This window comes from Cupriavidus sp. L7L, assembly GCF_004353535.1.
Classification (GTDB): domain Bacteria; phylum Pseudomonadota; class Gammaproteobacteria; order Burkholderiales; family Burkholderiaceae; genus Cupriavidus; species Cupriavidus oxalaticus_A.
In genome coordinates this window covers 1-110,990 of the sequence record NZ_SMNY01000048.1, presented here as the reverse complement: position 1 = coordinate 110,990, position 110,990 = coordinate 1, and the positions used below count along the sequence as shown (strand labels likewise).

The following is a 110,990-nucleotide window of genomic DNA, read 5'->3' as shown; positions in this document are numbered from 1 at the left end:
AGATGCGGTCCTCGACCACCTGGCCCAGCTTGTCGACGGTGCCGACTGGCGGGCGCCAGCCGAGATCCTTATCCAGGTCGACCCGGATCACTTTGTAGGGCGCGAGGAAACCGTCGTCGATGCCCTGGCGCAGCGAATAGGTATAGACCGGGTCGCCGAAATAGGTGATGTTTGACACCTCCTCGGTTTCCTTGGGCGTCGCGGTCAGTCCCAGGTGGATCGCCGAGCTGAAGTAGTCGAGGACCTCGCGCCAGGCCGAGTCCTCGGCGGCGCTGCCGCGGTGGCACTCGTCGATCACGACCAAGTCGAAGAAATCCGGGCTGAACTGGCGGTAGATATTCTGGGCCTCGTCGGTGCCGGTAACGGCCTGATAGAGTGACAGATAAATCTCGTAAGACTTGTCGACGGTGCGGTTCTCGACCTTCGTCATCGCCCCGGCAAAGGGCTTGAAGTCATTGGTCTTGGTCTGGTCGACTAGGATGTTGCGGTCGGCGAGGAACAGGATGCGCTTGGCTGCCCGCGCCTTCCATAGGCGCCAGATGATCTGGAAGGCCGTGAAGGTCTTGCCGGTGCCGGTCGCCATCACCAGCAGGATGCGCGACTGGTCCTTGGTCACCGCCTCCACTGCCCGGTTCACCGCGTTGAGCTGGTAGTAGCGCGCTTCCTTGCCCGGGTAGTAGTCCTGCGCGTAGACCGGCTCGGTCTCGGGCGCGATGCCCTTCCACGCCAGATAGCGCTGCCAGAGGACGGTGGGGGAGGGAAACTCTGCCAGCGTCAGCTCGCGCTCGATCACGCCGTCCTGGCCCGTGCGGTCGTGCCACATGAAGCCATCGCCATTGCTCGAGAACGCGAACGGCACGTCGAGCATCTCGGCGTAGCGCAGGGCCTGCTGCATGCCCGCGCGCACCGAATGGTGGTTGTCCTTAGCTTCGACCACGGCCAGCGGCAGGCCCGGCTTGAAGGACAGCACATAGTCGGCACGGACGATGGTGTCCTCGTCGCGCGTCGCCTTCTTGCCACGCACCACGACCCGCCCGCTGGTGAGGCTAACTTCTTCACGCAATTGCGTGTGCAGGTCCCACCCGGCTTCGACGAGGGCCGGCGAAATGAACTTGCTGCAGATGTCCCGCTCGGAAAGCAATTTCTTGTTCATCTTCTGTCCTTCGCGTTACGCGCCAACCCACGTTCAGTCGAGCGGCCAAAGTTCGAGGGTTATCCTCGACTGCTGTTTGCGCAGGCGTTCGATTTGCTGCTGAATGCCGACTTCTTCATCCAAGGCTTTCGCGGCCTGCGCTTGTTCTTCCGCGGTCGGCTGCAGTACCTGCAGGGCCTTAAGTTCCGACAGGTTGATCATCTGCATCGTCGCGCCGCCAGAGACGATGCTTTGCAGCAGAGCCTGGCCCAGGGGCGAGCGCAGTTGCAGGAATAGGGTGCGCGGATCGGTGCGCGCTGCCGCGTCGACGCGCAGCACCATGGCCGACTGCGCAGCCACCCATCCGCCTTCGCCGGGCGGCGGGACCTCGGGCGGCACGATGCCCACCTTGCCAACGCCACCTTTGACGATCAGGACGATGTCGTGCGGCAACAGGAACTGCTTTGTGGATTTTTGCAGCGCCATCTCGCGCGGCAGACTGACCGACCGGCTGGCGTCCTGAATATAGCCGTAGGCCGGCAGGTCGGTGGGACCGACCTCCCAGGCGCCTACGGTGTCCTCGCCGTCCTGGAACTTGACCGGCTGCGGCCGCAATGTCGTGACCAGCTCGTCCAGCCGAATCATCCGAGCCTGCGCGAGCTTTTCCCGGAGCCGCCGCTGGGCGGGGGGCACGACGTAACGACTAACCTGAAGCTGGGCATCGTTGGCCAGAATTTCCTCAACCGATACCACGATGACGTCCGGGTCTGCGGCTTCCGTCAAAATTAGGCCGCCGAGCGTGGAGGTATTGGTCAGCCTGGAGCGCGCCTTCGACAGGGGCTCCACAAATCGCTCGTTCTCGGCGTTGACGAAGCGCACAGTGCGATGGCCTCCACGCGGATCGAGCACCAGCAGTGCGATGGCAATCGGGGCCCCGCTCAGAATGCCGCCAGGCAGGGCCACCACGGCCTGGACCATGCCGCGTTGCAGCAGGTCGATGCGCAGCGCCGCCTCGCCTCGCCCGAACAGGAAGCTGGGTGTCACCGCCACCACGACGCGTCGGCGAGCCTGGGCCAACAGGTGGCGAATCGACAGGATCGTTCCCGACGTTGTTTTCTCCGGGAAGCGGCCGAACCAGTCCCGCTCGGCGACCTCGCGCTCATAGCGTTGGTTCAAGGGGGGGAAGGCGATGGCAACATCAAAGTGGCGCGGTTTCCCCTCCTCAATGGCTTGTGGAGATCGAATAGGGTCCCCATATCGGACGGCCAAAGGTCCGCCGGCCAGCAGGCCGATCAGCAACGTTACCCGCCATGGAAGGGGCGTCTCCAGATAAACGGCGGCCCCTTGGAGCGTTCCTCTTACGCTCAGTTGCGCGCCGGTGTCCCAAGGCGTATAGAGCGTGTCCTCGGCCCGCAACTCGCCAAGAGTCAGCATCAAATCCGCCAGTTCGGGTGGATAGAACAGTTCGCCATCCCCCCTGCTGACTGCCAGCCCGGTGACGACATCTGCGATGTTTAGATGCTGCAGTACCCCGGTGTCACGCAACTGCAGCACGAGATTCACTAGGTCCTGCAAGCCGGCCTCACCCAGTCGGGCGAAGTTCTTATCGTCGCGAAAGGCGGCTCGCCGCAGATCCCCATCGTGACTACCAAGCTGCTGCCAGCGCTCGACGTAGTCCTGCGGTCTCTCACTCCTAGTAAGACACAGCGGCGGCGGCAGCCTGCCATCGCTCGACCACTTCTCCCAGACCAGGACCCGCAGCACCAATTCGAGCGCATCGGCGTTGTCGAATTGACCGCGTAAGGACTCAATCAGCCCCCAAACAATGTCTTTCATCGGTGCCGGACTCCTTTAGTGACGGCGTCCGCAGTTGTAGGCCGTGATCAACGCCTCGCCCTCGGCCACCACGGTGACGCCGCCCTTGTCGATGATCTTCTTGAGCACTCGCTCGAATCCCTGAAATTGCTCCAGCAGGCGCCGCGCCTCCTTGAACCCCAGGACGTACTTGTCGTGATCCGGCGTGCCATGGGCAAGAACCAGCTCGACCATGTCCTGGCTGATGCCGCGCTGGGACAAGCGCTGCTTCATGTGCTTAGTTTGTCTCATAACGGTTCCCCCCTGAGCTTGGAGAAAGCATACGATGTAATTTACATTTCGTCAAATGTAATTTAATTACATAACATGGAATCGTAAACTAGACCATTGCAGCCAATTGACGGGCATGTCTCACTCGTCCTGGGCGACGGCTTGCGCCAAGACTCGCACGCACCAGACATTCATGGAGATGCCCTCTTTTATGGCGGCGGCATTCAGAAGAATCTTCAAGGTCTTATCCATGCGTAGCGTTAGCGTGGTGCTTGGATCCCCGGCTTCCGGCACGTCGATGTAGCTTTCTATCTTGTCGTTGCAGTGCTCCTCCATCCATTTCGTGGCCTGATCCTGGTTCATGGGGAAGAGATGGTCGCGAAGGTCGCTCTCCCCACTAACCGCGTTCCAGTAAGGCTCGTTACGCTCCACGAGGAAAAATTTCCCCAACCGAGTCCGGTAAAGTTGCAAACAGTGCTCGTACCCTGGGCCGTAGGTGTCATTCGGTGACAGCTCCTTTTCATGGATCAGCGCGGCTGTTGCCGTGTTGTAGGCCTTGCCGTCTACGACACGCTTTAGTTCGGTATGTGTTGACATGATAACTTTGTGTTCAAGTAAATCAATATGATTCAGGCAGGATAGCATCGGATCGCTTTGTGTTCAAGTTGAACGAGATGCGTGTCAGCCGAGCACGGTCGTGCAGCAGCTCGGGCGCAGGGGATGGCAACCAGAGGAAATTGCGGAGTTCGAGGCTGCGGGCTTTCCCGGTCGTCGCTGTGAAGGTCCTACCGGCTATGCCGATTGGACCTACGTAGCCTTTTACGGATTTGGCGGCGGAGAGGGGAGCTGTCGCCCATGCAATGGCGATCGACAGGCTGATCTGGGATCTGGAGTGCGCGTAGCGCAACCGGTTGAAAGAGGATCTTGGTATCCGTACCCGAGATCCCCCGATTGATGTCGACGACCATCACAAACACATCTGTGTGGTGCAAATAGTCATCGGTGAAAGTTGGGTGTCGAAACGACACCGTGCTGACGAATCGTGGATAGCAACTACGCTGCACAAAGGGCCTCTTTTGAAGGCGCACGATGCACCACAACGCTTTATAAATCAATGCCTTGCGCAACTCGCAAATTGCAAAACCGACACTAATCAAGGTCACTCACGGACAAGTCAGCGCAGTCTAGGTGCAATTTGGATGCAGTCATGTTTCGCAGAGGCCTCGTCGTGAGGTGCTGTCAATTGGCGACACCCTTGCGATCCCCCTCGTTTTTGGGCTTGCAACCTGCGCTGGTTAGATGAGAATCAGCCCCCAAGAGGAATTCGGGAGATCGCAATGACGTGCGAAGTCGCCGTCGCGAATCGAATGGCGGTCGCGCTCGCTGCCGACAGCGCAGTGACGTTCAGCGGACAAGCCCACGATGGCACGCGTAGGTTGGTCTACGCCTCTGGCGCGAACAAGATCTTCCAGCTATCCAACTTCGCGCCGGTTGGCATCATGATCTTCAATAACGCGGAGCTGCAGGACATTCCGTGGGAATTGATCATCAAGACGTTTCGGACCGAACTGGCCGCGACGCACAAGAATCATCTGGAAGAGTACTCCGTCGCGCTTTCGACGTTCATAGAAGGAAACAGGGCACTGTTTCCGGACGAGCATCGAGACCGCCAATTCAAAAGCCTGATCGCGCGCGCATTCCTGGAAATGTTCCAGGCTGTCGTATCGCACCAGCCGGGCTTGACGGTTGGGGATCCTGCGGAAAATCTTGTTGCAGCGTTTGCTGAAGCGCTGCAGCGCATGCGCGAAATGTTAGGACAAAAGCCGCTCCCGGAGATCTTTTCGGCTGACGATGTAGATGCCGCGATTGAGGGCCATCGGGATTGGCTTGCCCAGGCAGCTCGCGCACATGTTGCGGCAATGCACCCGCACCTCGTGCAGGCTTTTCCCGCCGAGGACCTTGTCGAACTGGCAATCCAGTGGGTCTATCACGACTATCGAGCGGTGTTCGACGGTGCCTACACTGGCGTTGTAGTGGCTGGCTACGGCGAGCAGGAATTGTTTCCTGCTGTGGTCGAGTTGCGCTTCTACGGGTTCATGCTGAACAAGTTAGTGTACGAGCGCGTCGGTGGCACAGGCATTGATCACGTGACGTCGTCTTACATTCAGCCGTATGCCACGAAGGCAATGGTTGAGACTTTCTTGAATGGCTTTGCCTCAGAAGTGTGGGAGGCCGTGAACGAGTCCTTCGATAGACATGCTCAGGCTCTGGCCGGCGTCTTTACTGCGGCTGGAGCCAATTTGCCTGACGTTGATCAGCAAATCGATGCTGCGAGTAGAGCATTCACGAAGGAGTGGAGTACCAAAGCCTTTCAAAGCCACTATGTGCCTCTCCGAGGCGTGGTTTCAGGGTTGCCCCCTGACCAAATGGCGGAGCTAGCTGAAACCTTGGTCATGCTAGAATCGTTCAAGGAAAAGGTAACTCAGCGAACGCAATCAGTGGGCGGTCCCATCGATGTAGCAGTGATAACCAAGTCCGAAGGCTTGGTCTGGATCAAGCGAAAGCACTACTTTAGTCCTGAGCTGAATCACCGTTATTTCGCAAGACAGTCACAAGGAGCGTGAGACGATATGACCACTTTATTGCATAGTGTGATTGATGCTCTCATGAAGCAGGCGCAAAGCGAGGATCCTTTTGTTGCCGAAGTCCGCGCCAGCAGACGTGCTGAGCCTGGCCAGGATGACGCAGCACATGAACTCGCGGAATCGAACTATCTCCGACTTAGAGAAGAGTTTGACCGAGACGATCGCCGGAACCTTACCTTGCAGCGATACGCGTCTCTCTGAACTTGAAACGGGCCCCGAGGCCCGTTTTTCATAACAGGGTCGAATCTATTGCCTCTGCTGCTGTAGCTTTCTCGGCTTGGACCGATGACTCCTTCGCGCTCCGGTGTGGGCCCAGCCCAGTGGTGCTCTCTAACGAGAATCAAGTCCCAGCCTGCATTGACGGGACTGCCCGAGAGGGCGATCCTTGGGTGACGGCGTGACAGATCCGCCTGGCTGCATCAGCTTCTCGAAGACCCAGGATGCATGCCACTGTTTCCGGGCCATGAGGCGCTCAACGTGTCCCTTGTGATGCGCTGCGTCCCGCGCCGCTTTTCGACGGTGTCGCCGGGCGTTACAGAATTGGCATGCGGCCACGATGTTGCTTTGTGAGTCACTGCCGCCATCGACGCGAGCGTGCAAATGCTCGGCCGTGCATTGAAGGTGTCGAGCCTGTCGGGTAGAGAGATGGAAAGTCGCGGCGAAAGCTTCCATGGATTGCTCCCACATGGGGCAGTGGCAATAGAAGCAACACCCGGATTGAAGTTGAAAGGCGCGGGCGCGCCGACGCGCGAGAGTCGTGGGCATGAGCGATCCTGTATTCAGGAAGATTTCGGAAACTTCGAAACCCCGCTCGCCCGTAGAAGGCATACACGGGAACCAGCCAAGTAGCTCGTGCTGGCACCACTTCAGCTCCTAGGGAGACTGACGGAAAGGAGTCTAGCCCCGTTATTCCCGCAAACACAAGGGAAGGGCACGGATCTCTTGCAAAATTGCAACATAGCGCGGCCCGGCGGCGGGAGTCCTGATTGCGCGAAACGGAGGGCAAATAGCACCATGGAGGCCTTCTTGCCGGTCGCTGCGGCCCCGCCGATAGATCTGTAAGTCACTCCAGTCGGCAGGGCGACAAGACGGCTATTCCTGGCTGCTGTCAGTCACGCCACGCAGGTACTCGATGCAGGCAACGTAGGCACTCCGGTCCGGGATTTGCACCTGTTCATCGTGCATTGCCGCCGTGAAGTCTGACCAGTCGCGCAGGATCTGCTCGCCCAGTGCGAGCGGTGTCAGTCCATGCGCGTTAGCTTGGTAGGGCAAGCCAGCATCATATTCCACCAGAAGCGGCAGGATCTCGGTACGTCCGAGCTTGACGGCAGTGTGCAAGGCGTTGTTGCGCTCACCATACTCGACGTTCCGCGACTCTGGCATGCGCGCGAGGATGGCAACGACGCACTCGGACGAGCCGCCCTTTACCGCAGCGTGTAGCGGCGTCCTGCCGAGATAGTCCTGCTGATCAACGTCAGCGCCGGCCTCGAGCAGGGCACCGGCAATCTGAACGTCGCCTGCGTTCGCCGCCACCATGAGCGGGCTTTGCCGCTTGAAATCCGTCAGGTTAGCCTGTTCAGGCCACGCTTTGAGGAGAAGGCAGATCGCGTGGCGGCGCCGCTTGAGGTGCGCGGTAAATCGATCGACGTCGCCGACCAACTCCTTCGGAAGCAGCGTGCGCATGAGCGGCATGTTTGCATCGGAAGTGTTGAGGAGTTTCAACCAGGACATCAGGACAGAATCGCCGCGGACGCTGTCTGTCTGCTTGCGGCGAAGCGCTTTGGAATTGCTGTCGAACCAGCGCTGCAGGCTGTCCCAATCTTCTTCGTCGATCATTCGAAACGTATCACCCATGATTGTCGCAGCCTGGTCCGCGATGAGCGGACGCCGCCTTTCATAACCCGGATATGGCTTGTAGAGGTCTGTCCAGAAGTCTTCGGCGACCTGCTTCGCGACCTCCGCAATGCTGATGTTCATGGGGTCGCCATTGATCATGTTGGTCATCAACATGATGCGGTACGGCCGTTCATGCCTGGATGGCATGAGTCGACGATCTGCGACAAGCGTCGCGAACAGGTCGCGCGCCGCCTCGCCGATCACCGACCCGAAGTTGCGCTCAAAGCCACAATCCACGGCCTGTTTGAAAAGCTTTGCCGCCTCGTCGAATTGATTGCGTGCGAGACAGTGCTTCGCCCGATATTGCAAGAGCGGCAGCGCCCAAGTAGCGTGGCCAGGACTGCGCTCGGCTTCCTCCAGCAACATCTCGACGCGCTGCTCGACGTCGCGAGGCCTGTCCGAGATGTCGCAGTTGATCAGATTCCCGAGTGCACAGACAATCGCGCCGACAGTATCTTCGGGGGATTTCGCGAGCTCCCTCAGTCGCGCAAGGGCTGCCTCGCGCGCCTTTGGCGAGATGTCGTCGGACAAGGCCAACTGGCTAACCACGAGGTAGTCAGCTTCCGTTTGCAAGAGGCGCCACGGGGAGTGCCTGCGGAACAGGTCCCTCAGTTCAAACTCCCGTTGCAGGCATTTGAAAAAGTCGTTCATCAACGAGATCTTCGTCTGGGCGACGCGGGGCCAGTCCGCGCTATCCAGCGCGAAAAAGTCGTCAAGGGGCGCCTGTGCGTCCAACCTGGCGAACCGGTGCGTCAGAAGATCGCCGACCTCGGTATGCGCGTTGGGTCGGTGCGAAGGCAAGACCGACCGAAAAAGCGTCGCTCGATCCTCGGGCGGAAGATGAGCCTCGAACCACGCGTCCTGTTCCACTTCGGAGTCGGCGCGTTTGTAGGCCTCGACGGTCAGGTTGTAGCTGAACTGGACGAGGGCGAAGACTTGTAGGACCTTGTTGTCATTTGGATTGGAACACGTGAAATCAACGCCCGGACACAGAAACTCGACGAGACGCTTGTAGCCATCCTGCACCGCACGGGCGGTGCGAAGGCGCTGACGGATGGTTCGCATCGATGGCTTGCCATAGCGAACTCCGAGCAGCCGTACGAATTCGGCTTGTTCTTCGGTTGACGCCTGGCCGTTCATGATGGCTTCAATGCGGCCGGGCTGCGTCATCGGGATCTGCGAGCGCAGTGCCTGGGGATTCAGCCGCTTGCGATCAACGAAAGCTAGCGCGGCGGCGACCTTGTCCTCGTGTGGCAATTCCGCAGACACCTCGAAGGTGCCATTGAAGTTCAAAGCGGAATCATCCGGAAAATATTCCTCGATCGTCTTGATCTCGGGGATCGTCCCATGTTTCCACTTGTAGAGTGAGCGCTCGATCGAATCCTGCTTGCCCTTGGCGCGCCTCGTCGCGGTGCCCAGATTCGCTGCGAGCTGATCCATCGGCAGGCCGAGAAGATCGATGATCCAGCCGACCACATGCTGCATGGGCAGGGCAAGCTGTTTTGTCTTCTGGTCGACGTGGGGTAGGAACCAGAACTCGCCGCCGGGCATGCCGTGGTCAAAGGCTTCGCCGAGATTCCAGTTTGCGATCAAGCGTCCGGCCGCCGGAGCGTACGTGAAAGCGCACAGGTGCCAGACGACTTGCCGAGCGCTGGCGTCAAATGTCCAGACATTCTGGGCAAGGAGACGTTGGAAGCCCGTCCAATTGTTCAGGTTGCGAAAGGCGTCACGGCGGGCAGCGTCGCTCATCTCGAGCGCATCGAATATCCCTTGGAGCTCGCTTGCCACCATGTCCAGGTGATTCTCGAGCGTCATTTCGAGTTTGACGAACTCACCTTGCTTTTTTGTCGACCGACGCTTGAGGCCGAGGCACTGGCCGATTTCGAGAAGCACGGATTCGAAAGTGGGGAGAGTAGCCATGAAAACGTCGTGATAAGTGGTCAATAGGCCTCATTCTCGGCGATGGAGGGGAGGAAGCCAATGAACTTTCGCGTCCCCCATGTTTTCGGCCCGCTGCAAACGGAGGGGACGGGCAAGTTCATTTCGGGGCGAAAGGGCTTTGGGCAATCTGGGGTGACCCACCACCCACCGGAGATCCCCTTGCTGCAAGCCGAAAAAGACCGTCAGTCAATCTCGCGTGAGCTAGTCATCAACTGGCATGTGACCGAGGCGTGCAACTATGCCTGCCGCTACTGCTACGCCAAGTGGGACAAGCCCGAGTCCCGGCGTGAACTGATCCACGACTGGGCCGGCACGACGCGCCTGCTCCAGGAAGTCAGCGCCTACTTTGCCCCCGGCAGCGCCGCCTATCCGTTTGCCGGTGCCATGGATTGGACGTCCGTCCGCCTGAACCTCGCCGGGGGTGAGCCGCTCCTGTATGGCCAGCAGGTCCTGCGCATCGCGGCGCTTGCGCGCGAGCTGGGGCTTGGCGTCTCGATAATCACGAACGGCAGCTTGCTGACGCCCGTGCTGGCCGAAGGGTTGGCCGAGCATTTGTCGTTGCTTGGCGTCAGTCTGGACTCCGCAAACAGGTCGACCAATCGGCAAATCGGTCGTCTAGACCGTCGAGGGCGGCAGGTAGCGCCCGACACGCTGGAAGCAAGCTTGGCGGCCGCGCGTCGGATCAACCCAGGACTTCGCCTGAAGATCAACACAGTGGTCAACGCCCTGAACAGCGACGAAGACATGACGCCGCTGATCAGAAGATTGGCCCCGGAGAAGTGGAAGGTGCTCCGGATGCTTCCGATCGTGACCACCGATCTCGCCGTCTCCGACGCGCAGTTCTGCGCCTTCGTGCAACGCCATTCCGGCCACGGTCTGCCACTGCGCGTGGAGGACAACGCCGATATGACCGAGTCGTACATCATGATCGACCCCCTCGGGCGCTTCTTCCAGAACGCGGATGCTCGCGGCGGGTACCGCTACAGTCTGCCAATTCCTCGCGTCGGCGCGGGCGCGGCATTCGCGCAGACGGAGCTGTCGTCGTCGAGATACCTGGCTCGATATTCTTCGGCGGAGACCGTGCGATGAAGTATTCCACGGGGAGGGAGATTGACGTCTTGGTGCGCAGGCTCGTTAAGGAGGGCTGGCGATTCAGGCGGGGAGGCAGACATGGCCGCTTGCTGCACCCGTCTGGGCAAGGCACGGTGATTGTCCCATGCACCCCAGGCGATCGGCGGGCCTGGTTGAACTTCAAGGGCGACGTGAACAAGGCGCGTCGGCTCAGGGGCGAGGGCTCCGGCTAGGCCGGGCCGCGACTGCCTGTACTGTTTGTGGGGCGTCGTCTGTGTGCGAGCACACAGACGTCCGCGCCTGTGACGCCACATCCCGCTTTTGGGGCTGGCGAGCTGATGTGCCGCCTTCTAGTGTCGAGAACTGGTCAGGAAGGGCCCACGCGACGGTCGCGTGTTCTGTACCTATGAACTCAAGCAGGCGTTCGCCCGCCTCGTAAAGCGAGCGAAGTTGCCGCACATCGTGTTCCATGACTCAGACATACGGCCCTGACCCGATACGCGGAGCGCGGGCTGGACCAGATACGGCTGTCGGTCACCTCAGGCCATAAGACGCTCCAGATGTTGAAGCGGTACGTCCACTTGAAGGCGGAGGACGTGGCGGAACTGATGGGATAAGTACCTGCAGACCCTTCCCGAACGTTTGTACGCCATGATGGGCGGCCCGATGCGGCCGCCATTTTTGTTAGTATTCTCCTAATCAAAAGTCCACAACTGATTGATTCATAACGAGTCTATGGTTGAGCAACGTACCCGATCAGTGAATTCCGTATGCGCATACGAATACAACGGCGTATAAACATACGTTTATGGCGTTTAAGGCTGGCACGGCGCAAAATTTGCTGATACACTCCGACCATTGTGAGATGGAGGTGACCGATGAGTGACGTGCGCAAGAAGAGCCCAAGGGCTCCGACGATGGCCTTGCCGGATGCGCTCGACCGCGTGGAGAAGATTTACGCGCAAGAGGGCCGTCACGCCACGCCCATCGAAATCGTGGCGCAAGCTCTCGGCTACAAGAGCGCCACCAACGGTTCCGCCGCGCAGGCGATTGCGTCGCTGCGGTACTACGGCTTGCTGGAGCGTCCGAAGGAAGGGCACTTGGTCGTGTCCAAGGACTACGAGAGCTACAAGTACAGCCCGGACGAAGCGCAGAAGCAGTCCCTCCTAATCGGCTGGCTGCGCACGCCCCCGATCTTTTCCACCCTGCTCGACAAGTACGATGGCCGACTGCCGTCTGACGCGAACATTCGGTACGACCTCATCAGCATGGGCTTCATCCCTGGGGGCGCTGACGCGTATGTGAGCGTGTTCCGGCGCTCGGTCGAGTTCGCCCGGTTCTTCGAGCAGGCCACCGCGCAGCCGGAAGATGACGAGCAGCAACCCGCGCTCCTCAGCGTTGCTGAGCCGACTCCCGTTCAAGCGGAAATGCTGCTGCGGATGCCTGCGCCTCAAATGCACGCGACGGGTCATGTAGTGCAACCGGCTCCCGCCGCACATAGCGCGGTACAGGCGGGCGGGACCATTGCCCATGCACAGACGCATAGCCCGGACGTAATCCGAGTACCGGTACGTCTGTCGAAGGGGCGTTGTGCGTATTTGGAGTTGCCGATTCCCTTCTACGAAGCCGATAAGAAGCGGCTGAAGGCGTATATCGACATGCAGCTTGCGGACGATGCCGATGAGGCGGACGACGATGCGGATGACGAGTAAGCCGCAAGTGCAAAGAAAAAGCCTTACGCAGCGCCAACTGCGTAAGGCCATTCATCTCCCTGTGACAAAGGTTCCGTCCAAAAGGGAGGCCGGGAACAATCCCCGAGTGAGAAACCCATTATTGGGTCGAGGGTTGCCGGTGTCAAGCGGAGCCGCAGTTGGTAAGGAGTTCCAGATATGGAAAACCCCCACCGCCCCGCCCCGCCGGGGTTTCGCTGGGTCTACTGCAAGTGCTTCAAGCACTGGCGTACCGGCAAGCTCGTCTATCCGAAGACGGCGGACTGCTTCATGTTCCTTGTCCGGGCACGGTAAGTAGAGCGCCCAGACAAAGAAGATGACCCCGTAACCCATCCCACCCCGGCAGCCGAAGGAGCCTGCCGGGGGTTTTGCTTTGGTTCGCTATGTCCCGCCCGCTTCCAGTTGCTTCGCGGGACTGTGTGAGTATGCCGACGTCTCAACGGCAGCCGGGGCCACCCGTATGCCATATGGGCACTTTGAACAAATCTTTCCGCGCTAACCTCCGACTCCTTGAAGTAATGTATGAAGCGGTTCTGTCGATCTGTGTTGTGGCTACAAGCTTAAACACATCGCGCATTTGTTGGTAGCAGGCCCTGGCCTCAATTGGAGGTGACAGTTTCCCTTGATATTCCGTTCAAGAAGCAGATTCTTGCGCTCGAACGCGAATTCCCTTCCGCGAACGCAATGTGAGCGTGACGGGCCATGCCGCCAGCAGGGCCCGCCGGCATACCGACACGCGCGATCAGTCGTCGGCACGCCGTTGTGACACCCAGGGCTGACTATGCCCCACGAACGCGCCTTGTTGCTCCTGAGTGAGGTACGAAAGCTCACCGAGCACGCCGTCGATCGAAGCATCAGGAGTTGCGACCGTCACCGATACAGTGTTCGGTTTCTTGTCCAAGACCATCCCCTTTGCCACCATCACCGTCCGGCCGGTGTCCGGATCATGGGAGAAGTGTTCACCTTGGTTCGTTCGCGCGGAGATAATCCCTTGGCACTCAAAGCTCTGGGCCTTTTGCAGCAACGCGCCCGCCTTCGATTGCATCGCTTGCTGGCCGACCTCAGTCGGTACGATTTCGTTGGTCATTTCACGTCCTCCCGTCGTTACGCACAGGTGCATTGACGGCGAAGATCGTCCCGCGCGTCAGAAAAAATCTCGCCGCAGACCCTGCATGCGTCCAATTGAGCTGCGGTGTACTTCTTGTCTCGCAGCACTTCCTGCAGATGCTCGTAACTTTTGCTCCACGATGCGGGCCTGACAACATGCTTTTGGAGTTCAGCCCGCCAGGGACCAGAATCAGCGCCCCTCCGCACGTGGTGATGGAGGGTAGGCGTTACCACAACAGAAAGCGGCTCGGCCTTGCCTCGCACCTTCATCGTTTGGTGTTCGACCAGAATGAAACCGAATCCAAGGTGGCAGCTACGACCATAGGGGATGTCGTTATACTCATCACTACGGCAAAACTCTCCGGCCACAAGGTTTGGCGGCGGAAACTCAAGGACCCACGGTCGAGTACTAGCGATCCATTCAGCCACGTTTTCCAAATGCCCTGAGACTACCCGTGCAGTCTCGTGTCGCAAGAACATCAAATGTTTCTTTAGCGTTCTGGACGGCAGCTCAGGCGCCAGGCCCGACGCTATCGCTCCCGAGGCTGTCGCCGGCCCGAGATTCGGATGAGAGGTCTCGGCCAAAATCTTGCGTCCGACGTCCGCATACTTCGGCGAGAACAGCAGCTTTTGGGTGTAGAGAAAGAGCCGGTGTTGCTCGATGTGTTCCTGGACATGCGAGCCGACACGAACCTTTTGTATTTCGAGCTCGACGCTGCTTGGGGGCGAAATCCCAGTGCGCTCGCATGCTCGCATGATGGCAGTCTCCGCACGCTGCAAGACAACGTCCTCACGCAGGCGCCTGGCCCATGGCCGACCGTGTTTCGTGTTTTCGTCGACTACAAACGGGAGGTCGATCGACTTCGCTTCTTCGTAGCTCGAGACACCGGAGCCAACGAGGGCAGCAACAACCAACTGAGCAGTGCTCTCCGGGGTAAATGGAAGGCTATTTGCCCGTAGGGCTTGAGCGGCCGACGTGGCGGCGCGCATGGCGATCTTTGTCATGATCAATCCTGTTCATGGCGTTCATCAGAATCATCGAAACATTGCTGGGGATGCCCCGATGCCGATGCGCGAACGAAGAATGCATCAAGCAAAGCGGGTGAACTACTAAGGTGAGGGAGCCCACAGGGCCGAAACGTATCGAAGGTGGTGTATGTAAGCAGCACACACCACGACGGCGACCGGGCTGATTATCGGGGGAGGTTCTGCAACCGTCAATAGTGAATTAACGCGCACGGCGAGGGAGGAGCGCGTGGGGAAATGTAGCTACATTTCGCGGTCACGTTCGAATGCGGCGGTTCAAGGCGCCGTTTGGTTGGTGAGCGTGAAGCGAGGCGCCGAGCGCAGTCGTCTAGACATTCAGCTTTCAGGCACCTCAGTTCTATAAACGCAACGGATGGACAAAATCCGGGAAGATTGCTTGTAGCCCGTCTGGCACATGTCGCGCATTTCTTTCTAAGATGCTTTAAGGCGGTTTTGGCGGCTTCTGGCCGTGGATTCAGTCCGTCGATGCAACACACTAGGCGCTGCGTGAGCAGTGGAGGTGTTGCAAATGAAGCAAAGGCGCAGGATCTACTACACCCAGGCATCGGGGTCGTCGGAAATGCGACCGGCGGAGCTTCCGCACTCCCCGGCCCCATCGGTCAAGGGAAGTGAGATCTCGCTCTCCCCCGTCGCATCCCCATCGCCCAACGCTGCGCCGATTGGAAAGGAGCATTTTCGGCCACATAGCTATGGCCGGAGTGTCGACGAACTGCGAGGCAAGTTGGCCCGCGAGTCTGTCCGCGTCTTCCGTAAGGCGTCCGGGATCGCGGCCGATGCCACGCGCCCGGTGGTGGAGCGCCAAGCGGCGCATCGAGAATCGGTGCAAAAGGCCGGCAGGCAAGGTGGGGCGGTATTGGCAACCGGTATTTCCTGACTGGCCACAAACACTTCTTCGTCACCCTGCAGGAAGCAGCTTGACGGCGCCCGCGGCATTAGGAAAGCAGGCTCTACTGCGGGATAGCCCCGCGCCTCGCCCGGTTCATTACTGGCGTTTCCGCGTACCAGGGGGTGCGATCTGGCTTGACCCCACGCCACTATGGCTTCGTCAGGTTGCTGAAGGCGGCAAGCACGTCCTTAGCCACCACCTGATTGCCCGCCCCGCTTTGCCTCGCAGAGGTAGCCCGCTACACTGTCTTAATGCACTATGCTCGCGGCGCGTCAGCGCACGCTTCTGTCGCTCGTCATTCCGTGGACGGCGGGAAGGTGCGCGGTTAGAACGTTGTCGGGATTCCTGCGTGCGAACACTATTCGCGCTTAGTGGCAGCCAGCAGAAGCTCCTGAAAATGCATAGGAAGCTGATTCAGGCCACGGTAGAAGACCAGTTCCTTCGCGCGTTCAATTGTCAGGCCGCTTTCCGTTAGCTGCAGCTTGTCTATGGTCCATAGCCCTTTCGGGCTGAGGCCCTGGATGACGACGCCCGGTTCGTGACCTGCCTGCTCTAGGAAGGATATGTGACCATTCGGCTCGTCCAGATACGGGTGGACGATTCGAAACGTGGTGGTGTCATAATCAGCTCCCAACGCCTCTACAGTGTCGAGGTCAGCTTTGATGGCGAAGCCATTGCAGTACTCGCAGGCAATTAGAAGATTCTTCGCATGGAATGTCCATTGCTGATAGAGCGCCTTGGGCGCTATGTGATCCCGATGGGCCGTTCGCCTTCCTGCCGCGCCAACAGGTAGTGTGCACCACGCACACCGATAGCCCTGTACTTCCAGTCCGTGTGTCATTACCGCGGTTTTGAAATTTCTCACGGAATTCGCTCTCGATTTGTCCCACTTCGCTGAGCGTTGGTCTTCCGGTATCTTGTCGAGATTTTGCTGATCTGCGGCGGCAATAGTCGCGGGCGTCTGTATCTTGAGCATGCTTTTAGCCGATCAGAGCGTTGTTGATAGTATTCAGAATCTGATCGAACGCTGGGTTGTCCGGGGCTTTCACCTTGTCAAGCCGGTGTTTGATAGCGTGCAGCTTTTCCCGGTCCAGCTTGGCGGGATTGGCGAGCATCATTAGCGCTTGCGTCAGGTCATGCTCGACGTAGAAGTTCGTGACGGAGCCGATACCAAAAGCCCGGTAGAGGATGTTCTCCGGCGTTCTTCCGAACACGTCTCCTTCAAAGTTCGTGAAATGCCAACGGCCGGTCTGATCGGTTTCGGCGACCACGAGCGACGCGGCATCGCCGACGTCCGAAACAAGGAAATGGGAGTGCGTGGCTATCACCACGTGAGCCGACGGGAGGTGTCGGAGGGCCTTGAGTAGGGTGGGGATGTATCGAATCTGCCAGGACGGGTGAAGGCTGATTTCGGGCTCGTCGATGACGACGACGCTTCCGTTCTCGGCGTGTCGGAAGAGGCGGGTGAACGTCCCGAGGATCTGTCTTTCGCCTGAGCTGAGGTCTGCAAATGGGGTGCGCCGGCCGTTCTTTCGCACCATCAAACGGATCTCGTCGGCTAGGCGCATCTTGCGCATAAGGTCGATTCCCGCTTCCCAGGTGATCCTAGTGATTAGCGGATCGTCGCGCAGCGCGGACAGGGGAAGGATATAGCTTGCCTTTGATTTGAGGGGCGGGAAGTTGTCCCGATCCGCACCCTCACATAGCCTGCCGAGTCGCCGGAAGAAGCCTGCAATATCTCTTTGTGTGAGCGGCGCGCTGCCTTCATCGGCATGAAATTTGAGATGCTCGGCCGCGTTCTTCGAAGACGAGCGGCGAATCCGGCGATCTAGGTCGTCAACGTCTTGGATGTGGAAGACTTCGAACGGCAGGCCGCGTAACTCGATCTCGAACTCATCAGAAATCTGTAGGATAGCCAGCCACTCGTTCAGCGCGAGCGGATATGTTTCTGACTGCTGGCCGGCGAGTATGTCGGCAACAACCTTGGCCTCAAGGGCACCGGTGGTTACTAGGTTCGTGGCCTGACGCAACCCGAGATACCGGTAGAAGTCCTTTTTCTCGTTGTCGGAATAGCGGAATTTGTCGGTAGGGAGGTGTGCGACGGCTAATGCACGGCTTGGAAACGGAACTTTGGTTGGATCCGCCTCTTTCCCGTTGATGAAAGCCTCGATCTTGGTACCCATCCGAACCACGCGATAGAGATTGTTGCTATGGCGATACGTAATGGTACCGGTCTTCGCCAACCGGAGGTGCTTCGCACGCTGATCAGGGTAAAGCAGCGAATGCATGAAGGCCAGCTCTTCCACCACGGCGGCAATTGCCGTGCTTTTGCCCGAGCCATTCGGGCCGATCACTACGGTGACCTTGGGACCGGATTTCTTGTCCTCATGAGAGTGTAGCGGTACTAGGAGTCCGTCGGACTGACACGATACGAGGTAGAACGGCTCTGCCAACAGATTTCTCCTTATTCTCATGGCACCCGCAGGGGCGGCGGGGTCTGGTTATTTGCGACGGTGAATCAGCGGCGCGGCGACTCGTCGCTTGGAACTTACATTATCCCTGCGTCAGTTTTTTTAAGTGTTTGTATGACACTTCCGGTTCGTCTGCCATCGCCACCGTCTTCTGAAAACGGCTATGCAATCAGCATCCTGCAAGCCACCAGCTTGCAACGGTCGACATTGCCCCATCGGGCAACAGGATCTTGTTAAATGTCACGTCGTCTGACAAGGGCGTCCGCTTCCTTGCTTCCGGCCTGTGCCAGGAGAAAAACGTGCTGTCGAGCGCGGCTCGGCAGACTTCCTCCGTCATGTATCTCCCAATCTTTAGTTTGGGGTACCGTCCCATCGCTTGAAACGCTCCGTGGATTCTACTGCCGAAATATAACGTAAGGCGCATCTCACATTGGCATAATAGGGCGCTACCTCCAATAATTCGACAATGGCGACCCAAGAGCAATTCGAGCACTTTCTCACAGACCCCACCCTGTCGCGCGCGATTGAGGCATCCCGACGCGTGGACGACGTCTTTGAATTGATTCGCCCAAATGAGAACCAGCATTCGAGCATTCTGCAATGGTTGTTCGATCCCCGGGAAGGACATGGCCAAGGCGAGGCGATTTTCAAGGACTTCCTCACCGCGGCCCACGAGGCCAATCGGGACGCCGGAGGGGAGCAAGAACTCCTGGCCTACTGGACGCCTGGTCGGATCGCTGTTGCGGGATTTCAGTCGCTTATAGTGGTGCGCGAACGAGCTATGGTGAGCAATGCTGGACGACAGGACTTATTCCTCGTCGACCCAGTTCACAAGTTCGTCCTCCTTGTCGAGAACAAGGCCGGCCGGAAGTGGAGCACTGAACAGCTTAAGTCGTACCGCGACGGCGCAACAAGACTGACCGCGAAGGTGCGCGGCCCCTTCCCTGGCTACAAGACCGGCTTTGTGCTGCTCGATCGCTATAAGGACGTCGAGGATACTCCGTCCACCCCTGCCGCATCGCGAGAGATCAGGCGTTGGGCGTATCTAGACTATGGTTGGTTGGAGAAAGCCGCACGTCGGGCCGAGGCACGGGTTGAGAAGGGGATAGAGGCAGGGCAGCAACTCGTCATCGCGTACTGCCGGCGCCAGGCAGAATACAAATCCAAGGACGAAGAGGAGCTCGAGGCACTCCTGTCAGCGTTGGTGCGCGATCACCGTGACGTCGTGGCTGACATTGGCGTCGCACGAGCAAGGCGGCACCCCGTGGCTAAAGATCTTCGCATGGACGGCCACGCTAGCCAGTTATGGATCTGGACTCATCAGCATAAAGACCTAGCATTGAAGCTTCGGGGCCAGAAAACCTTTTCTTTCCTGAAGCATGACCTGAAAACAGCAATCGCCAATCTTCGACCGGACGTTCGCCCGCACAAACGCGAGGCTTTCGTGATTGATGAGTCCTGGGAGAAGTTGATGAGGACGGAGCCCGATGAGCGCGGTCGGATTCTCTGGCCTATCTGCATTTTGATTACTCAAATGCAAGCAGACGAAGATGATGATGTGGAGTTCGGCGCTGCGGCCAGGCGCTACAAGATCTGCGTTCAGTTCAGACCACATCACTTGAGGGAAAGTGGCATCGAAACCCCAATCCGCAGCGCGTTGGCAATCAAATACCCAAAGGACATGACAAGGCGGCAAGATGCCAGGCGGCGGCGGTTTGGACACGTGGAGAACATTGGGGAAGACCAACTCGTCGAGAAGGTCGCTACACTTTACCGCACACTTCACGCCCTTCTTACACCAACGCTTGGGAAGGGCTAAGCTTTCACCTTGGCAAAAGCCGGGACAAAAGCCTTCATATAATCTTGGGAGACTCCTCCAACCTGCCGTCAATGCGTTAGTCTGAAGTGACGAATCATTCATGATTACAATGCAAATGCCCATGGCAGATGCGTTGTAGGCATCAGATATGTAACTTTGTGCATGTCCGATGCCTCTTGAGCCCACTACCGCGTTCTAGCTCGAAGCCCCTCTCCGCTTCTGCTCTGGCCAACGCACAATTTCCTCCCAGTGCCCAGCCACGTCCTGTATGGCGCGCCAATCCCATCCGGATTTCCCGCTTTTCCTCCGCCGCCACCGCCGCCGCGAAGAACAACAACGCACAACCACAGCCTGCGCGATAAGACGCCGATGTCGATGCTGATGGTCGATATTGACCGCTTCAAGCGCATCAACGACAACTGGGGCCACGCCAGCGGCGACCGCGTGCTGAAGAAGCTGGCCGACGTGATGCGCGCGACCGTGCGGGCCATCGACGTGCCGGGCGCGCATCGGCGGCGAGGAATTCGCCGTGCTGCTGCCGCGGATGGCAAAACGCGCCTCGAATAACGCGGCGGTTGGCCAGCCCGGTCAGCGCGTCGGTCTCGGCCAGTTCGCGCAGCGCTTCGCCGCGGGCGAGGTAGTGCGAAAACAGCTTGCGGAAGCCCTGCAGCGTGACCCACAGCAGCAGCCCCAACGATAGCGCGCTGGCTGCCAGCACCGCGCTCAGGTGCGAGGCGGTGCGCAGCAGCAGGGGGGCGGAGGTCAGCGAAAGCTGAACTCATCATGTGCTATCCGGAATAAGAGGCAAAGAACTCGATGCGTCATTGCCAGATAAGGAATGATCGAGGCTGCCAGGTATGGATATCGCCACTGCTGGCATGGATATCGGCGTGCACTTAACTCGCGGCGCAAAAAGTTTCATGACGGTCCCGCCACCTTGCGCCACGGCCATGCTGATAGATTCACCCGACCACACCCTGTCCCGAATGCCCTGTCATGGTTATCTCGACAAGCCTCCCGCGCTGGCTGCGCGGCGCGTTGGCCGGCATTGCGCTGGCCGTGGCCGCGCATCCCGGCGAGGCCGCGCCGGTCAGCCTGCCAGGATCGCTGCCGAACATGGTCGGCCTCGGCGTCGGCTCTACCACCGAGTTCGCCGGCGGCAAGGACCGCATGATCGGCGTGGTGCCCGGCGTGCGCTACGTGACCCCGGGCGGCCGCCTGCTGGAATGGTATGGGCCGTATGCACAGTTCAATTTCGGCGGCCTGACGGGATTCCAGTGGGGGCCGGCGGTAGGGCTGCGGCTGGGCCGCAACAATGTCGACGATCCGGTGGTGGCGCAGGTGCACGAGATCGACAGCACGGTGGAGGCGGGCGGGTACATCGGCTATGAATACCTGAACCCTGGCCGCGTCCCGTGGCGGCTGCGCGGCGGCATCAACGTGATGACCAATGCCGGCATCGTTTACGGCGGCAGCCGCGTCACCGCCACCGGCACCTTCTGGATGCCGCTGCACCAGCGCATCTACGCGGGCATGGGCCTGGGCGCGACCTGGGTCAGCGGCAGCTTCAACCGTACCTACTTCGGCGTAACGCCGGCGGATTCGGCAGCCAGCGGCCTGCCCGTCTACAGCCCGGGCGGCGGGCTGGAGCAGTTTACGGGCTGGCTGGCGATGATCTACCAGTTCGACAAGCACTGGTATGGCGGCGCGATGGTCTACGCGCAGCGGCTGGCCGGCGACGCGGCCGACAGCCCGATCGTCACGCAGCGCGGCACGCGCAACCAGATTACCTATGGCATCGGCCTGGCTTATTCGTGGCGCTAGGTGCGGTCCGGCGCGGGGCCGGCTTGCTATGATGCAGCCATGGTCGACGAGCTAGTCATTCCCCACCACGAATACCTGATCACCGCGATCCGCGCGCAAGGCGCGGGCGGCCAGAATATCAACAAGGTATCCAACGCCGTGCACCTGCGTTACGACGTGCGGGACTCTTCGCTGCCGCCCGACCATAAGGAACGCCTTCTGGCCCTGCACGATCACCGCATCACGCGCGACGGCGTGGTGGTGATCAAGGCGCAGCAATACCGCAGCCTCGAGCAGAACCGCGACGAAGCGGTGCGGCGCCTGCATGAACTGGTGCGCAGCGTGGCCACCCCGCCGCGCGTGCGGCGCGCCACGCGTCCGACGCTGGCATCGCGCCGGCGCAGGCTGGAAGGCAAGAGCCAGCGCAGCCAGGTCAAGGCGCTGCGCGGCAGGGTGCTCGACTAGCCCCGCTTGCGAGGCCAGCCTTAGGTCAGCGGGCCGACTGTAGCGCGGCAATGCGTTCCTCGATCGGCGGATGGCTGGAGAACAGCGCCATCCACGACTTGCCGCCGGCAATGCCCATGGCCTGCATGTTCTGCGGCAGTCCGTCCGGCTCCAGGCCGCCCAGGCGGCGCAACGCCGAGACCATCGGCGTGGGCGAACCCATCAGGCCCGATGCGCCGGCATCGGCGCGGAATTCGCGCTGGCGCGAGAACCACGCCACGATGATGCTGGCCAGGATGCCGAACACGATCTCGCAGACGATCACGGTCACCATGTAGCCGATGCCGGGGCCGCTCGATTCTTCGTCGTTCTTGCGCAGCATCGAATCGACGAAGTAGCCGACCACGCGCGCCAGGAAGATGACGAAGGTGTTGACCACGCCCTGGATCAGCGTCAGCGTGACCATGTCGCCGTTGGCCACGTGCGCGACCTCGTGCGCCAGCACCGCCTCCACTTCCTCGTGCGACATCGATTGCAGCAGACCGGTGGACACCGCCACCAGCGAGCTGTTCTTGGTTGCGCCGGTGGCGAAGGCGTTGGGTTCGCCGTCGTAGATCGCCACCTCGGGCATGGGCAAGCCGGCGCGCTGCGCCAGCTTTTCCACCGTCTGCACCAGCCACAGCTCGGTGCTGGTGCTCGGGTGGGTGATGACCTGCGCGCCGGTGGACCACTTGGCGATGGTCTTGGACATCAGCAGCGAGATAAACGAGCCGCCAAAGCCCATCAGCGCCGCAAAGGCCAGCAGCATGCCCAGGTTCAGGCCGTTGGCGGTCAGGAAGCGGTTCACGCCGAGCACGCTGGCGGTGATGCTGAGGACGACCATGACGGCGATGTTGGTCGCCAGGAAAAGCAGTACGCGTTTCATGTGTGTATGGAATGCAGTCGAGTGCAATCGAAGTGGATGTGGAGCAACTACGGCGGGGATGCGGACGAGCCGCAAGCGCGCACCGCACCCGCGGCACGGCGCGCAGGAAACGGCGGACGCGGACAACCGCGGCCGCGCACGCTCAGGCGCGCGGCGGGCGGGGCAGCAGCGGCAGGTCGGGTTCGGGCAGCGCGGCGCCGGCGTAGCGCGGCGGGCCGGCGCGGCCCGCCCACGCTGCCAGGCGCAGCGGAGATGCCGGCAGCAGTTGCTCGGCAAGGTCGGCGCCGGGCTGCGGTTGCGGCTCGGGGGATTCGGGAGAAGGGACGGAATCGGCCAGGACGGACGGTTCAGCTTGCGCGACATCGCCGGCCATGTCATCGGACCTTTGGTCGGACATTTTGTCGGCTGCACTTGCAGCCGGTGCGGTGGCGGACGCCGCCAGCCCGTCGCCGATCGTACCCGCGGCGTGCGCGAGCGCGCCCGCCCAGCCCGGCAGGGGCAGGAAGGCCAGCATCATGACCAGCAGGAGAAGCCGGAGCGAACGCAATTGGGGGACGACTTATCGGTGGTGTTGAGGGATTCTACAGGATGCGCCATGACGTCGGCGCCGGCTGCCGCACGCCGCTGCAAGGTTGCGCAGGCTGCCCTACACTAGCCAAAACCCTGGAGCGATTACAGGATTCGATCTTCCAAGACAGGACTTCCACCATGCGTATCGGCGAGCTTTCCCGTACCAGCGGCTGCGATGTCGAGACCATCCGCTATTACGAACGCGAGGGGCTGCTCGACGCCCCGCGGCGCGAGGCCAACGGCTACCGGCGCTATGACGACGGCCACCTGGTGCAGCTGAACTTCGTGCGCCATTGCCGCTCGCTCGGCATGAGCCTGTCGGACGTGCGCAGGCTGCGCGAGTTCGAGCGCAACCCGTCGCAGGATTGTGACGACATCAACACGCTGCTGGACCGCCAGATCGCGCAGATCCATGCACAGCGGGTGGCGCTCGAAGCGCTGGAAGGGCAGTTGCGCGCACTGCGCGAAACCTGCCACCATCACCACCACCAGCCCGCCAGCGAATGCGGCATCCTGCAGAACCTGCAGCAGGCCGCCGCCGGGGCCGCCTGTGAATGCCATCCTGGCGCGCACGATAGCGCCGACGATAGCGGGCATGCCGCCAATGGGTGAGGTACGCGGACGCATCGCTGTGCTACGATGACTGTCACCGTGATCGCACCACAGCGGTGCACGAGCCCGGGCGGCGCCTTGGATGGTAAGCAATGACTTACGTTGCCGGCCTTACGGCCAGATGGCCGCCGCACTCCAATCTTTTCCACATGACCGTGAACGATCGCCTGACGCCGATGACCGACGCGCCTGTCCGCCTGCAGCGGACCGGCCGCCCGCGCGCGTCCGCGTTCGCCATGTCCCCGCGCCGGATCAGCGCACCGCCTGCATCCGCCCGGTTCCCAGCCTGACTCTCCCCCACACGGGGCCCGGGCCGAACCGGGCCCGAGCCAGCCTCTCCATGGTTGCCGACGACTGACACGTCGCCGGCACCGTCGATATTCGCGCTGCTGCGCAAAGCCAAGACCTGACCGCGCTGCCGCCCGCCACGTTCATGCGGCCGGGCCGCGCCAATCCATGACTGCCGGAGGATCCGCCATGAAGGCCACCAAGAAGCAATCCGCCAAAACCACACGATCCACTCAGGTGGCGACCCCGTCGCTGTACCTGACCGAGCTCGACGTCACGCGCCTTGAGCGCATCGCCAGCCGCGCCGGATCGACCCAGCTCGAAGACATGCTCGACAGCCTGCTGGCGCGCGCCACGATCGTTGCGCCTGACGAAATCCCGACCGATGTGGTCACCATGAACTCGCGCCTGGTGTGCACGCTGCCTGGCGATCCGTCGCCGCGCAACTGGACGCTGGTCTACCCGGATGCGGCCGATTTCGACGCCGGCCGGCTGTCGGTGCTGTCGCCGGTGGGCCAGGCGTTGCTGGGCGCACGTGCCGGCCAGACCGTCGGCTACCGCCTGCCGGACGGCCGTGAGCAGCAGGTGACGATCGGCGAGATCGCTTTCCAGCCGGAAGCCAGCGGCCAGTACACGCTCTGAGCGCAGCGCGCGCCCGCCGGCGCGTGCCGGCCGGGCCACACGCAAGCCCAGCCGCCTGCGTGCAACCGGCGCTCCGTGGACACCATTCATCGGCAAGCGAGTCGTTTCACGACTCGCAACGCACCATTCGTCGCAGCGGCATTTCTGCTTGCGCGCACTGTGACTAATCTTCAGTCCGTGCTCGCATCGCAACATAGATTGCCGGGCGGTCGGAGTTTCACCCGGCCAAAAAATAAGACCGACGAAATCAGTTGAAGGAGTCCCGAAATGATCGCCAGACGTATCCTTGGCGGCGCGCTTGTGTTCGCGGCAGTGGCCGCGTCCGCTGCGGCGTTGGCTGCCCCCGCCACCAGCAAGGTCGGCAAGTTTGATGTGTATGCCGATGCGCTGCGCGCCGGCAAGTACGACGTTTACACCGACGGCGCCAAGCAAGGCAAGTTCGATACATATACCGATGGCGCCCGCACCGGCCGCTTCGATGTGTATTCGGAAGGCTCGCGCCAGGGTGGCAAGTTCGACACCTTCACCGAAGGCACGCATACCTTCAGCGGCGAGATCTCCAAGCAAGGCAAGTTCGATACCTTCAGCGAAGGTACGCACACCTTCAGCGGCGATATCGCTGACCGCGCGCTCGACAACTCGCGCACGGGTGACGGCTCGCTGTACGGCTATCGCGTCTGAGCGGCACAGCCGAACGCCTGACCTTTCCGGTCCTCGCCTGACCTGAAGCGGCCACCACGGTGGCCGCACGTTTTCTCTCCCGCCTGCCCGGCCGACCTCCTCCTCCTTCTCTCTTCGCCTGGCAGGCGTTTTTCTCCCCCGTCTTTCTCCTCTTTGTCCGATTGTGCTGATTGCAAGCCCACGGCTGCGATAGCCTGCGCGCGTCTCATGCCGCCGGCGGCTGCGTGGCAGCGGCGTCGTGCCGCTCCGCCTGCGCCTTTGGCAGCCTGCGCGCGATCGCCGCGTACAGCAGCGGCACCGCCAGCGTACCCAGCACGAACGCCAGCGAGGTCATCACCACCGGGCGCAGGCGCTGGCCAGCCGCGCGCCCGGCGGCCTCCACCACGCTGGTCACGCCCTTCGCGCCGCGCACCCCTCCGGCGTTGGGGTGCCCTTGGGCTAAGGCTTCAGGGCTCGCGCGCGGCGAAGGTGTCGCACTTGCGGACGTCACCCGACTCGATGCCGCGGCGCAGCCAGCGCACGCGCTGTTCGCTGGAGCCGTGGGTAAAGGCCTCCGGCACGACATAGCCTTGCGACCGGCGTTGCAGCCGGTCATCGCCGATGGCGGCGGCGGCCTTCAGGCCTTCCTCGATATCGCCCGGTTCCAGCAGTTGCTGGTTGGCGCGCTGCGCGGTGGCGGCCCACACGCCGGCCAGGCAATCGGCCTGCAGTTCCATGCGCACCGACAGCTGGTTGGCCTGCGCCTCGCCCATGCGGCGGCGCGCGGCGTCGACCTTTTCGGACACGCCCAGCAGGTTCTGCACATGGTGGCCGATCTCGTGCGCGATCACGTACGCCTGGGCAAAGTCGCCGCTGGCGCCAAAGCGCTTGCGCAGTTCGTCATAGAAAGCCAGGTCGATATAGACCTTCTGGTCGCCGGGGCAGTAGAACGGGCCCATCGCCGACTGGCCGGTGCCGCACGCGGTCGGCGTGGCGCCGGAGAACAGCACCAGCGTCGGCGGTGCGTAGCGGCGGTTCAGCTCGGTCTCGAAGATGTGTTGCCAGGTGCGCTCGGTATTGCCCAGCACCTTGCGCGTGAACACCGTCATCTGGTCGGTGGCGGGCGGGCGGTTGGCCTGCTGCTGCTGTTGCTGCTGGCCAGAGCCTTGCAGCACCGATGCGCCCTGCATGATCAGCATCGGGTCGATGCCGAAGAAATACGACGCGGCCAACGCGACGATGACCGTGCCAATGCCGATCGACTTGCCGCCCAGCCCGCCGAATCCGCCGCGGCGGTCTTCTACGTGCTGGCTTTCGGCTTCGTCATCGAGGCGCATGTTGCAGGCTCCTGGGGCAATGTGAGGGAGATCCGGGATTTGCCGGGTTGAAAGTCAGTATAGCAATGGGCTCGGGCGGCCCGCGTGCGCCCAAAACCGCCCCCCTTTTTGTACGCCTCTTTTGCCTTTCTGCGCCCCAAAAAAAACACCACCCGATCGCCCTGGAGACGGGCAACGCGGGCGGTGTGCGGCAAACATAAGAAACCGGGCTTGCGCCCGGTCCGGTCACTGCCTGAGCGTCCCGCGACGGGACGCTGGTGCGTCGGCTAGGCCAATGCGGCTTCCCGCGTGGACGAGGCCGTGGCCACTGCGCTGGCGCCGACTTCCGCCACGCGCAGCAGGTTGGTCGTCCCGCCCTGGCCGAACGGCATGCCGGCCGCGATGGTGATCTGGTCGCCCGGCGCGGCGTAGCCTTCCACCAGCGCCGCGCGCGTCGCGGCCTCGACCATCTCGTCGACGCTCTGCACGTCCGGGCTCACGGTGGAGTGGATGCCCCACGCGATCGCCAGCCGGCGCGCGATGTCCAGGTTGGGCGTGATGCTGACGATCGGCGCGCACGGCCGCTCGCGCGCGGCGCGCAGCGCGGTGGCGCCCGACGACGTATAGGTCACCGTGGCCGCCGCGCCGATGATCTGCGTGACCTCGCGCAGCGCGGCGCAGATCGCGTCCTGGCGCGTGTTCAGCGGGGTCTCGTGCTGCGCGTCGAGCAGGTTGCGGTACAGCGGGTCGCGCTCGACCTCGGTGACGATGCGGTTCATCATCGACACCGCCTGCACCGGGTAGCGGCCGTTGGCTGACTCGGCCGACAGCATTACCGCATCGGCGCCTTCGTAGATCGCGCTGGCCACGTCCGACGCTTCGGCGCGCGTCGGTACCGGCGAGTCGATCATCGATTCCAGCATCTGCGTGGCGATCACCACCGGCTTGCCCAGCTGGCGGCACACGCGCAGGATGCGCTTCTGCACGCCGGGCACGCGCTCGGGCGGCAGCTCAACGCCCAGGTCGCCGCGCGCCACCATCACCGAGTCGGACACGCGCACGATCTCTTCCAGCTGCTGCAGCGCGGCCGGCTTCTCGATCTTGGACAGGATGCCGGCACGGGTGCCGACGATCTCGCGCGCCTCGACGATATCCGACGGACGCTGCACGAACGACAGCCCGATCCAGTCCGCGCCCAGCGACAGCGCGAAGTCCAGGTCCTTGCGGTCCTTCGCCGTCAGCGCGGGGATGGGGATCACCGCGTCGGGCACGTTCACGCCCTTGCGGTCGGACAGCGTGCCGTTGTTGGCCACGCGCGTGGTGATGGTGCCAGTGGTGACCGACTCGATCGCCAGGCGCACCTTGCCGTCGTCGATCAGCAGCGACTGGCCCGGCTGCGCGGCTTCGAACAGCTCGGGGTGCGGCAGGTAGACGCGGGTGCCGTCGCCCGGGGTTGGATCGCTGTCGAGCACGAACACGTCGCCGGTGCGCACCGCGACCTTGCCCGCGGCGAAGGTGCCGATGCGCAGCTTGGGACCCTGCAGGTCAGCCAGCACGGCGATGGGACGGCCGGTCTCGGCCTCGATCTGGCGCACCGCGTCGTAGCGCGCGCGGTGGTCGTCGTGCGTGCCGTGGCTGAAGTTCAGGCGGAACACGTCCGCGCCGGCCTCGAACAGCGCGCGGATCGCCGCGATGTCGGTGCTGGCGGGGCCGAGCGTGGCCACGATCTTCGCTTTGCGCTGGCGTCTCATGATGTCTCCTCTTCCATTCTCGGTTGCGGCGCTTCGGCGCCGCGAGTCAGTCGGTACTACGTTGGCGGCGATCGTCAGACGATCAGGATCGCGCGGAAGTCGTTCACGTTGGTACGGGTCGGGCCGGTGACGATCAGGTCGTCCACGCCGGCAAAGAAGCCGTAGCCGTCGTTGTTCTCCAGATGCGCGCGCGCATTCAGGCCACGCCCGGCGGCGCGGGTCAGCGTGTCGGGCGACAGCAGCGCGCCGGCGTTGTCTTCCGAGCCGTCGATGCCATCGGTATCGCCGGCAATCGCATGCACGCCGGGCAGGCCGTCGAGCGCCACCGCCAGCGACAGCAGGAACTCCGCATTGCGCCCGCCGCGGCCCTTGCCGCGCACGGTCACGGTGGTCTCGCCACCGGACAGCAGCACGCACGGCTTGCTGAAGGGCTGGCCGCGCTGGGCGACCTGGCGCGCGATGGCGGCGTGGACTTCGGCCACTTCGCGCGCTTCGCCCTCGATGCAGTCGGACAGGATGTGGGCCTCGAAGCCCAGTTCGCGCGCGCGCGCCGCGGCGGCTTCCAGCGATTGTTGCGCGGTCGCCAGCGTCACGCTGCGGTGGCCGTTGAAGCGCGCGTCGCCGGGCTTGGGCGTTTCACCCGCGCCGCTCTCCAGGTGCGCGCGCACATTGGCGGGCACGTCGATGCCGTACTTGGCGATCACGGCCAGCGCATCGGCGCAGGTAGTCGCATCGGGCAGCGTCGGGCCGCTGGCGATGAGGGTCGGGTCATCGCCCGGAATATCGGAAATCAGCAGCGTCTCCACGCGCGCCGGCGCGCAGTGCAGCGCCAGGCGTCCGCCCTTGAGCGCGGACAGGTGCTTGCGCACGCAGTTCATCTCGCCGATGCTAGCGCCGCTCTTGAGCAGCGCCTTGTTCACGGCTTGCTTGTCGGCCAGCGTCAGGCCCGGCGCGGGCGCGGCCAGCAGCGCGGAGCCGCCGCCGGAAATCAGGCACAGCACCAGGTCGTCGGCGGTCAGGCCCTGCACCAGTTCCACCATGCGCTGCGCGGCGCGTGCGCCGGCTTCGTCGGGAACAGGGTGGGCGGCTTCGACCACTTCGATCCGCTTGCAATCGGCACCATGGCCGTAGCGCGTCACCACCAGCCCCGACAGCTCGCCTTGCCAGTTCGCTTCCACCGCTTGCGCCATCGCGGCGGCGGCCTTGCCGGCGCCGATCACCACGGTGCGGCCCTTGGGCGGCGCGGGCAGGTGCGGCGGCAGGCAGTGGCTGGCGCTGACGGAAGCGACCGCGGTATCGAACAGGTCGCGCAGCAGCGCGCGCGGATTGATTTGTCCGGGATGGGCTGCCGTGCGCTGGGGCGACAGCAGCGCGGCTTGGGGTTCGGTGGCGAGCATGAAGAATCCTGGTGCTGACGAGGTACTGGCTGACTGCGAAAGCTAGTCGTCCCCGCGGGGCGGGGACGACGGGGTTGCTGCTTACTTGGCGTTGGCGATCTGATGGTTAGACATGATCTCGATCGCGCGGCACAGGGCCGAGTGGTCCTGCTTGCCAAGGCCGTTGGCCGAGCAGGTGTTGAACAGCTCCTGCGCGGTGGCGGTGTTGGGCAGTGCCACGCCCAGCGCCTTGGCACCCTGCAGCGCCAGGTTCAGGTCCTTCTGGTGCAGTTCGATGCGGAAGCCCGGATCGAAGGTGCGCTTGACCATGCGATCGCCATGCACTTCCAGGATGCGGGAGGCCGCAAAGCCGCCCATCAGCGCCTCGCGCACCTTGGCCGGATCGGCGCCCGCCTTGGAGGCGAACAGCAGCGCTTCGGACACAGCCTGGATGTTCAGTGCGACGATGATCTGGTTGGCCACCTTGGTGGTCTGGCCGTCGCCGTTGCCGCCCACCAGCGTGATGTTCTTGCCCATCAGCTCGAACAGCGGCTTGACCTGGTCGAAGGCCTCCTGCGGGCCGCCGACCATGATCGTCAGCGATGCGGCCTTGGCGCCGACTTCACCGCCCGACACCGGGGCGTCCAGGTACGAAGCGCCCAGCTTGTTGATGCGCGCGGCGAAGTCCTTGGTGGCGATCGGCGAGATCGAGCTCATGTCGACCACGATCTTGCCGTAGCTGGCTTCCTTGCCGGCGGCCTTCAGCGCGGCGGCAACGCCCTTGTCGGCAAACAGCACGGCCTCGACGTGCGGCGTGTCCGGCACCATGATGACGATGATGTCGGCGCGCTTGGCGACTTCCTCGGCGCTGGTGCAGACGGTCACGCCTGCATCGACCAGCGCTTGCGGGGCCGGGTTGACGTCATGCACGAACAGCGTGTGGCCGGCGGCGCGCAGGTGGCCCGCCATCGGTGCGCCCATGATGCCCAGGCCGATGAAGCCGACGTTGCGTAGGTTTGCCATATTGATGTCTCCTTGCTTGAGAGTAAGTCTGTCTTGGTTCGAGTAGGTGGTAGCGGGTTACCGCGGGGGCTTACTGCACGCCGTGCGCGGCGCGCCAGCCCAGGCCGGCTTCGGTGGTGGTCTTCGGCTTGTATTCGCAGCCGATCCAGCCGGTGTAGCCGATCTCGTCCAGGAACTTGAACAAATACTGGTAGTTCAGCTCGCCCGTGCCCGGCTCGTTGCGGCCCGGGTTGTCGGCCAGCTGCACGTGCCTGATCTTCGGCAGGTTGGCCTTGATGGTGTTGGCGATCTCGCCCTCCATCCGCTGCATGTGATAGATGTCGTACTGCACGTACAGGTTGGGCGCGTTGACCTGGTTGATCAGGTCGACTGCCTGCTGGGTGCGCGACAGGAAGAAGCCGGGAATGTCGAAGGTGTTGATCGGCTCGACCAGCAGGTCGATATGCTCGGCGGCCAGCGCGCCGGCGGCGAAGCGCAGGTTTTCCACCAGCGTTTCCTGGGCCTGTTCGCGCTTGACGTTCTGCGGCAGGATGCCGACCAGGCAGTTCAGCTGGCGCACGCCCAGCACCTTGGCGTACTTGATGGCCTCGCCCACGCCGTCCTGGAATTCGCCGGCACGGTCCGGGTGGCACGCAATGCCGCGCTCGCCCGCGTCCCACTTGCCGGCGGGCAGGTTGTGCAGCACCAGGTCCAGCTGGAAGCGGTTCAGGCGGTCAGCGATCTGGTCCGCGTGGAACGCATACGGGAAGAGGAACTCCACGCCGCGGAAGCCCGCGCGCGCGGCGGCTTCGAAGCGGTCGAGAAAGCCCACTTCGTTGAACAGCATGGTGAGGTTGGCCGCAAGTTTGGTCATTTTGTCATCTCCTGTGACTTGGTTTTTGTTCGTCGTTCCCGCGGAGGCGGGAACCCAGTGACTTTCAAAGACGCTGGATTCCCGCCTCCGCGGGAATGACGTGTCGGACTGCAAGGGGCTGTGGAGCCTTACGCCGTTTCCACTTCTTCGTTCAGGATGGCCTCGTCCGCATCCTCGATGTCTTCGATCGGCTCGAACTCGTTGATGTTGTCGATCTCGGTGCCCATCGCGATATTGGTCACACGCTCCAGGATCACCTCGACCACCACCGGCACCGAGAACTCGGCCATCAGGTCGCGCGCTTCAGCAAAGGCGGGGGCGATGTCTTCCGGCTTGAACACGCGGATCGCCTTGCAACCCAGGCCTTCCACCACCTTGACGTGGTCCACGCCATAGCCGTTCAGCTCGGGCGAGTTGACGTTGTCGAAGGCCAGCTGCACGCAGTAGTCCATCTCGAAGTTGCGCTGCGCCTGGCGGATCAGGCCGAGGTAGGAGTTGTTCACCACCACGTGGATGTACGGCACCTTGAACTGCGCGGCCACGGCCAGTTCCTCGATCATGAACTGGAAGTCATAGTCGCCCGAGATCGCCACCACGTCCGAGTTCGGCGAAGCGGTCTTCACGCCGATCGCGGCCGGGATGGTCCAGCCCAGCGGGCCGGCCTGGCCGCAGTTGATCCAGTGGCGCGGCTGGTTCACCGACAGGAACTGCGCAGCGGCGATCTGCGACAGGCCGATGGTGCTGACATAACGCACGTCGCGCGGGAAGTACTGGTTCATCTCGCGGTACACGCGTTGAGGCTTGACCGGCACGTTGTCGAAGTCGCTCTTGCGCTGCATGGTGCGGCGGCGCTTCTGCACGTCGGCGACCCACGACTTGCGGCACGGCAGGCGGCCGGCCATCTTCATTTCGCGGGCGACTTCGACGAACAGCTCCAGCGCGGCCTTGGCGTCGGAGACGATGCCCAGGTCGGGGCCGAACACGCGGCCGATCTGGGTGGGCTCGATATCGACGTGCACGAACTTGCGGCCCTTGGTGTAGACATCGACGCTGCCGGTGTGGCGGTTGGCCCAGCGGTTGCCGATGCCCATCACGAAGTCCGAAGCCAGCAGCGTGGCGTTGCCGTAGCGGTGCGAGGTCTGCAGGCCGACCATGCCGGCTTGCAGCGGGTGGTCGTCGGCCAGCACGCCCCAGCCCATCAGCGTCGGCACCACCGGCACGTTGACCAGCTCGGCGAACTCGACCAGCAGCTCCGAAGCGTCAGCGTTGATCACGCCGCCGCCGCAGACGATCAGCGGGCGCTCGGCCGCGTTCAGCATCGCGATGGCCTTTTCGATCTGGGCGCGCGAGGCGGCCGGCTTGTATGGCTGCAGCGACTGGTAGGTGTCGGGATCGAATTCGATCTCGGCGACCTGCACGTCGAACGGCAGGTCGATCAGCACCGGACCCGGGCGGCCCGAGCGCATGATGTGAAACGCTTGCTGGAACACTTGCGGCACCAGTGCCGGCTCGCGCACGGTCACGGCCCACTTGGTCACGGGCTTGGCGATCGACTCGATGTCGACGGCCTGGAAGTCCTCCTTGTACAGGCGGGCGCGCGGGGCCTGGCCGGTGATGCAGAGGATGGGGATCGAGTCCGCCCAGGCCGAGTACAGGCCGGTGATCATGTCGGTGCCGGCGGGGCCCGAAGTGCCGACGCAGACGCCGATATTTCCCGGCTCGGCGCGGGTGTAGCCCTCGGCCATGTGCGAGGCGCCTTCGACGTGGCGGGCCAGCACGTGGCTGATGTTGCCCGACTTGCGCATCGCCGAGTAGAACGGGTTGATCGCTGCGCCCGGCACGCCGAACGCCGTGGTCACGCCTTCCTTCTCCAGAACCGCGATGGCCGCGTCGATTGCTCTCATCTTTGCCATGATCTTGTCTCCAATGGTGGTGGGATTCGCATTGGAGTCGATCCTATTCCCCCAACCCGGGCGGGATAAACAGAAGGACGATCAGTTGATTCGATACTTCGGGTATGGAATGTGGCCTTGGAAGCCCGATGAGACGGTCGTCGATAGCACGCCGGCGTATGCAATTGGATATGCGGTGTGATGAAGCGGCCACGCTGCGCAGCGGTGGGTGCGCCCCGCGGCTACCCGGCGCGGTGTCTATCCGGCACGTGCCCAGGCGGCGAAAATGGCGGCATCCCGTTGCCCGTGCCGATCATGTATTCCAGGCTGCCGCCGACCTACGAACTGCTTGAAGCGCTTGACGTCTCCAGCGCGCCCGCGCCGCCATCGGAGCGCGCGCCGGCAGGCGGGCTGGCCCGCTTGCTGTGGATCGGCTTTATCGTCGCGCTGGTGGCGACCCTGCTCGGCGGCGGTGCGCTGGCCGCGTGGCGGCTGTGGCTGAAGCACCCGGTGCCACCGTGGTCGCTGCGCGCCTTCGAGGCGTTCCTGGCCGCGGCGGCCGCCTGCTATGTGGGCGCCGGGCTGGCGCGCACGCGCCCGGTGCTGGCCAGGCTGCGCAACCCGCTGCGCTGGCAAGCCCGGGAAATGGACCGCCAGCGCGCGGCCGAGGACGCGCTGCTGCGGCAGCTGGCGCGCATCCCGCCGGCGCAGCTGGAAGCGCGCCAAAGGCGCGTGGCCTTGCAGCTGCGGCTATGGGAGGGGGCTGCACGTACCGTGGGCCTGCTGCTGGCTCTGGCGCCCGCCGCGGTGGTGCTGGCCGGCGCGTGGCGCGCCTTGCCGCGTCCGGAGCAGGCGGTGCCGACGTTGCTGTGGGGCTATGGCGTAATGCTGGTCGCCGGCGGCGCCAGCTACCTGTACCTGCATGTGCAGTGCAGCCGGCCGTTGCGGCGGCTGGCCTACGTGCTGGGCGAAGCCGCGCGGATGAACGCCGAACTGGATGCGCGGCGCGCGCAACGCGCCGCCGCTGCACGCGAAGCGTGATCAGGCCGCGGCGAGATAGGTCTGCACCAGCCGCACCCAGGCCGCCGCGCCCAGCGGCAGCACCGCGTCGTTGAAGTCGTAGCCGGGGTTGTGCACCATGCAGCCGCCGAATTCGCCTTCGCCGTTGCCGAGGATCAGGTAGCACCCCGGCACTGCGTTGAGCATCCACGCAAAGTCCTCGCTGCCGTTGAGTCCCTTTGGCGCCTGCGTGACCACGTTGTCCGCGCCGACCAGCTCGGTGCAGACGCGCTGCGCCAGCAGCGTTTCGGCTTCGGCGTTGACCATCGGCGGCGTCAGCTGGCGGTAGTCGATCTCCGCCTCCACGCCATGTGCCTGTGCCGTCAGCGCGACGATCTCGCGGATGCGCTGCTCGACCAGCGCACGGGTCTCGGGCCGCGCGGCGCGCACGTTGAGCCCCAGCGTCACGGCTTCCGGAATCACGTTGTGCGTGGCGCCGCCGCGAATAAAGCCGACTGACACCACGGCGGTATCGTCCGGTGCGACATTGCGCGCCACCACGGTCTGCAGCGCGGTGACGATGGCCGCCGCCGCCGCGATCGGGTCGCGCGCGCGGTGCGGCATCGCGCCGTGGCCGCCCACGCCGCGCACGGTCACGTCGGCCACGTCCGACGACAGGCTCACCGGCCCAGGCAGCACGCGGAACGATCCCGCCGGCACGCCCGGCATGTTGTGCAGCGCGAAGATCGCATCGCACGGAAAGCGCTCGAACAGCCCGTCCTCGATCATCGCGCGCGCGCCGCACAGGTTCTCTTCGTCGGGCTGGAAGATCAGGTTGAGCGTGCCGTCGAATTCGGGCTGGTCGGCAATCGCCCTGGCCGCCGCCAGCAAAATTGCAGTATGGCCGTCGTGGCCGCACGCGTGCATCTTGCCGGGCACGCGGCTGGCGTAGGGCAGGCCGGTGGCCTCGGTGATCGGCAGCGCGTCCATGTCGGCGCGGATGCCGAGGCGGCGCGCGCCGCTGCCGCGCTTGAGCTGCCCGACCACGCCGCTCTTGCCGATGCCGGTGTGGACCTCGTAGCCCCATTCGGCCAGCAGCGTCGCCACCAGCTTGCTGGTCGCCCCCACCTCGAAGCCCAGTTCGGGCTGCGCGTGGATCTGGCGGCGGATGCCGACGAAGGTTTCGGCGTCGATGCCGAGCGCCGGCAGCAGGTGCGGCAGGTACTGGAACGGCTGGAGCGTCGGTGCGCGGGTCATGGGTTCGGTCTCCGGAAAATGGTCAGGGTTCAGTGGGTGCGGATCAGTGGGCGCGGATTTCGCGGATGCGCAGCACGGCGAGCAGCGTGATCACGCCGCAGACCAGCATGTAGAGGGCCGGCGACATCGGGTTGCCGGTGCGGGCCAGCATCCACGTGACGATGAATTGCGACGAGCCGCCGAACACCGTCACGCCCACGCTGTAGATCACCGACAGGCCGCTGGCGCGCACGCCGGCGGGCAGCATCTCCAGCATCATCAGGAACATCGGCGTGGTGCCGAGGTTGACCAGCGCCGTCAGCAGCGCCGACACGCACAGCACCAGCGGCACGCTCGGGTAGGCATTGATCAGCCAGAACGCCGGGTACACCGCCAGCATGCTGAGCACCAGCGATGCCACCACCAGCGGCTTGCGCGCGACCAGGCGGTCAGCGAGGCGGCCGGCGAACAGCGACACCACCGTCAGCGTCAGCCCGGTGACACAGCCCGACAGAAACGAGAGCGACGCCGGCATATGCAGCACGCGGATCATGTAGGTCGGCATGAAGAACACCACCAGGTACATCGTCGCGGTGCCGGCCGTGGTCGCCAGGATGCCCTTGAGCACGGTGGCCCAGTGGTTGCGGAACAGCTCGCCGAGCGGGCTCGGCGCGTGGTCGTCGGCCTGGTGGGTTTCGTCGAGGTGCGCGCGGATATACAGCCCCACCGGCGCGATCAGCAGGCCGACCAGGAAGGGCAGGCGCCAGCCCCAGCTCTCCAGCGACGCGGCCGGCAGCACGGCGTACAGCGCGGCGCCGGTCAGCGCGCCCAGCAGCGCCGAGATGCCCTGGCTGCCGAGCTGCCAGCTGACGCGCCAGCCGCGGCCCTTGACCCCGCCTGCCTCCATCAGCATCGCGGTCGAGGCACCGATCTCGCCGCCGAGCGAAAAGCCCTGCAGCAGGCGGCCCGCCACGATCATCAGCGAGCCGGCGATGCCGGCCGACGCATACGGCGGCGCCAGCGCGATGCACAGCGTGCCCAGCACCATCAGGCCGATGGTCAGCGTCATCGCAGCCTTGCGGCCGCGCCGGTCGGCGTAGCTGCCGATCAACACGCCACCGAGCGGGCGCATCACGAAGCCGATGCCGAAGGTGGCGACCGCCAGCAGCAGCGAGCCGTAAGGACTGTCGGAGGGGAAGAACAGCTTGCCGATCAGCAGCGAGAAGAAGCTGTAGACGGTGAAATCGAACATCTCCAGCGCGTTGCCCAGCGAGCACGCCGCGATCAGGCGGAACTGGCTCTGGTTGCGAGGCGTGCTGACGGTGGCGGCGGGGGCGGCCGCGACGCTGGCAGGCGTCGCGAGGGTGGCTTCGTTCATGCAAGTTCTCCACGAACTGGTGGGGGGCTGCACGCACGGCGGACCGGTGTTGTCAGGGCCCGGTGAGCAGGAGCGGCTCGCGCGGCAGTCAGGTTGGCAACCTGTGGCGCTGAGTATTCAGGCAAACGGCCCGGGACAAAAAATCATATATTTTCATCCTGATAACCAGATCGAATCACCGTCATAACCGGTGTCGTCCCGATATCGGGAAAACTACTGAAGGGCGCCGGCAAAGCCTTGGCCGATGCGGCGAAGGGACGGAAGTGCTGCCCGCGACGCGCATCGGCGCCGCGCCCGCGGATGGGGCGTGTTGCCCCGCGCCGGGGCATGGCGCACGGCAATGCACGGCACCCTGGAACAGGAAACGAAATCGATGAAGCTGCACCAACTGCGGGTCCTGCTGGCCGTGGCAGAGCACGGCAGCATCCATGAAGCGGCGCGCGCGCTGCATATCTCGCAGCCGGCGCTGTCCAAGGCCATCGCCGAGCTGGAACGCGAGCTCGGCGTGACGCTGCTGTCGCGCTCGGTGCGCGGCGTCAGTCTGACCGCCTACGGGCTGGCGCTGGTCAAGCGCGCCAGCGTGGTCGAGCAGGAGCTGCGGCATGCGCTGGAAGACATCGAATCGATCCGCGGCCATGCCGAGGCGGAGCTGAACATCGGCTTTACCGCGGTGGCGTCGAGCGGCCCGCTGCCCGCGGCCATCGCGGCGTTCCGGCAGCGCTTTCCCAACGTGGCGCTGCGCGGCTTCGAGCTGCGCCCGCAGCAGATCCAGGAAGGCCTGCGCGAAGGGCGGCTCGACCTGGGCCTGATCTCCACCAACAGCGGCCCCGGCTCGGCCTCGCTGCAATGGGAGCCGCTGTTCTCGGTCGGCATGAAGCTGGCGGTGCGCGCCGGGCACCCGCTGCGCCGCACGCGCCGGCTGCGGCCACTGCTGGACGCCGACTGGCTGGTGCTCGACCCGGTCGACGATGCCGGCAGCCCGCTCGCCAGCCTGATGCGGCTGCACCGGATGGAAATGCCGCGCCGGGTGGTGCAGAGCGCATCGAACCTGCTCGGCCTGCAGCTGGCCACGCGCACCGACCTGGTCAGCATGTGGTCGGACTTTGTCTTCCACGGCACCGGCGGCCCGCTGCAGCTGGCCCGCGACCAGCTGGTGCCGCTGCCGATCCAGGACGAGCTGCCGGATTTCCGCGTTTTCCTGGTCTATCGCTCGGTCGACCTGATGACGCACGCCTGCGCGGAATTCAGCCGCGAAGTGCGGCATTGTGCCCGCGAGCGCCGCGATGCGCCGCCCGCCATGCGCCGGGCCCGATCCGCTTCATAAGCGCCGCCGGGATGCCACGGCGGCGCCGATGCCGCACAATGGCGCCCGGGAGACTGATATCCGATGGACAAACTCAAGCAAATCGAAGCCTTTATCGCCGTGGTGGAGCACGGCAGCATGGCCGCCGCGGCGCTGACGCAGAACGTCACGCCGGTGATGATCGGCCGGCGCATCAACGCGCTGGAGGCGCGTATCGGCGTCAAGCTGCTGCACCGCTCCACGCGCCGCATCGCCGTGACCGAGCAGGGGGCGGTGTTCATGGAGCAATGCAAGAAGGCGCTCGCCGACCTGGACCGCGCCGAGATGCTGATCGCCGAAGGCAAGCACAAGGCCACCGGCCACCTGATCGTGTCGGCGCCGGCCGCGTTCGGCCGCAAGCACGTGGCGCCGCACGCGCCGGCCTTCCTGGCCGCCAACCCGGAAGTGCAGATCTCGTTCAACCTGACCGACCGCGTGGTCGACCTGGTGCGCGAGGGCTATGACGTCGGTATCCGCATCGGCGGCGCGATCGACCCCAACTTCGTCGCGATCAAGCTGGCGCAGAACAAGCGCGTGGTATGCGGCACGCCGGCGTACTTTGCCAAGTACGGCGTGCCGCAGACGCTGGACGACCTCGAGCACCACAACTGCCTGGCGTTCAACCTGCAGGGCGGCCAGCAGCGCGGCTGGTACTTCAGCCAGAACGGCAAGACCGTGACGGTGCGCGTCAACGGCAACCTCGACTGCAACGACGGCGAGCTGCTGCACCGCTGGACCGGCGAAGGGCTCGGGCTGGGCTGGCGCTCGACCTGGGAGATCCTGCCGCAGCTAGAGAGCGGCGAGCTGATCACCGTGCTCGACGAATACGCGCTGCCCGACTACGACATCCTCGCGGTGTACCCGCAGCAGCGCCCGGTGCCGGCCAAGATCCGTTTCTTTATCGAGCACCTGAAAGCCCAGTTCGCGCGCCCCGGTTACTGGATGGCCGGCGGCAACGGCGACTGAGCGCAACGGGACGAGATGCCAATATCAGCCTGGCTGGCGGATCTCGTCGTCATCGTGCACGGGCTGTTTATCGTGTTCGTGGTGGCTGGCGGCCTGCTGGTGCTGCGCTGGCCGCGGCTGGCGTGGGTCCACCTGCCCGCCGCGGCGTGGGGCGTGCTGATCGAGTGGTCCGGGTGGATCTGCCCGCTGACGCCGCTGGAGAATGCGCTGCGCCGTGCCGCGGGGGAGGCGGGCTACAGCGGCGGATTTATCGAGCGCTACCTGTTGCCGCTGATCTATCCGCCGGGCCTGACGCCCGCCGTGCAGCTGTGGCTGGGATTGGTGGTGTTGGTCGTCAACGTGGCGGTCTACGCGGTTTGGTGGCGCCGCCGGCGCCACCACTGAGCTACAGGCTTCAACGCGCCGGGTCAAACCGCGGCACGCGTTTCTCCATGTTGGCCAGCACCGCCTCACGCTGGTTGGGCGAGCCGACCAGCCGGTCCTGCTCGTCCGACTCGGCCTGCAGGATAGCGGCATTGTCGCCGCGCTCGAGCACCGCCATCAGCCGCTTGGCCGCGCGGATCGCATCCGGGTTCTTCTGCGCCACCTGGCGCGCCGCTTCCAGCGCCGCGGCGCGCGGGTCGTCGGCAACGTAGGTGGCGAGCCCCAGCTCGCACGCTTCGATGCCATTGAGCACGCGCGCGCTGTAGACCAGCTCGCGCAGCACGTCGGGCCGAACCAGACCGCGCGTCAGCACCATGCCGGCCATGTCCGGCACGAGGCCCCACTTCATCTCCATCACCGACAACTTCGTGTCGGGCGCGATGTAGCGCACATCGGCACCCAGCGCCACCTGCAGGCCGCCGCCGAACGCCACGCCGTGCACCGCCGCGAACACCGGCACCGGCAGCTCGCGCCACACCATGCAGGCATATTGCGGGCGATTGGAAATGCCGTTGGTGCGCTTGCCGAGCCGCCCGCCGCCGATGCTGTCGCTTTCGCTGCCGCCATCGCCGGACAGCATGCCGGCCATGCGGCCCATGTCCAGGCCCGCACAGAACGCGCGGCCTTCGCCCGACAGCACCACGGCGCGCAGGTCCTGTGTGCGCGCCAGCTGCTCGCCGGTCTCGATCAGCGCATCGAACATCTGCTGGTCGAGCGCGTTCATCTTGTCGGGACGGTTCAGGCGGACGTCGGCGACGCCGCCTTCGATGGTGACGATGATCCGTTCATTGCTGCTGGCGCTCATGCGCGGGCTCCTTGGGTTGGTGTGCCGGGTGTGCCGGGTGTGCTGCAGGCGGCGAGAACGCTGCTCAGCGCCCCTTGAACTGCGGCTTGCGCTTCTCGACAAAGGCGGCGACGCCTTCCTTGCAGTCTTCGCTGCGGCTGGCACGCGACTGCAGCGTGGCCTCGACTTCCAGCTGCGCGGCCAGGTCATTGCCGAAGCTCTGGTTCAGGGCTTCCTTGATCATGCCGTAGGCCAGCGTCGGCATGCTGGCCAGGTGGCGCGCGAGCTTGCCGGCTTCGTCCTGCAGCGCGGCATCGTCATGGACCTTCCACACCAGGCCGATGCGTTGCGCTTCCTCGGCGTCGATCTTCTCGGCCAGGATGGCCAGCGCGCGGGCGCGCATCTCGCCGGCATAGCGCGGCAGGAAGTAGGTGCTGCCGGCATCGGGAATCAGGCCGATCTTGGAGAACGCCTGCAGGAAGCTGGCCGAGCGGCCCGCCAGCACCACGTCGCCGGCCAGCGCCAGGCTCATGCCCGCGCCGGCGGCCACGCCGTTGACCGCGGTAATGACCGGCTTGGGCATCTGGCGCAGCGCCAGGATGATCGGATGATAGCGCTCGCGCAGCATCTGGCCGGAATCCTGCAGGCCGTTGCCGCCGGCCTGGCGCGCGGCCAGGTCGGCGCCGGCGCAGAAGCCGCGGCCGGCGCCGGTGATCAGCACGGCGCGCACTTCGGCATCGGCCGCGGCGCGTTCCACGCCTGCGCGCAGCTCGCGCATCAGGTCGGCGTTCATCGCGTTGAGCACGTCGGGGCGGTTCAGGGTCAGCGTCGCCACGCCTGCGTCGGTTTGGTAAAGCACGGATGCTGTCATCGTTGGATCTCCATGTATCGTTGTGGTTGCTCTTGTGTTCTCCGGGTCGCGCGTCAGCGCATGGGCTTGAGCGCATCGGCCGACGCGTCGCCCAGCTTGCTGCCGCCGTCGCAGTCAAGGATGGTGCCGGTGACGAAGTGCGCGTCGTCGCTGCTCAGGTACATGGCGGCGCCGGCGATATCGTCCTTGGTGCCGTAGTCGCGCAGCGCCAGGCGGGCCTTGTAGCGCGCCTCCACCTCCGGCGTCGGCGCCAGTCGCGCCATGCCTTCGGTATCGGCGATCGGGCCCGGCGAGATGCCGTTGACGCGCACGCCGGCCGGCCCCCATTCCATTGCCAGGCACTTGATCAGCATATTGATGCCGGCCTTCGCCGCGCAGGCATGGGCCTGGAACATCATGGCGTTGACACCCTGCGGCGCCGTGATGGCGATCAGCGACGCGCCGGGCTTGCCCAGGTGGTCGAAGCTGGCGCGGAACACATTGAAGGTGCCGAGCAGGTCGATGTCGACCACGGTCTTGAACGCATTGGCCGACATGCCGACCACCGGCGCGAGGAAATTGCCGGCGGCGCCGGAGATCACCACGTCGATCGGGCCGAGTTCCTGGCGCGTGCGCGCCAGTGCCGCCTCCACCGCCGCATAGTCGCGCACGTCGGCCGCCATGCCGATCGCGGTGCCGCCCGCGGCGGCGATGCCATCGGCCGCGGCCTGGATGCGGTCTTCGGTGCGGCTGATCAGCGCCAGCTTCGCGCCGGCGCGGGCGAAGCCGTGCGCGATGCCGAGGTTGATGCCGGAAGAGGCGCCGGCGATGAATACGGTCTTGCCGGCGAAGGCGTCTGCGCGAAAGGCACTGGGCATGGGTAGTCCTCTTGATCGATGGTCAGGCAATGCGAGGGATGACCGCGCCCGCCAGAGGCGGGGCGCTCAGGAAACGAAAACCGGGAGAGGGTGCGAACGCAGGCCGGACGGCCGCGCGGGCACGGTGCGATCACGCATGACGGGTCTCCATGACGGTTGTTCTGATGCGCGTCCGCGGCGATGCCGCGGCGCAGGCCTCTGGGTTGGGCCCTCGCGATCCTAACCCGAAGCACGCATTCGGTTATGGCCGCTTTGCGCCGGCGATGGAAAGTGGCCGGCCCGGCAATGTGCGCCAGCCCGCACGGCTTGCGCGGCCGGTACATGCGCAAGTGATTGGCCGGAAAGGGAAATTGCCGCGCTGCGGCATTGCTCGCGAGGATCCGCCGGCTAACGATGCTCGGCGCGGCAAAAGCCAGCCCTCAGAAAAAAGAAAGCCCGCACACCGTTGCAGCGTGCGGGCGGCCTTCCGGCGATGATGCGCGAAAGGCAGAGTGCTCATGAAGTGCGCCCCCGCGTCTTCATGGCGAGGACAAGTGTGCCCGGGCGCGGCCCAGGCCGCTTTGACTCACGTCAAGCGCGGGTCAACGGCCAGTCCCTCTCCTACGCCAGCAGCGCCGCGACCAGGTCCTTGCCTCGTGCCACCGGCGCGGTTTCCTCGAAATGCAGCGCGCTTTCGACATGGCTGAGGTGGTCCACCATCAGCGTGACGGCGCGCTCGACATCGCCCGCGCGCGCCGCCTCGATGAATTCGCGATGCTCGTCCGACGAGCACGCCGCGTCGCGGCGGGACTGGTACAGCATGGTGATGACCGCGCTGCGCGCGGACAGCTCGCGCATCATCTCGGTCAGCACGCCATTGCCGACCACCTCGGCCAGCACGATATGGAAATCGCCGAGCAGCCGGGTGCGCACCTGCGCGTCGTTGCCGCCCAGCGACTTGCGCTCGGCGGCGAGGTGCTTGTCGATGCGCTTGTAGTCGGCCGCGGTTGCCCTGGCGACGAACTCGCGCGCCAGCGCCGCTTCCAGGATGCGCCGCACGGCGAAGACCTCGCGCGCTTCTGCCGCGCTGGGCTTGGCCACGAACGCCCCCTTGTCCGGCACGATCTGGATGACCTTGTCCTTGCTCAGCATCAGCAGCGCCGCGCGCACCTTGGTGCGGCTGACGCGGTAGACGCTGGCCAGCGCCTCCTCGCGCAGCTTGGTGCCAGGCGGCAGGCGGTGCGAGACGATCGCCGCGACGATGTCGTCGGCGATCGCTTCAGCGGTCATGTCGGGATCGATATGCTCGGGCATGGCAGCGCACTTGCGCAGGGGCTGCGCGTTGGGGAAATGCCGTGATTCTAGCGCCCCGCGACACTCCCCGGCACGGCGGCGGGCGAACCGGCCACGGCGTTGTCATCCGTCATGGCGGCGAGGCCGGCGTCCAGGTCGGTCGCTTCGATCGTGCCGTTGAGCACGCCACGCGCCCGTTCGCGGTCGATATCCTTCTCCCATGCGGCCACCACCACGGTTGCGACGCAGTTGCCGATCAGGTTGCCGAGCGCGCGCGCGATGCCGATGAACCAGTCCACCGACAGCACCAGCACCAGGCCGATCGCCGGGATTGCCGGATGCGCCGACAGCGTCGCCGCCAGGATCACGATGGCCGAGCCCGGAATGCCGTGCGCGCCCTTGGAGGTGACCAGCGCCACCGCCAGGATACCGAGCAGGTCGCCCATTGCCAGCGGCGTGTTGGTGGCCTGGGCGATGAACACCGCGGCCAGCGTCAGGTAGATCGAGAACGCATCCAGGTTGAACGAATAGCCGGTCGGGATCACCAGGCCCACCACCGACTTCTTGATGCCCATGAACTCCAGCTTCTTCATCACCTGCGGCAGCACGCTGTCGGACGAGGCCGTGCCCAGCACCACCAGCAGCTCGGCACGCAGGTAGCGGATCAGCTTGATCACCGAGAAGCCGCACACGCGCATGATGGTGCCCAGCACCACCAGCACGAACACGATCACCGCACCGTAGAACAGGAACACCAGGAAGCCCAGCTGCTTGAGCGAGCCGATGCCGTACTTGCCCACGGTGAAGGCCACCGCGCCCAGCACGCCCAGCGGCGCCAGCTTGATGATGAAGCCCATCATCTTGAACAGCGTGTGCGAGAAGGTATCGATCAGCTTGACCAGCGGCCGGCCCGGCTCGCCCACCAGCGACAGCGCGCAGCCGAACAGGATCGACACCAGCAGCACCTGCAGCACGTCGCCGTTGGCAAAGGCGCCGAACACGGTATTGGGAATCAGCTTGAGCAGGAAGTCGACCGTGCCCTGGTCCTTGACCTTGGTGGCATTGTCGATAAAGCCGGCAATGGCCGACGCGTCGAGCGAGCGCGGATCCACGTTCATGCCGACGCCGGGCTGGAACACATAAGCCAGCAGGATGCCCAGCGCCAGCGCGATGGTGGTGACGATCTCGAAATACACCACTGCCTTGATGCCGACGCGTCCAACCTTCTTCAGCTCGCCGGCGCCGCAGATGCCGGCCACCACCACGCAGAACACGATCGGGCCGATCAGCATCTTGATCAGCTTGATAAAGGCATCGCCGAGCGGCTTGAGCTTGGCGGCGAATTCGGGAAAGGCGAGGCCGAGTGCCGTGCCAATCACCAGGGCGATCAGCACCTGGCCGAACAGCGAGCGGGTAAAGCGGGTGTGCAGGCGTGGGGTGCCCGGGCGGTGCTGCGAGGGAACTGCGTGCTGCATGGTTGTCTCCGTGCCGGGCCGGTCCTGCGCATGTGCGCTGGCTGGCCCATTTCGATCCAGGAATCACCGGCGGCCCCGTGCTGCTCTGACGGCTGGGTGGGCTGCCGGCCTTACGTCTCGGGCAGGGCTCCGGGTCGGGAGCGCGCCACCGCGCGGACAGCCCCCCTGTTGGGGCGGAATCCACGCAATCCGTTGTCCGGACCGGATTGTCCGCAGCGGATTGTCTGAACGTGGAACCGAATATAGTGCATATCATTTTTGTATGCAATTTTTGAATTCACTGTGCTACCATGAATCGCACAGAATAGAGCTTCGGCCATGGGCGTCCCGCCCGCACTGGCGCCCCGCCAGCCACGCCGCCGCGGCTTTCAAGCACTTCCAGCAGGAGACACGCATGGCAGCAAATCCGTCGTCGGCCACGCCGGCAGCCGCAGAGGTAGGCACGCGCATCATGGCCTGGGCCGATGCACTGGCCGTTCACACCGAGCAACCCGGCATGCTCACCCGCACCTACCTGACCGAGGCCCACCACGGCGCCGCCGCCCAGCTGACCGAATGGATGCAGCAGGCCGGCATGACGGTGCGGCGCGATGCCGCCGGCAACGTGATCGGCCGCTACGAGGGCACCACGCCCGGCGCGCCGGCGCTGCTGACCGGCTCCCACTTCGACACCGTGCGCGACGCCGGCCGCTATGACGGCAACCTCGGCGTGATCCTGCCGATCGCCTGCGTGGCCGAGTGGAACCGCCAGGGCAAGCGCTTCCCGTTCGCGCTCGAGGTGGTTGGCTTTGCCGAGGAAGAGGGCGTGCGCTTCAAGGCCACGCTGCTGGGCAGCCGCGCCATCGCCGGCACCTTCGACACCAAGGTGCTGGACAACGTCGACGACAGCGGCAAGACCATGCGCGAAGTGATGCGCGAGGCTGGCTTCGACGCGGCCGGCCTGCCTGCCGCAAAGCATGACCGCAGCAAGGTCGCCGCCTTCATCGAGGTGCATATCGAGCAGGGTCCGGTGCTGCTGAACGAGGGCCTGCCGGTCGGCGTGGTCACCGCGATCTCCGGCGCCACGCGCTTTATCGTCGAGCTGGAAGGCCTGGCCGGCCACGCCGGCACGGTGCCGATGGACATGCGCCGCGATGCCGCCATGGCCGGTGCCGAAATCGGCCTGTTCATCGAGAAGCGCTGCGGCGGCAAGCCGGGCCTGGTCGGCACCGTCGGCCAGTTCAACGTGCCCAATGGCGCCACCAACGTGGTGCCGGGCCATGCGGTGTTCTCCATCGACATTCGCTCGGGCATCGACGCCGAGCGCGAGGCCGCCGTCAACGACGTGCTGGCCGAGATCGAGCGCGTGTGCGCGCGCCGCAATGTACGCGCGCAGGTGCGCAAGACCCACGAGGCGAACAGCGTGCCGTGCGCCCCGTGGCTGCAAGAGCAATGGGCCGCCGCCATCGCCCGCCAGGGCGTGCCGGTGCGCCATCTGCCGTCCGGTGCCGGCCATGACTCCATGGCCATCGCCGCCATCGCCGATGTCGCCATGCTGTTCGTGCGCTGCGGCAACGGCGGCATCAGCCACCATCCCACCGAAACCATGACCGCCGAGGATGCAGCACTGTCCGCGCGCGTGTTCAGCGATTTCGTCGAGCATTTCCGGCTGCAGCAGTAAGCCAGCGCCCGGAAACCCATCCGAACCTTCCTGAGAAGCTACGAGAACAAGTCATGACCGCACGAGACAGTATGAATCCCATCGAAACCACGCTGACGCAGTTCATCGACCAGCACCGCCCGCAGCAGGAAGCCTTCCTGGCCGAGCTGGTCAAGGTGCCTTCGGACAACCCGGCCGGCGATTGCGATGCCCACGGCAAGCGCGCCAAGGAACTGCTGGAGGGCCTGGGCTTCACGGTGGAGGCGCACAAGGTGCCTGACGCGCAGGTGAAGGCCGCCGGCATGATCAGCGCCACCAACCTGATCGTGCGCAAGCAGTTCGGCACGGGCGGCCCGGTCATCGCCATGAACGCCCACGGCGACGTGGTGCCTCCAGGCCTGGGCTGGACCAAGGACCCGTACGGCGGCGAGATTGCCGACAGCGAGCACGGCCCGGTCATGTACGGCCGCGGCGTGGCCGTGTCCAAGTCTGACTTCGCCACCTACACCTACGCCGTGCTGGCGCTGATGGAGGCCGAGAAGCAGGGCGCCAAGATCAACGGCGCGGTCGAGCTGCAGTTCACCTATGACGAGGAAACCGGCGGCGATATCGGTCCCAAGTTCCTGCTCGACAACAACCTGAGCAAGGCCGACTACGCCATCTCTGCCGGTTTCTCGTACGGCATCACCTCGTCGCACAACGGCTGCCTGCACGTCGAAGTGACGGTCAAGGGCAAGCAGGGCCACGCCGCCATGCCGCACACCGGCGTCGACTCAATCGAGGCCGCCACCCATATCCTGCAGGCCATCTACGGCCTGCGCGCCGAACTGGCCACGCGCAAGTCGAAGGTGCCTGGCATCGACACCGCCACGCTGAACGTCGGCCTGATCAAGGGCGGCATCAACACCAACGTGGTGCCGGACCTGGTGACCTTCCGCGTCGACCGCCGCATGATCCCGGAGGAAATCGGCTTCGACGCCGAAGGCGAGATCCGTGCCGTGGTCGAGAAGGCCGCCAGGGACCGCCCGGGCATCGAAGTGAAGGTCGAGCGCATCATCCTGGCCGAGCCGCTGTCGGAACTGCCGGGCGTGGAAAAGCTGATCGGCGCGCTGAAGAGCCGTGCCGAGTCGGTGTTCGGCGTGGAAATCCCGGTGCAGGGCGTGCCGCTCTACACCGACGCCCGCCACTACACCAAGCGCGGCATCCCGACCGTGCTGTACGGTGCCGGCCCGCGTACCCTGATGGAAGCGCGCGGCCATAACTCGGACGAGAACCTGCGCCTGAACGACCTGAACCGCGCGACCAAGGTGGTGGCGCTGGCGTTGTCGGATCTGATGAAGTAAGCGGGGAAGGCATCTCCGCGCCGGTGACAGATCGGCGACAGAAACGCCACGGCTTCGGCCGTGGCGTTTTTTTATAAGCGCTTGCGCCTACTCCGGCAGCGTATTCGCCCCCGTCCCGAGCACCCGCTGCATCAATACCGTATCGATCCACTGCCCATGCGACCACCGCTGTGTTGGCGAGGCCCTGGGACAGGCGCTGCTCGCCGAGCTGGTGGCGCGATGCGAAACCGAGCAGGATGTGTGCCCGGCACTTGTTCCGTTGCACCTGCGCGCGGCCCGATGTGTTGTATATAGTGCCGTTGGATTTGCACCGCATTAGTGCCACCGCCCCGAGGCGGGGCGCACATCAACAAGAAAGGACCACCTGCCATGATCACGATCTACCACAACCCCCGCTGCTCCAAGTCGCGCGAGACGCTTGCCATGGTCGAGGAAGCCGCCGGGCGCCTGGGCGAGCCGGTGGAAATCGTCGAGTACCTGAAGAACCCGCCATCGGTGGCGACGCTGCGCCAGCTCAACACCATGCTGGGCGTGCCGGTGCGCGAGATGATCCGCGACAACGAGGCGCCGTACGCGGAGCTGGGCCTGGCCGACCCGGGCCTGACCGATGCCGAGCTGCTGGCCGCCGTGGCCGATAACCCGATCCTGCTGCAGCGCCCGGTGGTCGTTCGCAACCGCCGCGCCGCGATCGGCCGCCCGCCCGAGAACGTGGCGCCGCTGCTGGCCTGAGGCGGACGCCGGAATAAAACCGGCCCCCACGAAGGGTGGGGGCCGGCCGGTCTGCGAGACAAACAGCTTCAGGCGGGTCGTCTTAATGAACACCCAGCCAGTGCATGGCCTCCTGACCGAAAGCAATGGCCGCGAGCACGACCAGCAGTACCACCAGTGTCACCGTACTGACGTACAGGGTGGCCTTGGCGACTTCGGCGTCTTCATCCGAGGTGTGGTGATGGGTGATGGGCGTTACGCCCTTCGCGTGCGATCCATGCGGCCAGTGAATCCGGCCGGCCAGGTCTCTCAAGTGCAGGTCGGTAGGAAAACGCATGATCGACACCTCCTCGGCAGGCGCCGCGCGGCTCCGGGCACATCGGTCAGGCGGATGATGGCGGGTTGCGCAAGTGCGCCGAATAGTCAGTTGGCTCGTTTTGCCCGGTGCGCCACATCCACTTCTACTATAGGCGGTTGGCGACGGATGCGAGCCTTCGGCCTGCAAGGGGCGTGCCGCGGTTCATGCTGCCCTGCAGCAGCGGATCAGGGCTCTGGATCAGCTTGTGAGGACTCGCTTGCCTCGTTGTCCGCAGCCGGCGCCAGGCTTGCCAGTGCCGCTTCCCGTTCGCGCAGCGTTGCCAGCATGTTGCAGAACAGCGCGCCTTGTTCCAGCGCATCGTCCAGCGCCACGTGGGTGTGGGGCAGCGGATCCATCCATTCCGCCGGGAACGCCGCTTTCACGGTCTTGCGGTAAGGCCGCCCGGTCAGCGCAAAGCCCAGGGTCTTGATGTCCAGCGCGGCCCAGCCGAACGGCGAGCGCCCGGCAAAGCGCATCATGTACCAGAACATCCAGGTGAAATCGAAGCCTGCCGGGAAAGCCACGAAGACCGGCTTGCCCGGCAGGCTCTCGACCCACTCCACATAGCGCACCATCGCATCTTCCGGGCGCTGCAGGTCGCGCCGGCAGGCGCTCCAGGCCTCAGGCTGGGTTTGCCACCACTGCATCTGCACGGGGTGGCCGGCCGCGCCAGGAAGCGTCTCCAGGTTCGCCGAGAACGTGCCGATCACGGTCTTGTCCGCCAGCATCGCCGCGGACGCGAACGACAGCATCGAATGCGGGCCCGGAATCGGGCCGTCGGCCTCGACGTCGGTGCTGACGTAGATTTCCGGCCGGGTGTCTGGCAGCTGTCGCTTGGCCATAGCCTCAGCCCACGTCGATCAGGTGGTCGGCCACGAAGGGGTTGTTGCGGCGCTCCTCGCCGAAGGTCGAAACCGGCCCGTGGCCGGGAACGAAGGTCACATCCTCACCCAGCGGCCATAGCCGCGTGCGGATCGAGCGGATCAGGTCGGCATGGTTGCCGCGCGGGAAATCGGTGCGGCCGATCGAGCCGGCGAACAGCACGTCGCCCACCACCGCGAGCTTGTTGGCGCGCGAGAAGAACACCACGTGGCCGGGCGTGTGGCCCGGACAGTGGTAGACCTCCAGCGTTTCATTGCCGAACTGCACGGTGTCGCCGTTTTCCAGCCAGCGGTCCGGCTCAAAGCTTTCGGCATGGCCGAAGCCGAAGCGCCGCGTCTGCTCGGGCAGTTGCTCGATCCAGAAGCGTTCATCCCGCTGCGGCCCTTCGATGGGAATGCCGAATTCGCGCGCCAGCGCCGCGGCGCCGGCGCAGTGGTCGACGTGGCCGTGCGTCAGGAAGATCTTCTGCAGCGTGACCCCTTGCTCCCGGACCGCTTCGCGGACGCGTTCGAGGTCGCCGCCCGGGTCGCAGACGGCGGCTGTGCCGGTGCTTTCGTCGATCAGCAGCGAGCAGTTCTGCTGGAAAGGGGTGACCGGGATAAGGAGGACTTTCATCAGTTGATATTTGTGACCGATGCGGCATTCGAAATAGGCGCCGCACCCGCCGCGACAGCGTTGGAAAACCGGCCGGCATTCATGCTTTGCATTGTAGCGCCGGGCGATAAATTGTTGCGGCGCATATCCATATGTGATTTTTAAGCCTCTCTGTTACAAATTTCCGGATCGCCCGCAATCCCTTGTCACACCGTCGATCGCGGGCAAGATCGCCCTCGTTCGTGCGAGATCGAACAGATTTCGTAACAAAATGAAAGAGATAGTCAGCAGTAGTGAATGCTAGACTCGCGCCCATGCTTAATTTGACCGCCCTCACCAAGCGCTGGCAACGGCTGGCCAAGCTCGGGACATGCACTGCATGCGCCCTGGTGCTGGCCGCTTGTGCCACGCCCCCCGGGGGCGACAATGCGGACGTCGCCGATACGTCGAACGCGGTGCCCACGCGCGGCGCGAAGAACGCCGGCAAGGCCGCCCGCAACGACGCGGACAAGAGCGCCCGCGCATCGTCCGAAGGCGGCAGCTGGAACCTGTTCGGCTACGACCGGGAAGAAGGGCGCAGCGGCAGCTCGCTCGACGGCCTGCGCGCGGACATCGGCACGTTCGAGCAGCGCGGCGTCGCTTCGTGGTACGGCAAGGGCTTCCACGGCCGCAAGACCGCCAATGGCGAGCGCTTCGACATGCGCGCCATGACCGCCGCGCATCCGTCGCTGCCGCTCGACAGCTGGGTGCTGGTGCGCAACCTGCGCAACGACAAGGTTGCGGTGCTGCGCATCAACGACCGCGGTCCGTACCACGGCAACCGCGTGCTGGACGTCTCCTACGGCGCCGCGCGCCGGCTTGGCTTCGTCGAGCGCGGCGCCGTCAACGTCGAAATCCGCCGCCTGACGCGCACCGAAGTCGCGGCGCTGGGCCCGCAGTTCGATACCGGCGGCACTGAAGCCGGCGATGGCAGTGGCGACGACGATGTCTCCGTGCCCGAACTCGCCAACTCGCTGGCGCCCGCCAAGGCGCGCAAGGCAACCAAGGCCAGCGGCAAGACGGTCAAGCGCAAGCGCCGCTGAGACCGGCAGCGCCCGATGCATGCCACCGCGCGCTGACACCTCTCCGTTACTTTCCCCGCACCGGCCCGGCGTCGTCGCCCGGGCGTCCTCAGGGGCAACCTCAGTCCCCGCTATTGCCGGAACGTTGCGCCAGTGCCAGCTGGTAGAGCGCGTTGGTGCTCGCCCCGGTGATCGCTGCCGCCAGCTTGGCGGCGCGCTTGGCCGGCAGTTCCGCCAGCAACAGCCCCAGCACGCGCTGCGCCTCGGCATCGGGCGCCCCGTCCGCGGCCGCGTCGCCGCCGGCGCCTTCCACCACCAGCACGAATTCACCCTTGGCCCGGTTCGGGTCCGCCGCCAGCCATGCCGGTGCCTGCGCCGCCGTCACCACCGCGATGTCCTCGAACAGCTTGGTCAGCTCGCGCCCGACCAGCACCCGGCGCTCGCCCGGCAGGCCGGCGGCGAGCGCGGCCAGCGTGTCGGCGATGCGGTGCGGCGCCTCGTAGCAGATCCAGGCGTGGTCGAGCGCGGCGAGCCGTGCGATGGCCTCGCCGCGCGCCTTGGGCTTGCTCGGCAGGAAGCCCACAAAGGTGAAGCGGCCATCGCCGGTATCGAGCATGTCGCCCGCCACCGACAGCGCGGCCACCGCCGCGCTGGGGCCGGGCAGCGGCACCACCGCGTGCCCGGCGGCGCGCACCGCCTCGACCAGCCTTGCGCCCGGATCCGATATGCCCGGCGTGCCGGCGTCCGAGACATAGGCGATACGCTCGCCAGCGGCCAGCCGCGCGACGATGCGGCCGGCAGCCTCGCGCTCGTTGTGCTCGTGCACGGCCACCAGCGGCCGCTGCAGCCCCACGCGCGACAGCAGCTGGGCGGTATTGCGGGTGTCTTCGCAGGCCACCGCGTCGGCCAGGCCGAGCACATGCAGCGCCCGCAGCGACAGGTCCGCGACATTGCCGATGGGCGTGGCCACGACATACAGCGTGCCGCCCGGGTACGACTGGCTGGCCGCCAGCGAGATCCAGTCACTCATTGAGAACTTCCGTCGATGCCATCATTCAAATCCACCACGCAGCCGAGCAGCGCGCAGGCGCGCGGTATGCGGGCGGAGGACCGGGCGCTGGCGCACCTGCGGCGCCAGGGCCTGCAGCCCGTGGTCCGCAATTATCGCTGCAAAGGCGGCGAGATCGACCTGGTGATGCGCGCGCCGGACGGCACGCTGGTGTTCGTGGAGGTGCGCCAGCGCAGCGGACGCGGTTTCGGCGGCGCCGCCGCCAGCGTCACGCCGGCCAAGCAGCGCCGCGTACTGCTGGCCGCGGCTCACTACCTCGCCACGCTGGCGCAGCTGCCGCCGTGCCGATTCGACGTGGTGGCGCTGGAGCCGGGGCGCCTGGAGTGGCTGCAGCACGCGTTTGACCTTGACGCCGCGGCGGCTGGTTCATAATGCGCGCTGGCGCGCGACCGGGCGTGCAACTGCCAATGAAAGGCCACAGAGCCATGAGTATCGAGAGTATCCAGCAACAATTCCTAGACAGCGCCGAGACCAAGCGACAGGCCGCGGCGGCAATGGCCCCCTATATCGACGCCGCCGTGGAACGCATGGTGGGCGCGCTGACCAGCGGCAACAAGATCCTGGCGTGCGGCAACGGCGGCTCGGCGGCCGATGCGCAGCATTTCGCCGCCGAGCTGGTCGGGCGCTTCGAGCGCGAGCGCCCGGGCCTGGCGGCGATCGCACTGACCACCGACAGCTCGATCCTGACCGCGATCGGCAACGACTATGACTTCAGCAAGGTGTTTTCCAAGCAGGTCGAGGCACTCGGCGTGCCCGGCGACATCCTGCTGGCGATTTCTACCTCGGGCAACTCGGCCAATGTGATCGCCGCGATCGAGGCGGCGCGCCAGCGCGAGATGGCCGTGATTGCGCTGACCGGCAAGGGCGGCGGCGTCATCGGCGGCCTGCTCGATGAATTCGATATCCACGTGTGCGTGCCGAGCGAGCGCACCGCGCGCATCCAGGAAGTGCACCTGCTGACGCTGCATTGCCTATGCGACGGCATCGACGAGGCATTGCTCGGGGAAGCCTGAGCTAGCCTGTCCGCTTGCTCACTTCCGCCCCCATTTCCAACATCCAGCCACAGCAAGGACCGCATGACCAACCTGCCTACTACGCCTGAAACCCGGACCAGCGCCGCCGGCGCCGGCCGTATCCTTCGCGCCACGCTGACCGCGGCGGCGGTGCTGGTTTCCGCCACCCAGCTGGCCGGCTGCTTCCCCGTGATCGCCGGCGCCGTTGGCACCGGCGTGACCATGGCCACCGACCGCCGTCCGGCCGCCACCCAGACCGTCGACCGCGGCCTGCAGATGGAAGCGGAGAGCACCATCAACTCGCGCTACAGTGGCCAGGCCCGCGTCAACGTGACCGTGTTCAACCGCAAGGTGCTGCTCACCGGCGAGGCCAGCAATGACAGCGTCAAGCAGCAGGTCGAGCAGTACGTGCGCGGCCTGCAGAATGCGCGCGTGGTGATCAACGAGCTCGAGGTGGTCAACTCGCCCGGCTTCATGACGCAGAGCCAGGACGCGTACCTGACCAGCAAGGTCAAGACGCTGCTGATGACCGCCGACGGCGTGCCGTCGAACTCGATCAAGATCACCACCGAGAAGAGCGTGGTCTATATGCTCGGCGTGGTAACCCAGCAGGAAGGCGATCGCGCCACCGACGTGGCGCGCAATGCCTCCGGCGTGACCAAGGTGGTCAAGGCGTTCGACTACGTCAATGACACCGAGCGCGCGCGCCTGGATGCGGCCTCGACCTCGCAGAACCCGTCTTACGATGGCAACGTCGGCACGCCGGCGCCGGTGCAGTCGGTGCCGGGCGTGGGCGGTCCGGTCGATGCGCCGGCCAGCACGCCCAGCCAGGTCACTACCAGCCCGGTAGATTCGCCGGCTGCCTCGCCGGTCGCCCTGCCGCCGGGCCGGAACCTGCCCTGAGCCGGCTCGCTTGCCGGCTCGCTTGCCGGCACCACGGCGCCCGCACATGCGGGCGCCGTTTTTCCATCTGAGATTTTCACCGCACACTGTCCGCACCCGATGTGATACGGTTGCCGCGCCAGCAGGCATCTCGCCGATGCCTGCGCCCGGCACCCCACACGGAGCGAGACCATGACAACCATCCCCCGGCCCGCTGTGTTCGTGCGGCTGGCACTGCTGGCCCTGGCGCTTTGCGGCGCCCAGCCCGCACTGTCGGCCGACCCCGCCGGCCAGTACGTGCGCATCAATGCCGCAGGCTGCACCAGTTGCCACGGCCCGTCGGGCCGCGCGCCTGAAGGCAGCACCATCCCGTCGCTGGCAGGACGCCCGCAGGCCGAACTGGTGGCGCAGATGCAGGCGTTCCGTTCCGGAACCCGCCCGGCCACGGTGATGCACCAGATCGCCAGGGGCTACACCGACGAACAGCTCGCGGCGATCGCGGCGTGGTTCGCCAACGTGCGTTGACGGGGAGAGCGCCATGCAACGACGACATTTCCTGGGCGCCGCCGGCGCCGCGGTGCTGGGCTCGATGGGCATGCACGCGGCGAGGGCCGCGGCGCCGGCCAAGGTGGTGGTGGTCGGCGGCGGCTACGGCGGCGCCACCGCCGCGCGCTACCTGCGCGAGTGGAGCGGCAACGCCATCGAAGTCACGCTGGTCGAACCCAATCCTGCGTTCATTTCCTGCCCGCTGTCCAACCTGGTGGTCGGCGGCAGCCGGCAGCTGGCCGACATCACGCTGTCGTACGACCAGCTGGTGCGCCGCCACGGCGTCAAGCTGGTGCGCGACACCGCCGCCGCCATCGATCCCGGCAAGCGCACGGTGCGGCTGGCCGGCGGCGGCACGCTGCCGTACGATCGCCTGCTGCTGTCGCCCGGCATCGAGCTGATGAGCGATGCGCTGCCCGGCCTGAAGCGGCCCGGCGGCGACCAGGTGCTGCACGCCTGGAAGGCCGGCCCGCAGACCCTGGCGCTGCGCCGCCAGCTCGAGGCGATGCCGGACGGCGGCACCTACGCCATCACCATCCCCTTGGCGCCGTACCGCTGCCCGCCCGGCCCGTATGAGCGGGCCTGCCAGGTGGCGCACTATTTCAGGCAGCACAAGCCGCGCAGCAAGGTGCTGATCCTGGACGCCAACCCGGACATCACCTCCAAGGCCGGCCTGTTCCGCAAGGTCTGGGCCGGGCAATACGCCGGCATGGTCGAATACCGGCCGCAGTACGACACCGTCGATGTCGACCCGGCCACGCGCACGCTCAAGTTCGAGGTGCAGGACGATGTGCGCGCGGACGTGATCAACGTACTGCCACCGCAGCGCGCGGGCGCGATCGCGGTGGCGACCGGGCTGGCCACGGCCAACACCAGGTGGTGCGATGTCGATTTCGTTACCTTTGAGTCGCGCGCGGCGCCCAACATCCATGTGATCGGAGATGCCATCCAGATCGCGCCGCTGATGCCCAAGTCCGGCCATATGGCCAACCAGCATGGCAAGGTGGCGGCCGCGGCGATCGTGGCGCTGCTGTCGGGCCGCGCGCCGGATCCGCAGCCGCTCTATAACAACACCTGCTACAGCTTCACCTCGGACCGCGAGGCGGTGCACGTGGCGAGCGTGCACCGCTACGATGCCGCACAGAAGACCATGCTGACCGTGCCGGGCTCGGGCGGGCTGTCGGACGCGCCCAATACGCTGGAGGGGGTGTACGCGCTGTCGTGGGCCAGGAGCATCTGGTCGGAAATGCTGGGATAAGGCACTGGCAATTTGGGGCGTTGCCAGGGCGCCCATAACAAAACCGCAAGAACGTGCAATGCCACGCGCGGGGCGGCTGGTAGGCTGGGGGTTTGATCACATCGCCAGTCGCCATCCCGGCCGCCCCCGCCATGCAAGCCAGAGACCGTCTCCTCGCCCTCGCCATCGTCTGCGTCTGGGGTGTCAACTTTGTCGTCATCAAGGTAGGGCTGGCGGGCGTGCCGCCGATGCTGCTCGGCGCGCTCCGTTTCCTGCTGGTGGTCTTCCCCGCCATCTTCTTCGTGCCGCGCCCGCGCGTGCCGTCGCGCCTGCTGCTGGCGTACGGCGTGACCATCAGCCTGGGCCAGTTCGCTTTCCTGTTCTACGCGATGGCGGTCGGCATGCCGGCCGGCCTGGCATCGCTGGTGCTCCAGTCGCAGGCATTCTTCACGCTGGCCATCGCCGCGCTGTGGCTGGGCGAGCCGGTGCGCTGGCACAACATTGCCGGCATGGCGGTGGCCGCCGCCGGGCTGGCGCTGATCGGCTCGGGCGCTGCCGCCAGCGCCGGCGGCATGAGCGTGGCCGGCTTCGTGCTGACGCTGTGTGCGGCGTTCTGCTGGGCCAGCGGCAATATCGTCAGCAAGAAGATCGGGCCGGTCGACCTGCTGGGCCTGGTGATCTGGGGCGCGCTGGTGCCGATCGTGCCATTCGCGCTGCTGTCGCTGTGGGTGGAGGGGCCGGCGCGCATCGTGGCGAGCGTCACGCATGTGTCGGCCATGGGCGTGTTCGCCGTGGCGTACCTGGCCTTTGCCGCCACCGTGTTCGGCTACACCATGTGGGGCCGGCTGCTGACGCGCTATCCCGCCAGCCAGGTGGCGCCGCTGACGCTGCTGGTGCCGGTGGTGGGGCTGCTGTCGGCGCATGTGCTGCTGGGCGAAGACCTGTCGCCGGCGCAATGGGCGGGCGCGGCCGTGGTCATGGCGGGGCTGCTGCTCAATGTGTTCGGCCAGCGGCTGTGGGCGGGCCGGGTACTGCTGCGCCGATAGGCCACCACGAGGCCATCCTCCGGTCCACCACCGGGAGTCACCGCTGGCAAACCATGATTGGTGCCGCGCAGCCATGCCCGGCACAATCATGCTGTTCTGCATCATTGGGTAAACACTATATGCGCACTCACGCATATACGAATATATTAGACGGCATGGAAGAGCTGGATCGCGTTTTCGAGAAGGTGTCGGGCTACTTCAGCCTGCTGGCGGAGCCGACGCGGCTGAAGATCCTGCACGCCTTGTGCGATGGCGAGAAGCCGGTCACCACGGTGGTCGAGACGGTGGGTTCGTCGCAGACCAACGTGTCGCGGCATCTCAACGCGATGTACCGCTCGGGCGTGCTGTCGCGCCGCAAGGAAGCCAACCTGGTCTTCTACGCGATTGCGGACGAAAGCGTGATCGAGCTGTGCCGCACCGTGTGCGTGCAGGTGGCCAGCCGGCTGGAGGACAACGCCTTGCCCTCCGGCGCGGTCGACCGCTTCATGGCGCAGCCCGAGGCCGCGCCCGCGCGCAGGCGCCGGGCGGCAGGCTGAGCGCGATCCGGCTCTTCCGGACCATCGATCGCTGTCGCGCAAGGCGCGCGGCGGCACGAATAACAGGCGGCGCGCCCCGCAGGCGCAAGCTGCCGGAGGAGACGGCATTGCAGGAACGGAACCGGCCCGGGCGCATCGTGCCCGCGCCCGAGCACTTCGTCAGCGCATCGCTGCAGCAGGACATCGGCCGGCACGGCCTGGACGCGCCGCGGCGCGACTTCCTGCGCAAGAGCTTCCTCGGCGCCGCGGCCGGCATCGCCGCCACCGCCGGCCGGCACGCGCTGGCTGCGGACGGCGATCCCGCCATCCTGGAGCCCCAGCCCTGGGCCACGTCCCTTGGCCAGCCGGTCGCGGCCCGGCCCTATGGCCAGCCCTCGGTCCATGAGAAAAACCTGATCCGGCGCGAGTCGCCGGGCCTGACGCGCGTGTCGGCGGCATCAGTCGCGTTCGCGCCGCTGCAGGGCTTCTTCGGCATCATCACCCCCAATGGCCTGCATTTCGAGCGCCACCACCAGGGCTGGCACGATATCGACCCGGCCCGCCACCGCCTGATGATCAACGGCCTGGTGCGCACGCCGCGCGTCTACACCATGGACGACCTGATGCGCCTGCCGGCGGTGTCGCGCATGCATTTCATCGAGTGCGGCGCCAATACGGGCATGGAGTGGGGCAACGTGGCCGTGCCGACGGTGCAATACACGCACGGCATGCTGTCGTGCTGCGAGTTCACCGGGGTGCCGCTGCGCGTGCTGCTGGACGACGCCGGCGCCGACCTGCGCCGCGGCCGCTACCTGCTGGCCGAGGGCGGCGACGGTTCGTCGATGACGCGCACCATCCCGATGGAGCTGGCCGACGAGATCATCGTCGCCTGGGGCATGAACGGCGAGATGCTGCGCCCCGAGAACGGCTACCCGCTGCGGCTGGTGGTGCCGGGCGTGCAGGGCGTGTCGTGGGTCAAGTGGCTGCGCCGGCTGGAACTGGGCGACCAGCCGTGGAACGCCAAGGACGAGACCATCCACTACGTGGACATGATGCCGGACGGCAAACTGCGCCAGTACAGCTCGATCCAGGAGTGCAAGTCGGTGATCACCACGCCGTCGGGCGGCCAGCAACTGGTGGGCAAGGGGTTCTACAACATCAGCGGGCTGGCGTGGTCGGGACGCGGGCGCATCACGCGGGTCGATGTCTCGGCCGACGGCGGCCGCAACTGGCGCACCGCGCGGCTGGAATCGCCGGTGCTGTCCAAGTGCCTGACGCGCTTCAACCTCGACTGGGTCTGGGACGGCAGCCCCGCGATCCTGCAAAGCCGCGCCATCGACGAGACCGGCTACGTGCAACCGAAGATGGCCCAGTTGCGCGCCGTGCGCGGCACGCGCTCGATCTATCACAACAACGCCATCCAGAGCTGGCGGGTGGCGGCAGGCGGGGAGGTGTCCAATGTCCACGCGGGCTGAACGCGGCGCCGCCATGCTGGCGCTGGTTGCGGCCTGCGTGGCGCCATCCTGGGCCGCCGGCACGGCCGATGCGCGTGCGGCAATTGGCCGCGCCGCCACCCCGGCCGAAGTGGCCGCCTGGGATATCGACGTGCGCCCGGACTTCAAGGGCCTGCCCAAAGGCAGCGGCACCGTGGCGCAGGGGCAGCAGGTGTGGGACGGCAAGTGCGCGTCGTGCCACGGCGATTTCGGCGAGTCCAACGAGGTCTTCACGCCGCTCGTGGGCGGCACCACGGCCGAGGACATCAAGCGCGGCCGGGTCGCCGCCATGACCGGCAACCAGCCGTATCGCACCACGCTGATGAAGGTGAGCACGCTCAGCACGCTGTGGGACTACATTCACCGCGCCATGCCGTGGAACGCACCCAAGAGCCTGTCCGCCGACGAGGTCTATGCCGTCACCGCCTACCTGCTGAACCTGGGCGAGATCGTGCCGGCCGACTTCACGCTGTCGGACGCCAATATCGCGGCCGTGCAGCGACGCATGCCCAACCGCGACGGCATGACCACCGACCATGGCCTGTGGCCCGGCCGCGGCCGCCCGGACACGCGCAATACCGCCTGCATGAAGGATTGCTCCGGGCAGGTTTCGATCGCTTCGGCGATGCCTGACTATGCCCGCGACGCCCACGGCGAGCTGGCGCAGCAGCAGCGCGCCTTTGGCCCGGTACGCGGCGTGGCGGCAAGCGCGGCCGTGCCTGCGAATGCCGCATCCGCCGCTTCAGCGCCCGCGCCGGCCGGCGCCAGGCTGGCCAGCCAGTACCAGTGCGTGGCCTGCCATGCAATGGACCGGAAGCTGGTCGGCCCGTCGTTCGCGGACATCGCCGGCAAGTACAAGGGCCAGGACGCGCACGCCGCGCTGGCCAAAAAGGTCAAGGCCGGCGGGCAGGGCGCGTGGGGCAGCGTGCCGATGCCGCCGCAGCCGCAGATCCCCGATTCGGACGTCCATGCCATGGTGGGGTGGATTCTTGAGGCAAAATAGCGGGCTGGCCGCCGCAGTGCCCCCGAGGCGGCGGCCGGTGTATGCCGCGAAGCAGCTTGCAGTACGTGCCGAGCGGCCCTTGCCGTCCCCACGGCTTTACAGAGCTTGGAGAGCTTAACAATGAAGCAGTTTGTCATCGCAGCGCTGATGCTGGGCGCCGCCGCATCGGCTCACGCGGTCGATGCCGCCAAGGCACAGGAGATCGCCAACAAGAACGCCTGCATGGGTTGCCACCAGGTCGACAAGAAGCTGGTCGGTCCTTCCTACAAGGAAGTCGCCGCCAAGTACAAGGGCGACAAGAACGCCCTCGCGACGCTGAGCAAGAAGGTCAAGAGCGGTGGTTCGGGCGTCTGGGGCCCGGTGCCGATGCCGGCCAACGCCGCCATCAGCGACGCCGACCTGAAGACCGTGGTCGAGTGGGTGCTCGCAGGCGCGCCCGCCAAGTAAAGCCTGACCGCCCCCAAGGGGCAGTCCGCCGATGCAACGGGCCGGACGGCGCAAGCCGACCCGACCTGCACAGATCCAGCGGCCGGCAATGTACCGGCCGCGAGCAGGACACACGTAGTACGAGCAGGGCACAAGCTGGACAGAACACCAACGAGTACCGCCAAAGCGGTCACGCGAACCGATTGGGACGGAGTAGCCGGAGAGCAAGAACATGAATTCCAAACGACGAGAAGTGCTGCGGGTCACCGCTGTCCTGTCGCTGATGGCCGCCACCGGCCTGATCAGCGAAGCGCAGGCGGCCGAGTGGAACAAGACCGCCTTTGACGGCAAGAGCGTTGCCGACGTGATCAAGGCGCTCGGCGGCAGCGGCACCGAGAAAAGCACCGCCATCACCTTCAACGCCCCCGACATCGCCGAGAACGGCGCCGTGGTGCCGGTGGCCGTGACGAGCACCATTCCGGATACCGAGCAGATCGCGATCCTGGTGGAAAAGAACCCCAATACCCTGGCCGCCGACTTCATCATCCCGGCCGGCACCGAGCCGTTCGTCTCCACGCGCGTGAAGATGGGCCAGACCTCGGTGGTGCACGCCGCGGTCAAGGCCGGCGGCAAGTGGTACGTGGCATCGAAGGAAATCAAGGTCACGCTGGGCGGCTGCGGCGGCTGACGCCGACACTCGCCCCGTTACCGAGATTCCCGCCAACTGCAACCGGAGAAACACATGGCAGACCCGATGCGCGTACGCGCCACCGAGAACGGCGGCGTGGTTGATGTAAAGATCCTGATGAAGCACGACATGGAGACCGGCCAGCGCAAGGACGCGTCCGGCAAGGTCATCCCGGCCTGGCATATCCAGACCGTGACCGCCCAGTGCAAGGGCAAGGAAGTGTTCCGCGCCCAGTTCGGGCCGGCGGTGTCCAAGGACCCGTTCCTGAACTTCAAGTTCAAGGGCGGCGCCAAGGGCGACAAGGTCGCGGTGACCTGGATCGACAACAAGGGCGACAAGCGCACCGACGAAGCGACCATCGCCTGAGGCCGACCGATGCCGGCATGTTGCCGGCACGCCGCGTCGTCCTCTGCTAAGGTTCGGGGCGGAATGCCGGGACGGACCCGGCCGGAAGGAGCATTATGCGGCGAGCATTTATTCGAGCATCGGCGGCGCTGGCAGCCATCGGCCTGGCGGCCAAGGCCTCTGCACAGTCCGGCCAGCCGGCGCAGGCCGGTGCCGGCAAGGGCGGGCGCGTGAAGGTGGTGTACCAGCTGTCGGAAGGCATCGACCAGGCGGTGCGCGCGATGGGCAACCTGCGCAACCACCTGAATGGCGCCCCCGGCACCAAGATCGTGGTGGTCGCGTTCGGCTATGGCATCGATTTTTTGGTCGAAGGTGCCAAGGATGCGCGCGGCAACAGCTTTGAGAGCCCGGTGGGCGCGCTGGCCGCCGAAGGCGTGGAGTTCCGCGTGTGCCGCAATACGCTGACCGCGCGCAGGATTACCGAATCGCAGCTGTTGATGGAAGCAAAGGTAGTACAGGCCGGCGTGGTCGAGATCGCCCGCCTGCAAGCCGAGGAAGGCTACGCCTATATCAAGCCCTGAGCCGGGCTGGCGCTGCCTGACGGCAAGACAAGAGAAGAAGCTAGAAAAAACGGCCCGTCCCGAAAGGCGCGGCCGCGAGGAGAAGCCCCATGAAACCGATCCGAAGCCTGGCCCGGCGCGCCACGCTGGCCCTGGCCGCCACCGCGGCGGCCGCGGGCGCTGCCGCCGTGCATGCGCAGGGCAGCACCGCCGATGAAATCGCCAAGTACCGCCAGATGCTGGCCGAAGGCAATCCCGCCGAGCTGTGGGAAGCCGCGGGCGAAGAGCTGTGGAAGAAACCGGCCGGCCCGAAGAACGTCTCGCTCGAGCAATGCGACCTGGGCAAGGGCCCGGGCGTGACCAAGGGCGCCTACGCCGAGCTGCCGCGCTACTTCAAGGACGCCAACAAGGTGATGGACCTGGAGCAGCGTCTGGCCTGGTGCCGCGTGACGCTGCAGGGTCTCACGAAAGAAGAGGCGACCAGGAACCCGTTCTCGGCCTCGGGCAAGCCGTCCGACATCGAACGCCTGGTTGCGTATCTGACCGGCGAATCGCGCGGCGTGAAAATGAACGTGCAGCTCAACCATCCGGAAGAGAAGCGCACCTACGCCCTCGGCCAGAAGATGTTCTTCTACCGCGGCGGCGCTTATGACTTTGCCTGCGCCACCTGCCACGCGGTCGACGGGCAGCGCATCCGCCTGCAGGACCTGCCCAACCTGCTCACCGACAAGGGCGCGCAGGCGGCCTACACCACGTGGCCCGCCTACCGCGTGTCGCAGGGCGAGGTTCGCTCGATGCAGCACCGCCTGTACGACTGCCTGCGCCAGCAACGCTTTCCCGAACCCGCCTATGGCTCGGACGTGATCACCGCGCTGACCATGTTCCTGGCGAAGAACGCCAACGGCGGCACCTACGATGGCCCGGCGATGAAGCGCTGACCAGTACGGGAGAGACGACATGCAACGACAATACAAGGCACTCGCCATCGCCGCGCTGGCTACCCTGGTGGCAACCGGCGCGCAGGCGCAGGACAACACCAGGGCCCGTCCCGCCAAGACAAAGCCCGCCGCCGTCAGCAGCGCCGACATGAAGCACCTGATCGAGGACTCGTTCTCCTCCAGGGGTCCCGCTACCGTGGAAGGCGTTTTGAACCAGGACGCCATGCAGCAGGCCTGCAGCCAGTACCCGGACCGCAGCAAGGTGCCTGGCAAGGTGGCGAAGAAGATCGAGGCCGCCGAACTCAAGCAGGTCAAATATCCCGCCGACAGCAACTGGCTCGGCGACTGGAAGGAAGGCGAGAAGGTCGCCCAGAACGGCCGCGGCATGCAGTTCACCGACCAGGTCGGCGGCACCAACGGCGGCAACTGCTACGCCTGCCACCAGATGACCAAGGCCGAGATCTCGTTCGGCAATATCGGCCCGTCGCTGTACCAGTACGGCAAGCTGCGCGGCAACTCGCAGGAAGTGGTCAAGTACACCTGGGGCAAGATCTGGGATTCGAACGCCTACTCCGCCTGCTCCAACATGCCGCGCTTCGGCCACAAGGGCATCCTGACCGAGGCCCAGATCCGCGACGTGATGGCGCTGCTGCTCGACCCGGCGTCGCCCGTCAACCAGTAAGCCTGATGCGCGCGCGTGCCGTCCTGCTGCGCTGGCTGCTGGCCGCTGGCCTGGCCTGCGCCGCCGGCGGCGCCGCCGCGCTGGAAGTGGGCGACACCGTGCGCCTGCCCGATGTGCAGACGCTTGATGGCCGCACGCTGCGCGCCGACACGCTGGCCGGCAAGCCGCTGGTGGTCGAATACTGGGCCTCGTGGTGCCCGTTCTGCGCGATGCAGAACCCGCGCCTGCAGAAGCTGTACGAGCGCACGCGCGGCACGCCGCTGCGGGTGCTGGCCATCAGCATCGACAAGGACCCGCGCGAGGCCGCTGAATACATGAAGAAGCGCGGCTACACCTTTCCCGCAGCGATGGATTCCGCCGCGCTGCAGGCCGTGTTCGGCAAGCGCAAGGGCCTGCCCGAGCTGTACGTGATCGACGCGCGCGGGCGCGTGGTGCAGAAGGAAGTGGGCGAAATGCTCGAAGACGACGTGGCCGCGCTGGAGCGTTACGCGAAGCCATAGCGATGCGATGCCGGACGCCACGCGCCCACCGGCACGCACTTATCCACAGGACGAACATGAACCGACGCGAGTTCCTGCAGGTGCTGGCCATTGCCGGCGCCGGCGGCATGACTTTCCCCCACCAGGACGCGCACGCCGCGCAGGCCGCCGAGTCGATGTACGACCTGCCGCGCTTCGGCAACGTCCACCTGCTGCATTTCACCGACTGCCACGCGCAACTGCGGCCGGTGTACTTCCGCGAACCCAGCGTCAACCTGGGCATCGGCGACTACGCCGGCAAGCCGCCGCACCTGGTCGGCGAGGCGCTGCTGCGCCACTACGGCATCCGCCCGGGTACGCCGCAGGCGCATGCGTTCACCTATCTCGATTTCAACGAGGCCGCGCGACGCTATGGCAAGGTCGGCGGGTTTGCGCACCTGGCGACGCTGGTCAAGCGGCTCAAGGCGGGCCGGCCGGGCGCGCTGCTGCTCGACGGCGGCGATACCTGGCAGGGCTCGGCCACGGCGCTGTGGACCAAGGGGCAGGACATGGTGGATGCGGCGCTGGCGCTCGGTGTCGACGTGATGACGCCGCACTGGGAAATGACGCTCGGCGCGGACCGCGTCAAGGAAATCGTCGACAAGGACTTCAAGGGCAAGGTCGCCTTCCTGGCACAGAACATCAAGACCAACGACTTCGGCGACCCGGTGTTCGATCCGTACGTGATCCGCGAGATCAACGGCGTGCCGGTGGCCATCATCGGCCAGGCCTTCCCGTACACGCCGATCGCCAACCCGCGCTATTTCGTGCCGGACTGGACCTTCGGCATCCAGGAAGAAAACCTGCAGCAGGTCATCGACGCGGCGCGCGGCAAGGGCGCGCAGGCCGTGGTGCTGCTGTCGCACAACGGCATGGACGTCGACCTGAAGCTGGCCTCGCGCGTACGCGGGCTCGACGCCATCCTCGGCGGCCACACCCATGACGGCGTTCCCGCGCCGGTGGCGGTGAAGAACGCGGGCGGCACCACGCTGGTGACCAATGCCGGCTCCAACGGCAAGTTCCTCGGCGTACTGGATTTCGACGTGAAAGGCGGCAAGGTAGCCGATTTCCGCTACCGGCTGCTGCCGGTGTTCGCCAACTACCTGCCGGCCGATCCGGCCATGGACGCGCTTATCAGGAGGGTACGGGCACCGTACGAACAGAAGCTCGGCGAAGTCCTCGCCGTCAACCGAGGCCTGCTGTACCGCCGCGGCAATTTCAACGGCACCTTCGACCAGCTGATCCTGGACGGCCTGATGCAGGTGCAGGGCGCGCAGATCGCGTTCTCGCCGGGTTTCCGCTGGGGCACCACGCTGCTGCCGGGCCAGGCCATCACCATGGAACACCTGATGGACCAGACCGCCATCACCTACCCGTACACGACCGTGACGTCGATGAGCGGCGAGACCATCAAGACCATCCTCGAAGACGTGGCCGACAACCTGTTCAACCCCGACCCGTACTACCAGCAGGGCGGCGACATGGTGCGCGTTGGCGGCCTGCAGTACACCATCGATCCCACCGCCGGCATGGGCAAGCGCATCACCGACATGCGCCTGGCCGGCAAGCCGCTGGAGGCAGGCAAGACCTACAAGGTGGCGGGCTGGGCGCCGGTGGCGGAGGAAGCGCGGGAGGCCGGCGGGGCGCCGGTCTGGGACGCGATGGCGCAGTGGCTGCGCAGCACGAAGGAAGTCACGGCGCGGCCGCTGAACGAGCCCAAGGTGCGTGGGATGAATGGCAACGCGGGCATCGCCGCCTGATGTTGTGCAGTATCCTCACGCCAGCCGGGGAGGATTGAAGGCCGCTGCCGAAGTAGGCTACAATCGTCCGCGACGGGCCGATAGCTCAGCTGGGAGAGCGCTGCGTTCGCAATGCAGAGGTCGGGAGTTCGATCCTCCTTCGGTCCACCAGGATTTTTTGTAAAAAGACGCACGGCATCTCACGATGCCGTGCGTTTTTTCTTTGGAGGTTCCCTAAAGGGGAACCCGGATCGGCCGTCTTTAGTTCAGTGAACTGGGGTCCTGAGCCGTCTTGCGCTGCTTGGCCTTGGCGACAGCGTAAGAGCCGACCTGCTTCTGCGTGACATAGCCGGTCTTCTTGCGGTCGATCTTGTCGAAGTTCTTCGCCACCTCGGGCATGCCGGCTTCGGCTTCCTGGCGGGTCAGCTTGCCGTCGTTGTCGGTATCGGCAGCCTTGAATTTTTCCGCGAACGCCGCCTTCATTTCCTGGGCGGTCATCGGCTTCTGTGGCTGCGCCGGTTGGGTCGGTTGCGCAGGTTGCGCCGGCTGTGCCTGCGGCTGTTGCTGGGCGCCTGCCTGCCCGGCGACGAACACGGCAGCCAACAAGGCGCCGGTCACCAGTACGCGTTTCGTCATCAAAGTCTCCTCGCTTGTGTCTTGGAATAGCCGGCCCGGTGGCCTGGCTTCCGGCCCGGGTGGCATGGGGCACTCTAGCAGCGGGGACTGTCCGGCAGAATTCAATCTTTTCTGCGGTCGATTGAATGGTTTGATGACGGCGCGCCGCATGACGGGCACGCGCGGGGTGCGCCTGCGGCAGGCAATCGTGCTGAGTCGAAGCACTGAGTCGAAGCAGAGACGCCTGTCGTCCTAAGCCACCCGCGTCGGCCGCCTGGCCTTCATCGCCGAAGGCCGTACCTGTTGCAGCGCGCGCAGCGACTGCAGCGCGTCTTCCACGGCCTCGATGCCGTCGCGCAGTCGCGCGGTGGCATAGCCGAGCCGGCTTTGCGCATCGGCATCGGCAGTGGACAGTTGTTCCAGTGCATCGACTTCCGCCTGCATCTGGCCGACCAGGCGGCGCAGTTGCGACGTGCTGTGCGAAGCAAGTGACCGAATCGCCATCGTAGGGGCCCTCCTTGCATTGACCGGCATGCCGGTCAATGACTACGGTAAGGGCGTCGCCGGGACTTCGCCAGCGCTGTTACGAAATCGGCACGAAACAGGCGACGCAGGGCCGTCGGGGAATGCGGTGGGGCGCCGGCGTATCCTGGGCTATAGTCGCGCGATGGAATCGGAATCCGAAAAACGCTTTGGCTTCGGCCCCGGCCTGCCTGACGACGCCTCCGCCGCGACAGCGGCCGAAGCCGACGCCCGCCACCGCGCAGGCCGGCGCAGCACGCTTGTCAGCTTGGCGGTCAATATCGGGTTGACCGCGGCGCAGGGCGTCGCGGGCGTGGTAGCCGGCTCGCAGGCGCTGCTGGCCGACGCGGTGCATTCGCTGTCCGACCTGCTCTCCGACTTCGTGGTGCTGCTGGCGGCGTGGCAAAGCCGCAAGGATCCCGACGCGGACCACCAGTATGGCCACCTGCGCTTCGAAACCGCGGCGTCACTGGCGCTGGGCGCGCTGCTGCTGGCGGTCGGCGCGGGCATGCTGTGGGCCGCGGTGGGCAAGCTGCAGCACCCGGGCGGCGCCCAGCCGGTGCAGGCGCTGGCGCTGTGGGTGGCGCTGGCCACGCTGGTTTCCAAGGAACTGCTGTTCCGCTACATGCTGGCGGTGGCGCGGCGCGTGCGTTCCGGCATGCTGGTCGCCAATGCCTGGCATGCGCGCTCCGACGCGGCCTCGTCGCTGGTGGTGGCGCTGGGCATCGGCGGCAACCTGCTCGGCTACCACATGCTGGATCCGGTAGCGGCGATCGTGGTCGGGCTGATGGTGGCGCGCATGGGCCTGCGCTTTGGCTGGGATGCGCTCAACGACCTGACGGACCGCGCCGCGGACGAGGAAACCGTCGCGGCAATCGAGGCGACCCTGCTCGGCACGCCGGGCGTGCACGGCCTGCATGACCTGCGCACGCGCAAGATGGGCGACCAGGTGCTGGTCGACGTCCATCTGGAGATCGACGGCTCCCTGAGCGTGGCGCAAGGCCATGCGATCGCCGTCGAGGCACGGCGCCGCGCGCTCGAGCATCACCAGGTGCTCAACGTGATGACGCACGTCGATCCGGTATACGCCGCCAGGACCGCCCATGCCGGCTAGGCTGCTGTGGACATCTGCGCCCGCGCCTGGGGATAACTCGCCGGACAAGCTGTGCCCCGCCTGGGGGTGCGCTGTGGGACGTATACGAACAACCGTCACGCGGTTGGCGTGCACGTATACGCAAGGGCCTGGCTATCCCGGTATACGGGTGCGCTGGCACCGTGGTTATCTTTCTTGCAAGTCCTTGACGCTAAAGAGGAAAGGTGACTTATCCACGGGGCGGCGGCTGGTTTACCTACTACTACTATGTTTACATACGTAAACAATATAAAAACCATCGTCAAGACCGTTGCGGCGATCGCAGCGGTGAGGCGCCGGGATACGGGCGTATACGGGGGCGTATACGGGGGCGTATACGTGGGCGTATACCGCGCGCCGTCAGCGCCCGGGCAGGCCTGCAAACGTTAACGCGGCACCTTGAACGCCTTGCGCGCCCGTATCACCTCGGTCCGCGTCGCGCAGCCTTCCTGGTGGTCGTTGACCAGGCCCATTGCCTGCATCAGCGCGTACATGGTGGTCGGTCCGACAAAGCGCCAGCCGCGTTTCTTCAGGTCCTTGGACAGCGCCGTCGACTCGGGCGAGATCGCCATGGTGCGCAGCACCTCGGGCGTCAGCACCTTGGGCCGGCTGGCCAGGTCGGGCTCGAAGCGCCAGAAATAGGCGGCCAGCGACGATTCGGTTTCGAGCAGCTCGCGCGCCCGCTGGGCATTGTTGATGGCGGCCTCGATCTTGCCGCGGTGGCGCACGATGCCGGCATCGCCGAGCAGGCGCTGGATATCGCGCTCGCCGAAGCGCGCCACCTTGTCGATGTCAAAGTTGGCGAAGGCCTTGCGGAAGGCCTCGCGCTTGCGCAGGATGGTCAGCCAGCTCAGGCCCGACTGGAAGCCCTCCAGGCACAGCTTCTCGAACAGGCGCCGGTCATCCGCGACCGGGAAGCCCCACTCGTGGTCGTGGTAATGGCAATAGTCTTCCAGCGTGCCGCACCAGCCGCAGCGCGCCGGCGCTGCCGGGGCGGCCTGCGCTTCCTTCTTGCTTGTCATACGTAACCTTTCTTGGGTGGATCCGGTGCGGTGGCCGCTCAAGGTGTCGCTCAAGCGGTCGCTCAAGTGTCGCTCAATCCGCTCGCGGCGCGCCGCATTTGCTGCGATCATGCCCGCACCTGAGACATTGCGGAAGGCTGAAAATGGACATGCGATTGACGACCCTGGATGAAGACGGCTGGGAGCTGGATGACGGCGAGCCCATTGCCGCCGCCCATCCCGACACGTTCTGGATTCCGTCCCGTGAGGAACGCGACGCGCTGGTGCCGGGCCAGCAGGTCAAGCTGATCTTCCGCATCCTGGTGGCGGACGAAGACGGCGGCGAAGAGGTCCATGTCGAGCGGATGTGGGTGATCGTGACCGGGCGCGAGGGCAGCCTCTATACCGGCGAACTGGACAACCAGCCATATTGCACCGACGAGATGGCGCCGGGCATGCCGCTGTGCTTCGAGGCGCGGCATGTGATCAATATTTACCGGGAAGGGGCCGAGGAGAACTGAGCGATCCGCGCCGCAGCGGGCGTCAGAAGCTCGCCGCCAGGCCCAGTGAAACCCCCGACACATTGTTGCCGAACACATAGCGCACCACCGCCCGTATCCGCGTGACAAAGACCTCGTGCGCACTGGTATCCAGCTCCAGCCCGGTGCCAACCGTAGTCAGGTAGTTGAAGCCGAGAATGCCCGCCTGGCTGCCGAAATAGTGCGAATGTGATAACTCAAGCACATAGCGCAGGGGCCGGTCCAGCGCGCGCAGGCCTGTCGGTGCCCGCCAGCGCGCCCACAGGTTGGCGGTCTGCGCCGTCGCCGAACCGGTCACCGCGCTTGAGGAGCCGCCGAAGCTCTGCAAATGGATGCTGGTGTAGCGCAGTTCGACGTCGACTTCATAGTTCTCGCGATAGTGCTCCCAGTCCAGCATCAGCGAGCCGCCCAGGCCGTACGCGTTCAGGCTGCCGCCATCGAGGAATTCGATCTGCCGGTCGGTGGCCTGCTCAACCGCGAACTTGCCGATCGACAGGTCGCTCGAGACATTGCCCAGAGAAAAATTGAAGATCGGCCGGATCACCAGTTCCTTGTTGGCGGTGATCGGGAAATCCCAGCCGATGCCGATGGTGCCCGAGAACGTGTTCCACCGGGTCGGGATGGAGCGCGATTCGGTGCCGTTGCTGGCAACAAAGGTGGGGTCGTAGCGGCTGTACGCGATCGCGCCTTCCAGGTAGAGCGGGAATGACTTGCTGATGGTGAAGCCGCCGCCGAGCTGCGACATGACGACGCCGGGGTCGTCGGTGCTGGCGTTGTTGATCGACAGCGAGCTGGAAGTCAGGTCGGGCACCACGGAATATGCCATCAGCGACAGCACCGCGTTGGCGTGCCGCTGCACGTTGGCACCGACCAGTTGCAGCCCGTTGCCGGCGGCCTGGCCGTGCGCGGTCCCCGCGGCCAGCAAGCCGAGCGCAGCCGCCGCGGCGCGCCAGCGGCAAGCGCGGCGCCGGCTGGCGCGAAACCGGTCAGTCGGCAGGCGTACGGACATGGGTATTTCCCCTTGCACACGGCTCACGCGGCGCCGCGTGGCGGCAGCCGTCCGACGCATTCTAGCCACGCGGGCAAGCGTGCGAACGGGGCGCAAAAGTTTTCAGATCGGTTTGCCGAGGCTTTGAATCGGGCGCGGAAGCGGCCAGGCCAGTATCAGGCCGCTGTATGGCGGCGTGGTGTCTGCTGCGCGCACGCATCGCCCGGATCGCACTTTTCTGCCGCAGCGGATGCCGCAGGCGGTGGCGGCCGGTGACGGCCCAGCCACAGCATCAGCGCGCTGCCGGCCCAGCCGGCAACAAACACCGTATCGCCCGCCTGGTTCAGCCACTCGCCGGCATCCGGCTGGCCGGCGAGCGACCACAGCCACTGCGCCGGCAGCCTGGCCGCGATCCACAGCGCGACCGCCGGTGCGCTGCCGTAGACGCCCGGCTGCCACCAATGGGTGGGAAGGGGAAGGCGCCAGCCGGGGCGGCGCAGCGGGTTCGGTACCACGATGTCTCCGGCCACCCGGCACGCTTGGCGTGCTGGCGGCGTCATGCGTTGGCCGAAGGGCTTGCCGGATACGGCACTTGCACTTGCCCCTCGTCTGCATCATAGGGTGCGGTGCGCGGGGTCGTCCCGGCACGCCTGCGGCGGTGTGTGGCCCAGCCCACGTGGCGCGCGCCGGTTCAGTTTTTTTGCATGAAAGATGCGCAAAAGCGGGGCGTGCCAGGGGCCGATCTTTGCCAAACTCAATAGCAAGCACACAGATCAATGAGCAGAACAATGAGACCCGACGCCATGCTTCCCGCACTGTTTATCTCGCACGGTTCGCCCATGCTCGCCGTCGACCCCGGTCCCACCGGTGCGGCCTTCGATGCACTTGGCGAGCGCCTGCGGGCGCTGCCGTCACGCGCGGTGCTGGTGGTATCGGCGCACTGGATCTACAGCACGCTGGCGGTGAGCAGCCGCGAGCGCCAGGAAGCCTGGCACGACTTCGGCGGCTTCCCGCGCGAGCTGTACGCGCTGCGCTACGATGCCCCGGGCTCGCCGGCGCTGGCCGCGCGCGTCAAGGCGCTGGTCGAGGCCGCGGCCATTCCCGGCGCCGGGTTTGTCGGCGAGGACGACGAACGGCCGCTCGACCACGGCGCCTGGATGCCGATGCGGCACTTTTTCCCGGACGCCGACGTACCGGTGGTGCAACTGGCGCTGAATCCTTACCTGCCGCCCGCCCTCCAGATCGAGATCGGCCGTGCGCTGGCGCCGCTGCGCGAGGAAGGCGTGCTGGTGCTGGCTTCGGGCAGCTTCACGCACAACCTGCAGGAGGTGTTCGGCAGCGGCGGCCGCCTTGAACAGCACGGGCCGCAGGCCGAGCCCTATGTCGAGGCCTTCCGCGGCTGGATGGGCGACGCGCTGGACGAGGCGCTGGCCACCGGCGACACCGGCCGCATTGCCAACTACCGCGCCGAGGCCCCGTACGCCCGCCGCGCGCACCCGACCGACGAGCACCTGCTGCCGTTCTACGTGGCGCTGGGCGCGGCGCTGGGGCCGCGGAGCGCAGGAGCGGGTACGCCGCCGGCCAGCGTGGCCCGGGTGGCAGACGAGGTTACCTACGGCGTGCTGGCGATGGACAGCTTTGTGTTCGAGGGGATCGGCGCCGGCACGCCGCTGCGCGCGGCCGCCTGAGCTGGCTTCAGCCGCGGCTCAGCGGCCATCCTTGCGCGGCGGCAGGTAGCGCCGCGCCGAGCGCGCGCCCGCCAGCGCGATCCAGCCCATGGTGAGCGCCACCACGGCCAGCCCCATGCGCAGGTCGGCCAGGTGCGCCACGCCGCCGATCAGCACCATGCAGCGCCGACATCACCAGGCGCGGGCGGCTGGCCTCCACCGTGGCGGCTTGCGCGTTCATGGCCACGTCGAAGCCGGCATTGGCCATGCCGAACGCCACCAGCGCGGGCAGCAGCCACCAGAACGAAGGCATGGCCAGGATCGCCACCGTGGCCAGCGGATATCGTGATGCGGGGGCGCGGCCGGCGCGTCGGCCCGGCCGCAAAAGCCCCTATTGTCGTGCATCCGCGCGACCGGGGCATGGCAGCGCTACGGCGCGGCACCCGCCACGCGCAACAGGCCGCGTCGGTGCAGTGCGTAGCCGAACGCCAGCAGCGCGCCCAGCGCCAGCGCCAGCATGACCCACAGCATCAGCCAGTAGCCGCCCGCGGCCCGCCATAGCAGCGCGCCCAGCCACGGCGCGGCGGCCTGCATCAGCAGCACCGGCGTCATCATCAGGCCGTTCAGCGTGGCGTAGTGGTGGCGCGAGATCAGCTCGGGCATGGCCATCGCGCGCAGCATCGTGTTGACGCCGTTGGCGCAGCCATACAGCACCGCGGCCACCATCAGCCAGGCGCCATGGCCCAGCGCGAAGCAAAGCAGTCCAGCGCTCATCAGCAGATAGACCGGCAGCGACAGCCGCACCGGGTGGCGCACTGCCGCGCGCATCATCAGCATGCGGCCCGCAACCTGCGCCGGGCCGATCAGCGCCGCCACCACCAGTTGCTGCGACACCGGCAGGCCCTTCTCGGTCAGCATCGGGATCAGGTGCGCGCCCAGCAGCGAGGCCACCACCGCGGTCGCGGTGAAGGCCAGCACCACGGCCCAGAACACCGGCTGGCGCAGCGTGGTGCGCGCGATGCCGGTGCTGCCCGCGTCGGCGCCTGCGGTCGGCGTGCCGCTGTAGGTGGGATGCATGGCGTAGCGCATGCGCGCGTGCAGCGGCGCGCAGACCAGCAGGTTAAGCACTGCAAAGCCGACCAGCGTGGGCCGCCAGCCGGCATGCAGCACCAGCCATTGCGCCAGCGGCACGAAGATCGTGCTGGCAAAGCCGGCCATCAGCGTGACGATCATGATCGGCTTCTGGTACTGGTCGCCATAGGCCTGGCGCAGCACCACGAAGGCCGGCTCGTACAGCGTGGTGGCCATGGCCAGCCCGATCGGCACCCACATCAGCAGGAACATCGCGGGGGAGGGCGACCACGCCCACAGCAGCAGCCCCAGGCCGGCCAGCACCGAACCGGCGCCCATCACCCTGCGCGCGGGTGCGCGGTCCAGCAGCCGGCCCACTGCGAACGAGCACATCGCCCACACCAGCAGCCCCAGCGAATAGCCGCCTGCGAGGAATGGCCTGGACCAGCCAGTGCTGCGGATCATCGGCTCGATGAAGACGGTGAAGGCAAAAAACAGCGTGCCCCAGGAGATGGTCTCGGTCAGGCCGAGGATCCAGACCAGCCGGCGTGGCGGCGTGGCCGGTTGCGCGGGGCCGGCGCGTGCCGGGCTGGCGTCTGCGGGAGAATCGGTACTGGCGGCGTCCGTGTCGGAGCTGGCTTCTAGCGATGTCATGGCGGGCCCCGGCGAGGGGTGACGCCATGGCTGGCGGCGCGCGGGACCAGCGGGAAATTGTAGCGATCCTGCGCGCACCCCGCGCATCGGCACGACCTTTGCAGCGCGTTACTGTGCGGTCACCGGCGCAGGCGGACCCTTCAGTTCCACCACGTTGCCGTCCGGGTCGCTGACATAGAGCGACGGGCCCTTGCCTTCGGCCCCGAAGCGCTGCGCGACCTCGCTGGCCTCTACGCCGTGCCCGGACAGCCACGCGCGCAGCGCGGGCTCGTCAAACGGCTCGATGCGCAGGCAGAAATGGTCGAGGTTGCGGCCCTCGGCGCCAGGGCCCGCGCCGCCGGCACGGCCCAGCGGGCCGTCCAGCGAGACCAGGTCGATCAGCGCGCTGCCCGCGCGCAGCTGCGTCAGGCCGAAGTCGGGCTGCTCGCGCTCGACGCTGCAGCCCAGCACGTCTACATAGAACCGTCGCAGCGCGTCGGCATCGGCGGTACGCAGCACCAGGTGGTCGAGATCGAGAATGCGGAACATGGCGGTCTCAGTGGTGCAGGCCGTCGTAATCGATGACCTTCAGGCTGTCCAGGTCGACATTGTCCAGGCAACGCACGTTCACCGCTGCCATCGGCTTGCCGTCCTTGTCCTGGCCATCGGCATAAGGGCCGCAGCCGCACACCGGGCAGAAGCGGTGCGCAATCTTCATGGTGTTGAAGCGGTACGTCGATGCGTTGCTCTCCGGCGTATCCAGCTTGAAGGTGGCGCGTGGCACGAACCACAACAGGTGGCCGCGCCGCCGGCAGATCGAGCAATTGCAGCGGATCACGCTCGGGATGCTTTCGGCCTCGACCTCGAAAGCAATGTTGCCGCAGTGGCAGCTTCCGTGGAACGTCATGTCGTCTCCTTGTACGTCAGTCTGTTACTGCTGGGAACCGGTGGTGCGCCGCAATATGCCGGCACATTGTTAGCTTTTTGACAGTGTAGCGCCGCTGCGGGTGCCACAATGCCGGCACAACATGACGAGCGGATGTGCGGCCCTCGCACACCCTCCCACAAAAGGAGACCAGCATGAGCGACACCCACGCGCCCGCGCGCGCGAGCTTCAGCCATATGGAACACGGCACCCGCGAGGACTGGGCCGCGATTTCCGCCGAGTTCATGCCGTATGCGCGGGCGCTGCCCGACCGCGTGCTGGCGCACCTGCGGCTGCTCGATGGCGATTGCGGCGGCTTCCCGGTGGACCGGCTCACGCATTCGCTGCAGACCGCGACGCTGGCGCACCGGGACGGGCAGGATGAGGAATACGTGGTCTGCGCGCTGCTCCACGATATCGGCGATACGCTCGGCAGCTTCAACCATCCCGATATCGCGGCGGCGATCCTGAGGCCCTTTGTCAGCGCAGAGAACCTGTGGATGGTGGAAAAGCATGGCGTGTTCCAGGGCTATTACTTCTTCCATCACCTCGGGCTCGACCGCAACCTGCGCGAGCAGTATCGCAACCAGCCGGAGCTGTTCGAGCGCACTGCCGAGTTCTGCCGCAAGTACGATGCGGCGGCGTTCATGACGGATTACGACACGCTGCCGTTGTCGTTCTTCGAGCCGATGGTGCGTCGGGTGTTGTCGCAGCCGAAAAACTCGATGTATGTGAAGCCGGGGGAAAAGGAGCTGGCGCGGCCGTAGGGCACATTGCGCCTCGTTGACCGATCGTATTTCCCTCTCCCCTCACGGGGAGAGGGAACGAACAGCGCGGAGATTTCAAGGCTCTTGCCTTACGCTGCCCGCTGCGCCGTTTCCGGATGCCTGAACTGCTCCAGCAGTTTTTGCCAGCGCCCACGCACCGCCTTCAGGTTGTTTTCCTTCACGTGCCCGAAGCCCCGGATATCATCCGGCAGGTTGGCCAGCGTCACCGCGGTGTCATAGTTGGCGGCATTCAGTCCCGCCACCAGCTCATCCAGCAAGGCACGGTATTCGCCGATCAGCGCGCGCTCGGTACGGCGTTCCCCGGTCTTGCCAAAGACATCGAACATGCCGCCGCGCAGGCCCTTCATCTTCGCCAGCACGCGGAACAGCGTCATCGTCGACGGACCGAATCTGCGCTTGACCAGATGACCCTTGTCGTCGCGCTTGGCCGTCGTCGGCGGCGCCAGCCAGAAGTTGAGCTGGTAGTCCTTGCCCGGTTCGCCTTCGAACTGCGCGCGCAGCTTGTCGAGGAAGACGGGATCGGTATAGAGCCGCGCCACCTCGTACTCGTCCTTGTACGCCATCAGCTTGGCCAGGTTGCGCGCCGCGGCCTCGGTCAGCGGCAGCGGCTTGCCGCCGCCTGCCAGCGCGCTTTCGGCCGCGCGCACGCGGTCGATGGCTTCGCGGTAGGTGCGCGCGTAGGCGGCGTCCTGGTAGGCCGTCAGGTGTTCCATGCGGCGCGCGACCAGCTTCTCCAGCATCGCGCCGGTCGAGCTTGGCAGCTTGACCACTTCCGCGCCTTCGGCAGTGTTCTGCAGCTTGCCGGTCAGCGACAGCACGTGCTCCGGGTCGTGCGCCATATGGCGGCCCCAGTCGAACGCGGCCTTGTTCTTCTCGACGGCCACGCCGTTGAGTTCGATCGCGCGCTCCAGTGCCTGCAGCGTCAGCGGGATCCAGCCCTTTTGCCACGCGTAGCCGAGCACCAGCGGGTTGGTGTAGATGGCATCGCCCAGCAGCGCCACGGCCAGGCCGCTGGCGTTGATGAAGTCGCACTTCTCGCCGACGGCGTTGCGCACGTCCTGTTCGGCCGACACGCCCGGGAACTGCCACTTGGGGTTCTTGATGAACTCGGCGGTGGGCGTCTGCGCGGTATTGACCACGGCGCGCGTGCGGCCTGCCTGGGTCTTGGAGATGACTTCGTCGGTGGCCGACACGATGGCATCGCAGCCGATCACCAGGTCGGCTTCTCCCATCGCGATGCGCGTCGCGTGCAGGTCATCGGGGCGCGCGGCCAGCTGCACGTGCGATAGCACCGCGCCGCCTTTCTGCGCCAGGCCCGCCATGTCGAGCACGGTCACGCCCTTGTTTTCCAGGTGCGCCGCCATCCCCAGCAGGCCGCCGATGGTCACCACGCCGGTACCGCCCACGCCCGTCACCAGGATGCCGTAGGCACGGCGGATCGGCGGCAGCTCCGGCGCAGGCAGCGCGGGCAGGCTCTCCATCGACACGCCATGCTGCTCGGGCTTGCGCACCTGCGCGCCTTCGGCCGAGACAAAGCTCGGACAGAAGCCGTTCAGGCACGAAAAGTCCTTGTTGCACGACGACTGGTTGATCTGGCGCTTGGTGCCGAAATCCGTCTCCAGCGGCTCCACTGACAGGCAGTTCGACTTGACCGAGCAATCGCCGCAGCCTTCGCACACCGCGTCATTGATGAAGACGCGGCGTGCCGGGTCTTCCATCGTGCCGCGCTTGCGGCGGCGGCGCTTTTCGGTGGCGCAGGTCTGGTCGTAGATCAGGATGGTGCAGCCCGGCACTTCGCGCAGCTCGCGCTGCACGCTGTCGAGCTGGTCGCGGTGATGGATGTCGATGCCCTGGGGCAGCTTGATCGCCGCGTTGTACTTCTCCGGCTGGTCGCTGACGATGACGATCTTCTTCGCGCCCTCGCTGTGCACCTGCCAGGCGATGTCCTGCACCGACAGCTGGCCGTCCACCGGCTGGCCGCCGGTCATCGCCACCGCATCGTTGTACAGGATCTTGTAGGTGATGTTGACGCCCGCGGCGATCGACGCGCGGATCGCCAGCAGGCCCGAATGGAAGTAGGTGCCGTCGCCCAGGTTGGCGAACACATGCTTGTCGCCCGCGAACGGCGCCTGGCCGATCCACGCGACGCCTTCGCCGCCCATCTGGCTGAAGGTGCTGGTATTGCGGTCCATCCACACCGTCATGTAGTGGCAGCCGATGCCGGCCAGCGCACGCGAGCCCTCCGGCACGTTGGTGGAGGTGTTGTGCGGGCAGCCCGAGCAGAACCACGGCTTGCGTTCCGCCGTCACGCGCGGGGTAGCCAACGCCTTTTCCTTGGCCTCGATGATGGCCAGCCGCGCGGTGATGCGCGCGCGCACGTCCATCGGCAGCTCGAACTTGTCCAGCCGCGTGGCGATGGCCTTGGCGATGATCGTGGGCGACAGTTCATAGTGCGCCGGCAGCAGCCAGTTGCTTTGCGGGATCGACCATTCGCCGCCGGCGTTGTCCTTCTCGTCGAACTTGCCGTAGACCCTGGGGCGCACGTCGTCGCGCCAGTTGTACAGCTCTTCCTTGAGCGCGTACTCCATGATCTGGCGCTTTTCTTCGACCACCAGGATTTCCTGCAGGCCCTCGGCAAACGCGCGCGCGCCATGCGCTTCCAGCGGCCAGACGCAGCCGACCTTGTACAGGCGGATGCCGATCTGCGCGCAGGTGGCATCGTCCAGCCCCAGGTCGGCCAGCGCCTGGCGCGTATCCAGGTAGGCCTTGCCGCCGGTCATGATGCCGAAGCGCGCGTGCGGCGAATCGATCTCGATGCGGTCCAGCTTGTTGGCCCGCACATAGGCCAGGCCCGCGTACCACTTGTAGTCGAGCAGGCGCGCTTCCTGTTCCAGCGGCGGATCGGGCCAGCGGATATTCAGGCCGCCCGGCGGCATGATGAAGTCGTCCGGCAGCGCGATCTGCACGCGGTGCGGGTCCAGCTCCACCGAGGCCGACGATTCCACCACGTCGGTCACGCACTTCATCGCCACCCACAGGCCGGAATAGCGGCTCATGGCCCAGCCGTGCAGGCCGTAGTCGAGATATTCCTGCACGTTAGACGGATACAGCACCGGCAGGCCGCAGGCCTTGAAGATGTGCTCGGACTGGTGCGCCAGTGTCGACGACTTGGCCGAATGGTCGTCACCCGCCAGCACCAGCACGCCGCCGTGCTTCGACGAGCCGGCCGAGTTGGCGTGCTTGAACACGTCGCCGGTGCGGTCCACGCCCGGCCCCTTGCCGTACCACATGCCGAATACGCCATCGAATTTGGCGTCGGGGTACATATTGACCTGCTGCGAGCCCCACACCGAGGTCGCGGCGAGATCCTCGTTCAGCCCCGCCTGGAACACGATGTTGTGCGCGGCCAGGTGCTTCTTGGCCTTCCATAGCGACTGGTCCAGCGCGCCCAGCGGCGACCCCCGGTAGCCGGAGATAAAACCGGCGGTGTTCAGCCCGGCGGCGCGATCGCGCTCCTGCTGCAGCATGGGCAGGCGTACCAGCGCCTGCGTGCCGCTGATGTAGATGCGGCCACGCTCCAGCGTATATTTGTCGTCGAGGGAAACATTGGCGAGCGCGCGGCGGATGGCGTCGCTGACCGGCGGGGTCAGGGGGGCATTCATAGGTGCTCCTCTATGGGGCGTGTTGTCGGGATCACCGACACCTGCAGTTGTGGGCAGTCGCCTCGCGGCCTCTTGTGGAAGCGTTGGGCGGCTGTGTCTCTGCGCGGCATGGTAGCACCGCCGTGCGGTCGGCGGTACCTTGCAGCGCAGCACGAAACGTGCCCATGGCAACGGTGATTTCCCGTATGGACGGGGCTTCGCGTGTACACTGCGTTGCATCGAGAACGCCGGCGATGCCGCCCGCGATCCTCGACGCACCACATCTGCCGCGCCAGCCTGGTGCAACCTGATTTCCGATTGCCCGTCTCATGCACGGGCAAACCAGCGAATACCCGAACATGACCAATTCCCCCCGCCAGGGCACCGCGACCCTGGCCGTGCTGATCGACGCCGACAACGCGGCGCCCGCCATCGTCGAAGGCCTGCTGGCCGAAGTCGCCAAGTACGGCGTCGCGGCCGTCAAACGCATCTACGGCGACTGGACCCGTCCCAACCTGGCCGGCTGGAAAGAGCGGCTGCTGTCGCATTCGATCCAGCCGATCCAGCAGTTCCGCTACACCGTCGGCAAGAACGCCACCGACAGCGCCATGATCATCGACGCCATGGACCTGCTGTACACCGGGCGTTTCGACGGCTTCTGCATCGTCTCCAGCGACAGCGACTTCACCCGGCTGGCCTCGCGCATCCGCGAGCAGGGGCTGATCGTCTACGGCTTCGGCGAGCGCAAGACGCCCAAGCCCTTTGTCACCGCCTGCGACAAGTTCATCTACTCCGACGTGCTGCGCGCCGAAGCCGATACCGAAGGTGCTGACGAAGCCGCCGCGCCGACGCGCAAGCGCAGCACCGGCGAACTGCGCCAGGATTCGCGCCTGGTGCGCCTGCTGCAGAGCGCGGCGCAGGCCGTGTCCGACGAGGACGGCTGGCTGACGCTGGGCAGCATGGGCAACCACATCGCCAAGCAGGCGCCGGAATTCGACTCGCGCAACTATGGCTACGGCAAGCTCTCGGAGCTGGTGGCGGCCACTGGCCTGTTCGAGGTGGAAACGCGCAACGGCGGCAACAACAAGACCATCTGGATCCGGCTAAAGAAGCGCGGCAAGGGCGGCGGCGAGCAGCAACAGCGGCCGTCGCAGCAGCAACCCGCGCCTCAGCCCGAAGCGGCGCGCCGCAATCCCATCCCGGCGCCGGTGGAAAGCCCCGAGCCGGCCCCGGAACCGGCGGCTGTCCAGCCGGCATTCCTGGCCGACGACGCGCCCCCGTTCGTTGCTGCGGATGTCCTGCAGCCCGAGCCGGAACCGGTGCCACCGCTCGAAGCCGCGCCCCAGCCCGATCCCGAGCCCAAGCCCGATGCGGAACCCAAGTCGCGCAGCCGCAAACGCCCAGCGCGCCGTCCGGAAGTGACGCTCAACGAGACGCCGTGGCCGATCGACCAGTCGGTGTTTGCGGCGCCGGGAGCGACGGTGTTGACGGCGACGGTGGGGACGGAGCCGGACGTGGCGGCGGAACAGGAAGGAGTCGTCGAAGTGGTAGCCGAGGCGGTGGCCGAAGCGGCAGCTGCACCGGCGCCGGCACGGAAGCCGCGCAAGCGGCCTAGCAAGAAGACTGCACAAGCCGCGGAGTAACTGAGCGCGGCGGTTTGCTCCCCTCTCCCGCTTCGCAGGGTAGGGGAGCCTGTGCGAGCGGCGTCAGGCAAACAGACGCCACTGCCATATCCCACTTACCGCACCAGCTGATTGATCTCGATAATCGGCATCAACACCGCCAGCACGATCAACAGCACCACCACCCCCATCGTCAGGATCAGCAGCGGCTCCAGCAGGCTGGTCAGGAACAGCGTGCGCCGTTCCAGTTCCTGCGCCTCGCCCTGCGCAGCGCGGTCCAGCATTACCGGCAGATTGCCGGTCGCCTCGCCTGACCGGATCAAATGCACCAGCACCGGCGGAAACTGGTTCTGCGCCGCCAGCGCGCGCGCCAGCGACGCCCCTTCACGCACGCGCGTATTGGCATCCTCCACATTGGCACGCAGCGCCTCGTTGGTCAGTGTCTCGCCGGCCGCCTGCAGGCTGCGCAGGATCGGCACGCCCGCCGACACCAGGATCGCCAGCGTGCCGGCAAAGCGTGCGGTGTTATAGCCGCGGATCAGCTTGCCGAACAGGGGCGCGGTCAGCAGCCACCGGTGCCATTCCAGCCGCACCGCCGGCTGCTTCAGCAGGCTGCGGATCGCCAGTGCAACCACGGCGATGAACGCCAGCGCGGCCCACCACCAGTTGCGCACGAAATCCGACAGCCACAGCATGATGATGGTGAGCGTCGGCAGCTTCTGCTTGGTGTTCGCAAACACGCTCACCACCTGCGGCACCACGTATGACAGCAGGAAGATCACGATCGCGAATGCGACCACCGTGACGATAGCCGGATAGGTGAACGCGAGCCGGATCTTCGACGTCAGCGTATTGCGCGACTCGATATATCCCGCCAGCCGTTCCAGCACCAGCCCGAGATGGCCCGAATGCTCGCCCGCTGAAACCAGCGCGCGGTAAATATCGGGAAAGTCGCGCGGATGCTGCGCCAGCGCCACCGACAGCGAGCTGCCGCCCATCACCTCGGCGCGGATGCCGGCCAGCAGTTCGTGCACATAGGGTCGTTCGGCCTGGTCGGCCAGCGCGCCGAGCGCTTCGTCCAGCGGCAGGCCGGCCACGATCAGGCTGGCGAGCTGGCGCGTGAACAACGCCTGCTCCTGCGTCGACAGCTTGCGCGCGAACAGCTGGCTGCCGCTGCGCGGCGCCAGCCCGGCACCGGCCAGCGCATCAACGGTCAGCGGCGTCAGCCCGCGCGCGCGCAGTTGCGAGCGCGCCTGGCGCGGGCTGTCGGCCTCGATGACGCCGCGGTCGGTCTTGCCGGCGGCGTCGGCGGCTTCGTAGCGGAAGGCTGGCATCCGGTGTCTGCTCCGCCTCAGTCGCGCGTCACGCGCAACACTTCCTCAAGCGAGGTCGCGCCGCTGTCGATCCAGCGCTGCGCGTCGCTGCGCATGGTGTGCATGCCATGCGCCAGCGCTACCTGCTTGATCTCCGATTCCGGCGCCTGCTGGTGGATCATGGTGCGGATCTCGTCGCCGACGGTCAGCAGCTCGTAGACGCCCATGCGGCCCTGGTAGCCCGACTGTCCGCACTTGTCGCAGCCGACCGGATGCCACACATGCTGCAGCGGCTTGCCCTGCGCCTGCAGCGCTTCGGCATCGGCCGCGGCATTTTCCTCAGGCAGCTCGATCACTTCCTCGCGCTTGCAGTGCGGGCACAGGCGCCGTACCAGCCGCTGCGCCAGCACGCCCAGCAGCGACGACGACAGCAGGAACGGCTCGATCCCCATGTCGACCAGCCGCGTCACCGCCGAGGCCGAATCGTTGGTGTGCAGCGTCGCCAGCACCAGGTGGCCGGTCAGCGAGGCCTGCACCGCGATCTGCGCGGTCTCCAGGTCGCGGATCTCGCCGATCATCACCACGTCCGGGTCCTGGCGCAGGATCGCGCGCAGGGCCTTGCCGAAGGTCATGTCGATACGCGCATTGACCTGGGTCTGGCCGATGCCGTCGAGGTCGTACTCGACCGGGTCTTCCACCGTCATGATGTTGGTGGTGCGCGCATCCAGCCGCGACAGCGCGGCATACAGCGTGGTGGTCTTGCCCGAGCCGGTCGGCCCGGTCACCAGCACGATGCCGTGCGGCTGCCGGATCAGGTGGTCGAAGCCGCGCAGCGTGTCGGGCGACATGCCCAGCCTGGCCAGGTCGAGCCGGCCCGCTTCCTTGTCGAGCAGGCGCAGCACCGCGCGTTCGCCGTGGCCGGTGGGCAGCGTCGACACGCGCACATCCACCGGCCGCCCGCCCACGCGCAGCGTGATGCGGCCGTCCTGCGGCAGACGTTTCTCGGCGATGTCGAGCTGCGCCATGATCTTGATGCGCGAGATCAGCGCGCCGTGAAGCGCCTTCTTGGGCCGCACCACGTCGCGCAGCGTGCCGTCGACGCGGAAGCGCACCACCGACGACGACTCGAACGGCTCGATATGGATATCCGATGCGCCTTCGCGTGCCGCCTGTGTCAGCAGCGCGTTGATCATGCGGATGATCGGCGCGTCGTCCTCGGACTCGAGCAGGTCTTCCACGGCGGGAATGTCCTGCATCAGTCGCGACAGGTCGACCTCGCCCTCGACTTCACCCACCACCTGTGCGGCGCTGCCGTCCTGGCGGTTATAGGCATCGGACATGGCGCGCTCGAGCGCCTCGGGCTCCAGCACGCGCAGCCGCAGCGCGCCGTGCACCCGGGCGATCTCCGCCAGCGCCGTCGGGGAGGTGGCGCGGCTGACCCATACCTCCAGCCCGTCGGGGCGCTGGTGCGCGATCAGCAGCGGCGCTTCGCGCGCAAAGCCGTACGAAACCAGCCGCGCCGCCATCGGCGAGGGCGGTTCGAGCGTATCGGTGGGAGGGGTCTGGACTTCACTCGCCATGGCAGGCCTCAGTTCTGGACAGCACCCGGCGTGGCAGCTTCGCCGCGCTGGCTCAGCGGCTGCTGCAAGGCCGCGGGCGGCGGCACCGGTTGCGGCTGTGCCGGCAAGCCGGGCTGCTGCGGATTTTGCGGCAGCGTCTGCGGAAGCGGAAGCGGCGTAGGCACCGGGCCGTTTGCGCGCGGATCGACGAACGGCGTGGTCGGCGCATCTGCCGGCGGCAGCAGCGGCGTGTTGGTGTCGCGCACCATGATGTTAGGCGATACAAAGCCCTGCTGCTGCGCGCGCATATAGTCGTAGCGGTCCGCGGTCAGGCGGTCGGCGGCGCCCGTCGTGCGCATCACATACGGGCGCAGGAACACCAGCAGGTTGGTCTTGGAGCGGTTCTTGTTCTCGTAGCGGAACAGGCCGCCGATCAGCGGGATGTCGCCCAGCAGCGGCACCTTCTGCACGCCGTCGCCGTACGAATCCTCGATCAGGCCGCCTAGCACGATGATCTGCCCGTCGTCGACCAGCACATTGGTCTCGATCGAGCGCACGTTGGTGGTCGGGCCCTGCACCTGCGTCAGCGTGCCGGCCACCACCGACGACGACTCCTGGAAGATCTGCATCTTGACCAGCCCGCCATCGGTGATCTGCGGCTTCACGCGCAGCGTGATGCCGACGTCCTTGCGGTCGAAGGTCTGGAACGGCGTCACCGAGGCCGCGCCGCCGGTCTGCGCATACGAGCCGGTGGTGATCGGGATGTTCTGGCCGATCAGGATCTTGGCTTCCTCGTTCTCCAGCGTGATCAGGTTCGGCGTGGACAGCAGGTTGACGCTGCCATTGGAGCCGAGTGCGCGCAGCAGCGCGCCCAGTCCCATCGCCTTGTTGACGATGCCCAGGTTCAGGCCGCCTACGTCCGGCACCAGCTGCTGTGCCGCGGCGATGCCGGCGGTGCGGTTGCTGTCGAACAGCGCGCCGGCCAGGGTCAGGTTCAGGATGTTCTGCCCGCCGCTGCCGAAGTTGGTGCCGGCAAAGACGTTGTTGTTGCCGCTCGACGAACTGATCAGCCCCTGCCACTGGATGCCGAGTTCGCTCGCCTGCGTGGCGGTGACCTCAACGATCATCGATTCGATGTAGACCTGCGCGCGGCGCGCGTCGAGGTCGTCGATCACCCCGCGCAGGTTGCGGTAGACCGGCTCGCTGGCGGTGATGATCAGCGAGTTGGTCGACGGGTCGGCCTGGATGATGCCGCCGGTGGTCGGCTGCGTACTGGTGCCGAACGAGGCGGCAAAGGCCGAGTTGCCATAAGCGCCGCCGCCCATGCCCGAGGTGCCGCTGCGCATGCCGGTCTGCGTGCCGGTGGTGCCGCCGGTGAACTGGCCGCCGGCCGGCGTCGAAACACTGGTCATGCCGCCAGCGCCGGCGATGCCGCCTGCGCCACCGGCGCCGCCAGGCTGGGTCGCGGAGGCAAAGCTGCTGTCGGCCGCGACGATGGCGCGCAGCGTGGCGGCCAGCTTGACCGCATCGGCGTTCCTCAGCGGCACCACCCAGATATTGCCGGGGCGGGCGTAGGGCTGGTCGAGCTTCTCGATCAGCTGGCGTGCCTGCTGCAGCCGGGCACGGCTGGAGGCGCGGATCATCAGCGCGTTGCTGCGCGGCTCTGCCACCACGGACGTGCGCAGCGTGGCGTCGACGCCCGGCGCGCCGCCGCCACCGGCCGCACCCGCGGCGCCGGGGTCGAGCAGCTTCTGCAGCACCTGCGCGGTGTCGCTGGCCAGCGCATGGCGCAGCGGTATCAGTTCGACCTCGCCCGAAGCGGGCGCGTCGATCGCGGCGATGATGCGCGCCAGCCGGCGCAGGTTGTCGGCGTAGTCGGTGATGACCAGCGTGTTGTTGGCCGGGTAGGCGGTGATGGTGTTGTTGGGCGCGATCATCGGCCGCAGCACCGGCACCAGGTTGTTGGCCGACTCGTAGTTGAGCCGGAACACCTGCGTTACCACCTGGTCGCCGCGGCTCGGCGCCGCGCCGATCACCGTGGGCGAGCCCTGCAGCTTGGCGTCCGCTTCGGGCACGACCTTGGTGAAGCCGTTGCTCTCGACCATCGCATAGCCCTGCATGCGCAGCACCGAGCCCAGGGTCTGCAACGCCTGCGCGCGCGACACCGGCTGCTCGGTGACCAGGTTCACCGTGCCCTTCACGCGCGGGTCGATCACGAAGTTCTTGCCGGTGGCCTGCCCGACCGCCTTGATCACCGAGTCCAGGTCGGCATTGACGAAGTTGAGCACCACCTGATCGCGGTTGGCCGGCGTGACATCGGGCGGCGCCGGCGGCGTGCCCTGGGTGCGTGCGCCCGGCGCACCGGGCTGGGCCCACAGCGGCGCGGGCACCAGCAGCGAGAGCCCGCACAGCAGGGCCACGGCGCGGGCGCAGGCGGTCTGGAAAACAGGTCGGGTGGCATGGGTTGTCATAGTCATTTCCGTACGCTCCTGGCGCTGCCTGGCATCAGAAGCGCAGCCTTGTCACGTTGTTGTCTCGTCGTCCCAGCAGGCTCAGCAAGCTGGTCAGTTGCGTTTCCGCATCGGGCTCGGCATGCGCGGTGCCCTCGAAGCGCGCCTGCCGGCCAAGCGTGCCGCTGCCCTCCAGGTACAGCGGCCCGGCGATAGTACTCAGTTGCAGCTTGCCGCCGCCGGCGCCGCTCCAGTCGATCTCGGCGCGGTAGCTGCCCAGCGGGCGCAGCCGGCTGACCGCGGACGACACCTGCTCGATGCGCAGCGTGACATGGCCGCGCATGCCATTGCCATTTCCGCTGCCATTTCCGGCGTTATTTCCGCCACCTTTCTGGCCGGAAAAGCTGCCTTGCAGCGTCGACCAGTCCGCGCGCATCAGGCCATCCGGGCGCAGCGTATTGAACGGCGCGCCGATGCCTTCCAGCAGCGATGCCGGCAGCCGCATCGCGCCGGACTGCACGGTCCAGCCGCCCGGCGTCGCGGTGATCGTCACCGGCGCGGCCATGGCTTCGGTGTGCGTCACCACCGCGCGCGCGGTGCCGGCTAGCAGCGGCCAGAAGGCCAGCGTCCACTGCAGCCTGCCCGGCAGCACCGTGGCGGTCTGGCTGCCGGCGCCGGCCGACAGCGCCAGCGTGGCGCTGCCGCGCCACAGCGAGCCGCTGGCATCGGCCAGCAGCACCCGTCCCTGCGTCTGCGTGGCCACACGCTCGGCGATCCACGTGGCCGGCAACATCGCCACCACCGTTGCCGCGGCGCTGGCCAGTCCCAGCGCGAGCCAGCGCAGGCCCCGCCATGCACCCGGCTGGCGCAGCTTGCGGCGCGGCAGCCGCAGCGTTTCCAGCCGTACCATCAGCTGCGGCCGCCCGGACCCTGCAGGGTCGCGCTGACATTGACCAGCGCCGTGGCGCCGACATAGACGATGCGGGCGTCGATCACTTTCATGCGCTGCTGCTGGCGCACGTCCTGCAGCCAGCTGCTGAACGCGCCGAAGGGCACCTTGTCGAGCTGCACCTGGACATTGTTGTCGGCGCCGGCGGCAAGCCGGGCCGCCTTCAGGCCATGCTGGCCCAGGCTGTCCTGCAGCGCCTGCGTCAGCGCGTCGCCGCGCAGCGCCGGTGCCGGCGTGGCCTTGAGGCCGCGCGCTTCCTGCGCCAGCGTTTCCATTTCGGCCAGGTCGGCGCGCATCTGCGGCAGGTTGCGCGCCAGGCGCTGGCGGCCTTCGGCGGCCGGCTCCCACAGCAGCGTGTAGCCGATCACCAGCACCATCACCGCGGCGCCGCCGGCCAGGATGGCCTGCTCGCGCGGGTTGCGCGCCGCCCAGAACGCGTTGAAGCGATCCTGCCAGGCTTGCGGCACGCGCGGACGCAGCCGCGCCAGGCGCGCGCGCAGGGCGGTAGTGCTTGCGGACCGGGCGGGGCGGGACGTGTGGTTTCGGGCGGAGTCTTTCATGGCATCCATGCGTATCGTGCTGCCGCGCTCACAGGCCCGGCCTGACGGTCCAGCGCGAGCCCGGCGTCACCGGCGTGGCGCCGCCCGTCGCGCCGCCCGCCGCACTGCCTGGTGCGCTACCTGCGCCGCCTGCCGCGCCACCGGTCTTGTCCTCTTCCATCTGCAGGCCGGCCTGGCGCGCGGCATTGCGCAGGCCGGCAATGTCCGTGCCCGGCTTGAGCGTCACCACCAGCATGCGGCCGCGGTATTCCAGCGCCTGCAGCGCATCGGGCGGCAGCCGGTGCGCGGCCTGGGCAAAGCGGTCGGCCAGCGGCAGGAAGTCTTCCGGCGTGCTGCGGCCGCTGGCGATGCGCAGCTGCTCGACCTGGCGCCGCATCTGCAGCGGCGCGTCCAGGATGGCCTGGGTCTGCGGGAAGGCGCTGCGCAAGGTCTGCTGCTGCGCGGCTTCCACGCGCTGCTGCTCGTTGCGCAGCAGCAGCCAGTGGATGTTCATGCCCAGCACCTGCACCAGCACGATGCCGGCCAGCAGCGCCAGCGGCACCCGCCATGCAGCCAGGTTCCAGCGGTCGGCGCGGCCTTGCGCGAACTCGAACTGTGCCAGGTCCAGTGCCGGATCGCGCAGGCACGCCTGCGCGCCCTCGATCCACAGCGGCCAGCCGGCGCGGGCGGCGCCGCGCAATGCGGGAACCGGCGCCGCGGCGGCGGCATCGGCGTCGGCGTACCAGTTGCCTTCGGGCGCCAGCGCCTGCCAGGCCGCGAGGGCGTCGTCGCCCAGCAGCAGGCCGTAGCCGGCGTGTGCGCCGGTGCGCACCGTCAGCTGCCACCGGCTGGCCAGTGCAGGGCCGGGCTCGGCGCCGCCGAGGGTGGCGCTGTCGAGCAGTTCGCCGCCGTCAGCCAGAGCGCTGGCGGCTGCCTCGACCACCAGCGTGGCCGGCTCGTCCGGTGCGGTGTTCTCCGCCGGCCGCAGTGTGGGCTCGGCACCGGGCGCCTCGGCGGCGGCAACCTCCGCCGCTGCCAGCGGCACGCACAACTGCGCCGGCAACACATGGCGGCGGCGATGGCGGTGTTCGGCAAAGGCGTCGAGCACGGCCCGCAGCCAGGCGCGGTCGGCCACCATCAGCAGCCGCCGGCGTGGGCCGCGAATTGCGGCGCTGCCGTCGAGCGCGGGCCCCACGCCGATATGGCAGGGCTGGGCGTCGGTGGCGAGCGCGTCTTCGATCAGGTTGGGCAGCGCCTGCTTCAAACGCGCCGGCGGCAGCGGCGGCACGCTGGCGGTGGTCAGCAGTACGTCGCTGGCCGCCAGGATCAGCACCAGGCGTTCGGCGGCGGGCAGGTCGGCGATGCGGGTGTGGCCTTCACGCAACACTTCAAAGGCCGTGCTGCCGGCCGCGCGCCGTGCGGCGTCGGTGCCGGTGCGCACCAGCGCGAACGGCAGGGCGCCGAACTGCCAGGGTTGCGGCTGATCGTGCGGCCGGTGCGGCAGGCGGACATAGAGGGTGGTGCTCAATTTTTCCTTAACGTGGCGTCAGTGGCGCCAATGGCGGGACGTGGGGGAAAAACCCGGGAAGGCGCATTGCCGCGTGGCGCCTCGCTCGCGCCAGCGTCGCAGCATACCTTGCCTGTGTGACTAAACCGCGTCAATACCGTTCCTCCCCGGTTGCCAATGCCTGCAAGCCGCGCCGACCGTGGATGCTCGGTACGCCTTGTATCAGACATTCAGCGCAGGTCCGGCAGCCGGTCGGCGTCCTGTATCCAGACCACCCGTGTCGTATTGGTTGCACCCAGCGGCTCGCCGCGGTAGATCAGCGAGACCTGCAGCCGGCTGGCGCGTTCGTGGCGAACCAGTCCGTAGACCAGGAAATAGTGCGAGCGTACGTCGATCATATTGGCCAGGCTGGCGCTGTCGGCCTGGGGCGCGACCGCGGCCAGCTGGGTCTGCACGTTGCCGACGTTGTTGAAGTAGGCGCGGTCGCGCTGGCGTACCAGTTCGCGGGCGCGTTCCAGCGGCAGCTTGTCGATCACGGCGGCCAGCACCTCGGCCTCGGCGGTATTGGCGTTGACCAGGGTGCGCTCGGGCAGCACGGTGACGAATGGCTCCAGCACGGCGATCATTTCCGGCGTATAGCCGGGCAGGGACAGCAGCCCCTGCACGCTGTCGAGCGGGCGCGGCGCCGCGCGGCCGCCGTCGCTGCCGCCTTGCGCCGCCTGCAGCATGGCGCGCGCGGTGGACTCGGCCAGTTGCGGGTTCAGGCCCACGGTCTGCAGCAAACGGCGGTAGGCGGCCTGGGCAGCGGGATCGACCGAGGCGGCGCGCCCCTGGCCGCCGGCGGTGGCGGTCCAGATCACCAGGTTGGCGAGATTGAAGCGCGCCTGCGCATCGAGGATGCGGCCGGACAGGAACGAGGTCTCGCCGGCCACGTCGGTGCGCAGCGAGGCCCCGAGGAAATCCGACAGCCGGGTTTCGGCGATCGGCACCGCCCAGGGCTCGCCGAGCTGGTCGACGTTGGTGCGGCGCTGGTCGTCACGCAGGATCAGCCGCGCCCAGTCGACCGCGGCGCGCTCGATCCAGGTCGCCTGCGCCAGCAGCCGCTGGTTCTCGATCGCACGGATCTGCACCTGCTGGCGCCACAGCATGCCGGACACCACCACCACGGCCAGCGTCACTATCAGCAGCGCGGTGACCACGGCGGCGCCGCGGGCGCGGCGCCTAGCGAAGGCCGGGCGGGAGCGGACGGGGGCGCGCCTCATAGCCCGGTCATGCAGATCTTCTGGAACTGCCGCGGCGCATCGCCGTCGCCCATGCGCGCGAACACGGTCAGTTCGACCGCGCGCACCGCGGTGTTGGGCAGCGCCGTGCCGACGTCCGAGGCGGCCACAGCACTGGCGGCATTGCCGGAGAACAGCACGTTGCGGATGCGCCCGGTATCGGCCTGCCAGCCGGCAGGCTCCACCCAGGCGCGCACGCTCATGCCGGCGACGTCGGGCAGCACGCGCCGCACCTGCGCCGCATTGTTGCCGCCCTGGCGCAGCGACAGCAGCGCCGACTGCAGCCCGGCCCGGTCCGCCACCGGCGGCGCGGCCACCCGCACCAGCGTATTGCCGTCGATCTGGTACGACAGCACCTGCCACGCCGGCGGCTGCCCCTCGTCGCGGCGGTCGCGCACCAGCAGCAGCCGGTCCTGGCCGACCTCGACCGGGCTGCCCTGCAGCAGCGCGGGGCTGGCCAGGTGCTCGCAGTCGGCCTGGAACTGGCCGTAGAGAATCTTCAACGCATCCAGGCGCGCATCGTGGTCGGTCAGGCGCTCGCGGCTGCGCGTCAGGCTGTCGAGCGCGCGCCAGCCGATCACCGCCATCACCGCCAGCAGCGTGATCGCGACCAGCATCTCCAGCAGCGTGAAGCCGCGGGTGCGCCGGCCTGGGCGTTGACGCTCAGAGCACGTTGCGGGCTTCATTGGGAACGATGGTGACCAGCCACGCCAGCCGCACTGACTTGTCGGTGGCGGACGGGTAGACCGCGATCTCGACGCGGCGGAAAACCGGATTGGGCGTGCCCGACACCGACTGCTCGCAGTACAGCGGGGTGCCGCCTTGCGGGCAGGCATAACCGCTGACGCCGGGCTCGGGCCAGGTCTTTGAAAGGCGCAGCGCGGCCAGGTGGTTCTCGGCGCTCCATTCGGCCAGCATGCGGGTCTGCAGCGCCGCGCCGGCATCGAGCATCGAGCCCATGGCGCGCATGGCCGCGGTCAGCGCGACCGCCAGGATGGTCAGCGCGACCAGCACCTCGATCAGCGTGAAGCCGGCGCGGCGGCGGCCATGCAAGGGGATGCGGGTCATGGCGTGCTGGCGAAGTAACGGCCGCTGCCGTCGCCGGCAACGTCCACGCGGATATCGCCGCGCACCAGCACCAGCCGCTGCGGCATATCGATCAGCTCGCGCCCGAATACCAGCCGCAGCGGGCCGCCGGTGCCGGTGGGCCGGCCGCCTTCGGCAACCACTACCTGGTCCAGCGCCAGCCGCCAGCGGCCCGGCGCGAACACGTCGGTACGCATGGGGATCCAGCCGTACGGGGTCGCTTCCAGGAAGCGCCAGCCGCCGGCGTCGCCTTCCCAGGCGATCGGGCGGGCGCCGAGCTGTGCCTCTTCCTGCGCCAGCTCGAACAGCCGCGCGATGCGCTGGCCGTCATCCAGCACGCGGCCGCGCTCGTTGGGCGAGGCGTTGATCGCCACCAGCGAAATCACGATGCCGGCGATCACCATGACCACCAGCAGCTCGAGCAGGGTAAAGCCCCGGCGCCGCAAGGGCGCGCTGTGGCGCGGCGCCGTGGTCATGGTCAGGGGATGCGGGCGCGCCGGGATTTATTCCCAGTTGCCGATATCGGCGTCGTTGCCGTTGCCGCCGGCCTGGCCGTCGGCGCCGAAGCTGAACACGTCGATCTCGCCGCGCACGCCCGGGTTCAGGTACTGGTACGGATGGCCCCAGGGATCCTTGGGCAGCTTCTCCAGGTAGCCGCCCCCCTTCCAGTTGTTCGGCACCGGCTCGGTGGCGGGCTTGGTCACCAGCGCGGCCAGGCCTTGCTCGGTGGTCGGGTAGCGGCTGTTATCGAGCCGGTAAAGCTTGAGCGCCTGCATGATCGACGAGATGTCCTGGCGTGCCGCGACGATGCGCGCTTCGTCCGGACGGCTCATGATCTTGGGCACTACCAGCGCCGCCAGCACGCCAAGGATCACGATCACCACCATGATTTCGATCAGGGTGAAGCCGCGCGCGCGGCGGGCGCGTGCGGGCCGGGAACGGGCGGAGCTGGCGGTAGTGAAAATGCGCATCGTCTGTGAACCTCGTTGCTGGAATGGCTGAGCCCGCGGCCGGGCTGGCGGCGGGCCGGTTTCGCCAGTCAGTATAACCGGCGCCACATGACTGTTTTATGGGGGTGGCGTCGGCGCCGCTGCAATGTGTGATGCAAAGCACAGCTGGTGCGCCAGGCCGATTTAACTTGCATCCTGGATGCATATTTTTTAAGATGTCGCCACGATGCAACTGACCCGCTTTTCCGACTATGCACTGCGCCTGCTGATGTACGTCGCCCGTGGCGACGGCAGCCGGCCCATCACCATTGCGGAAGTGGGGCAGCAGTTCGATATCTCGCACAACCACCTGGTCAAGGTGGCGGCGCGGTTGTCGAAGCTGGGCTGGATCACCGCCACGCGCGGCCGCCACGGCGGGCTGCAGCTTGGGCCGGGTGCCGAACAGCTGACTATCGGCACGATCCTGCGCGAGCTGGAAGGCCACAAGGCCATCATCGACTGCGACAACCCGCCCTGTGCGCTGAACGGCAACTGCCGCCTGAAGCGCGCGCTGGACGTGGCCGAGCAGGCGTTCTACCGCGCGCTGGACGAGGTCACGCTGGCCGACGTCACCGGCAGCAAGACCGCCGAGTCGATCATCCAGCTGCATCGCGATTTCCTGAACCGGCGTTCGGCCTGAGTGGACGTAGTCCGCGCAGGCGCCGACGAGCGCCGGTTTTATTGTGCGATAAAACATGCATATAACATGCATGAATGAAACGGAGTGTTATTTGATGCTGTCCGCCGCTTCCCGCCCCTATATCGATGCGAGCGTCCCGGTGCTGCGCGAGCATGGCCTTGCCATCACCACCCACTTTTACCGCGAGATGTTCGCCGACCGGCCTGAACTCACGAATTTGTTCAACATGGGTAACCAGGCCAACGGCACCCAGCAGCAATCGCTGGCGTCGGCCGTGTTCGCCTACGCCGCCAATATCGACAATGGCGCCGCGCTGGCGCCGGTGGTCGACCGCATCGTGCACAAGCATGCGTCAGTGGGCCTGACCACCTCGCATTATCCGATCGTGGGTCGCCACTTGCTGGGCGCGATCAAGGCGGTGCTGGGCGATGCGGCCACGCCGCCGCTGATGGCTGCCTGGGACGAAGCCTACTGGCTGCTGGCCGGCGAGCTGATCGCCGCCGAGGCACGGCTGTACCAGCGCACCGGCGTTGCTGCCGGCGAGCTGACGGCGGTGCGCGTGGTGCGCCGCGAAGCGCAGGGCGAGCAGGTGGTGTCGCTGACGCTGGCCGCCGCCGACGGCGGCCCGCTGCGCGACTTCCGTCCCGGCCAGTACATCAGCGTCGAGGCGCATCTCGACAACGGCACGCGCCAGCTGCGCCAGTATTCGCTGTCGGGCGAGACCGGCCTGCCGACCTGGCGCATTTCGGTCAAGCGCGAAGCCGGCGACCAGTCGACGCCGGCCGGCGCGGTCTCCAACTGGCTGCATGCCAACGCGCAGGAAGGCACCGAGCTGAAGGTGAGCGCGCCGTTCGGCGACTTCACCCCGGCACTCGACTCCCATCGCCCGCTGGTGCTGCTGTCGGCCGGTATCGGCATCACGCCGATGCTGTCGGTGCTGCGCACGCTGGCCGCCCAGGGCTCGCAGCGTCCGATCCTGTTCGCCCACGCCGCCCGCAGCGGCCGCCACCATGCGCATCGCGCCGACCTGCAGTGGGCGCGCGAGCGGTTGCCGCAACTGGTGACGCATATCAGCTACGAAGCGCCCGAGGCCGCCGACGCCATCGGCAGCGACTACGACCACGCCGGCACCATGCCGATGGCCGAGTTGCTGGCGCGGCCGGAGCTGCAGCGCTTCATCGATGGCCGCTTCTACCTGTGCGGGCCGCTGGGCTTCATGCAGGCGCAGCGCCATGCGCTGGTCAGCGCCGGCGTGCCGGTGGCGCACATCGAGCGCGAAGTCTTCGGCCCGGACCTGCTCGACCACCTGCTCTGAGCCCGGCCAGCCGGGGGAGTGGCGACAGTGTCATGTGGCTCTGGTACGCTTGGCGCGATCGTTCATTTGCGTCAGGGGTACCGTTCCCGTGCAACTCTCCCTCCGGCCTGTCCTTCGCTTTAATGCCGCTGCGCCGTGGCTGCCGCGCCTGGCAGGCGTGGTGCTGTTTGTCGCGCTGTGCGCGCTGGCCACGTACTGGGCGCTGACCTTCAGCGCGATGCGCACCTTGCCGGTGCCGCAGAGCGCACGGGTTGCCCAGACCGAGGCGGTCGAGACCGGCGCCGTGGCGACGCTGTTCGGCGGCTCGGCCCAGGGCGGTCCGCGCGACGTGCAACTGCTCGGCGTGGTGGCCGAGGTCGATGGCGGCGCCGGCGCGGCGATCGTGTCGCTGGACGGCGGGCCGCCCAAGGCGGTGCGGTCCGGTGCTGAACTGTCGCAGCAGATCCGGCTGGTGGAGATCCGCCAGCGCTCGGTGGTGATCGAACGCAGCGGCGTGCGCCAGGAAATCGCATTGCCGGTGCAGCCGGGCGCCGCGCGCGCACCTGCCGCTGGTGCGCCGGCTCCCGCGCTGCCGACGCCGCCCGCTGGCGCCGCCGCGCCGATGGCGACGCCGATGCCGCCGCCGGCCCCACCGGCCCCACCGGCCCCGGTGACCAGCCAGCCGGCCCTACCGATCCAGCCGGCTCCGGGCCAGCCCCCGCAGGCGCAAATCCAGCCCCAGGTCCAGGCCCAACCCCAGGCGCAGCCTGCCGCACCGCACCAGCCCATGATGGCGCCGCCACCCAGCCAGGACGGGATGCTGGTCCCCAAGAATTGAGCTGGCAAGGCCGCAAATATTCGCGTCCCGTTGCGTTCCCTTACGGGGCGTGAGCCTTTCTGTGAGGCGGGTAACATCGTATTAAAAGCGCCAACCCCCCTGCATCGTCTGCGTTCTAATCCGTACATGCCAACGTGATGACAAGGAGCAAGACATGCAACGCAATCACAAGCAGCAGATCCTGAAGCAATTCCTGGCCGCCTCGGCCGCCTTGCTGGTTGCCGGCGGCGCCTTCGCCCAGGCCAGCGCGCCCGCTGCACCGGCCGGCAAGGCCGGCCCCGGCCACCACCATATGGGCCATGGCGGCGGCTGGATGAAGGCGGTCGATACCGACAACGATGGTGCCATCTCGAAGGCGGAGGCCGACGCCTACTTCAACAAGCTCGACACCAACCGCGACGGCAAGATCGACAAGGCCGAGATGGACGCGCACCGCAAGGCCGTCATGGCCGAGCGCCACGCCCGTATGCAGGCCGCCTTCGATGAGAAATTCAAGGCCGCCGATAAGAACGGCGACGGCGCCCTGACCAAGGCCGAGGCCAATGCCGGCATGCCGCGGCTGGCCAAGCGCTTCGACCAGCTCGACGCCAACCGCGACGCCAAGCTGACCCGTGACGAAATCCGCGCCGGCACGGAGAAGATGGACCGCGACCACCATCGCCGTGGCCCGCAGGGCCAGGGTGCTCCGGGCGGCCAGCCTGGGCCCGCGAACCCGTCTGCACCGGGGGCCCCGTCCAGTAGCGGCGGCTGATGCCGCCGCAGGACGGCCATGGCCGTCCTGCCTGAAACCGCTGTTCAGCGCGCGTGCCTGCCGGCCGCGCGCTTTTGCTTTGGCGCGGTCCGTCATTGCGTCGGAGCGCGCGTTGACCAGGAAGTATCTGACCCCGGCGGCAAACGCCCGTAGAATGCCGCTTCCCTGTGCGGCCGGCCTTGGCACCATCCTTGCCTTCTCCCGGTCGCCGCGGGCGCGGCCGCAACCCCCGCAGCCGTGCCACCAGACAGGTTGCCCAGCCCGACCGGCTGCAGCACGAGTGACCTAAAAGGCTGTCGATTCGTCGGGAATCCGGCCCTCAGCGGGCGCAATTACACAAAAAATTGCGTATTTGTGCACGGCTTGCTAAATTTGCGCAAAAAAATTGCCAATAAACATATTGCGGAGCAACAATATCGTGAGCAAGGTGGAGTTGGACAAGATCGACCGGAAGATCCTGGAAGTGCTGCAGACCAACGGCCGGTTGACCAACCTGGAGGTGGCCGAGCGCGTCAACCTGTCGCCCAGCCCCTGCCTGCGCCGCATCCGGCGGCTGGAGGAGATCGGCGTGATCCGGCAGTACGCGGCGCTGCTGGAGCCGAACAAGATCGGGCTCGGCCTGCTGGCCTATATCAATGTCCGGCTGGAGAAGCATGGCGGCGCGCCCAAGGGCAAGGCGCCGCTGGACCTGTTCCGCGCCTCCATCGCGGTCTGGCCAGAGGTGGCGGCATGCCATGCCATGACCGGCGAGATGGACCTGCTGCTCAAGGTCTACGTCGAGGACATGGAGCATTTCGCGCGCTTCATGCAGGAGCAGCTGCTGGCCCATCCGTCGGTGATCGACGTGCGCTCCAGCTTTGCGCTGGAAAGCATCAAGGACACCACGGCGCTGCCGGTCGGCGGCGCGGCCTGAGCGGTCCGGGGGCGCATGCAAAAACGGCGCATCTTGCGATGCGCCGTGGCGGCCGTGGGCGGCGAAGCGGGCGAGCAGCCCGCTCAGGCGGTGTGTTTTTGCGGCACCATGGAGCGCCAGAAGCGCAGGCCGAAGCGGCGTGCGTCGCGCAGGTTGCGGCGCACCGCGTAGTCGAGGTCGGCCATCTGTTCGTCCAGCGCCTCGGTCAGGCGGCTGACGGTGTCCGCCGGCGGCAGTTCCAGGTAGGCGTCGGCCTCGCCATAGGCGTACTGGACCTTCATGCCGGCTTTCTTGGCGATGTGCATCATCGCGGCGTTGCGCGACAGGCAGTGCATGTACAGCGTGCGCACGCTGGTGTTGCGGCCATGCATGGCCGCACGCTCGAACAGCGCGCTGCCGATACCGCGGCCGCGGGCGCTGCGCGACACCGACACACCGAACTCGGCCACGCGGCCCTGGGCATTGTCGCGCAGGTTGGCAAAGTGGCCCACGCCGATCAGCTCGAGCTTGTCGTCGTAGACGCCGAACACGGTGTCGTGGTCGAAGTCGATGCTGTCCACGTAGGCTTCGATCACGTGGTCGCCCACCGACTGGCCGAAACGGAGCAGGCGATCGTCCTCGCCCAGGGCGAGGAAATGCTTCAGCAAGCGCGAGCGATGATGGGCGGCCAGCTCGCGCACCAGAACGGTGGCACGGTGGGCGGCCTGCGTCGCTGCAGCTGCCTTGCGCAGATCTTCGTCGGTGAGTGCGCCGACAGCCTTGCTCAGTTCGAGCGGGTTCACGTTAAATCCTTCCTGGTGCAGTAACAAATAAAAATAGGCACTGCGGTGGTGTTTCGCCAGGCACTTTTTCCCTGGCTCGGTGCGAGATTCGGGGAAACACCATCTTGATGCAGCGTGAAAAGTATTGTAGTGGAATTGCCAGTCTGGCGTAAGCTTCCTGCGCCGCAGCAGCCGGCCGCGCCGCCACATCGCTTTGAAAAATGCAATAAAATCAATAGCCTAAGAAAATGTGATGAATTATTGCGCGACATCAACTGTGGATATGCTGCAACGCCGCAACCGGGCCATGCCCGCCACGATCCCGCCCGCCCTCGCCAAGCCGCCCCGTCTTCGATGACCGATTCTCCCATTGCAGTGATCTACGCGCATCCCACGCCCAGCCGATCGCGCGTCAACCGGCCCCTGGCCGACGCCCTGGCCTCATTGCCGCAGGTACAGGTACGCGATCTTTACCGTTCCTATGTCGATTACGACATCGATGTCGTCGCCGAGCAGCGCGTGCTGGCGGTCGCGGACACCGTCGTGTTGCAGTTTCCGGTGCGCTGGTACAGCGTCCCCGCGTTGTTAAAGCTATGGCTGGATGAGGTGCTAGAGCACGGGTGGGCCTACGGCCCAGGCGGCACGGCACTGCGCGGCAAGTCGATGCTGGCGGTGGTCAGTACCGGCGGCAGCGCCGATGCCTACGGCCCCGACGGCAACCATGGCCATCCGATCAGTGAATTCCTGTTGCCGCTGGAGCAGACCGCGCTCCTGTGCGGCATGAACTGGCTGCCGCCGGTTGTGCTGCATGACGCCGACAACGCCGATGCGCAGGCGCTGGCCGACCATATTGCGCACGTCTGCGGGCGCCTGGGTGCCGACGCCATGCCCGCGGAGGTGCGCGCATGAACCAGCATGACTTCCTGATTGCGCTGCTGGTGTTCCTGGTTGCGGCGGTGGTGGCGGTGCCGCTGGCGCGGCGCAGCGGCCTGGGCGCCGTGCTGGGCTACCTGCTGGCGGGCGCGGCGATCGGCCCGTTTGCGCTGCGCCTGGTTACCGACGTCGAGTCGATCCTGCATTTCTCCGAGTTCGGCGTGGTGCTGATGATGTTCGTCATCGGCCTGGAACTGGAGCCGCGCAAGCTATGGGCGTTGCGGCGGAGCATCTTCGGCTACGGTGGCGCCCAGCTTGCCGCCTGCGCGCTGGTGATCGGCGGTGCGGCGGCGCTGGCGGGTGCGTCGTGGCAGGTGGCGCTGGTCGCGGGCCTGGGCCTGGCGCTGTCGTCCACCGCGATCGCGCTGGCGACGCTGACCGAGCGCAACCTGTTTGGCACGCCGGCCGGCGCCGCCAGCTTCGGCATCCTGCTGTTCCAGGATATTGCGGCCATCCCGATGATCGCGCTGTTGCCGCTGCTCGCCGTCGAGGGCGCCGAAGGTGCCGGTGCGGGCGCCGCCGGCTGGATGGCCGGCGTGAAGGCGGTGGCGGTGATCGGCGCTGTGGTGGTCGGCGGCCGCTACCTGGTGCGGCCGGCGCTGCGCTTTATCGCGCGCACCGACATGCGCGAGATGTTCACCGCGTTTGCGCTGCTGCTGGTGGTCGGCATCGCGCTGATGATGGACGCGGTCGGGCTGTCGATGGCGCTGGGCACCTTCCTCGCCGGCGTGCTGCTGGCCGATTCGGAATACCGCCATGCGCTGGAGGCCGACCTGGAGCCGTTCAAGGGGCTGCTGCTGGGCCTGTTCTTCATGGCGGTCGGGATGTCGATCGACTTTGCCGTGCTGGCACGCTCGCCGGGGCTGGTGCTCGGCCTGGTGGTTGCCTTCGTTGTGGCCAAGACCGGCGTGCTGGTGCTGCTGGCGCGCAGGTTTGCTATTGCGCGCGGCCAGCGGCTGCTGTTTGCGCTGCTGATCTCGCAGGGCGGCGAGTTCGCCTTCGTGGTGTTCGGTGTCGCCGGCGGCGCGGGCCTGCTGCCGCGCGAGACCGAGGCGTTGCTGGTGCTGGTGGTGGCGCTGTCGATGGTGGCCACGCCGTTGCTGCTGCTCGCCTATGACCAGCTGGTGGCGCCGCGGCTGGGCCGCGCCAGGGCGCGGCCGGACGAGGCCATCACGCCGCAGGACAACCCGGTGCTGATCGCCGGCTTCGGCCGGTTCGGGCAGATCATCGGGCGGCTGCTGTACAGCCAGGGCATCGGCGTCACGGTGCTCGATCACGATCCGGACCAGATCGAGTTCCTGCGCCAGTACGGCTTCAAGATCTTCTATGGCGATGCCACGCGGCTGGACCTGCTGGAAGCCGCCGGTATCGCCCGCGCGCGCATTTTGGTGGTGGCAATCGACGGCATGGACGACAGCCTGCAACTGATCGACCGTGTGCGCGAGCGCTATCCGGAGTTGCCGATCTATGCGCGGGCGCGGCATGTGTCGCATATCTACCAGCTCAAGGACCGCGGCGTGCAATTGTTCGAGCGCGAGATGTTCGAGGGTTCGCTGAGGATGGGACGGAGTGTCCTGGAAGGGCTGGGCTTCGACCCGGCCGAGGCGCGCAACGTGGCGCTGCGCTTCCGGCGGCACAATATCCAGGCGATCGACCGCTTCTACCCGCACTACACCGACCAGAAGAAGCTGGTCTCGCTGGCGCGCCAGGCCCGCGACGAGCTGGAGGAAATGTTCAGGCAAGACCGCGAGCAGCGCCGGCAGCGCGAAGAGGCAGAGTGGACCTGACGATGGCGGGGGCAGGCCGGGGCGGGCCCGCCTTCGTCAGCGGATCGCGGCGGCGCGGCCCGGCAGCCCGCCTTCGAGGAGGTCGAGCACCGTCTCGGCAAAGTCGGCGTACGAAAGCCGTCCGCCCGGCTTGAGCCAGGTGAAGGTCCAGTTGATCATGCCGAACACGGTCATGGTCAGCGCGGTCTGGTTATCGCGCGTGACACGCTCCGGGTAGGCCCGGCGCAGCAGGCGCGAGAAGGCCGCCACCACGTCGCGCTCGCGGCCGAGGATCACGTCGCGCTGGCCTTCGGCGAGGAACTTGACGTCGTTGATCAGCGCGATATGGCGGGTCTGCGAGGTTTCGTACTCGGCCAGGAAGGCGCGGATCAGGTTGGCAAACGCGTCCTTGTCGGTGCGCGCGTGGCGCTCGGCGTCGGCTTCGACCTCGGTGACCAGCAGCATCAGCCGCCGCGTGTAGCGGTCCAGCAGGTCGAACAGGATCGCTTCCTTGCTCTCGTAATAGTGGTAGAGGCGCGCCTTGGACGTGCCGCAGGCGGCGGCCAGGTCGGCCATCGAGGTGCTGGGGTAGCTGCTGTTGGCGAAGGCAGCCGCGGCCAGGTCCAGGATCTGTTCGCGCTGCGCCTCGAAATCGGGTGCCTTGGTACGGGCCATGTGTATCGGGGTTACTCGCCACTGCCGCCGGCGCGGCGGCGCAGCTCGCAGGTCTCGAGCGAATCGGAGTTGCCGCGCAGCACCATCAGGCCCGAGGCGATCAGCTCGCGGCAGCGCCAGAACACGAACCAGTCGCTGGCCAGCAGGCCTTCGATCGCGCCCATCACGCTGCCCACCACCTGCACCGCGGGGGTCCATTCCGCCGGCGCGCGATCCATGATGATGTCGTCGATGGTGTGGTAGGCGGCGGGAACCAGCGTATTGCCCTTCCACAGGCGGACGTCGGCGTTCTCCTTGACGTTCTGCTGCCACTCGTAGCCGAGCCGTCCCAGCCGAAGCACCGAAACCGGCGCGATGGTGGAGAAGCGCCGCGCCAGCCGCGCCGGTGAATACATGCCGATGGCGGCCAGGTTGCCTTGCGCGGGCATCTCCAGCTCGCGCAGGTCCATCGCGACTTCATTGATCCGTTGCGGCGCCTGATACAGGTGGAACACAACCCGGCGCAGCATCAGCTGGTCGGCCGCGCTCTGGCCGTGCCAGATGGCTATTTCCAGTTCGTCCTGGCGCAGCCGCTGTAGCTGGTCCAGCGCCTGGCGCATCTCGGCGGCGAAATCGATGTCGGTGTGCGGGGCGACCCGCTGCCAGAAGCCGGAACGGATCAGCCCGGTGCTGTCGATGTCGGCCAGAGGCCCCACTGCCAGGTCGTCGCGCAGCACCACGACAGGGTCCGGCCGCGCGGCCTGCGCCAGCGCCTGGCGCAGGGTCGTGCCTGCTACATCACCGTTGACGACGTGGATATATTGCATGGCCGTGATTGTATATGGGTGGGACGGTTCGCTGGCACCGCGCGGCGCTGGCGCGACAGTCGGCGGGCGCCGCTGTGCAAGGCTGTGCGCCACCGCTGCCTATCGCCGCCGCAGCCCCCCTGCAAGCATCGCGCCAGGCCGCTGCCGGCCTGCCGCCATTGTAATCACGGCCCGGCCTGGCCAATCGCTGCGAGTGTCGGCCCGCGTACGCGCCGCTGGCCGTCCCCGCGCGGCGTACCCGGATCAGCGCTCGTCGTAGCTGACCACTACCCGAGGCGTCAGCGCGCGCGCCTGGCAGGTGAGCACGAAGCCCTTTTCCATCTCCCACGGCTCGAGCGTGTAGTTCTTCTCCATCTCGACCTGGCCCTCCAGCACCTTGGCGCGGCAGGTGCAACAGACGCCGCCCTTGCAGGCGTACGGCAGGTCGAGCCCGGCGGCCAGCGCGGTATCGAGCACGTTGGCGTCTTCCATCGGCAGGCGCATGCTGTGCTGCTTGCCGTCGAGCACGACCACCAGCTCGGCGGTGCCCGCATGGTCGGCATGCGCGTGCGACGGCTTGGGCCTGGCCTGCGCGAGCGGCACGCCGAAGCGCTCGGCGTGGATACGGTGCGGATCCACGCCAGCGTCGCGCAGCGCCGCCTCGGCTTCGTCGATCATCGACGCAGGCCCGCAGATGAAGGCCGCATCGATGTCGTCCACCGGGATCAGGGTCCGCAGGAAGGCGGTGACGCGGTCGTGGTCAACCCGGCCGTGCAGCAGGTCGACCTCCTGCGGCTGGCGCGACAGCACGTGGTACAGCGTGAAGCGCGACAGGTACTGGTTTTTCAGGTCTTCCAGTGCCTCGGAAAAGATGATGCTGTCGACATTGCGGTTGCCGTAGACCAGCGTGAAGCGGCTGCGCGGCTCGGCCTGCAGCGTGGTGCGAATCAGCGACAGCACCGGCGTGATGCCGCTGCCCGCGGCAAAGGCGACATAGTGGCGCGCCGCCGCAGGATCCAGCGGCACGTTGAAGCGGCCATCTGGCGTCATCACGTCGATCACCTGGCCGGGTGCGATGGTGTCGTGGAGATGGGACGAGAACAGCCCGTCCTCGACCAGCTTCACCGCCACGCGCAGCTCGCCTTGTGCGTCATAGTCCTGCACCGCCGAGCAGATCGAATACGAGCGCCGCAAGTCCTTGCCGTCGACCGGCGCCTTCAGCGTCAGGAACTGGCCCTGGGTGAAGCGGTAGGCGTCGCGCAGCGTTTCCGGCACCTCGAACGCGATCGAGATGGTGTCGGCAGTCTCGGGGCGCACCTGCGCCACGCGCAGCGGGTGGAACTGTGGGGTCATGGCAGCCTGGCTTCGGCCCGGCGGGGCTCAGTAGGGTTTGAAATAATCGAACGGCTCGCGGCAATCCAGGCAGCGGTACAGTGCCTTGCACGCCGTCGAGGCGAAGCGCGAGATTTCCTGCGTGTGCACGCTGCCGCAGCGCGGGCAGGCGACGCGGTCCGGGGCGCCGGCGCGCGCGGCACGCGGGACGAAGTGCAATGGTCGCGCCGTGGCTGGCGCGCCGCACTGGCCGGGCGGCGCGATGCCGAATTCGCGCAATCGCTCACGCGCGGCGGGGGTGATCCAGTCGGTGGTCCACGCCGGCGCCAGCACGGTGCGCAGGCGCCACGGTGCCAGGCCGGCGGCGTCGAGCGCATGGCCGATGTCCTCGGCGATCTGCGACATCGCCGGGCAGCCGGAGTAGGTGGGCGTGATGGTCACCTCCAGCGTGCCGTCGGCATCGGCGCTGATCCCGCGCAGGATGCCGAGGTCGCGGATCGACACCACCGGGATCTCCGGGTCGGGGACCGCTTCCAGCGCCGCCCATGCCTGCGCGACGCGCGCATCGGCGGCAGTGTTCGCTGGGCGGGGCAGGGTGGTGACGTTCATGCCAGTCATTCCTTTGCGGCGAAGCGGGCACTTACCATTGCGCGCCCGGATGGGCCCGCGCCAGCCCTTGCATCTCGCCCAGCAGGTAGCTCATGTGTTCAGAATGCACGCCGAGCTTGCCGGTGGAGACAAAGCTGCTCGCCGGCGGCAGCGCCAGCGTGGCGGCTTGCAGGGTCTCGGCGACGGTCGCGTCCCACGCAGTTCGCAGCGAAGCGGTGACGACGCCAATGCCCTGCGCAGCGGCTTCGGTTTCCACCGGGTCATCGGCAAAGCACTCATTCATATAGGGCAGCAGGTGGTCCAGGGCCCGCTGCATGCGGGCATGCGACGCTTCGGTGCCGTCGCCCAGGCGCACCACCCAGCCGGCGGCATGGTGCAGGTGGTAGCTCGCCTCCTTGACCGACTTGGCGGCGATGGCGGCGAGCTGCGCATCGCTGCTGGACTTCAGCGCTTGCCACAGCTCGACCATCAGCGCGCTGTACAGGAAGTTGCGCATGATGGTGACCGCGTAGTCGCGTTCCGCGGCGGCGGTGCCGGCCAGCGGGCCGCGGTGGGGCAGTTCCGCCAGCGTCCAGTTGCGGAAGTCGCGCTCGGCGCGCCAGTAGGCATAGTCGTCTTCATGCCGTGGCAGGCCGGTCAGCTCGCCTTCCAGTTCGCCGGCGCGCCCGTACAGCAGGCGTGCCTGGCCGATCAGGTCGAGGCTGATGTTGGCCAGCGCAATGTCTTCTTCCAGCACGGGGCCGTGGCCGCACCATTCGGCATTGCGCTGGCCGAGCACCAGCGCGTTGTCGGCCAGGCGCAGCACATAGCGCAGCGCGGCGGTGCGGGCCGGCGGCAAGTGATCCAGGGAAGCGGGTTGCGGGGACGCGGTCATCGTGCGTGGCCCTTACATATGGTTGACTTCGTCGGGCAGCTGGTAGAACGTCGGGTGCCGGTAGATCTTGTCGGCCATGGGGTCGAACAGTTCCGGCTTTTCCTCCGGCACGCTCGCCGTGATGGCGGCGGACGGCACTACCCAGATCGACACGCCTTCCTGGCGCCGCGTGTAGACATCGCGCGCCATGTGCAGCGCCTGCTGCGCGTCGGCGGCGTGCAGGCTGCCGCAGTGTTTGTGCTCCAGGCCTTGCTTGCTGCGCACGAACACCTCCCACAGCGGCCATTCCTTGCGGTTCATCGTTGTCTCCTCAGTCCTTGCGTGCTGGCTGCGGTTTGGGTTCAAGCAGGGATCAGGCAGCCGCGCGGCGCTCGCCCGCTTCGCGCTCGGCCTGCTTGGCCGCGTGGGCCAGTGCGGCTTCGCGGACCCAGGCGCCGTCCTCGTGCGCCTTGACGCGCGTGGCCAGGCGCTCCCGGTTGCAGGGGCCGTCGCCGTTGATTACGCGCCAGAACTCGTCCCAATCCAGCGGGCTGTAGTCATAGTGGGCGCGCTCGGCGTTCCATTGCAGTCCCGGGTCGGGCAGGGTCACGCCCAGTACCCGCGCCTGTTCCACCGTGGCATCGACGAACTTCTGGCGCAGGTCGTCATTCGAGATGCGCTTGATGCCCCAGGCCATGGTCTGCGCGCTGTTGGTGGAGGCCGCATCGGGCGGGCCGAACATCATCAGCACCGGGAACCACCAGCGGTTGACCGCGTCCTGCACCATCTCGCGCTGGGCGTCGGTGCCGCGCATCATCGCCAGCAGCGCGTCGAATCCCTGGCGTTGGTGAAACGACTCTTCCTTGCAGATGCGGATCATGGCGCGCGCATACGGGCCATACGAGCAGCGGCACAGCGGGATCTGGTTCATGATCGCCGCGCCGTCCACCAGCCAGCCGATCACGCCCACGTCGGCCCAGGTCAGCGTCGGGTAGTTGAAGATGGACGAGTACTTGGCCTTGCCGCTGTGCAGCGCGTCGACCAGCTCGTCGCGCGAAGCATCCAGCGTTTCGGCCGCGGAGTAGAGGTACAGGCCGTGGCCGCCTTCGTCCTGCACCTTGGCCAGCAGGATCGCCTTGCGCTTGAGTGACGGTGCGCGGCTGATCCAGTTGCCCTCGGGCAGCATGCCGACAATCTCGGAATGCGCGTGCTGGGAAATCTGCCGCACCAGTGTCTTGCGGTAGGCCGCCGGCATCCAGTCCTGCGGCTCGATCTTGCCGTCGGCGGACACGCGCGCGTCAAAAGCGGCCTGGCGGGCCTCATCGTCCTGAGGGTCCTGAGGGGCAGCGATCTGGGCGGAGTCAGCTTGGCCGGGAACGTCCAGGCTTTGGGTGTACATAGCGCCTCCTCTGGCGGGGGGCCGCGGCTGGGTGGGTGACCGTTGGTGCGGCGGCTGGCCCTATTATATATAAGCCGACCGGTCGGTCAATTTAAGCCGCACCGGGTTTGTGTTGGTCGTCGCCGGGGCAGCGACATCACGTGACGGCCGGGGCACGTGTAGTATCAGAGACGGAACGGCCTCGTGCTGTCCAACCCTTATTCCCTTTGTCTACGGAGGTAACGCAAATGGCAAGCGCGGCATACAGCAAGATCGTGGTGGCGGTGGATGGCAGCAGCACGTCCGGACTGGCACTGGCCGAAGCCATCCGCGTAGCGGCGCCGGGCGGTGCCACGGTGCTGGCGCTCTATGTCGTCGACACGGGTACGCCGATGTTCGACGTGGGCTACTACGATCCGAGCCAGCTGCAGAAGGCATTCGAGGAAAGCGGCCAACGCGCGCTGCAGGACGCCGCGCAGCAACTGTCAGCGGCCGGCGTGCCGCATGAAACCCGGCTGGTCACCGAGGCGCCGGTGCCCGGCGATATCGGTGCATCGATCAACGAAGCCGCGCGTCAGTGGGGGGCGGACCTGCTGGTAATCGGCACGCACGGGCGGCGGGGTGTGCGCCGGCTGGTGCTGGGCAGCGTGGCGGAAGCGGTGATCCGGCAGTCGACTACGCCGGTGCTGCTGGTGCGCGGCGAAGCCAAGGCCGACTAAGCATGCGAAAGACGCCGGACTGGCCCGGCGTCTCGGTTTGGACGCGGTCGTCAATCGCGACAGGGGTCATCCGGCGAAGCGGAAATGGCCGCTGCGCAGCACGATCTCGCGCGCCTGGGTCAGCTCGAACAGGCTTTCGGCGAGGCTTTCGATGCGCTGGCGATTACTGGTGAAGGCGGCAACCAGGTCTTCCTCGCGCGGCGAGCGCGCACCGAAGTGGGCCTCAAGGGCTTCCGCGGTGACGGAATACTGAGTCGGACTGCCATTGACCGTAGCGGGGCAGGACAGCGTGAGGCTGGCTGCGCAGTAGGTCGGGACGCTGCGAGGGAACGTGATCTCAGGCATGGCGTGCCTCGTGCTGGCGACGGACGTATTCAATCATTCTAGGTCACCACGGCCTGCCGTAAAGGGTCCGGAAAGGACTTCGGCGCACCGATTGCCGATGCCATATGGCGCCTGGCTGGCGTCACCAATGCGTTGCCACTCTGCAACATGGATGTTGCAATGCAGCAAAGAAGGGCGAGTAACCGCGCTTCCATGCGATCCCCTGCTCGGGCGCAACAAAAGACTTCTGTGCTGCGCCATGGTCAAGGTGTAGCCCTTGCCAGGGCTTGGCGTGCAACGGGTGTTGCAATGGCCGGCATCAGGGCAAAAAAAACCCACGCAGGTTGTGCGTGGGTTGGAATCCACCGAGGTGGTGGAGGAGACAGACTTCACTATACATGGTTTGTTGCGTCGCACCAAGTGCAGTTGTGTCAATGTCTTGCGATGCGCACAATGCTGTTGTGTGGGTACAACAAAAAATCGAAATGCTGCCCTAGCGGAATAGATAAGCGGCGCCAACAGCACAAAAAATACCGGCAGCATCTGCAACCAGGGCGCAGCCCAGCGCGTGCCGCGTATTTCGCACATTGATGCTGCCGAAGTAGACCGCCAACACATAGAAAGTAGTTTCCGTCGACCCCTGAATGATGGCCGCAAGGCGACCCTGGAACGAGTCGACTCCATAAGTCGTCATCACATCGACCATCAACCCGCGCGCACCGGCGCCTGACAGGATCTTCATCAGGCCCACCGGCAGGGCCGGGACAAAATCGGTATTGATGCCGAGATGCGCAAAGCCCAGCGTCAGCCAGCCCATCAGCACGTCCATGCACCCGGTCGCCCGGAACAAGCCGATCGCAACCAGGATGGCGACAAGATAAGGAATGATCTGCACGGCCACGCCGAAGCCTTCCTTGGCGCCATCGATAAAGGCTTCGTAGACGTTGACCCGCCGCAGGGCACCGCAGGCCAGGAACAGCGTGATAAGCGACAGGATGACGCCCGCGCCCGCCAATGCCGTCACGCTGCCGACCTGCTCGGGCGGCGCATGCTTCAGCCAGGCGAACATGCCGCCGAGCGCCGCGGCAGCCATGCCGAATGCGGCCAGCACCGCGGGCCGCAGCAGATTGAGCCGCTGTACCCAGGCGACGGCCAGCAGGCCGGCAAGGCACGAGCCACCGGTAGCCAGCAGCGTCGGCAGGAAAATATCTGCCGCATTGAAGCCCACCAGCCCCTGCTTGACGGCGATTGCCTGTCGGATCGCGATGACCGAGGTCGGGATCAAAGTCAGCCCGGCCGTATTCAGCACGATGAACATGATCTGCGCGTCGGTGGCCACGTCCGGGCGACGGTTCAGCGTCTGCAGCTCGCGCATGGCATTCAGCCCGAGAGGCGTCGCGGCGTTATCCAGGCCCAGCAGGTTGGCCGACACGTTCATCATCATGGCGCCTTGCGCCGGATGGCCCTGCGGCACGCCGGGAAAGAAATGTCGCAACAACGGGTTCACCAGCCGGGCAAAGGCGTCGACGACTCCGGCGCGTTCGCCTATGCGCATGATGCCCAGCCACAGGCTCATCACGCCCGCCAGCCCTAGTGCAATTTCGAAGGCTGTGCGGGCGCTGTCGAACAGGCTCGACAGCATGGCGGGGAAGACGGCCAGGTCGCCGCTGGCGAGGCGGAAGCATGCGGCGACAAAGGAAACCAGAAAAAAACCGAGCCAGACAACGTTCAGGGCCATCGGATTGCGCAAGCAAAAAGGTCAAGGCGGAACTCTCCCGCCGGGCAGGGGCGGCTCAACCGATCTTGGCGCCGCGCTCGGCCAGCAGTTCGCGCAGCACCGACCTGTGGCAGTGCGCTTCGTCTTCGCAATAGCAGCCAAGTGAGAAATTGGTCTGGTGCGACAGCGCAGCCAGCAGGTCGAGCGTGCGGCTGCGCTCCGGCTCGGCCATTTCCTTGCGGAAATGCCGGACGAATGCTCGCCATGCCTTGTCGTCAGCCGCGCCCTGCGCCTGCGCAACCAGTTCTGGGGTAGGGGACAGGTCGGGGTACCAGACGTCGTAGTAGTCACGGCTGGCGAACTCGGACTTGGGCACGCCGCGTGGCGGCCGCCGCACAGTACCGATACGCAGTCCTTCGTCAGCTGCGCGTGGCGTTCCCAGTCTTACGATTCGGATGGTCATGGAGGATCCCGCGTTCCGGACTGCCCGCGCGACTGCGCCAGGCTGAAGCCCAGATCATGAATCAACGGGTCGTGCATGACAAACATCTGCACCTTTCTGTGACATCCCTACCCTATAAGTAGAAGAGGGCGCTGGCGCCGCCAGAAAAGAGCGGTTTGCGTTATTTTTAGGCTGGATCCGAATTATTTCCGGAAACCTCTTGCCAAGCACCTCCGGGTCCCTTAATATTCGCCCCCTCGCAACACAACGCGGCGCTGCAAAGCAGACGCAGCAAGGGTTGCGGGGTCGACCGCAAGGTTGGCGCAGCGAAGTTTGCAGCGCTGGCCGCAGCAAAAAAAGATTGCTGCAACGGTTGACGAAACGAAGAAAGCTCTGCATAATCTCGTTTCTCTGCTGCAGACAACGCAGCGCGCTGAACGGCAAAGCCGGGAAGCGAAGTTCTTTAACAAACAAACAACCGATAAGTGTGGGCGCTGGGTAGCGGACGCCGCTGTCTTCGGACAGTGTTGCTTCACAAGTTATACAGTGCTCGCACAGCAAAACGTGACTG

111 protein-coding genes, 1 tRNA gene and 2 pseudogenes (1 of these 114 running past the window's edge) are annotated in these 110,990 nt (G+C 66.2%); 52 read left to right on the top strand and 62 right to left on the bottom strand.

Annotated elements, in window-relative coordinates:
• From hsdR to E1J61_RS31685, 4 genes are all read right to left on the bottom strand, one after another.
• On the bottom strand, positions 1-1,153 hold the 5' portion of the coding sequence (gene hsdR / locus E1J61_RS31700; protein WP_133097819.1) for an EcoAI/FtnUII family type I restriction enzme subunit R. Its footprint begins 1,190 nt before the window's first position; the window shows 1,153 of its 2,343 coding nt (coding positions 1-1,153); the start codon lies at positions 1,151-1,153; its stop codon lies off the left edge, out of view.
• A 33-nt stretch (positions 1,154-1,186) separates the two neighbouring features.
• Entirely contained in the window at positions 1,187-2,968 is a 1,782-nt protein-coding gene (locus tag E1J61_RS31695; protein ID WP_133097818.1) for an N-6 DNA methylase, read from the bottom strand.
• Between the two features lie 15 nt (positions 2,969-2,983).
• The gene (locus tag E1J61_RS31690) at positions 2,984-3,220 is read right to left on the bottom strand and encodes a DUF4258 domain-containing protein (RefSeq protein WP_243737063.1); all 237 of its coding nucleotides are present in this window, start codon (positions 3,218-3,220) and stop codon (positions 2,984-2,986) included.
• 138 nt (positions 3,221-3,358) lie between these two features.
• A complete protein-coding gene (locus E1J61_RS31685) occupies positions 3,359-3,814 on the bottom strand; it encodes a hypothetical protein (protein ID WP_133097816.1) in 456 nt (151 codons plus the stop codon).
• 740 nt (positions 3,815-4,554) lie between these two features.
• On the opposite strand from E1J61_RS31685, the gene E1J61_RS31680 reads away from it, so the two are divergent.
• On the top strand, positions 4,555-5,841 hold the full coding sequence (locus tag E1J61_RS31680; RefSeq protein ID WP_133097815.1) for a hypothetical protein: 1,287 nt from the start codon (positions 4,555-4,557) through the stop codon (positions 5,839-5,841).
• 351 nt (positions 5,842-6,192) lie between these two features.
• Here the strand turns inward: E1J61_RS31680 and E1J61_RS31675 are convergent, their stop codons facing one another.
• Together E1J61_RS31675 and E1J61_RS31670 are read right to left on the bottom strand one after the other, a co-directional pair.
• Positions 6,193-6,534 carry an HNH endonuclease gene (locus tag E1J61_RS31675; RefSeq protein ID WP_243737062.1) on the bottom strand — a complete coding sequence of 114 codons (342 nt, stop codon included), beginning with the start codon at positions 6,532-6,534 and terminating at the stop codon, positions 6,193-6,195.
• A gap of 420 nt (positions 6,535-6,954) precedes the next feature.
• Positions 6,955-9,678: an ankyrin repeat domain-containing protein gene (locus E1J61_RS31670; RefSeq protein WP_133097813.1), complete on the bottom strand. Its 2,724-nt coding sequence runs from the start codon at positions 9,676-9,678 to the stop codon at positions 6,955-6,957.
• Positions 9,679-9,858: 180 nt separating this feature from the next.
• Here E1J61_RS31670 and E1J61_RS31665 point away from each other — a divergent pair, with 180 nt between their 5' ends.
• From E1J61_RS31665 to E1J61_RS38710, 4 genes and pseudogenes are all read left to right on the top strand, one after another.
• Positions 9,859-10,788 carry a viperin family antiviral radical SAM protein gene (locus E1J61_RS31665; protein ID WP_207951287.1) on the top strand — a complete coding sequence of 310 codons (930 nt, stop codon included), beginning with the start codon at positions 9,859-9,861 and terminating at the stop codon, positions 10,786-10,788.
• A 467-nt stretch (positions 10,789-11,255) separates the two neighbouring features.
• A pseudogene (locus E1J61_RS38980) lies at positions 11,256-11,387 on the top strand (site-specific integrase); the annotation flags it as partial.
• A gap of 261 nt (positions 11,388-11,648) precedes the next feature.
• A complete protein-coding gene (locus tag E1J61_RS31655; RefSeq protein ID WP_133097811.1) occupies positions 11,649-12,482 on the top strand; it encodes a hypothetical protein in 834 nt (277 codons plus the stop codon).
• Positions 12,483-12,659: 177 nt separating this feature from the next.
• Complete coding sequence (locus E1J61_RS38710) at positions 12,660-12,794, top strand: hypothetical protein (protein WP_256376148.1); 135 nt, start codon at positions 12,660-12,662, stop codon at positions 12,792-12,794.
• Between the two features lie 448 nt (positions 12,795-13,242).
• Here E1J61_RS38710 and E1J61_RS31650 read toward each other — a convergent pair whose 3' ends face one another.
• The 4 genes from E1J61_RS31650 to E1J61_RS31635 form a co-directional block, all read right to left on the bottom strand.
• Entirely contained in the window at positions 13,243-13,587 is a 345-nt protein-coding gene (locus E1J61_RS31650; protein WP_133097810.1) for a hypothetical protein, read from the bottom strand.
• 17 nt (positions 13,588-13,604) lie between these two features.
• Positions 13,605-14,612: a hypothetical protein gene (locus E1J61_RS31645; RefSeq protein ID WP_133097809.1), complete on the bottom strand. Its 1,008-nt coding sequence runs from the start codon at positions 14,610-14,612 to the stop codon at positions 13,605-13,607.
• Positions 14,613-15,898: 1,286 nt separating this feature from the next.
• On the bottom strand, positions 15,899-16,516 hold the full coding sequence (locus E1J61_RS31640) for an HNH endonuclease (RefSeq protein WP_133097808.1): 618 nt from the start codon (positions 16,514-16,516) through the stop codon (positions 15,899-15,901).
• A 4-nt stretch (positions 16,517-16,520) separates the two neighbouring features.
• On the bottom strand, positions 16,521-17,993 hold the full coding sequence (locus tag E1J61_RS31635; RefSeq protein ID WP_165971589.1) for an ATP-binding protein: 1,473 nt from the start codon (positions 17,991-17,993) through the stop codon (positions 16,521-16,523).
• Positions 17,994-18,477: 484 nt separating this feature from the next.
• Between E1J61_RS31635 and E1J61_RS31630 the strand changes: the two genes are divergently transcribed.
• The 4 genes from E1J61_RS31630 (at position 18,478) to arfB (ending at position 22,098) form a co-directional block, all read left to right on the top strand.
• A complete protein-coding gene (locus E1J61_RS31630) occupies positions 18,478-19,830 on the top strand; it encodes a PD-(D/E)XK nuclease family protein (protein ID WP_133097806.1) in 1,353 nt (450 codons plus the stop codon).
• Between the two features lie 369 nt (positions 19,831-20,199).
• Positions 20,200-20,397, top strand: coding sequence for a diguanylate cyclase (locus tag E1J61_RS38490; RefSeq protein ID WP_243737061.1), 198 nt, complete (start codon positions 20,200-20,202; stop codon positions 20,395-20,397).
• A 429-nt stretch (positions 20,398-20,826) separates the two neighbouring features.
• Positions 20,827-21,654 carry a MipA/OmpV family protein gene (locus E1J61_RS31620; RefSeq protein WP_133097805.1) on the top strand — a complete coding sequence of 276 codons (828 nt, stop codon included), beginning with the start codon at positions 20,827-20,829 and terminating at the stop codon, positions 21,652-21,654.
• Between the two features lie 39 nt (positions 21,655-21,693).
• Positions 21,694-22,098, top strand: coding sequence for an alternative ribosome rescue aminoacyl-tRNA hydrolase ArfB (gene arfB, locus E1J61_RS31615; protein ID WP_133097804.1), 405 nt, complete (start codon positions 21,694-21,696; stop codon positions 22,096-22,098).
• A 25-nt stretch (positions 22,099-22,123) separates the two neighbouring features.
• Here the strand turns inward: arfB and htpX are convergent, their stop codons facing one another.
• Positions 22,124-23,002, bottom strand: coding sequence for a protease HtpX (gene htpX, locus E1J61_RS31610; RefSeq protein WP_133097803.1), 879 nt, complete (start codon positions 23,000-23,002; stop codon positions 22,124-22,126).
• A 142-nt stretch (positions 23,003-23,144) separates the two neighbouring features.
• Positions 23,145-23,519 (bottom strand): hypothetical protein, encoded by a 375-nt coding sequence (locus E1J61_RS31605; protein ID WP_133097802.1) that lies wholly within the window; start codon positions 23,517-23,519, stop codon positions 23,145-23,147.
• A gap of 191 nt (positions 23,520-23,710) precedes the next feature.
• Between E1J61_RS31605 and E1J61_RS31600 the strand changes: the two genes are divergently transcribed.
• From E1J61_RS31600 to E1J61_RS31590, 3 genes are all read left to right on the top strand, one after another.
• Positions 23,711-24,184 carry a Cd(II)/Pb(II)-responsive transcriptional regulator gene (locus tag E1J61_RS31600; RefSeq protein WP_133097801.1) on the top strand — a complete coding sequence of 158 codons (474 nt, stop codon included), beginning with the start codon at positions 23,711-23,713 and terminating at the stop codon, positions 24,182-24,184.
• Positions 24,185-24,661: 477 nt separating this feature from the next.
• The gene (gene rnk, locus E1J61_RS31595; RefSeq protein WP_135706119.1) at positions 24,662-25,114 is read left to right on the top strand and encodes a nucleoside diphosphate kinase regulator; all 453 of its coding nucleotides are present in this window, start codon (positions 24,662-24,664) and stop codon (positions 25,112-25,114) included.
• A 267-nt stretch (positions 25,115-25,381) separates the two neighbouring features.
• A complete protein-coding gene (locus E1J61_RS31590; RefSeq protein WP_029046599.1) occupies positions 25,382-25,795 on the top strand; it encodes a hypothetical protein in 414 nt (137 codons plus the stop codon).
• A 205-nt stretch (positions 25,796-26,000) separates the two neighbouring features.
• Here E1J61_RS31590 and E1J61_RS31585 read toward each other — a convergent pair.
• The 7 genes and pseudogenes from E1J61_RS31585 to gcl all read right to left on the bottom strand — a co-directional run.
• Positions 26,001-26,183 (bottom strand): annotated as a pseudogene (locus E1J61_RS31585) (hypothetical protein); the annotation flags it as partial.
• A 58-nt stretch (positions 26,184-26,241) separates the two neighbouring features.
• Positions 26,242-27,111, bottom strand: a complete 870-nt coding sequence (locus tag E1J61_RS31580; protein ID WP_133097798.1) for a neutral zinc metallopeptidase — start codon at positions 27,109-27,111, stop codon at positions 26,242-26,244.
• 266 nt (positions 27,112-27,377) lie between these two features.
• Entirely contained in the window at positions 27,378-28,841 is a 1,464-nt protein-coding gene (pyk, locus tag E1J61_RS31575) for a pyruvate kinase (RefSeq protein WP_133097797.1), read from the bottom strand.
• A 74-nt stretch (positions 28,842-28,915) separates the two neighbouring features.
• On the bottom strand, positions 28,916-30,238 hold the full coding sequence (locus E1J61_RS31570) for a glycerate kinase (RefSeq protein WP_133097796.1): 1,323 nt from the start codon (positions 30,236-30,238) through the stop codon (positions 28,916-28,918).
• An 81-nt stretch (positions 30,239-30,319) separates the two neighbouring features.
• On the bottom strand, positions 30,320-31,240 hold the full coding sequence (locus E1J61_RS31565; protein WP_133097795.1) for a 2-hydroxy-3-oxopropionate reductase: 921 nt from the start codon (positions 31,238-31,240) through the stop codon (positions 30,320-30,322).
• 70 nt (positions 31,241-31,310) lie between these two features.
• A complete protein-coding gene (hyi, locus tag E1J61_RS31560; RefSeq protein WP_133097794.1) occupies positions 31,311-32,093 on the bottom strand; it encodes a hydroxypyruvate isomerase in 783 nt (260 codons plus the stop codon).
• A 128-nt stretch (positions 32,094-32,221) separates the two neighbouring features.
• Positions 32,222-34,006 (bottom strand): glyoxylate carboligase, encoded by a 1,785-nt coding sequence (gene gcl / locus E1J61_RS31555; protein ID WP_133097793.1) that lies wholly within the window; start codon positions 34,004-34,006, stop codon positions 32,222-32,224.
• Positions 34,007-34,300: 294 nt separating this feature from the next.
• Between gcl and E1J61_RS31550 the strand changes: the two genes are divergently transcribed.
• Complete coding sequence (locus tag E1J61_RS31550) at positions 34,301-35,026, top strand: hypothetical protein (RefSeq protein ID WP_133097792.1); 726 nt, start codon at positions 34,301-34,303, stop codon at positions 35,024-35,026.
• Here E1J61_RS31550 and E1J61_RS31545 read toward each other — a convergent pair whose 3' ends face one another.
• Both E1J61_RS31545 and E1J61_RS31540 read right to left on the bottom strand, forming a co-directional pair.
• Complete coding sequence (locus E1J61_RS31545) at positions 35,027-36,241, bottom strand: M20 aminoacylase family protein (RefSeq protein WP_133097791.1); 1,215 nt, start codon at positions 36,239-36,241, stop codon at positions 35,027-35,029. It lies immediately after the preceding gene.
• A gap of 43 nt (positions 36,242-36,284) precedes the next feature.
• Positions 36,285-37,598, bottom strand: coding sequence for an MFS transporter (locus E1J61_RS31540; RefSeq protein ID WP_133097790.1), 1,314 nt, complete (start codon positions 37,596-37,598; stop codon positions 36,285-36,287).
• Between the two features lie 373 nt (positions 37,599-37,971).
• Between E1J61_RS31540 and E1J61_RS31535 the strand changes: the two genes are divergently transcribed.
• From E1J61_RS31535 to E1J61_RS31525, 3 genes are all read left to right on the top strand, one after another.
• On the top strand, positions 37,972-38,922 hold the full coding sequence (locus E1J61_RS31535) for a LysR family transcriptional regulator (RefSeq protein ID WP_133097789.1): 951 nt from the start codon (positions 37,972-37,974) through the stop codon (positions 38,920-38,922).
• A 63-nt stretch (positions 38,923-38,985) separates the two neighbouring features.
• Positions 38,986-39,906, top strand: a complete 921-nt coding sequence (locus E1J61_RS31530) for a LysR family transcriptional regulator (protein ID WP_133097788.1) — start codon at positions 38,986-38,988, stop codon at positions 39,904-39,906.
• A 15-nt stretch (positions 39,907-39,921) separates the two neighbouring features.
• Positions 39,922-40,290: a DUF2784 domain-containing protein gene (locus tag E1J61_RS31525; RefSeq protein WP_133097787.1), complete on the top strand. Its 369-nt coding sequence runs from the start codon at positions 39,922-39,924 to the stop codon at positions 40,288-40,290.
• Between the two features lie 10 nt (positions 40,291-40,300).
• On the opposite strand, the gene E1J61_RS31520 is transcribed toward E1J61_RS31525, so the two are convergent.
• The 5 genes from E1J61_RS31520 to E1J61_RS31500 all read right to left on the bottom strand — a co-directional run bounded on the left by E1J61_RS31520 (position 40,301) and on the right by E1J61_RS31500 (position 45,588).
• Entirely contained in the window at positions 40,301-41,134 is an 834-nt protein-coding gene (locus E1J61_RS31520) for a crotonase/enoyl-CoA hydratase family protein (protein ID WP_133097786.1), read from the bottom strand.
• A gap of 64 nt (positions 41,135-41,198) precedes the next feature.
• Positions 41,199-41,984, bottom strand: coding sequence for an enoyl-CoA hydratase-related protein (locus tag E1J61_RS31515; RefSeq protein WP_133097785.1), 786 nt, complete (start codon positions 41,982-41,984; stop codon positions 41,199-41,201).
• 53 nt (positions 41,985-42,037) lie between these two features.
• Positions 42,038-42,841, bottom strand: a complete 804-nt coding sequence (locus E1J61_RS31510) for an SDR family oxidoreductase (RefSeq protein WP_133097784.1) — start codon at positions 42,839-42,841, stop codon at positions 42,038-42,040.
• 600 nt (positions 42,842-43,441) lie between these two features.
• Positions 43,442-44,134, bottom strand: coding sequence for a GntR family transcriptional regulator (locus E1J61_RS31505; protein ID WP_133097783.1), 693 nt, complete (start codon positions 44,132-44,134; stop codon positions 43,442-43,444).
• A gap of 47 nt (positions 44,135-44,181) precedes the next feature.
• A complete protein-coding gene (locus tag E1J61_RS31500; protein ID WP_133097782.1) occupies positions 44,182-45,588 on the bottom strand; it encodes a C4-dicarboxylate transporter DctA in 1,407 nt (468 codons plus the stop codon).
• Between the two features lie 394 nt (positions 45,589-45,982).
• On the opposite strand from E1J61_RS31500, the gene E1J61_RS31495 reads away from it, so the two are divergent.
• From E1J61_RS31495 to arsC, 3 genes are all read left to right on the top strand, one after another.
• A complete protein-coding gene (locus E1J61_RS31495) occupies positions 45,983-47,248 on the top strand; it encodes an allantoate amidohydrolase (RefSeq protein WP_133097781.1) in 1,266 nt (421 codons plus the stop codon).
• 53 nt (positions 47,249-47,301) lie between these two features.
• Positions 47,302-48,570 (top strand): M20/M25/M40 family metallo-hydrolase, encoded by a 1,269-nt coding sequence (locus tag E1J61_RS31490; protein ID WP_133097780.1) that lies wholly within the window; start codon positions 47,302-47,304, stop codon positions 48,568-48,570.
• A 369-nt stretch (positions 48,571-48,939) separates the two neighbouring features.
• The gene (gene arsC, locus E1J61_RS31475) at positions 48,940-49,299 is read left to right on the top strand and encodes an arsenate reductase (glutaredoxin) (protein WP_133097779.1); all 360 of its coding nucleotides are present in this window, start codon (positions 48,940-48,942) and stop codon (positions 49,297-49,299) included.
• A gap of 82 nt (positions 49,300-49,381) precedes the next feature.
• On the opposite strand, the gene E1J61_RS31470 is transcribed toward arsC, so the two are convergent.
• The 3 genes from E1J61_RS31470 to E1J61_RS31460 form a co-directional block, all read right to left on the bottom strand.
• Positions 49,382-49,615: a hypothetical protein gene (locus E1J61_RS31470; protein WP_133097778.1), complete on the bottom strand. Its 234-nt coding sequence runs from the start codon at positions 49,613-49,615 to the stop codon at positions 49,382-49,384.
• 206 nt (positions 49,616-49,821) lie between these two features.
• Complete coding sequence (locus tag E1J61_RS31465; protein WP_133097777.1) at positions 49,822-50,478, bottom strand: exonuclease; 657 nt, start codon at positions 50,476-50,478, stop codon at positions 49,822-49,824.
• Between the two features lie 4 nt (positions 50,479-50,482).
• Entirely contained in the window at positions 50,483-51,133 is a 651-nt protein-coding gene (locus E1J61_RS31460; protein ID WP_133097776.1) for an MBL fold metallo-hydrolase, read from the bottom strand.
• A 293-nt stretch (positions 51,134-51,426) separates the two neighbouring features.
• On the opposite strand from E1J61_RS31460, the gene E1J61_RS31455 reads away from it, so the two are divergent.
• On the top strand, positions 51,427-52,194 hold the full coding sequence (locus E1J61_RS31455) for a septal ring lytic transglycosylase RlpA family protein (RefSeq protein ID WP_133097775.1): 768 nt from the start codon (positions 51,427-51,429) through the stop codon (positions 52,192-52,194).
• 100 nt (positions 52,195-52,294) lie between these two features.
• Here the strand turns inward: E1J61_RS31455 and rsmI are convergent, their stop codons facing one another.
• Positions 52,295-53,203, bottom strand: a complete 909-nt coding sequence (gene rsmI / locus E1J61_RS31450; protein ID WP_133097774.1) for a 16S rRNA (cytidine(1402)-2'-O)-methyltransferase — start codon at positions 53,201-53,203, stop codon at positions 52,295-52,297.
• Positions 53,204-53,218: 15 nt separating this feature from the next.
• Between rsmI and E1J61_RS31445 the strand changes: the two genes are divergently transcribed.
• The 18 genes from E1J61_RS31445 to E1J61_RS31360 all read left to right on the top strand — a co-directional run bounded on the left by E1J61_RS31445 (position 53,219) and on the right by E1J61_RS31360 (position 67,044).
• On the top strand, positions 53,219-53,614 hold the full coding sequence (locus tag E1J61_RS31445; protein WP_133097773.1) for a YraN family protein: 396 nt from the start codon (positions 53,219-53,221) through the stop codon (positions 53,612-53,614).
• 53 nt (positions 53,615-53,667) lie between these two features.
• A complete protein-coding gene (locus tag E1J61_RS31440) occupies positions 53,668-54,255 on the top strand; it encodes a phosphoheptose isomerase (RefSeq protein ID WP_133097772.1) in 588 nt (195 codons plus the stop codon).
• A 63-nt stretch (positions 54,256-54,318) separates the two neighbouring features.
• Positions 54,319-55,158: a BON domain-containing protein gene (locus tag E1J61_RS31435; protein ID WP_133097771.1), complete on the top strand. Its 840-nt coding sequence runs from the start codon at positions 54,319-54,321 to the stop codon at positions 55,156-55,158.
• A 171-nt stretch (positions 55,159-55,329) separates the two neighbouring features.
• Positions 55,330-55,662, top strand: coding sequence for a c-type cytochrome (locus E1J61_RS31430; RefSeq protein WP_133097770.1), 333 nt, complete (start codon positions 55,330-55,332; stop codon positions 55,660-55,662).
• A gap of 13 nt (positions 55,663-55,675) precedes the next feature.
• A complete protein-coding gene (locus E1J61_RS31425; protein WP_133097769.1) occupies positions 55,676-56,941 on the top strand; it encodes an NAD(P)/FAD-dependent oxidoreductase in 1,266 nt (421 codons plus the stop codon).
• A 131-nt stretch (positions 56,942-57,072) separates the two neighbouring features.
• Positions 57,073-57,966 carry an EamA family transporter gene (locus E1J61_RS31420; protein ID WP_133097768.1) on the top strand — a complete coding sequence of 298 codons (894 nt, stop codon included), beginning with the start codon at positions 57,073-57,075 and terminating at the stop codon, positions 57,964-57,966.
• A 119-nt stretch (positions 57,967-58,085) separates the two neighbouring features.
• Complete coding sequence (locus E1J61_RS31415; RefSeq protein ID WP_133097767.1) at positions 58,086-58,502, top strand: metalloregulator ArsR/SmtB family transcription factor; 417 nt, start codon at positions 58,086-58,088, stop codon at positions 58,500-58,502.
• 107 nt (positions 58,503-58,609) lie between these two features.
• A complete protein-coding gene (gene soxC / locus E1J61_RS31410) occupies positions 58,610-59,956 on the top strand; it encodes a sulfite dehydrogenase (protein ID WP_133097766.1) in 1,347 nt (448 codons plus the stop codon).
• Entirely contained in the window at positions 59,940-60,977 is a 1,038-nt protein-coding gene (locus tag E1J61_RS31405) for a c-type cytochrome (RefSeq protein ID WP_133097765.1), read from the top strand. The genes soxC and E1J61_RS31405 overlap by 17 nt, the downstream gene beginning before the upstream one ends.
• A 120-nt stretch (positions 60,978-61,097) precedes the next feature.
• Complete coding sequence (locus E1J61_RS31400) at positions 61,098-61,424, top strand: c-type cytochrome (protein WP_018006137.1); 327 nt, start codon at positions 61,098-61,100, stop codon at positions 61,422-61,424.
• Positions 61,425-61,635: 211 nt separating this feature from the next.
• Positions 61,636-62,091 (top strand): thiosulfate oxidation carrier protein SoxY, encoded by a 456-nt coding sequence (gene soxY, locus E1J61_RS31395; RefSeq protein WP_063240926.1) that lies wholly within the window; start codon positions 61,636-61,638, stop codon positions 62,089-62,091.
• 54 nt (positions 62,092-62,145) lie between these two features.
• The gene (soxZ, locus tag E1J61_RS31390; RefSeq protein ID WP_116355082.1) at positions 62,146-62,457 is read left to right on the top strand and encodes a thiosulfate oxidation carrier complex protein SoxZ; all 312 of its coding nucleotides are present in this window, start codon (positions 62,146-62,148) and stop codon (positions 62,455-62,457) included.
• Between the two features lie 95 nt (positions 62,458-62,552).
• On the top strand, positions 62,553-63,017 hold the full coding sequence (locus E1J61_RS31385; protein ID WP_133097764.1) for a DsrE family protein: 465 nt from the start codon (positions 62,553-62,555) through the stop codon (positions 63,015-63,017).
• A gap of 89 nt (positions 63,018-63,106) precedes the next feature.
• Positions 63,107-63,934 carry a sulfur oxidation c-type cytochrome SoxA gene (gene soxA, locus E1J61_RS31380; RefSeq protein WP_133097763.1) on the top strand — a complete coding sequence of 276 codons (828 nt, stop codon included), beginning with the start codon at positions 63,107-63,109 and terminating at the stop codon, positions 63,932-63,934.
• A gap of 19 nt (positions 63,935-63,953) precedes the next feature.
• The gene (soxX, locus tag E1J61_RS31375) at positions 63,954-64,616 is read left to right on the top strand and encodes a sulfur oxidation c-type cytochrome SoxX (RefSeq protein WP_133097762.1); all 663 of its coding nucleotides are present in this window, start codon (positions 63,954-63,956) and stop codon (positions 64,614-64,616) included.
• 5 nt (positions 64,617-64,621) lie between these two features.
• A complete protein-coding gene (locus E1J61_RS31370) occupies positions 64,622-65,116 on the top strand; it encodes a TlpA disulfide reductase family protein (protein ID WP_133097761.1) in 495 nt (164 codons plus the stop codon).
• A 56-nt stretch (positions 65,117-65,172) separates the two neighbouring features.
• Positions 65,173-66,894: a thiosulfohydrolase SoxB gene (soxB, locus tag E1J61_RS31365; RefSeq protein ID WP_133097760.1), complete on the top strand. Its 1,722-nt coding sequence runs from the start codon at positions 65,173-65,175 to the stop codon at positions 66,892-66,894.
• Between the two features lie 74 nt (positions 66,895-66,968).
• Positions 66,969-67,044, top strand: a tRNA-Ala gene (locus E1J61_RS31360).
• A 90-nt stretch (positions 67,045-67,134) separates the two neighbouring features.
• Here E1J61_RS31360 and E1J61_RS31355 read toward each other — a convergent pair.
• A complete protein-coding gene (locus E1J61_RS31355) occupies positions 67,135-67,509 on the bottom strand; it encodes a calcium-binding protein (RefSeq protein ID WP_133097759.1) in 375 nt (124 codons plus the stop codon).
• A 231-nt stretch (positions 67,510-67,740) separates the two neighbouring features.
• Positions 67,741-67,992, bottom strand: coding sequence for a hypothetical protein (locus tag E1J61_RS31350; RefSeq protein WP_133097758.1), 252 nt, complete (start codon positions 67,990-67,992; stop codon positions 67,741-67,743).
• A 163-nt stretch (positions 67,993-68,155) separates the two neighbouring features.
• On the opposite strand from E1J61_RS31350, the gene E1J61_RS31345 reads away from it, so the two are divergent.
• On the top strand, positions 68,156-69,124 hold the full coding sequence (locus tag E1J61_RS31345; RefSeq protein WP_133097757.1) for a cation diffusion facilitator family transporter: 969 nt from the start codon (positions 68,156-68,158) through the stop codon (positions 69,122-69,124).
• 404 nt (positions 69,125-69,528) lie between these two features.
• On the opposite strand, the gene E1J61_RS31340 is transcribed toward E1J61_RS31345, so the two are convergent.
• Positions 69,529-70,164, bottom strand: a complete 636-nt coding sequence (locus E1J61_RS31340) for a DNA-3-methyladenine glycosylase I (protein ID WP_133097756.1) — start codon at positions 70,162-70,164, stop codon at positions 69,529-69,531.
• 143 nt (positions 70,165-70,307) lie between these two features.
• Here E1J61_RS31340 and E1J61_RS31335 point away from each other — a divergent pair, with 143 nt between their 5' ends.
• On the top strand, positions 70,308-70,664 hold the full coding sequence (locus tag E1J61_RS31335) for a DUF2314 domain-containing protein (protein ID WP_133097755.1): 357 nt from the start codon (positions 70,308-70,310) through the stop codon (positions 70,662-70,664).
• A gap of 22 nt (positions 70,665-70,686) precedes the next feature.
• Here E1J61_RS31335 and E1J61_RS31330 read toward each other — a convergent pair whose 3' ends face one another.
• Positions 70,687-71,691, bottom strand: a complete 1,005-nt coding sequence (locus tag E1J61_RS31330) for a hypothetical protein (RefSeq protein ID WP_243737060.1) — start codon at positions 71,689-71,691, stop codon at positions 70,687-70,689.
• Between the two features lie 155 nt (positions 71,692-71,846).
• Positions 71,847-72,185, bottom strand: a complete 339-nt coding sequence (locus E1J61_RS31325; protein WP_371704901.1) for a hypothetical protein — start codon at positions 72,183-72,185, stop codon at positions 71,847-71,849.
• A gap of 288 nt (positions 72,186-72,473) precedes the next feature.
• Here E1J61_RS31325 and E1J61_RS31320 point away from each other — a divergent pair, with 288 nt between their 5' ends.
• Positions 72,474-73,358 (top strand): class III extradiol ring-cleavage dioxygenase, encoded by an 885-nt coding sequence (locus E1J61_RS31320; RefSeq protein WP_133097754.1) that lies wholly within the window; start codon positions 72,474-72,476, stop codon positions 73,356-73,358.
• Positions 73,359-73,376: 18 nt separating this feature from the next.
• Here the strand turns inward: E1J61_RS31320 and E1J61_RS37575 are convergent, their stop codons facing one another.
• The 4 genes from E1J61_RS37575 to E1J61_RS31300 form a co-directional block, all read right to left on the bottom strand.
• A complete protein-coding gene (locus E1J61_RS37575; protein WP_165971588.1) occupies positions 73,377-73,517 on the bottom strand; it encodes a hypothetical protein in 141 nt (46 codons plus the stop codon).
• A 249-nt stretch (positions 73,518-73,766) separates the two neighbouring features.
• On the bottom strand, positions 73,767-75,062 hold the full coding sequence (locus E1J61_RS31310) for an MFS transporter (protein ID WP_133097753.1): 1,296 nt from the start codon (positions 75,060-75,062) through the stop codon (positions 73,767-73,769).
• A 108-nt stretch (positions 75,063-75,170) separates the two neighbouring features.
• The gene (locus tag E1J61_RS31305; protein ID WP_133097752.1) at positions 75,171-75,590 is read right to left on the bottom strand and encodes a VOC family protein; all 420 of its coding nucleotides are present in this window, start codon (positions 75,588-75,590) and stop codon (positions 75,171-75,173) included.
• 7 nt (positions 75,591-75,597) lie between these two features.
• Positions 75,598-75,948: a GFA family protein gene (locus tag E1J61_RS31300; RefSeq protein ID WP_133097751.1), complete on the bottom strand. Its 351-nt coding sequence runs from the start codon at positions 75,946-75,948 to the stop codon at positions 75,598-75,600.
• Positions 75,949-76,121: 173 nt separating this feature from the next.
• Here E1J61_RS31300 and E1J61_RS31290 point away from each other — a divergent pair, with 173 nt between their 5' ends.
• Positions 76,122-76,733 (top strand): HD domain-containing protein, encoded by a 612-nt coding sequence (locus tag E1J61_RS31290; protein WP_133097750.1) that lies wholly within the window; start codon positions 76,122-76,124, stop codon positions 76,731-76,733.
• Between the two features lie 89 nt (positions 76,734-76,822).
• Here E1J61_RS31290 and E1J61_RS31285 read toward each other — a convergent pair whose 3' ends face one another.
• A complete protein-coding gene (locus tag E1J61_RS31285) occupies positions 76,823-80,416 on the bottom strand; it encodes an indolepyruvate ferredoxin oxidoreductase family protein (protein ID WP_133097749.1) in 3,594 nt (1,197 codons plus the stop codon).
• 338 nt (positions 80,417-80,754) lie between these two features.
• On the opposite strand from E1J61_RS31285, the gene E1J61_RS31280 reads away from it, so the two are divergent.
• Positions 80,755-82,038, top strand: a complete 1,284-nt coding sequence (locus E1J61_RS31280) for an NYN domain-containing protein (RefSeq protein ID WP_133097748.1) — start codon at positions 80,755-80,757, stop codon at positions 82,036-82,038.
• Between the two features lie 95 nt (positions 82,039-82,133).
• Here E1J61_RS31280 and gspF read toward each other — a convergent pair whose 3' ends face one another.
• The 11 genes from gspF to gspG all read right to left on the bottom strand — a co-directional run bounded on the left by gspF (position 82,134) and on the right by gspG (position 93,671).
• Complete coding sequence (gspF, locus tag E1J61_RS31275; protein ID WP_133097747.1) at positions 82,134-83,351, bottom strand: type II secretion system inner membrane protein GspF; 1,218 nt, start codon at positions 83,349-83,351, stop codon at positions 82,134-82,136.
• A 17-nt stretch (positions 83,352-83,368) separates the two neighbouring features.
• Positions 83,369-84,910: a type II secretion system ATPase GspE gene (gene gspE / locus E1J61_RS31270; RefSeq protein ID WP_133097746.1), complete on the bottom strand. Its 1,542-nt coding sequence runs from the start codon at positions 84,908-84,910 to the stop codon at positions 83,369-83,371.
• 8 nt (positions 84,911-84,918) lie between these two features.
• Positions 84,919-87,360, bottom strand: a complete 2,442-nt coding sequence (gspD, locus tag E1J61_RS31265) for a type II secretion system secretin GspD (RefSeq protein WP_133097867.1) — start codon at positions 87,358-87,360, stop codon at positions 84,919-84,921.
• A 34-nt stretch (positions 87,361-87,394) separates the two neighbouring features.
• Complete coding sequence (gene gspN, locus E1J61_RS31260) at positions 87,395-88,249, bottom strand: type II secretion system protein N (protein ID WP_133097745.1); 855 nt, start codon at positions 88,247-88,249, stop codon at positions 87,395-87,397.
• A complete protein-coding gene (locus tag E1J61_RS31255) occupies positions 88,249-88,857 on the bottom strand; it encodes a type II secretion system protein M (protein WP_133097744.1) in 609 nt (202 codons plus the stop codon). Before E1J61_RS31255 ends, gspN begins: the two co-directional genes overlap by 1 nt.
• Before the next feature lie 19 nt (positions 88,858-88,876).
• Positions 88,877-90,355: a type II secretion system protein GspL gene (gspL, locus tag E1J61_RS31250; protein WP_133097743.1), complete on the bottom strand. Its 1,479-nt coding sequence runs from the start codon at positions 90,353-90,355 to the stop codon at positions 88,877-88,879.
• A gap of 209 nt (positions 90,356-90,564) precedes the next feature.
• Complete coding sequence (gspK, locus tag E1J61_RS31245) at positions 90,565-91,596, bottom strand: type II secretion system minor pseudopilin GspK (RefSeq protein WP_133097742.1); 1,032 nt, start codon at positions 91,594-91,596, stop codon at positions 90,565-90,567.
• Complete coding sequence (locus tag E1J61_RS31240) at positions 91,593-92,300, bottom strand: type II secretion system protein J (protein WP_133097741.1); 708 nt, start codon at positions 92,298-92,300, stop codon at positions 91,593-91,595. Before E1J61_RS31240 ends, gspK begins: the two co-directional genes overlap by 4 nt.
• Complete coding sequence (gspI, locus tag E1J61_RS31235; protein WP_133097740.1) at positions 92,278-92,682, bottom strand: type II secretion system minor pseudopilin GspI; 405 nt, start codon at positions 92,680-92,682, stop codon at positions 92,278-92,280. Before gspI ends, E1J61_RS31240 begins: the two co-directional genes overlap by 23 nt.
• Positions 92,679-93,176 carry a prepilin-type N-terminal cleavage/methylation domain-containing protein gene (locus tag E1J61_RS31230; RefSeq protein ID WP_133097739.1) on the bottom strand — a complete coding sequence of 166 codons (498 nt, stop codon included), beginning with the start codon at positions 93,174-93,176 and terminating at the stop codon, positions 92,679-92,681. The genes gspI and E1J61_RS31230 overlap by 4 nt, the downstream gene beginning before the upstream one ends.
• Positions 93,177-93,203: 27 nt before the next feature.
• Complete coding sequence (gene gspG, locus E1J61_RS31225; RefSeq protein WP_133097738.1) at positions 93,204-93,671, bottom strand: type II secretion system major pseudopilin GspG; 468 nt, start codon at positions 93,669-93,671, stop codon at positions 93,204-93,206.
• Positions 93,672-93,876: 205 nt separating this feature from the next.
• Here gspG and E1J61_RS31220 point away from each other — a divergent pair, with 205 nt between their 5' ends.
• From E1J61_RS31220 to E1J61_RS31200, 5 genes are all read left to right on the top strand, one after another.
• Entirely contained in the window at positions 93,877-94,329 is a 453-nt protein-coding gene (locus tag E1J61_RS31220; protein WP_133097737.1) for an Rrf2 family transcriptional regulator, read from the top strand.
• Positions 94,330-94,423: 94 nt separating this feature from the next.
• The gene (locus E1J61_RS31215) at positions 94,424-95,644 is read left to right on the top strand and encodes a globin domain-containing protein (RefSeq protein WP_133097736.1); all 1,221 of its coding nucleotides are present in this window, start codon (positions 94,424-94,426) and stop codon (positions 95,642-95,644) included.
• 88 nt (positions 95,645-95,732) lie between these two features.
• Entirely contained in the window at positions 95,733-96,461 is a 729-nt protein-coding gene (locus E1J61_RS31210) for a type II secretion system protein N (protein WP_133097735.1), read from the top strand.
• Positions 96,462-96,615: 154 nt separating this feature from the next.
• Positions 96,616-97,212, top strand: a complete 597-nt coding sequence (locus E1J61_RS31205; protein ID WP_133097734.1) for an EF-hand domain-containing protein — start codon at positions 96,616-96,618, stop codon at positions 97,210-97,212.
• A 418-nt stretch (positions 97,213-97,630) separates the two neighbouring features.
• Positions 97,631-98,125 (top strand): Lrp/AsnC family transcriptional regulator, encoded by a 495-nt coding sequence (locus tag E1J61_RS31200; RefSeq protein ID WP_010813460.1) that lies wholly within the window; start codon positions 97,631-97,633, stop codon positions 98,123-98,125.
• Between the two features lie 83 nt (positions 98,126-98,208).
• Here E1J61_RS31200 and E1J61_RS31195 read toward each other — a convergent pair whose 3' ends face one another.
• On the bottom strand, positions 98,209-98,907 hold the full coding sequence (locus E1J61_RS31195) for a GNAT family N-acetyltransferase (RefSeq protein WP_133097733.1): 699 nt from the start codon (positions 98,905-98,907) through the stop codon (positions 98,209-98,211).
• A gap of 333 nt (positions 98,908-99,240) precedes the next feature.
• Between E1J61_RS31195 and E1J61_RS31190 the strand changes: the two genes are divergently transcribed.
• Positions 99,241-99,795, top strand: a complete 555-nt coding sequence (locus E1J61_RS31190) for an NAD(P)H-dependent oxidoreductase (RefSeq protein WP_133097866.1) — start codon at positions 99,241-99,243, stop codon at positions 99,793-99,795.
• Positions 99,792-101,606 carry a glutathione-regulated potassium-efflux system protein KefC gene (gene kefC / locus E1J61_RS31185; RefSeq protein WP_133097732.1) on the top strand — a complete coding sequence of 605 codons (1,815 nt, stop codon included), beginning with the start codon at positions 99,792-99,794 and terminating at the stop codon, positions 101,604-101,606. Before E1J61_RS31190 ends, kefC begins: the two co-directional genes overlap by 4 nt.
• Positions 101,607-101,642: 36 nt before the next feature.
• Here kefC and E1J61_RS31180 read toward each other — a convergent pair whose 3' ends face one another.
• The 7 genes from E1J61_RS31180 to paaA all read right to left on the bottom strand — a co-directional run bounded on the left by E1J61_RS31180 (position 101,643) and on the right by paaA (position 107,238).
• Positions 101,643-102,260: a TetR/AcrR family transcriptional regulator gene (locus E1J61_RS31180; RefSeq protein WP_133097731.1), complete on the bottom strand. Its 618-nt coding sequence runs from the start codon at positions 102,258-102,260 to the stop codon at positions 101,643-101,645.
• 11 nt (positions 102,261-102,271) lie between these two features.
• A complete protein-coding gene (locus E1J61_RS31175) occupies positions 102,272-103,066 on the bottom strand; it encodes a DUF1835 domain-containing protein (protein WP_133097730.1) in 795 nt (264 codons plus the stop codon).
• A gap of 243 nt (positions 103,067-103,309) precedes the next feature.
• Positions 103,310-104,398, bottom strand: coding sequence for a 1,2-phenylacetyl-CoA epoxidase subunit PaaE (gene paaE, locus E1J61_RS31170; RefSeq protein ID WP_133097729.1), 1,089 nt, complete (start codon positions 104,396-104,398; stop codon positions 103,310-103,312).
• A 27-nt stretch (positions 104,399-104,425) separates the two neighbouring features.
• Complete coding sequence (gene paaD, locus E1J61_RS31165; protein WP_133097728.1) at positions 104,426-104,986, bottom strand: 1,2-phenylacetyl-CoA epoxidase subunit PaaD; 561 nt, start codon at positions 104,984-104,986, stop codon at positions 104,426-104,428.
• Positions 104,987-105,017: 31 nt separating this feature from the next.
• Positions 105,018-105,860 carry a 1,2-phenylacetyl-CoA epoxidase subunit PaaC gene (paaC, locus tag E1J61_RS31160; protein ID WP_133097727.1) on the bottom strand — a complete coding sequence of 281 codons (843 nt, stop codon included), beginning with the start codon at positions 105,858-105,860 and terminating at the stop codon, positions 105,018-105,020.
• A 12-nt stretch (positions 105,861-105,872) separates the two neighbouring features.
• Complete coding sequence (gene paaB / locus E1J61_RS31155) at positions 105,873-106,160, bottom strand: 1,2-phenylacetyl-CoA epoxidase subunit PaaB (protein WP_022536879.1); 288 nt, start codon at positions 106,158-106,160, stop codon at positions 105,873-105,875.
• A 52-nt stretch (positions 106,161-106,212) separates the two neighbouring features.
• Positions 106,213-107,238 (bottom strand): 1,2-phenylacetyl-CoA epoxidase subunit PaaA, encoded by a 1,026-nt coding sequence (paaA, locus tag E1J61_RS31150; protein ID WP_133097726.1) that lies wholly within the window; start codon positions 107,236-107,238, stop codon positions 106,213-106,215.
• Between the two features lie 227 nt (positions 107,239-107,465).
• On the opposite strand from paaA, the gene E1J61_RS31145 reads away from it, so the two are divergent.
• Positions 107,466-107,936 carry a universal stress protein gene (locus E1J61_RS31145; RefSeq protein WP_133097725.1) on the top strand — a complete coding sequence of 157 codons (471 nt, stop codon included), beginning with the start codon at positions 107,466-107,468 and terminating at the stop codon, positions 107,934-107,936.
• A 66-nt stretch (positions 107,937-108,002) separates the two neighbouring features.
• On the opposite strand, the gene E1J61_RS31140 is transcribed toward E1J61_RS31145, so the two are convergent.
• The 3 genes from E1J61_RS31140 to E1J61_RS31130 all read right to left on the bottom strand — a co-directional run bounded on the left by E1J61_RS31140 (position 108,003) and on the right by E1J61_RS31130 (position 110,440).
• Complete coding sequence (locus E1J61_RS31140; RefSeq protein WP_029046679.1) at positions 108,003-108,281, bottom strand: DUF1488 domain-containing protein; 279 nt, start codon at positions 108,279-108,281, stop codon at positions 108,003-108,005.
• Positions 108,282-108,753: 472 nt separating this feature from the next.
• Positions 108,754-109,998 (bottom strand): nucleoside recognition domain-containing protein, encoded by a 1,245-nt coding sequence (locus E1J61_RS31135; protein WP_133097724.1) that lies wholly within the window; start codon positions 109,996-109,998, stop codon positions 108,754-108,756.
• A gap of 55 nt (positions 109,999-110,053) precedes the next feature.
• Complete coding sequence (locus E1J61_RS31130; RefSeq protein WP_133097723.1) at positions 110,054-110,440, bottom strand: DUF488 domain-containing protein; 387 nt, start codon at positions 110,438-110,440, stop codon at positions 110,054-110,056.
• A 312-nt stretch (positions 110,441-110,752) separates the two neighbouring features.
• On the opposite strand from E1J61_RS31130, the gene E1J61_RS37940 reads away from it, so the two are divergent.
• The coding region (locus E1J61_RS37940; protein WP_207951286.1) for a hypothetical protein at positions 110,753-110,990 on the top strand (238 nt) is incomplete at its 3' end.

Excerpts from the sequence above, each read along its gene's own strand:
- paaA (WP_133097726.1), bottom strand. The coding sequence starts at position 107,238 with ATGTACACCCAAAGCCTGGACGTTCCCGGCCAAGCTGACTCCGCCCAG.
- E1J61_RS31130 (WP_133097723.1), bottom strand. The coding sequence starts at position 110,440 with ATGACCATCCGAATCGTAAGACTGGGAACGCCACGCGCAGCTGACGAA.
- arsC (WP_133097779.1), top strand. The coding sequence starts at position 48,940 with ATGATCACGATCTACCACAACCCCCGCTGCTCCAAGTCGCGCGAGACG.
- E1J61_RS31285 (WP_133097749.1), bottom strand. The coding sequence starts at position 80,416 with ATGAATGCCCCCCTGACCCCGCCGGTCAGCGACGCCATCCGCCGCGCG.
- E1J61_RS31685 (WP_133097816.1), bottom strand. The coding sequence starts at position 3,814 with ATGTCAACACATACCGAACTAAAGCGTGTCGTAGACGGCAAGGCCTAC.
- soxX (WP_133097762.1), top strand. The coding sequence starts at position 63,954 with ATGCAACGACAATACAAGGCACTCGCCATCGCCGCGCTGGCTACCCTG.
- E1J61_RS31335 (WP_133097755.1), top strand. The coding sequence starts at position 70,308 with ATGGACATGCGATTGACGACCCTGGATGAAGACGGCTGGGAGCTGGAT.
- E1J61_RS31490 (WP_133097780.1), top strand. The coding sequence starts at position 47,302 with ATGACCGCACGAGACAGTATGAATCCCATCGAAACCACGCTGACGCAG.
- E1J61_RS31145 (WP_133097725.1), top strand. The coding sequence starts at position 107,466 with ATGGCAAGCGCGGCATACAGCAAGATCGTGGTGGCGGTGGATGGCAGC.
- E1J61_RS31645 (WP_133097809.1), bottom strand. The coding sequence starts at position 14,612 with ATGACAAAGATCGCCATGCGCGCCGCCACGTCGGCCGCTCAAGCCCTA.
- E1J61_RS31190 (WP_133097866.1), top strand. The coding sequence starts at position 99,241 with ATGACCGATTCTCCCATTGCAGTGATCTACGCGCATCCCACGCCCAGC.
- E1J61_RS31445 (WP_133097773.1), top strand. The coding sequence starts at position 53,219 with ATGCCATCATTCAAATCCACCACGCAGCCGAGCAGCGCGCAGGCGCGC.
- paaE (WP_133097729.1), bottom strand. The coding sequence starts at position 104,398 with ATGACCCCACAGTTCCACCCGCTGCGCGTGGCGCAGGTGCGCCCCGAG.
- E1J61_RS31535 (WP_133097789.1), top strand. The coding sequence starts at position 37,972 with ATGAAGCTGCACCAACTGCGGGTCCTGCTGGCCGTGGCAGAGCACGGC.
- paaB (WP_022536879.1), bottom strand. The coding sequence starts at position 106,160 with ATGAACCGCAAGGAATGGCCGCTGTGGGAGGTGTTCGTGCGCAGCAAG.
- E1J61_RS31640 (WP_133097808.1), bottom strand. The coding sequence starts at position 16,516 with ATGCTCAAGATACAGACGCCCGCGACTATTGCCGCCGCAGATCAGCAA.
- E1J61_RS31400 (WP_018006137.1), top strand. The coding sequence starts at position 61,098 with ATGAAGCAGTTTGTCATCGCAGCGCTGATGCTGGGCGCCGCCGCATCG.
- soxZ (WP_116355082.1), top strand. The coding sequence starts at position 62,146 with ATGGCAGACCCGATGCGCGTACGCGCCACCGAGAACGGCGGCGTGGTT.
- E1J61_RS31460 (WP_133097776.1), bottom strand. The coding sequence starts at position 51,133 with ATGAAAGTCCTCCTTATCCCGGTCACCCCTTTCCAGCAGAACTGCTCG.
- E1J61_RS31420 (WP_133097768.1), top strand. The coding sequence starts at position 57,073 with ATGCAAGCCAGAGACCGTCTCCTCGCCCTCGCCATCGTCTGCGTCTGG.
- E1J61_RS31370 (WP_133097761.1), top strand. The coding sequence starts at position 64,622 with ATGCGCGCGCGTGCCGTCCTGCTGCGCTGGCTGCTGGCCGCTGGCCTG.
- E1J61_RS31630 (WP_133097806.1), top strand. The coding sequence starts at position 18,478 with ATGGCGACCCAAGAGCAATTCGAGCACTTTCTCACAGACCCCACCCTG.
- E1J61_RS31470 (WP_133097778.1), bottom strand. The coding sequence starts at position 49,615 with ATGCGTTTTCCTACCGACCTGCACTTGAGAGACCTGGCCGGCCGGATT.
- E1J61_RS31310 (WP_133097753.1), bottom strand. The coding sequence starts at position 75,062 with ATGACATCGCTAGAAGCCAGCTCCGACACGGACGCCGCCAGTACCGAT.
- E1J61_RS38710 (WP_256376148.1), top strand. The coding sequence starts at position 12,660 with ATGGAAAACCCCCACCGCCCCGCCCCGCCGGGGTTTCGCTGGGTCTAC.
- E1J61_RS31605 (WP_133097802.1), bottom strand. The coding sequence starts at position 23,519 with ATGATGCTGGCCTTCCTGCCCCTGCCGGGCTGGGCGGGCGCGCTCGCG.
- E1J61_RS31590 (WP_029046599.1), top strand. The coding sequence starts at position 25,382 with ATGATCGCCAGACGTATCCTTGGCGGCGCGCTTGTGTTCGCGGCAGTG.
- E1J61_RS31570 (WP_133097796.1), bottom strand. The coding sequence starts at position 30,238 with ATGCTCGCCACCGAACCCCAAGCCGCGCTGCTGTCGCCCCAGCGCACG.
- E1J61_RS31280 (WP_133097748.1), top strand. The coding sequence starts at position 80,755 with ATGACCAATTCCCCCCGCCAGGGCACCGCGACCCTGGCCGTGCTGATC.
- E1J61_RS31515 (WP_133097785.1), bottom strand. The coding sequence starts at position 41,984 with ATGACAGCATCCGTGCTTTACCAAACCGACGCAGGCGTGGCGACGCTG.
- E1J61_RS31430 (WP_133097770.1), top strand. The coding sequence starts at position 55,330 with ATGACAACCATCCCCCGGCCCGCTGTGTTCGTGCGGCTGGCACTGCTG.
- arfB (WP_133097804.1), top strand. The coding sequence starts at position 21,694 with ATGGTCGACGAGCTAGTCATTCCCCACCACGAATACCTGATCACCGCG.
- hyi (WP_133097794.1), bottom strand. The coding sequence starts at position 32,093 with ATGACCAAACTTGCGGCCAACCTCACCATGCTGTTCAACGAAGTGGGC.
- E1J61_RS31495 (WP_133097781.1), top strand. The coding sequence starts at position 45,983 with ATGGCAGCAAATCCGTCGTCGGCCACGCCGGCAGCCGCAGAGGTAGGC.
- E1J61_RS31230 (WP_133097739.1), bottom strand. The coding sequence starts at position 93,176 with ATGACCACGGCGCCGCGCCACAGCGCGCCCTTGCGGCGCCGGGGCTTT.
- E1J61_RS31550 (WP_133097792.1), top strand. The coding sequence starts at position 34,301 with ATGTATTCCAGGCTGCCGCCGACCTACGAACTGCTTGAAGCGCTTGAC.
- E1J61_RS31435 (WP_133097771.1), top strand. The coding sequence starts at position 54,319 with ATGACCAACCTGCCTACTACGCCTGAAACCCGGACCAGCGCCGCCGGC.
- soxA (WP_133097763.1), top strand. The coding sequence starts at position 63,107 with ATGAAACCGATCCGAAGCCTGGCCCGGCGCGCCACGCTGGCCCTGGCC.
- gcl (WP_133097793.1), bottom strand. The coding sequence starts at position 34,006 with ATGGCAAAGATGAGAGCAATCGACGCGGCCATCGCGGTTCTGGAGAAG.
- E1J61_RS31565 (WP_133097795.1), bottom strand. The coding sequence starts at position 31,240 with ATGGCAAACCTACGCAACGTCGGCTTCATCGGCCTGGGCATCATGGGC.
- E1J61_RS31305 (WP_133097752.1), bottom strand. The coding sequence starts at position 75,590 with ATGTTCCGCATTCTCGATCTCGACCACCTGGTGCTGCGTACCGCCGAT.
- E1J61_RS31205 (WP_133097734.1), top strand. The coding sequence starts at position 96,616 with ATGCAACGCAATCACAAGCAGCAGATCCTGAAGCAATTCCTGGCCGCC.
- gspD (WP_133097867.1), bottom strand. The coding sequence starts at position 87,360 with ATGACAACCCATGCCACCCGACCTGTTTTCCAGACCGCCTGCGCCCGC.
- E1J61_RS31695 (WP_133097818.1), bottom strand. The coding sequence starts at position 2,968 with ATGAAAGACATTGTTTGGGGGCTGATTGAGTCCTTACGCGGTCAATTC.
- E1J61_RS31580 (WP_133097798.1), bottom strand. The coding sequence starts at position 27,111 with ATGCGCCTCGATGACGAAGCCGAAAGCCAGCACGTAGAAGACCGCCGC.
- E1J61_RS38490 (WP_243737061.1), top strand. The coding sequence starts at position 20,200 with ATGTCGATGCTGATGGTCGATATTGACCGCTTCAAGCGCATCAACGAC.
- soxY (WP_063240926.1), top strand. The coding sequence starts at position 61,636 with ATGAATTCCAAACGACGAGAAGTGCTGCGGGTCACCGCTGTCCTGTCG.
- E1J61_RS31540 (WP_133097790.1), bottom strand. The coding sequence starts at position 37,598 with ATGAACGAAGCCACCCTCGCGACGCCTGCCAGCGTCGCGGCCGCCCCC.
- E1J61_RS31655 (WP_133097811.1), top strand. The coding sequence starts at position 11,649 with ATGAGTGACGTGCGCAAGAAGAGCCCAAGGGCTCCGACGATGGCCTTG.
- E1J61_RS31520 (WP_133097786.1), bottom strand. The coding sequence starts at position 41,134 with ATGAGCGCCAGCAGCAATGAACGGATCATCGTCACCATCGAAGGCGGC.
- E1J61_RS31385 (WP_133097764.1), top strand. The coding sequence starts at position 62,553 with ATGCGGCGAGCATTTATTCGAGCATCGGCGGCGCTGGCAGCCATCGGC.
- E1J61_RS31215 (WP_133097736.1), top strand. The coding sequence starts at position 94,424 with ATGCTGTCCGCCGCTTCCCGCCCCTATATCGATGCGAGCGTCCCGGTG.
- E1J61_RS31680 (WP_133097815.1), top strand. The coding sequence starts at position 4,555 with ATGACGTGCGAAGTCGCCGTCGCGAATCGAATGGCGGTCGCGCTCGCT.
- gspN (WP_133097745.1), bottom strand. The coding sequence starts at position 88,249 with ATGGTACGGCTGGAAACGCTGCGGCTGCCGCGCCGCAAGCTGCGCCAG.
- E1J61_RS31290 (WP_133097750.1), top strand. The coding sequence starts at position 76,122 with ATGAGCGACACCCACGCGCCCGCGCGCGCGAGCTTCAGCCATATGGAA.
- pyk (WP_133097797.1), bottom strand. The coding sequence starts at position 28,841 with ATGAGACGCCAGCGCAAAGCGAAGATCGTGGCCACGCTCGGCCCCGCC.
- E1J61_RS31510 (WP_133097784.1), bottom strand. The coding sequence starts at position 42,841 with ATGCCCAGTGCCTTTCGCGCAGACGCCTTCGCCGGCAAGACCGTATTC.
- E1J61_RS31350 (WP_133097758.1), bottom strand. The coding sequence starts at position 67,992 with ATGGCGATTCGGTCACTTGCTTCGCACAGCACGTCGCAACTGCGCCGC.
- E1J61_RS31415 (WP_133097767.1), top strand. The coding sequence starts at position 58,086 with ATGCGCACTCACGCATATACGAATATATTAGACGGCATGGAAGAGCTG.
- E1J61_RS31525 (WP_133097787.1), top strand. The coding sequence starts at position 39,922 with ATGCCAATATCAGCCTGGCTGGCGGATCTCGTCGTCATCGTGCACGGG.
- E1J61_RS31440 (WP_133097772.1), top strand. The coding sequence starts at position 53,668 with ATGAGTATCGAGAGTATCCAGCAACAATTCCTAGACAGCGCCGAGACC.
- gspI (WP_133097740.1), bottom strand. The coding sequence starts at position 92,682 with ATGACCCGCATCCCCTTGCATGGCCGCCGCCGCGCCGGCTTCACGCTG.
- E1J61_RS31675 (WP_243737062.1), bottom strand. The coding sequence starts at position 6,534 with ATGGAAGCTTTCGCCGCGACTTTCCATCTCTCTACCCGACAGGCTCGA.
- E1J61_RS31620 (WP_133097805.1), top strand. The coding sequence starts at position 20,827 with ATGGTTATCTCGACAAGCCTCCCGCGCTGGCTGCGCGGCGCGTTGGCC.
- E1J61_RS31690 (WP_243737063.1), bottom strand. The coding sequence starts at position 3,220 with ATGAAGCAGCGCTTGTCCCAGCGCGGCATCAGCCAGGACATGGTCGAG.
- gspK (WP_133097742.1), bottom strand. The coding sequence starts at position 91,596 with ATGAGGCGCGCCCCCGTCCGCTCCCGCCCGGCCTTCGCTAGGCGCCGC.
- E1J61_RS31670 (WP_133097813.1), bottom strand. The coding sequence starts at position 9,678 with ATGGCTACTCTCCCCACTTTCGAATCCGTGCTTCTCGAAATCGGCCAG.
- E1J61_RS31340 (WP_133097756.1), bottom strand. The coding sequence starts at position 70,164 with ATGACAAGCAAGAAGGAAGCGCAGGCCGCCCCGGCAGCGCCGGCGCGC.
- E1J61_RS31425 (WP_133097769.1), top strand. The coding sequence starts at position 55,676 with ATGCAACGACGACATTTCCTGGGCGCCGCCGGCGCCGCGGTGCTGGGC.
- E1J61_RS31545 (WP_133097791.1), bottom strand. The coding sequence starts at position 36,241 with ATGACCCGCGCACCGACGCTCCAGCCGTTCCAGTACCTGCCGCACCTG.
- gspF (WP_133097747.1), bottom strand. The coding sequence starts at position 83,351 with ATGCCAGCCTTCCGCTACGAAGCCGCCGACGCCGCCGGCAAGACCGAC.
- soxB (WP_133097760.1), top strand. The coding sequence starts at position 65,173 with ATGAACCGACGCGAGTTCCTGCAGGTGCTGGCCATTGCCGGCGCCGGC.
- E1J61_RS31180 (WP_133097731.1), bottom strand. The coding sequence starts at position 102,260 with ATGGCCCGTACCAAGGCACCCGATTTCGAGGCGCAGCGCGAACAGATC.
- kefC (WP_133097732.1), top strand. The coding sequence starts at position 99,792 with ATGAACCAGCATGACTTCCTGATTGCGCTGCTGGTGTTCCTGGTTGCG.
- E1J61_RS31255 (WP_133097744.1), bottom strand. The coding sequence starts at position 88,857 with ATGGATGCCATGAAAGACTCCGCCCGAAACCACACGTCCCGCCCCGCC.
- E1J61_RS31175 (WP_133097730.1), bottom strand. The coding sequence starts at position 103,066 with ATGCAATATATCCACGTCGTCAACGGTGATGTAGCAGGCACGACCCTG.
- E1J61_RS31140 (WP_029046679.1), bottom strand. The coding sequence starts at position 108,281 with ATGCCTGAGATCACGTTCCCTCGCAGCGTCCCGACCTACTGCGCAGCC.
- paaD (WP_133097728.1), bottom strand. The coding sequence starts at position 104,986 with ATGAACGTCACCACCCTGCCCCGCCCAGCGAACACTGCCGCCGATGCG.
- E1J61_RS31240 (WP_133097741.1), bottom strand. The coding sequence starts at position 92,300 with ATGAAGCCCGCAACGTGCTCTGAGCGTCAACGCCCAGGCCGGCGCACC.
- rsmI (WP_133097774.1), bottom strand. The coding sequence starts at position 53,203 with ATGAGTGACTGGATCTCGCTGGCGGCCAGCCAGTCGTACCCGGGCGGC.
- E1J61_RS37575 (WP_165971588.1), bottom strand. The coding sequence starts at position 73,517 with ATGGTGCTGATCGGCGGCGTGGCGCACCTGGCCGACCTGCGCATGGGG.
- E1J61_RS31500 (WP_133097782.1), bottom strand. The coding sequence starts at position 45,588 with ATGCAGCACGCAGTTCCCTCGCAGCACCGCCCGGGCACCCCACGCCTG.
- E1J61_RS31465 (WP_133097777.1), bottom strand. The coding sequence starts at position 50,478 with ATGGCCAAGCGACAGCTGCCAGACACCCGGCCGGAAATCTACGTCAGC.
- E1J61_RS31600 (WP_133097801.1), top strand. The coding sequence starts at position 23,711 with ATGCGTATCGGCGAGCTTTCCCGTACCAGCGGCTGCGATGTCGAGACC.
- gspE (WP_133097746.1), bottom strand. The coding sequence starts at position 84,910 with ATGGCGAGTGAAGTCCAGACCCCTCCCACCGATACGCTCGAACCGCCC.
- E1J61_RS31455 (WP_133097775.1), top strand. The coding sequence starts at position 51,427 with ATGCTTAATTTGACCGCCCTCACCAAGCGCTGGCAACGGCTGGCCAAG.
- htpX (WP_133097803.1), bottom strand. The coding sequence starts at position 23,002 with ATGAAACGCGTACTGCTTTTCCTGGCGACCAACATCGCCGTCATGGTC.
- E1J61_RS31320 (WP_133097754.1), top strand. The coding sequence starts at position 72,474 with ATGCTTCCCGCACTGTTTATCTCGCACGGTTCGCCCATGCTCGCCGTC.
- E1J61_RS31650 (WP_133097810.1), bottom strand. The coding sequence starts at position 13,587 with ATGACCAACGAAATCGTACCGACTGAGGTCGGCCAGCAAGCGATGCAA.
- E1J61_RS31345 (WP_133097757.1), top strand. The coding sequence starts at position 68,156 with ATGGAATCGGAATCCGAAAAACGCTTTGGCTTCGGCCCCGGCCTGCCT.
- E1J61_RS31330 (WP_243737060.1), bottom strand. The coding sequence starts at position 71,691 with ATGTCCGTACGCCTGCCGACTGACCGGTTTCGCGCCAGCCGGCGCCGC.
- E1J61_RS31530 (WP_133097788.1), top strand. The coding sequence starts at position 38,986 with ATGGACAAACTCAAGCAAATCGAAGCCTTTATCGCCGTGGTGGAGCAC.
- E1J61_RS31220 (WP_133097737.1), top strand. The coding sequence starts at position 93,877 with ATGCAACTGACCCGCTTTTCCGACTATGCACTGCGCCTGCTGATGTAC.
- E1J61_RS31405 (WP_133097765.1), top strand. The coding sequence starts at position 59,940 with ATGTCCACGCGGGCTGAACGCGGCGCCGCCATGCTGGCGCTGGTTGCG.
- gspG (WP_133097738.1), bottom strand. The coding sequence starts at position 93,671 with ATGCGCATTTTCACTACCGCCAGCTCCGCCCGTTCCCGGCCCGCACGC.
- E1J61_RS31300 (WP_133097751.1), bottom strand. The coding sequence starts at position 75,948 with ATGACGTTCCACGGAAGCTGCCACTGCGGCAACATTGCTTTCGAGGTC.
- paaC (WP_133097727.1), bottom strand. The coding sequence starts at position 105,860 with ATGACCGCGTCCCCGCAACCCGCTTCCCTGGATCACTTGCCGCCGGCC.
- E1J61_RS31355 (WP_133097759.1), bottom strand. The coding sequence starts at position 67,509 with ATGACGAAACGCGTACTGGTGACCGGCGCCTTGTTGGCTGCCGTGTTC.
- E1J61_RS31135 (WP_133097724.1), bottom strand. The coding sequence starts at position 109,998 with ATGGCCCTGAACGTTGTCTGGCTCGGTTTTTTTCTGGTTTCCTTTGTC.
- E1J61_RS31505 (WP_133097783.1), bottom strand. The coding sequence starts at position 44,134 with ATGCCCGAGCATATCGATCCCGACATGACCGCTGAAGCGATCGCCGAC.
- rnk (WP_135706119.1), top strand. The coding sequence starts at position 24,662 with ATGAAGGCCACCAAGAAGCAATCCGCCAAAACCACACGATCCACTCAG.